Origin of the sequence: Haemophilus sputorum CCUG 13788 (assembly GCF_000238795.1) — a bacterium.
GTDB classification, from domain to species: domain Bacteria; phylum Pseudomonadota; class Gammaproteobacteria; order Enterobacterales; family Pasteurellaceae; genus Haemophilus_A; species Haemophilus_A sputorum.
In genome coordinates this window covers 57,672-173,014 of sequence record NZ_AFNK01000031.1, presented here as the reverse complement: position 1 = coordinate 173,014, position 115,343 = coordinate 57,672, and the positions used below count along the sequence as shown (strand labels likewise).

At 39.8% G+C, this 115,343-nt stretch carries 105 protein-coding genes, 9 tRNA genes and 1 pseudogene (2 of these 115 cut by a window edge); 71 read left to right on the top strand and 44 right to left on the bottom strand.

Annotated elements, in window-relative coordinates:
* The 3 genes in view from HSP_RS0104270 to HSP_RS0104260 are tightly spaced (at most 18 nt apart) and all read left to right on the top strand, a layout consistent with a single transcriptional unit that may run on beyond the window.
* Positions 1-605, top strand: partial view of a restriction endonuclease subunit S gene (locus HSP_RS0104270; RefSeq protein ID WP_010128986.1) — the 3' portion only. It extends 526 nt beyond the left edge of the window; only the last 605 of its 1,131 coding nucleotides appear in the window; its start codon lies off the left edge, out of view; the stop codon is at positions 603-605.
* Positions 606-623: 18 nt separating this feature from the next.
* The gene (locus tag HSP_RS0104265) at positions 624-1,982 is read left to right on the top strand and encodes an AAA family ATPase (RefSeq protein ID WP_010128985.1); all 1,359 of its coding nucleotides are present in this window, start codon (positions 624-626) and stop codon (positions 1,980-1,982) included.
* Positions 1,983-1,999: 17 nt separating this feature from the next.
* Complete coding sequence (locus HSP_RS0104260; RefSeq protein WP_010128984.1) at positions 2,000-5,101, top strand: type I restriction endonuclease subunit R; 3,102 nt, start codon at positions 2,000-2,002, stop codon at positions 5,099-5,101.
* Positions 5,102-5,181: 80 nt separating this feature from the next.
* Here the strand turns inward: HSP_RS0104260 and HSP_RS0104255 are convergent, their stop codons facing one another.
* Positions 5,182-7,047 (bottom strand): SLC13 family permease, encoded by a 1,866-nt coding sequence (locus HSP_RS0104255; protein WP_010128983.1) that lies wholly within the window; start codon positions 7,045-7,047, stop codon positions 5,182-5,184.
* 116 nt (positions 7,048-7,163) lie between these two features.
* Between HSP_RS0104255 and selB the strand changes: the two genes are divergently transcribed.
* Genes selB through trkA form a run of 3 tightly spaced genes read left to right on the top strand, consistent with a single transcriptional unit; the run spans position 7,164 to position 11,713 of the window.
* Entirely contained in the window at positions 7,164-9,023 is a 1,860-nt protein-coding gene (gene selB, locus HSP_RS0104250) for a selenocysteine-specific translation elongation factor (protein ID WP_010128982.1), read from the top strand.
* Position 9,024: 1 nt separating this feature from the next.
* Positions 9,025-10,326 (top strand): 16S rRNA (cytosine(967)-C(5))-methyltransferase RsmB, encoded by a 1,302-nt coding sequence (gene rsmB, locus HSP_RS0104245; RefSeq protein ID WP_010128981.1) that lies wholly within the window; start codon positions 9,025-9,027, stop codon positions 10,324-10,326.
* A gap of 10 nt (positions 10,327-10,336) precedes the next feature.
* Positions 10,337-11,713 (top strand): Trk system potassium transporter TrkA, encoded by a 1,377-nt coding sequence (trkA, locus tag HSP_RS0104240; protein WP_007526011.1) that lies wholly within the window; start codon positions 10,337-10,339, stop codon positions 11,711-11,713.
* Positions 11,714-11,786: 73 nt separating this feature from the next.
* Here the strand turns inward: trkA and HSP_RS0104235 are convergent, their stop codons facing one another.
* Complete coding sequence (locus HSP_RS0104235; RefSeq protein ID WP_010128980.1) at positions 11,787-13,280, bottom strand: PTS transporter subunit EIIC; 1,494 nt, start codon at positions 13,278-13,280, stop codon at positions 11,787-11,789.
* 187 nt (positions 13,281-13,467) lie between these two features.
* On the opposite strand from HSP_RS0104235, the gene hslV reads away from it, so the two are divergent.
* The 3 genes from hslV (at position 13,468) to HSP_RS0104220 (ending at position 16,561) form a co-directional block, all read left to right on the top strand.
* The gene (hslV, locus tag HSP_RS0104230; protein WP_007526054.1) at positions 13,468-13,989 is read left to right on the top strand and encodes an ATP-dependent protease subunit HslV; all 522 of its coding nucleotides are present in this window, start codon (positions 13,468-13,470) and stop codon (positions 13,987-13,989) included.
* A 142-nt stretch (positions 13,990-14,131) separates the two neighbouring features.
* Positions 14,132-15,457, top strand: a complete 1,326-nt coding sequence (gene hslU, locus HSP_RS0104225) for an HslU--HslV peptidase ATPase subunit (RefSeq protein WP_208854028.1) — start codon at positions 14,132-14,134, stop codon at positions 15,455-15,457.
* A 177-nt stretch (positions 15,458-15,634) separates the two neighbouring features.
* Positions 15,635-16,561 (top strand): DUF4760 domain-containing protein, encoded by a 927-nt coding sequence (locus tag HSP_RS0104220; RefSeq protein ID WP_010128977.1) that lies wholly within the window; start codon positions 15,635-15,637, stop codon positions 16,559-16,561.
* 61 nt (positions 16,562-16,622) lie between these two features.
* On the opposite strand, the gene HSP_RS0104215 is transcribed toward HSP_RS0104220, so the two are convergent.
* The gene (locus tag HSP_RS0104215) at positions 16,623-17,921 is read right to left on the bottom strand and encodes an L-cysteine desulfidase family protein (protein WP_010128976.1); all 1,299 of its coding nucleotides are present in this window, start codon (positions 17,919-17,921) and stop codon (positions 16,623-16,625) included.
* Between the two features lie 264 nt (positions 17,922-18,185).
* Between HSP_RS0104215 and fumC the strand changes: the two genes are divergently transcribed.
* Entirely contained in the window at positions 18,186-19,580 is a 1,395-nt protein-coding gene (gene fumC / locus HSP_RS0104210) for a class II fumarate hydratase (protein WP_007526035.1), read from the top strand.
* A gap of 104 nt (positions 19,581-19,684) precedes the next feature.
* Here the strand turns inward: fumC and HSP_RS0104205 are convergent, their stop codons facing one another.
* The 5 genes from HSP_RS0104205 to HSP_RS0104185 all read right to left on the bottom strand — a co-directional run bounded on the left by HSP_RS0104205 (position 19,685) and on the right by HSP_RS0104185 (position 27,429).
* Positions 19,685-20,905 (bottom strand): capsule biosynthesis protein, encoded by a 1,221-nt coding sequence (locus tag HSP_RS0104205; protein ID WP_010128975.1) that lies wholly within the window; start codon positions 20,903-20,905, stop codon positions 19,685-19,687.
* Positions 20,906-20,955: 50 nt separating this feature from the next.
* Positions 20,956-22,998 carry a capsular polysaccharide biosynthesis protein gene (locus HSP_RS0104200; RefSeq protein ID WP_010128974.1) on the bottom strand — a complete coding sequence of 681 codons (2,043 nt, stop codon included), beginning with the start codon at positions 22,996-22,998 and terminating at the stop codon, positions 20,956-20,958.
* An 84-nt stretch (positions 22,999-23,082) separates the two neighbouring features.
* Positions 23,083-23,703, bottom strand: coding sequence for an acyltransferase (locus HSP_RS0104195; RefSeq protein WP_007526031.1), 621 nt, complete (start codon positions 23,701-23,703; stop codon positions 23,083-23,085).
* On the bottom strand, positions 23,693-26,320 hold the full coding sequence (locus tag HSP_RS0104190; RefSeq protein WP_010128973.1) for a CDP-glycerol glycerophosphotransferase family protein: 2,628 nt from the start codon (positions 26,318-26,320) through the stop codon (positions 23,693-23,695). The genes HSP_RS0104195 and HSP_RS0104190 overlap by 11 nt, the downstream gene beginning before the upstream one ends.
* Before the next feature lie 8 nt (positions 26,321-26,328).
* Positions 26,329-27,429: a Stealth CR1 domain-containing protein gene (locus HSP_RS0104185; protein WP_007526087.1), complete on the bottom strand. Its 1,101-nt coding sequence runs from the start codon at positions 27,427-27,429 to the stop codon at positions 26,329-26,331.
* A 311-nt stretch (positions 27,430-27,740) separates the two neighbouring features.
* Here HSP_RS0104185 and HSP_RS0104180 point away from each other — a divergent pair, with 311 nt between their 5' ends.
* From HSP_RS0104180 to bexA, 4 genes are read left to right on the top strand one after another with little or no spacing between them, the layout of a single operon-like run.
* Positions 27,741-28,925: a polysaccharide biosynthesis/export family protein gene (locus HSP_RS0104180; protein WP_010128971.1), complete on the top strand. Its 1,185-nt coding sequence runs from the start codon at positions 27,741-27,743 to the stop codon at positions 28,923-28,925.
* A 13-nt stretch (positions 28,926-28,938) separates the two neighbouring features.
* Positions 28,939-30,072: a capsule polysaccharide transporter gene (locus HSP_RS0104175; RefSeq protein WP_007526014.1), complete on the top strand. Its 1,134-nt coding sequence runs from the start codon at positions 28,939-28,941 to the stop codon at positions 30,070-30,072.
* Positions 30,072-30,869, top strand: a complete 798-nt coding sequence (gene bexB / locus HSP_RS0104170; protein WP_007526026.1) for a capsule polysaccharide exporter permease BexB — start codon at positions 30,072-30,074, stop codon at positions 30,867-30,869. Before HSP_RS0104175 ends, bexB begins: the two co-directional genes overlap by 1 nt.
* Positions 30,866-31,519: a capsule polysaccharide exporter ATP-binding protein BexA gene (bexA, locus tag HSP_RS0104165; protein ID WP_007526058.1), complete on the top strand. Its 654-nt coding sequence runs from the start codon at positions 30,866-30,868 to the stop codon at positions 31,517-31,519. The genes bexB and bexA overlap by 4 nt, the downstream gene beginning before the upstream one ends.
* Positions 31,520-31,605: 86 nt before the next feature.
* On the opposite strand, the gene HSP_RS0104160 is transcribed toward bexA, so the two are convergent.
* Positions 31,606-31,836: a zinc ribbon domain-containing protein gene (locus HSP_RS0104160; RefSeq protein WP_007526033.1), complete on the bottom strand. Its 231-nt coding sequence runs from the start codon at positions 31,834-31,836 to the stop codon at positions 31,606-31,608.
* A 259-nt stretch (positions 31,837-32,095) separates the two neighbouring features.
* On the opposite strand from HSP_RS0104160, the gene dnaK reads away from it, so the two are divergent.
* The 4 genes from dnaK (at position 32,096) to mpl (ending at position 37,350) form a co-directional block, all read left to right on the top strand.
* Positions 32,096-34,003 carry a molecular chaperone DnaK gene (dnaK, locus tag HSP_RS0104155; RefSeq protein ID WP_010128970.1) on the top strand — a complete coding sequence of 636 codons (1,908 nt, stop codon included), beginning with the start codon at positions 32,096-32,098 and terminating at the stop codon, positions 34,001-34,003.
* Between the two features lie 142 nt (positions 34,004-34,145).
* The gene (locus HSP_RS0104150; RefSeq protein WP_010128969.1) at positions 34,146-34,550 is read left to right on the top strand and encodes a GyrI-like domain-containing protein; all 405 of its coding nucleotides are present in this window, start codon (positions 34,146-34,148) and stop codon (positions 34,548-34,550) included.
* A 62-nt stretch (positions 34,551-34,612) separates the two neighbouring features.
* A complete protein-coding gene (dnaJ, locus tag HSP_RS0104145; protein WP_010128968.1) occupies positions 34,613-35,755 on the top strand; it encodes a molecular chaperone DnaJ in 1,143 nt (380 codons plus the stop codon).
* Between the two features lie 230 nt (positions 35,756-35,985).
* Entirely contained in the window at positions 35,986-37,350 is a 1,365-nt protein-coding gene (gene mpl / locus HSP_RS0104140) for a UDP-N-acetylmuramate:L-alanyl-gamma-D-glutamyl-meso-diaminopimelate ligase (protein ID WP_010128967.1), read from the top strand.
* A gap of 55 nt (positions 37,351-37,405) precedes the next feature.
* Here the strand turns inward: mpl and HSP_RS10875 are convergent, their stop codons facing one another.
* From HSP_RS10875 to HSP_RS0104125, 3 genes are read right to left on the bottom strand one after another with little or no spacing between them, the layout of a single operon-like run.
* Positions 37,406-38,158: a DUF4198 domain-containing protein gene (locus HSP_RS10875; protein ID WP_010128966.1), complete on the bottom strand. Its 753-nt coding sequence runs from the start codon at positions 38,156-38,158 to the stop codon at positions 37,406-37,408.
* A 41-nt stretch (positions 38,159-38,199) separates the two neighbouring features.
* The gene (gene ykgO, locus HSP_RS0104130; protein WP_007526060.1) at positions 38,200-38,325 is read right to left on the bottom strand and encodes a type B 50S ribosomal protein L36; all 126 of its coding nucleotides are present in this window, start codon (positions 38,323-38,325) and stop codon (positions 38,200-38,202) included.
* Between the two features lie 5 nt (positions 38,326-38,330).
* The gene (locus tag HSP_RS0104125) at positions 38,331-38,603 is read right to left on the bottom strand and encodes a type B 50S ribosomal protein L31 (protein ID WP_007526037.1); all 273 of its coding nucleotides are present in this window, start codon (positions 38,601-38,603) and stop codon (positions 38,331-38,333) included.
* 182 nt (positions 38,604-38,785) lie between these two features.
* Between HSP_RS0104125 and rpe the strand changes: the two genes are divergently transcribed.
* The 16 genes from rpe to valS all read left to right on the top strand — a co-directional run bounded on the left by rpe (position 38,786) and on the right by valS (position 50,104).
* Positions 38,786-39,460: a ribulose-phosphate 3-epimerase gene (gene rpe / locus HSP_RS0104120; RefSeq protein ID WP_007526083.1), complete on the top strand. Its 675-nt coding sequence runs from the start codon at positions 38,786-38,788 to the stop codon at positions 39,458-39,460.
* 246 nt (positions 39,461-39,706) lie between these two features.
* Positions 39,707-39,940 (top strand): acyl carrier protein, encoded by a 234-nt coding sequence (gene acpP, locus HSP_RS0104115; protein ID WP_007526009.1) that lies wholly within the window; start codon positions 39,707-39,709, stop codon positions 39,938-39,940.
* Positions 39,941-40,096: 156 nt separating this feature from the next.
* Positions 40,097-40,172 (top strand) — tRNA-Lys (locus HSP_RS0104110).
* A gap of 21 nt (positions 40,173-40,193) precedes the next feature.
* A tRNA-Lys gene (locus tag HSP_RS0104105) sits at positions 40,194-40,269 on the top strand.
* A gap of 19 nt (positions 40,270-40,288) precedes the next feature.
* Positions 40,289-40,364: transfer RNA gene (locus HSP_RS0104100), tRNA-Lys, on the top strand.
* A gap of 114 nt (positions 40,365-40,478) precedes the next feature.
* Positions 40,479-41,513 (top strand): endolytic transglycosylase MltG, encoded by a 1,035-nt coding sequence (gene mltG / locus HSP_RS0104095; RefSeq protein ID WP_010128964.1) that lies wholly within the window; start codon positions 40,479-40,481, stop codon positions 41,511-41,513.
* A gap of 10 nt (positions 41,514-41,523) precedes the next feature.
* Positions 41,524-42,153, top strand: a complete 630-nt coding sequence (tmk, locus tag HSP_RS0104090) for a dTMP kinase (protein ID WP_007526082.1) — start codon at positions 41,524-41,526, stop codon at positions 42,151-42,153.
* A 20-nt stretch (positions 42,154-42,173) separates the two neighbouring features.
* Positions 42,174-43,154 carry a DNA polymerase III subunit delta' gene (locus HSP_RS0104085; protein WP_010128963.1) on the top strand — a complete coding sequence of 327 codons (981 nt, stop codon included), beginning with the start codon at positions 42,174-42,176 and terminating at the stop codon, positions 43,152-43,154.
* A 14-nt stretch (positions 43,155-43,168) separates the two neighbouring features.
* The gene (locus tag HSP_RS0104080) at positions 43,169-43,960 is read left to right on the top strand and encodes a TatD family hydrolase (RefSeq protein ID WP_010128962.1); all 792 of its coding nucleotides are present in this window, start codon (positions 43,169-43,171) and stop codon (positions 43,958-43,960) included.
* A gap of 9 nt (positions 43,961-43,969) precedes the next feature.
* Positions 43,970-44,491 (top strand): DUF1523 family protein, encoded by a 522-nt coding sequence (locus tag HSP_RS0104075; RefSeq protein WP_007526052.1) that lies wholly within the window; start codon positions 43,970-43,972, stop codon positions 44,489-44,491.
* 274 nt (positions 44,492-44,765) lie between these two features.
* A complete protein-coding gene (locus HSP_RS0104070) occupies positions 44,766-45,113 on the top strand; it encodes a hypothetical protein (RefSeq protein ID WP_007526002.1) in 348 nt (115 codons plus the stop codon).
* Between the two features lie 272 nt (positions 45,114-45,385).
* On the top strand, positions 45,386-45,700 hold the full coding sequence (gene yqfB, locus HSP_RS0104065; RefSeq protein WP_007526048.1) for a N(4)-acetylcytidine aminohydrolase: 315 nt from the start codon (positions 45,386-45,388) through the stop codon (positions 45,698-45,700).
* 37 nt (positions 45,701-45,737) lie between these two features.
* Complete coding sequence (locus tag HSP_RS0104060) at positions 45,738-46,064, top strand: YceK/YidQ family lipoprotein (RefSeq protein WP_010128961.1); 327 nt, start codon at positions 45,738-45,740, stop codon at positions 46,062-46,064.
* A 178-nt stretch (positions 46,065-46,242) separates the two neighbouring features.
* Positions 46,243-46,557: a N(4)-acetylcytidine aminohydrolase gene (gene yqfB / locus HSP_RS0104055; protein WP_007526079.1), complete on the top strand. Its 315-nt coding sequence runs from the start codon at positions 46,243-46,245 to the stop codon at positions 46,555-46,557.
* Between the two features lie 12 nt (positions 46,558-46,569).
* The gene (locus tag HSP_RS0104050) at positions 46,570-47,202 is read left to right on the top strand and encodes a hypothetical protein (protein WP_007526089.1); all 633 of its coding nucleotides are present in this window, start codon (positions 46,570-46,572) and stop codon (positions 47,200-47,202) included.
* 37 nt (positions 47,203-47,239) lie between these two features.
* On the top strand, positions 47,240-50,104 hold the full coding sequence (gene valS / locus HSP_RS0104045) for a valine--tRNA ligase (RefSeq protein WP_007526070.1): 2,865 nt from the start codon (positions 47,240-47,242) through the stop codon (positions 50,102-50,104).
* Between the two features lie 146 nt (positions 50,105-50,250).
* Here the strand turns inward: valS and HSP_RS0104040 are convergent, their stop codons facing one another.
* Positions 50,251-50,988: a glutathione peroxidase gene (locus HSP_RS0104040; RefSeq protein ID WP_007526043.1), complete on the bottom strand. Its 738-nt coding sequence runs from the start codon at positions 50,986-50,988 to the stop codon at positions 50,251-50,253.
* Positions 50,989-51,103: 115 nt separating this feature from the next.
* Here HSP_RS0104040 and oxyR point away from each other — a divergent pair, with 115 nt between their 5' ends.
* From oxyR to HSP_RS11500, 13 genes and pseudogenes are all read left to right on the top strand, one after another.
* Complete coding sequence (gene oxyR / locus HSP_RS0104035) at positions 51,104-52,003, top strand: DNA-binding transcriptional regulator OxyR (RefSeq protein WP_007526056.1); 900 nt, start codon at positions 51,104-51,106, stop codon at positions 52,001-52,003.
* The gene (gene fabR / locus HSP_RS0104030) at positions 51,996-52,622 is read left to right on the top strand and encodes an HTH-type transcriptional repressor FabR (protein WP_007526064.1); all 627 of its coding nucleotides are present in this window, start codon (positions 51,996-51,998) and stop codon (positions 52,620-52,622) included. Before oxyR ends, fabR begins: the two co-directional genes overlap by 8 nt.
* A gap of 1 nt (position 52,623) precedes the next feature.
* Positions 52,624-53,133 (top strand): protein disulfide oxidoreductase, encoded by a 510-nt coding sequence (locus tag HSP_RS0104025; RefSeq protein ID WP_007526085.1) that lies wholly within the window; start codon positions 52,624-52,626, stop codon positions 53,131-53,133.
* Between the two features lie 105 nt (positions 53,134-53,238).
* The gene (locus HSP_RS0104020) at positions 53,239-53,628 is read left to right on the top strand and encodes a YbaN family protein (RefSeq protein WP_007526074.1); all 390 of its coding nucleotides are present in this window, start codon (positions 53,239-53,241) and stop codon (positions 53,626-53,628) included.
* A 94-nt stretch (positions 53,629-53,722) separates the two neighbouring features.
* Positions 53,723-54,031 (top strand): transposase, encoded by a 309-nt coding sequence (locus HSP_RS0104015; protein ID WP_007526478.1) that lies wholly within the window; start codon positions 53,723-53,725, stop codon positions 54,029-54,031.
* A gap of 99 nt (positions 54,032-54,130) precedes the next feature.
* A complete protein-coding gene (cdiI, locus tag HSP_RS11420) occupies positions 54,131-54,304 on the top strand; it encodes a ribonuclease toxin immunity protein CdiI (protein ID WP_318655600.1) in 174 nt (57 codons plus the stop codon).
* A 442-nt stretch (positions 54,305-54,746) separates the two neighbouring features.
* Positions 54,747-56,522 (top strand): ShlB/FhaC/HecB family hemolysin secretion/activation protein, encoded by a 1,776-nt coding sequence (locus HSP_RS0104000; protein ID WP_010128957.1) that lies wholly within the window; start codon positions 54,747-54,749, stop codon positions 56,520-56,522.
* A 69-nt stretch (positions 56,523-56,591) separates the two neighbouring features.
* The gene (locus HSP_RS0103995) at positions 56,592-65,657 is read left to right on the top strand and encodes a two-partner secretion domain-containing protein (protein WP_010128956.1); all 9,066 of its coding nucleotides are present in this window, start codon (positions 56,592-56,594) and stop codon (positions 65,655-65,657) included.
* Positions 65,658-66,182 (top strand): ankyrin repeat domain-containing protein, encoded by a 525-nt coding sequence (locus HSP_RS0103990; RefSeq protein WP_010128955.1) that lies wholly within the window; start codon positions 65,658-65,660, stop codon positions 66,180-66,182.
* A 171-nt stretch (positions 66,183-66,353) separates the two neighbouring features.
* Positions 66,354-67,007: a hemagglutinin repeat-containing protein gene (locus HSP_RS0103985; protein ID WP_010128954.1), complete on the top strand. Its 654-nt coding sequence runs from the start codon at positions 66,354-66,356 to the stop codon at positions 67,005-67,007.
* Positions 67,008-67,532: 525 nt separating this feature from the next.
* A pseudogene (locus HSP_RS0103980) lies at positions 67,533-67,908 on the top strand (transposase).
* Between the two features lie 32 nt (positions 67,909-67,940).
* Positions 67,941-68,132 (top strand): DNA/RNA non-specific endonuclease, encoded by a 192-nt coding sequence (locus HSP_RS0103975; RefSeq protein WP_039791812.1) that lies wholly within the window; start codon positions 67,941-67,943, stop codon positions 68,130-68,132.
* A gap of 1 nt (position 68,133) precedes the next feature.
* Positions 68,134-68,586 carry an immunity protein YezG family protein gene (locus HSP_RS11500; RefSeq protein WP_010128951.1) on the top strand — a complete coding sequence of 151 codons (453 nt, stop codon included), beginning with the start codon at positions 68,134-68,136 and terminating at the stop codon, positions 68,584-68,586.
* A 69-nt stretch (positions 68,587-68,655) separates the two neighbouring features.
* Here HSP_RS11500 and HSP_RS0103965 read toward each other — a convergent pair whose 3' ends face one another.
* Complete coding sequence (locus HSP_RS0103965) at positions 68,656-69,498, bottom strand: patatin-like phospholipase family protein (protein WP_010128950.1); 843 nt, start codon at positions 69,496-69,498, stop codon at positions 68,656-68,658.
* A gap of 137 nt (positions 69,499-69,635) precedes the next feature.
* Between HSP_RS0103965 and HSP_RS0103960 the strand changes: the two genes are divergently transcribed.
* Entirely contained in the window at positions 69,636-70,187 is a 552-nt protein-coding gene (locus tag HSP_RS0103960; RefSeq protein WP_010128948.1) for an NADPH-dependent FMN reductase, read from the top strand.
* A gap of 65 nt (positions 70,188-70,252) precedes the next feature.
* Here the strand turns inward: HSP_RS0103960 and folP are convergent, their stop codons facing one another.
* Together folP and rluC are read right to left on the bottom strand one after the other, a co-directional pair.
* Positions 70,253-71,095, bottom strand: coding sequence for a dihydropteroate synthase (gene folP, locus HSP_RS0103955; RefSeq protein ID WP_010128947.1), 843 nt, complete (start codon positions 71,093-71,095; stop codon positions 70,253-70,255).
* 17 nt (positions 71,096-71,112) lie between these two features.
* The gene (gene rluC / locus HSP_RS0103950; protein WP_010128946.1) at positions 71,113-72,075 is read right to left on the bottom strand and encodes a 23S rRNA pseudouridine(955/2504/2580) synthase RluC; all 963 of its coding nucleotides are present in this window, start codon (positions 72,073-72,075) and stop codon (positions 71,113-71,115) included.
* 79 nt (positions 72,076-72,154) lie between these two features.
* On the opposite strand from rluC, the gene HSP_RS0103945 reads away from it, so the two are divergent.
* The 5 genes from HSP_RS0103945 (at position 72,155) to HSP_RS0103925 (ending at position 78,744) form a co-directional block, all read left to right on the top strand.
* Positions 72,155-73,057 carry a mechanosensitive ion channel family protein gene (locus HSP_RS0103945; protein WP_010128945.1) on the top strand — a complete coding sequence of 301 codons (903 nt, stop codon included), beginning with the start codon at positions 72,155-72,157 and terminating at the stop codon, positions 73,055-73,057.
* Positions 73,058-73,196: 139 nt separating this feature from the next.
* Complete coding sequence (locus HSP_RS0103940) at positions 73,197-73,469, top strand: ACT domain-containing protein (RefSeq protein WP_007526438.1); 273 nt, start codon at positions 73,197-73,199, stop codon at positions 73,467-73,469.
* 8 nt (positions 73,470-73,477) lie between these two features.
* Positions 73,478-74,833, top strand: a complete 1,356-nt coding sequence (locus tag HSP_RS0103935) for a PFL family protein (RefSeq protein ID WP_007526439.1) — start codon at positions 73,478-73,480, stop codon at positions 74,831-74,833.
* Between the two features lie 130 nt (positions 74,834-74,963).
* Entirely contained in the window at positions 74,964-77,045 is a 2,082-nt protein-coding gene (gene recG, locus HSP_RS0103930; protein ID WP_007526461.1) for an ATP-dependent DNA helicase RecG, read from the top strand.
* Positions 77,046-77,211: 166 nt separating this feature from the next.
* On the top strand, positions 77,212-78,744 hold the full coding sequence (locus HSP_RS0103925; RefSeq protein ID WP_007526469.1) for a YifB family Mg chelatase-like AAA ATPase: 1,533 nt from the start codon (positions 77,212-77,214) through the stop codon (positions 78,742-78,744).
* Between the two features lie 127 nt (positions 78,745-78,871).
* Here the strand turns inward: HSP_RS0103925 and HSP_RS0103920 are convergent, their stop codons facing one another.
* From HSP_RS0103920 to coaA, 9 genes are all read right to left on the bottom strand, one after another.
* Entirely contained in the window at positions 78,872-79,120 is a 249-nt protein-coding gene (locus HSP_RS0103920; RefSeq protein WP_007526465.1) for an FAD assembly factor SdhE, read from the bottom strand.
* On the bottom strand, positions 79,120-80,064 hold the full coding sequence (gene ispH / locus HSP_RS0103915; protein WP_007526472.1) for a 4-hydroxy-3-methylbut-2-enyl diphosphate reductase: 945 nt from the start codon (positions 80,062-80,064) through the stop codon (positions 79,120-79,122). The genes HSP_RS0103920 and ispH overlap by 1 nt, the downstream gene beginning before the upstream one ends.
* On the bottom strand, positions 80,065-80,565 hold the full coding sequence (gene lspA / locus HSP_RS0103910) for a signal peptidase II (RefSeq protein ID WP_007526481.1): 501 nt from the start codon (positions 80,563-80,565) through the stop codon (positions 80,065-80,067).
* Positions 80,565-80,903, bottom strand: a complete 339-nt coding sequence (glnB, locus tag HSP_RS0103905; RefSeq protein WP_010128944.1) for a nitrogen regulatory protein P-II — start codon at positions 80,901-80,903, stop codon at positions 80,565-80,567. The genes lspA and glnB overlap by 1 nt, the downstream gene beginning before the upstream one ends.
* Positions 80,900-81,493, bottom strand: a complete 594-nt coding sequence (gene mog / locus HSP_RS0103900; protein WP_010128943.1) for a molybdopterin adenylyltransferase — start codon at positions 81,491-81,493, stop codon at positions 80,900-80,902. Before mog ends, glnB begins: the two co-directional genes overlap by 4 nt.
* 241 nt (positions 81,494-81,734) lie before the next feature.
* Complete coding sequence (gene ccmI / locus HSP_RS0103895; RefSeq protein ID WP_010128942.1) at positions 81,735-82,652, bottom strand: c-type cytochrome biogenesis protein CcmI; 918 nt, start codon at positions 82,650-82,652, stop codon at positions 81,735-81,737.
* A complete protein-coding gene (locus HSP_RS0103890) occupies positions 82,649-83,122 on the bottom strand; it encodes a cytochrome c-type biogenesis protein (RefSeq protein ID WP_010128941.1) in 474 nt (157 codons plus the stop codon). Before HSP_RS0103890 ends, ccmI begins: the two co-directional genes overlap by 4 nt.
* On the bottom strand, positions 83,119-83,661 hold the full coding sequence (locus HSP_RS0103885) for a DsbE family thiol:disulfide interchange protein (protein ID WP_010128940.1): 543 nt from the start codon (positions 83,659-83,661) through the stop codon (positions 83,119-83,121). Before HSP_RS0103885 ends, HSP_RS0103890 begins: the two co-directional genes overlap by 4 nt.
* 134 nt (positions 83,662-83,795) lie before the next feature.
* Positions 83,796-84,746 (bottom strand): type I pantothenate kinase, encoded by a 951-nt coding sequence (coaA, locus tag HSP_RS0103880; protein WP_010128939.1) that lies wholly within the window; start codon positions 84,744-84,746, stop codon positions 83,796-83,798.
* Between the two features lie 245 nt (positions 84,747-84,991).
* On the opposite strand from coaA, the gene HSP_RS0103875 reads away from it, so the two are divergent.
* The 15 genes from HSP_RS0103875 (at position 84,992) to fbp (ending at position 96,527) form a co-directional block, all read left to right on the top strand.
* Positions 84,992-85,067: transfer RNA gene (locus HSP_RS0103875), tRNA-Thr, on the top strand.
* A gap of 36 nt (positions 85,068-85,103) precedes the next feature.
* A tRNA-Tyr gene (locus tag HSP_RS0103870) sits at positions 85,104-85,188 on the top strand.
* Positions 85,189-85,235: 47 nt separating this feature from the next.
* Positions 85,236-85,310: transfer RNA gene (locus HSP_RS0103865), tRNA-Gly, on the top strand.
* Positions 85,311-85,313: 3 nt separating this feature from the next.
* A tRNA-Thr gene (locus HSP_RS0103860) sits at positions 85,314-85,389 on the top strand.
* Positions 85,390-85,500: 111 nt separating this feature from the next.
* Positions 85,501-86,685 (top strand): elongation factor Tu, encoded by a 1,185-nt coding sequence (gene tuf / locus HSP_RS0103855; RefSeq protein ID WP_010128938.1) that lies wholly within the window; start codon positions 85,501-85,503, stop codon positions 86,683-86,685.
* 78 nt (positions 86,686-86,763) lie between these two features.
* Positions 86,764-87,687 carry a tellurite-resistance/dicarboxylate transporter gene (gene tdt / locus HSP_RS0103850; RefSeq protein ID WP_007522927.1) on the top strand — a complete coding sequence of 308 codons (924 nt, stop codon included), beginning with the start codon at positions 86,764-86,766 and terminating at the stop codon, positions 87,685-87,687.
* Between the two features lie 87 nt (positions 87,688-87,774).
* A complete protein-coding gene (gene hemB, locus HSP_RS0103845; protein ID WP_007522929.1) occupies positions 87,775-88,791 on the top strand; it encodes a porphobilinogen synthase in 1,017 nt (338 codons plus the stop codon).
* Between the two features lie 106 nt (positions 88,792-88,897).
* The gene (gene murB, locus HSP_RS0103840; RefSeq protein WP_007522921.1) at positions 88,898-89,923 is read left to right on the top strand and encodes a UDP-N-acetylmuramate dehydrogenase; all 1,026 of its coding nucleotides are present in this window, start codon (positions 88,898-88,900) and stop codon (positions 89,921-89,923) included.
* Complete coding sequence (locus tag HSP_RS0103835) at positions 89,924-90,685, top strand: biotin--[acetyl-CoA-carboxylase] ligase (RefSeq protein ID WP_007522947.1); 762 nt, start codon at positions 89,924-89,926, stop codon at positions 90,683-90,685. It begins immediately after the preceding gene.
* Positions 90,686-90,859: 174 nt separating this feature from the next.
* A complete protein-coding gene (gene rpsU / locus HSP_RS0103830; protein ID WP_005817878.1) occupies positions 90,860-91,075 on the top strand; it encodes a 30S ribosomal protein S21 in 216 nt (71 codons plus the stop codon).
* A gap of 135 nt (positions 91,076-91,210) precedes the next feature.
* Positions 91,211-92,962 carry a DNA primase gene (dnaG, locus tag HSP_RS0103825; protein ID WP_029495138.1) on the top strand — a complete coding sequence of 584 codons (1,752 nt, stop codon included), beginning with the start codon at positions 91,211-91,213 and terminating at the stop codon, positions 92,960-92,962.
* A gap of 102 nt (positions 92,963-93,064) precedes the next feature.
* Positions 93,065-94,936 (top strand): RNA polymerase sigma factor RpoD, encoded by a 1,872-nt coding sequence (rpoD, locus tag HSP_RS0103820; protein WP_007522902.1) that lies wholly within the window; start codon positions 93,065-93,067, stop codon positions 94,934-94,936.
* 175 nt (positions 94,937-95,111) lie between these two features.
* Positions 95,112-95,198, top strand: a tRNA-Leu gene (locus HSP_RS0103815).
* A gap of 17 nt (positions 95,199-95,215) precedes the next feature.
* Positions 95,216-95,291, top strand: a tRNA-Gly gene (locus HSP_RS0103810).
* A 231-nt stretch (positions 95,292-95,522) separates the two neighbouring features.
* Entirely contained in the window at positions 95,523-96,527 is a 1,005-nt protein-coding gene (gene fbp, locus HSP_RS0103805; RefSeq protein WP_010128935.1) for a class 1 fructose-bisphosphatase, read from the top strand.
* Between the two features lie 58 nt (positions 96,528-96,585).
* Here fbp and HSP_RS0103800 read toward each other — a convergent pair whose 3' ends face one another.
* The 8 genes from HSP_RS0103800 to HSP_RS0103765 form a co-directional block, all read right to left on the bottom strand.
* Positions 96,586-97,320 carry an ABC transporter ATP-binding protein gene (locus tag HSP_RS0103800; protein ID WP_007526209.1) on the bottom strand — a complete coding sequence of 245 codons (735 nt, stop codon included), beginning with the start codon at positions 97,318-97,320 and terminating at the stop codon, positions 96,586-96,588.
* Positions 97,321-97,368: 48 nt separating this feature from the next.
* Positions 97,369-98,136, bottom strand: a complete 768-nt coding sequence (gene fecE / locus HSP_RS0103795) for a Fe(3+) dicitrate ABC transporter ATP-binding protein FecE (protein WP_007526206.1) — start codon at positions 98,134-98,136, stop codon at positions 97,369-97,371.
* Positions 98,136-99,119: a Fe(3+) dicitrate ABC transporter permease subunit FecD gene (fecD, locus tag HSP_RS0103790; RefSeq protein ID WP_010128933.1), complete on the bottom strand. Its 984-nt coding sequence runs from the start codon at positions 99,117-99,119 to the stop codon at positions 98,136-98,138. The genes fecE and fecD overlap by 1 nt, the downstream gene beginning before the upstream one ends.
* A complete protein-coding gene (fecC, locus tag HSP_RS0103785; protein ID WP_029495136.1) occupies positions 99,119-100,108 on the bottom strand; it encodes an iron-dicitrate ABC transporter permease FecC in 990 nt (329 codons plus the stop codon). Before fecC ends, fecD begins: the two co-directional genes overlap by 1 nt.
* Entirely contained in the window at positions 100,108-100,998 is an 891-nt protein-coding gene (locus HSP_RS0103780) for a Fe(3+) dicitrate ABC transporter substrate-binding protein (protein ID WP_010128931.1), read from the bottom strand. The genes fecC and HSP_RS0103780 overlap by 1 nt, the downstream gene beginning before the upstream one ends.
* 123 nt (positions 100,999-101,121) lie before the next feature.
* A complete protein-coding gene (locus HSP_RS0103775) occupies positions 101,122-102,099 on the bottom strand; it encodes a FecCD family ABC transporter permease (protein ID WP_007526219.1) in 978 nt (325 codons plus the stop codon).
* A 227-nt stretch (positions 102,100-102,326) separates the two neighbouring features.
* Entirely contained in the window at positions 102,327-103,112 is a 786-nt protein-coding gene (locus HSP_RS0103770; protein WP_007526236.1) for a substrate-binding domain-containing protein, read from the bottom strand.
* A 73-nt stretch (positions 103,113-103,185) separates the two neighbouring features.
* On the bottom strand, positions 103,186-105,108 hold the full coding sequence (locus HSP_RS0103765; RefSeq protein WP_007526180.1) for a TonB-dependent receptor plug domain-containing protein: 1,923 nt from the start codon (positions 105,106-105,108) through the stop codon (positions 103,186-103,188).
* Positions 105,109-105,308: 200 nt separating this feature from the next.
* Here HSP_RS0103765 and HSP_RS0103760 point away from each other — a divergent pair, with 200 nt between their 5' ends.
* Positions 105,309-105,776 carry a hypothetical protein gene (locus HSP_RS0103760; protein WP_007526244.1) on the top strand — a complete coding sequence of 156 codons (468 nt, stop codon included), beginning with the start codon at positions 105,309-105,311 and terminating at the stop codon, positions 105,774-105,776.
* Positions 105,777-105,822: 46 nt separating this feature from the next.
* On the opposite strand, the gene HSP_RS0103755 is transcribed toward HSP_RS0103760, so the two are convergent.
* Together HSP_RS0103755 and HSP_RS0103750 are read right to left on the bottom strand one after the other, a co-directional pair.
* Positions 105,823-106,392: a hypothetical protein gene (locus HSP_RS0103755; protein WP_007526217.1), complete on the bottom strand. Its 570-nt coding sequence runs from the start codon at positions 106,390-106,392 to the stop codon at positions 105,823-105,825.
* Positions 106,393-106,402: 10 nt separating this feature from the next.
* The gene (locus HSP_RS0103750; RefSeq protein WP_007526187.1) at positions 106,403-106,720 is read right to left on the bottom strand and encodes a DUF2322 family protein; all 318 of its coding nucleotides are present in this window, start codon (positions 106,718-106,720) and stop codon (positions 106,403-106,405) included.
* A 188-nt stretch (positions 106,721-106,908) separates the two neighbouring features.
* Here HSP_RS0103750 and mqo point away from each other — a divergent pair, with 188 nt between their 5' ends.
* A complete protein-coding gene (gene mqo, locus HSP_RS0103745) occupies positions 106,909-108,378 on the top strand; it encodes a malate dehydrogenase (quinone) (protein WP_007526227.1) in 1,470 nt (489 codons plus the stop codon).
* Positions 108,379-108,452: 74 nt separating this feature from the next.
* Here the strand turns inward: mqo and HSP_RS0103740 are convergent, their stop codons facing one another.
* The 9 genes from HSP_RS0103740 to HSP_RS0103700 all read right to left on the bottom strand — a co-directional run bounded on the left by HSP_RS0103740 (position 108,453) and on the right by HSP_RS0103700 (position 114,427).
* Positions 108,453-109,214, bottom strand: a complete 762-nt coding sequence (locus HSP_RS0103740; protein WP_007526213.1) for a hypothetical protein — start codon at positions 109,212-109,214, stop codon at positions 108,453-108,455.
* Between the two features lie 20 nt (positions 109,215-109,234).
* Complete coding sequence (locus HSP_RS0103735; protein WP_007526215.1) at positions 109,235-109,669, bottom strand: DUF4189 domain-containing protein; 435 nt, start codon at positions 109,667-109,669, stop codon at positions 109,235-109,237.
* 53 nt (positions 109,670-109,722) lie between these two features.
* Positions 109,723-110,253 (bottom strand): DUF4189 domain-containing protein, encoded by a 531-nt coding sequence (locus tag HSP_RS0103730; RefSeq protein WP_007526230.1) that lies wholly within the window; start codon positions 110,251-110,253, stop codon positions 109,723-109,725.
* A 99-nt stretch (positions 110,254-110,352) separates the two neighbouring features.
* Positions 110,353-110,910 carry a DUF4189 domain-containing protein gene (locus tag HSP_RS0103725; RefSeq protein WP_007526191.1) on the bottom strand — a complete coding sequence of 186 codons (558 nt, stop codon included), beginning with the start codon at positions 110,908-110,910 and terminating at the stop codon, positions 110,353-110,355.
* A 76-nt stretch (positions 110,911-110,986) separates the two neighbouring features.
* On the bottom strand, positions 110,987-111,991 hold the full coding sequence (locus HSP_RS0103720) for a DUF4424 family protein (protein WP_007526177.1): 1,005 nt from the start codon (positions 111,989-111,991) through the stop codon (positions 110,987-110,989).
* Between the two features lie 91 nt (positions 111,992-112,082).
* A complete protein-coding gene (locus tag HSP_RS0103715; RefSeq protein WP_007526181.1) occupies positions 112,083-112,523 on the bottom strand; it encodes a DUF6636 domain-containing protein in 441 nt (146 codons plus the stop codon).
* A gap of 96 nt (positions 112,524-112,619) precedes the next feature.
* Positions 112,620-113,018, bottom strand: coding sequence for a hypothetical protein (locus HSP_RS0103710; protein ID WP_010128929.1), 399 nt, complete (start codon positions 113,016-113,018; stop codon positions 112,620-112,622).
* Positions 113,019-113,080: 62 nt separating this feature from the next.
* Positions 113,081-113,428: a hypothetical protein gene (locus HSP_RS0103705; RefSeq protein ID WP_007526201.1), complete on the bottom strand. Its 348-nt coding sequence runs from the start codon at positions 113,426-113,428 to the stop codon at positions 113,081-113,083.
* Positions 113,429-113,614: 186 nt separating this feature from the next.
* Positions 113,615-114,427 carry an IclR family transcriptional regulator gene (locus HSP_RS0103700; protein WP_010128928.1) on the bottom strand — a complete coding sequence of 271 codons (813 nt, stop codon included), beginning with the start codon at positions 114,425-114,427 and terminating at the stop codon, positions 113,615-113,617.
* A gap of 174 nt (positions 114,428-114,601) precedes the next feature.
* Here HSP_RS0103700 and yiaK point away from each other — a divergent pair, with 174 nt between their 5' ends.
* Positions 114,602-115,343, top strand: the 5' portion of a protein-coding gene (yiaK, locus tag HSP_RS0103695) for a 3-dehydro-L-gulonate 2-dehydrogenase (protein WP_029495134.1). 257 nt of this gene lie beyond the right edge of the window; the window shows 742 of its 999 coding nt (coding positions 1-742); its start codon is at positions 114,602-114,604; its stop codon lies beyond the right edge, outside the window.

Genomic DNA, 115,343 nt, shown 5'->3' with positions numbered 1-115,343 from the left:
TACGCCGGAAGCAGTATGAATACTATCGGGAGAAATTATTAAGTGAGGAAGAGCTTGGGAAGGTTGGATTTGAGTGGAAATGTTTAAAAAATATTTTTAATATCTTTGCAGGGGGGGATGTTCCTAAGGAATTTTATTCACAACATAAAACTCAAGAATTCAATATTCCTATTTTATCAAACGGCACTGGTAATAAATCTTTATATGGTTGGACAAATAAAGCAAAAATTAATAAACCTAGCTTAACAATTTCAGCTAGAGGAACAATTGGTTGGACAAGTTATCGTGAAGAACCATTCTATCCAATTGTGAGATTGCTTGTATTAACGCCAAAAATTGAATTAAATTTAAAATATGCATACCATTTTATGAAAATGATTGAAAAAAATTATAAAGTTCCTGAAAGTGGTATTCCTCAACTAACGAAACCAATGATCGAGGATCTACGCATTCCAGTTCCCTCATTTTCAGAACAACAGAGTATTGCTTCAATACTAGATAAATTTGAAACTTTAACCCATTCCATCACTGAAGGCTTACCTTTGGCGATTCAACAAAGCCAAAAGCGGTATGAGTATTACAGAGAGCTTCTCTTAAATTTCTAAAAAAAGGAAAATTATAATATGAGTAAAAAATTAGAAGATATTGCAAAGGAATTAACAGAAAAACACTCAACTTCAAAAGTTAACCTGATTTATGCATTTAATGGTTCTGGTAAGACTAGATTATCAAAAGAATTTCAAAACTTAATATCACCTAAAAATGAAGAAGATATTAGTCTTGGCTTTAAAGATAAGAAAATAATTTATTTTAGTGCATTTACAGAAGATTTATTTTTCTGGAATAATGATTTAGAGAAAGATTCTACCCGCACCCTAAACATACAACCAAATCAATTTACTGACTGGATTTTAAGAGTTCAAGGTCAAGAAAATAATATTATTAGTAATTTTCAACGCTACACAAATGATAAACTCACTCCTAAATTCAATGAAAACTACTCTCAGGTTACTTTTTCATTTGAAAGAGGAAATGATGTAAAAGAAGATAATATTAAAATTTCTAAAGGGGAAGAAAGTTGCTTTATTTGGAGTATTTTTTACAGTCTCTTTGAACAAATAATATCCGTTCTTAATATTGTTGAACCAACACAACGAGAGACTCAAGACTTTAATAATCTAAAATATATATTTATTGATGACCCTGTGAGCTCCTTAGATGAAAATCATTTAATTGAACTAGCTGTTAATATATCCTGCCTGATTAAAGAGAGTGAGTCAGATCTAAAGTTCATTATCACGACTCATAATCCTCTATTCTATAATATTCTATGTAACGAATTTAGGAACTTAAAAAAAGGATGTAGAAAGTTTAGATTAGAAAAAATGGAAGACAATAATCACAATTTATGTAGTCAAAGTAATGATTCACCTTTTGCATATCAAGTTCACTTAATAGATAAACTTGAAAGCATATTTAAGCAGGAAATACAAATTCAGGAGTTTCTAAAAGAAATAAAACATGGATATAAAAACAAAGTAGAAACCATACTAAAAAAAGATGCATTGAATGATAATGAACTATCTGAATTTTATAGATTGATTAGCAATCGAACAATGAGCAGTCTTTTTTATATTAGAAAAAATTATGTTGGAGATAAATTTACACTATCCTTATTTAAAGAAAAAGAAATAAAAGAATGTGAAGTAGAAAAGTATCATTTTAATTTAATTAGAAACATTCTAGAAAAACTTGCTACATTTCTTGGATACCAAGAAATGAAAGATATGCTTCCTCAAGATAGAAGTGGACCAGACCCATATATGAATCGTATAGTTAACCTATCAAGTCATTCAAAACATTCAGGAGAAGAAACTATACTCATTTCAGATAATGACAAACGCGTTCTTAAAGGTTTAGTCGAACATATAAATACAAAATATAATTTTAGAAGTAAATTTATTAAACTTGGTAAGGATTAAATAGATAAGGAAAACCTATGATCAACTACTCCACCATCATCGCTGAATCCAATAATTTTATCGTTTTAGATCAATACAAAAAGTTTGTTATGGAAGAACCCAATGCTGGTTATCAAACAGAAGGGAGCCTTGAGCGTGAATTTATTTGTGATTTACAGGCACAAGGCTATGATTATTTACAAGGTCTCAATAATCATGATGCATTGGTTAAAAATTTACGGGCACAATTACAACTCTTAAATAACGTAGTTTTCTCCGATGCGGAATGGCAACGTTTTTTAGAGGAATATTTGGATAAACCGAGCGATAGTTTGATTGAGAAAACCCGCAAAATTCATGATGACTATATTTATGATTTTGTATTTGATAATGGGCGAATTCAGAATATCTATCTGCTAGATAAGAAAAATCTTGCCAATAACGCCGTGCAAGTTATCAATCAATTTGAACAAACCGGCAGCTATGATAATCGTTATGATGTGACAATTTTGGTTAATGGTTTACCACTTGTGCACATCGAACTGAAAAAACGCGGTGTGGCTATTCGTGAAGCCTTTAATCAAATTCACCGCTATAGCAAAGAAAGTTTCAATAAAGAAAATTCTCTCTTTAAATATATTCAGATTTTTGTCATTTCTAATGGCACGGATACCCGTTATTTTGCCAATACCACCAAACGCGATAAGAACAGCTACGACTTCACAATGAATTGGGCAACGGCAAAAAATACTCTGATTAAAGATTTAAAGGATTTTACGGCGACATTCCTACAAAAACATACCCTACTCAATGTGTTGGTGAATTACTGTGTATTTGATGTTTCTGACACTCTATTGATTATGCGCCCATATCAAATTGCCGCTACCGAGCGTATTTTATGGAAAATTAAAAGTTCATATCTGGCGAAAAATTGGAGCAATACAGACAGTGGTGGCTACATTTGGCACACTACAGGCTCAGGCAAAACGCTTACCAGCTTTAAAGCCGCACGCCTTGCAACGGAATTAGACTTTATTGAAAAAGTATTCTTCGTAGTAGATAGAAAAGATTTGGACTATCAAACTATGAAAGAATACCAACGTTTTTCACCCGATAGTGTGAATGGTTCGGAAAGTACGGCAGGGCTAAAACGCAATATCGAAAAAGACGATAATAAGATCATTGTTACCACCATTCAAAAACTCAATAATCTAATGAAATCAGAAGATAAATTACCGATTTACGATAAACAGGTCGTTTTTATCTTTGATGAATGTCATCGTTCTCAATTTGGTGAAGCGCAAAAAAATCTCACGAGAAAATTCAAAAAATACTATCAATTTGGGTTTACTGGTACACCGATTTTCCCAGAAAACGCATTAGGTAAGGATACAACAAAAAGTGTATTTGGAAGCCCACTCCACTCTTATATTATCACCGATGCGATTCGTGACGAAAAAGTGCTGAAATTTAAAGTGGATTACAATGATGTACGGCCACAATTTAAGAGCATTGAAACTGAAAAGAATCTTGAAGAGCTAACAAAACTCGAGAAAAAACAAGCCTTTTTACAACCTAAACGTATTGAGCAAATTGCCCAATATGTTCTAGATAATTTCAAACAAAAGACCCATCGCTTTAATGCTGGTAACAATGCCTTTAATGCCATGTTTGCAGTAAGTAGCGTGGATGCAGCCAAAGCTTATTATCAAACTTTTAAACAGTTACAAAGTACGGTCAAAAATTCACTTAAAATTGCAACAATCTTTTCATTTGCCGCGAATGAAGAGCAAGATGCGATTGGAGATATTGTTGATGAAAGTTTTGAAGTGGAGGCGATGAACTCCTCGGCTAAGGAATTTTTAAAATCTGCCATTGATGATTACAACGGTTATTTTGCCACCAATTATGATGTGGATGCGAAATCGTTCCAAAACTACTATCGTGATCTCGCCAAACGCGTTAAAAACAAAGAAGTGGATTTACTGATTGTCGTTGGAATGTTTTTAACTGGTTTTGATGCCCCAACCTTAAACACGTTATTTGTGGATAAAAACTTGCGTTACCATGGTTTGATTCAAGCTTATTCTCGTACAAACCGCATTTACAACAGCACCAAAAGTTTTGGCAATATCGTTACTTTCCGTGATTTAGAACAAGATACCATTGATGCGATTACCCTTTTCGGTAAATCTAATACGCGCAATATCGTATTAGAAAAAAGTTACCAAGAATATATGGAAGGTTTTACCGATGCAGGTGTCGCCCGTCGCGGGTATTTAGAGGTTATTGCTGAATTGCAAGAACGCTTCCCGGATCCAGATGTAATTCAAACGGAAAAAGACAAGAAAGACTTTGTAAAATTATTTGGTGAATATTTGCGAGTTGAAAATATTCTGCAAAACTATGATGAGTTCGCTGCTTTACAAGCATTTCAATCGCTCGATACCAGTGATGCAAAAGCTGTTGAAGCCTTTAAAGAAAAATATTATTTAACGGATGAAGCTTTTGCTGAAATGCAACCTATTGATATGCCAAGCGAACGTAGCATTCAAAATTACCGTTCAACTTACAACGATATTCGGGATTGGCTACGTCGTCAAAAAGATGGCGAGGAAAAAGCAAAATCGACCATTGATTGGGATGATGTGGTATTTGAAGTGGATTTATTAAAATCCCAAGAAATCAATCTAGATTACATCTTAGAATTGATTTTTGAACACAACAAAAAAATGAAAAATAAAGCTGAACTGATTGATGAAATTCGAACCACAATCAGAGCGAGTCTAGGTAATCGAGCCAAAGAAAGTTTAATCGTCGATTTTATCAATCAAACTGACTTAGATAGCATTGTCGATAAAGCCGGTATTATTGAATCCTTCTTCCAATTTGCTCAAAAAGAGCAACAGAAGGAAGCTGAAGAATTAATTAGCAATGAAGGCCTGAATATTAATGCCGCGAAGCGTTATATTAACGTATCCTTAAAACGCGGATACGCCAGTGAACAAGGTACGGATTTAAATGAAGCTCTACCGAAAATGAGTCCACTTAATCCGCAATATCTCACGAAAAAACAAAGTATTTTCCAAAAGATTGTTGCCTTTGTTGAGAAGTTTGTTGGGATTGGTGAGGTTATTTAACCTAATTTAATCTCATTATAAGCGGCTGGTTTTAAATTATAACCGATTAGAGTTTTTTGCTAAAATCAGCCACTTTGAGATTATAATGGAAATAAGACAGGCACCAAGAACGTGGTAATGAGCATTGTCATAATCGTCATCGGTAAGCCCACTTTGAGGAAATCGCTGAAACGATAGTTACCAAGTGCCACCACCATCGTATTAACTGGCGAGAATGGCGTCATGAATGCAGCGGATGCCGCAATCGCCACTACCATTACAAATGCGCTTGGTGATTGCCCTAATTGGCGGGCAACTTCAATCGCAAATGGTGCCATCAATACCGCCGTTGCGCCGTTAGAGATGAATAATCCGACCATCGCGGTTGCAGCAAATAGCCCCATCAATACCCAATAAATGCTGATGTTTGCACCACCGGTTAAGGCGACAAACTCTTGCACCATCATGGCGACCCCACCCGTTTTTTGTAGCGCAATTGAAAACGGCATCATCCCGATAATCAAAATAATGCTTGGGAAGTGAATCGCATTGTAGGCGGTTTTCATATCAATACAACGGAAAGCCCCAAGCAGTAAACAGCCAATAAAACCTGCAATCACATTCGGTACGACTCCGCTCATCATCAATGCCACCATCACTGCAACAGAAAATAGTGCATAAGGCGCTTGGCTTGCGGCGGGCGCCGCTAATTTACTCTCTTTGGGCATGTCGAGCAAAATCAGATCTTTCATATTTTGCGCCATCACAGTAATTTTTTGCCACACGCCCATCACAAGTAGCACATCACCCGATTTCACCGTTTCTTTGAGTAATTCTTGTTGCAGAATTTGTGCATCACGCTTAATGCCCACAACGCTCAAGCCGTAGCGTGAGCGGAAATTGAGGCTGTCAATCGTCCGCCCGATAGTTTCCGTTTCAGGTTTCACGGTAAATTCTGCCATTCCCACAGATTTCGCGTGGGTAGAGAAATATTCGCCTTTTAATTCGATGATTTGCAGTTTGAACTCTTGGCAAAGTTCTGTGAAACGTGCTTCATCGACATCAATATCCATCAATAAAATATCTTTTTTGCGTAGTTGGTCGTTGCCAAAAGCCGCTAGCGTGATGTTGCGGAAATTTTTATAACGCTGAATGGCAATAATGTTAAGGTGATAGGCTGAACGTAGTTTGAGCTGATCAATCGTTTTACCGATAAAAGGCGAGTGTTCGGTAAGAATAACCATTTTCGCGCGTCCGTTTAGATGATATTCGGCAATCAAGTTCGACATCGTTTCTTCTTTGCTCGTTGACGTTGCGGCTTGTTCGCCGTTATCTAACCAGTTACGCGCAATTAGCATATACAGCATCGCTACAACCATCACAACAAAGCCGATTGGTGCGAAATCAAAGAATTCAAATCCCGCATAGCCGGCTTTGACCAGTTCTGCATGGGTCACAAGGTTTGGCACGGTTGCGATTAAGGTCGTCATCCCACTAATTAAGCCTGCCATACTTAACGACATCATTAAACGGCGCGGGGCAATATTCATGCTGCTGCAAATTGCCACCACAACAGGGATGAAAATCGCCACAATCCCTGTAGAGCTCATAAATGAACCGATGGTGGTAATAGCAAACATTAGCAACATAATAATTTTCGCTTCATTAGCGCCAGCAATCCGCATCAGGTGTTCGCTGATTTGATAGGCAATACCCGTTCTAGAAAGCGCTTCTCCCACCACATACAACAGGGCTAATAACAACATATTTGGGTTACTAAAGCCGGCAAGCACTTCTTCAAGTGTCAAAATACCACTGAGGGCGAAACCCACGAGAATAATCAGAGCAATCACATCTAAGCGGAGTTTGTTTTGAAGAAAGAGAAAAATAGCCACGCCAAGCCAAGCTAGCACCCAGAACAAGGGTTGTAACATAAAGTTGGGAAGATAAGAGAGAAGAGATTCCATAAACGCCTCAATTTGCAAAAAATTGTGCAAATTATACCGCTTGTTGTCGCCGTTGGGGCAATAATTGACGGGCTTTTTGTGGTATGATGCGACATTATTTTTGAAAGGGGAAATGTATGATTTTTGTCACCGCAGGCCATGTTGACCACGGCAAAACCGCATTATTAGAAGCGCTGACCGGCACCAATACCGCTCACTTACCGGAAGAGAAAAAGCGTGGGCTTACCATTGATTTAGGCTACGCTTACATGCCTTATACCGATGCGAATGGGCAAGCTGCTGTGCTAGGTTTTATTGATGTACCTGGGCACCAGAAATTTCTTTCTAATATGTTAGCTGGCTTAGGTGGTGTAGATCACGCTTTGTTGGTGGTTAGTGCCGAAGAAGGGGTGAAGCCACAAACTGTGGAGCATTTAACCTTATTAGGCTTGCTGCATTTTCGTCAAATTACTTTGGTGATTACCAAAGCGGATCGTGTTGAACCAGCCAAAATTGAAACGCTGATTAACCAAATTCATCAGAAATTTCCGCAACTTGCGGATGCACCATATTTTGTCACTTCTGCTTATACGGGACAGGGCATCACTGAATTACGGGATTATTTAATTGCGCATGCAGCGGCTTCACAACTGACAGAAAAGCCATTCCGTTATGCGATTGACCGTGTCTTTAGTGTGAAAGGCGCGGGGGTTGTTGTCACAGGCACAGCAGTGAGTGGCACAGTTAAAGTCGGCGATTCGCTTTATCTTTCTCATGGTGAGAAAGTACGTATTAAAGCGATTCATGCACAAAATCAGCCATCAGAACAAGGCGTTGCGGGTGAGCGTTTAGCGTTGAATCTGGCGAACGTAGAAAAAGCAGAGATGACCCGCGGCGATTGGCTCACGGCACTTGCGCCAGACTTTGCAACAGATCGCATTACCGTACGTTTTCAAGCACAAGCACCGTTGAAAGAAAGCAATGCGGTGCATTTGTATCATTTTGCCTCTCACACTACCGCTAAATGTAACCTATTAAGTGATAAACAAGCGGTCAAATTTGCGCAAGGATTTGCAGAAATTATTCTAGATACACCATTGCATATTGCTGTGGGCGATAAGCTCATTTTGCGTAGCGGAGACGACCAACAAACACTTGCAGGTGCGGTGGTAGTCGAAATTGATTCTCCAAAACGTCATAAACGTACAGAAACACGTTTAGCCGAAGTGGCTCAATTAGCTGCGGCACAAACGCCATCTGCCTATGCGGCGGTCTATTTAGCGCAAAAAGCAGTAGAAGCGGCAAAATTACAATGGATGTTGCAATTAAGCGAGGCAGAACTTGCTGCGCTGGATTTAGGTAGCAGCCAAAAATGGCTGTATCAAGCTGGGTTTAAACAACAGTTACAAGCGCAAGTGTTAGAAAAAATGGCAGCGTACCATGCAGAACACCAAGACCAGTTAGGTGTAACTAAAGCGCGTTTGTATCGTATGGCATTGTTGGCGCAGCCTGAAGCGTTAGCCAATTTTTTAATTGATACCCTCATTGAAGAAAAACAGCTGCTGCAAACCCGTGGCTGGATTCATCTACCAGATCACCGTATTGAGTTTGATGCGAAAGAATTGCCAATTTGGCAACAAATCCAACCGCTTTTTGCCGCAACCACCCAAGCGCTTTGGGTGCGAGAAGTGGCACAAGCCTTGAGCTTAGATGAAACTTTTACGCGCAATTTATTATACAAAGCTGGCAAACTAGGGTATTTGATTCCTATTGTGAAAGATAGATTTTTACTCAGCGAACAAATCGCCGCATTTGCCGACCTGATTCGTGCCTTTATTGCCGAGCATGGCGAGATTTCGGTCAATCAGCTGCGTGATGAAATTCAATATGGACGTAAGTTAACCGTACAACTGATCGAATACTTTGATCGCACCGGTTTTTTACGCCGCAAAGGCAACGTTCATTTACTTCGAGATCAAGAGACTTTTAAAGCCTAATATGAAACCTTATTCATCCCGTGCCGTTGCGGCACAAATTTTGTTGCAAGTGTTTGACCAAGGCAAGTCGCTTTCTAGCCTCTTACCGGAAGCTGCGAGCCAATTAAAAGAGAAAGACGTGCCATTAGTGCAAGAAATTACTTTTGGCGTTTGTCGCGTGCTGCCTCGCCTTGAGCGTATTTTAAGCTTGTTGTTGGATAAACCGCTTAAAGGCAAAACCCGTTTGGTGCATTGCTTATTATTGGTTGGGCTTTATCAGCTGCTTTATTTGCGTATTCCGCCACACGCGGCAGTTGATGAAGTGGTTGGTGCGACTAAGCCACTGAAGCTAGATAATTTCCGCGCATTAACAAATGCTGTGCTGCGCCGTTTTCTACGTGAGCAAGAAGCCATTTTGGCGAAAGTGGATAAACATTGGCAAACCTTGCATCCAGAATGGCTGGTTAATCAACTGAAAAAAGCTTATCCAAATTGGCGAGATATTGTTGAAGCGAATAATGCGCGCCCGCCAATGTGGTTACGCGTGAATCAGCAGCAAAGTTCTCGTGAAAATTATCAGGCGTTGTTGGGTGAATTAGCAAATCGTTCTCCAAATCCGACCGCTTGTGTGCCAGATTGTGCAATTTTATTGAACCAGCCAACAGCGGTTAGTCGCTTACCGCATTTTGATGAAGGGCGTGTTACCGTGCAAGATGCGCATGCGCAGTGGTCAGCTGAATTACTAGATGCGCAAGATGGCGAATTGATTTTAGATGCTTGTGCAGCGCCTGGTGGCAAAACTACGCATATTTTGGAAAAAGCGCCTAAAGCAAAAGTGATAGCGCTGGATATTGAAGCGGGCCGTTTACAACGTGTAAAAGAGAATTTAGCGCGTTTAGGTCAGCAAGCAGAAGTCATTTGCGGTGATGCTAGCCGTCCTGAAACATGGTTGGCAGAGGGGGTGATGTTTGACCGCATTTTGTTAGATGCCCCTTGCTCCGCCACTGGGGTTATTCGCCGCCATCCAGATATTAAATGGCTCCGCCAAGAAAGTGATATTCCAGCATTGGCCGCATTACAAGCTCAAATTCTTTCCGCTTTATGGGCAAGACTGAAACCAAATGGTGTATTGCTTTATGCAACTTGTTCGATTTTGCCAAGCGAAAACCGTGAACAGATTGAGCGTTTTGTCGCAGAAAACGCGGATGCACAGCTTACAGAGATGGATTTCCACACTGAAAAAACGGCAATGAAGCAATTCTTCCCACAAAACGAGGGCGGTGATGGCTTTTTCTATGCCAAATTAACCAAACAGGCGCGTTAAGCAAAAAGTTATGAAAATTATTATTTTAGGCGCAGGGCAGGTCGGTTCGACCTTAGCTGAATCGCTTGCCAGTGAAGAAAACGATATTACGCTGATTGATGACAACCAAGATCGACTCGATAAACTGCAAGATAAGCACGATTTACGCGTACTCAAAGGGCATGGGGCTTCTCCGCGTATTCTGCGTGAAGCTGGCGCAAGCGATGCAGATATGTTGGTGGCAGTAACCGAAAGCGATGAAGTGAATATGGTGGCAAGCCAAGTGGCTTTTAGCTTATTTAATATTCCAACTAAAATCGCGCGGATTCGTAATGCAGACTATGTGCGTGAAAAAGACGAGCTATTCAGCCGTGAAGCGTTGCCTGTCGATCACCTTATTGCGCCGGAAATTTTAGTACGTAAGGATATTCTGCGTTTAATTGATTATCCAGGCGCACTGCATATTGCCCATTTCGCCAATGAAATGGTGAGTCTGGTGAGTGTTCGCGCTTATTATGGTGGCCCGTTGGTGGGAAACCCTATTTCAGCGATTCGAGATCATCTGCCGCATATTGAAGCGCGATTTGTATCGATTTTCCGTCAAGAACGTCCAATTATTCCGCAAGGTTCAACGATTATTGAAGCGGGCGATGAAGTATTTTTTATCTGCGCGACCCATCACATTAAAGCAGTGATGAGCGAGCTACAACGCTTAGAACATCCGCACAAACGTGTGATGATTGTAGGCGGTGGTGCTATTGGCTTGGGGCTTGCGAAAGATTTAGAACAGCGTTGTAGTGTAAAAATTATTGAGCGTGACCAACGCAAAGCGCAAAAATTAGCAGAGCAGTTAGAAAAAGCGTTAGTGTTGCAAGGAAATGCTTCAGATCAGGCACTTTTATTTGAAGAACATATCGAAAATATTGACCTCTTTTTAGCACTTACTAGCGATGATGAAGCGAACATTATGTCTGCCTTATTAGCTAAAAGATTGGGTGCGAAAAAGGCCATTGTGTTAGTGCAACAAATGGCGTATTTACACTTGGTGCAAGGCGGCACCATTGATATTGCGCTCTCTCCACAACAATCAACCATTTCTGCGCTTTCAAGCTATGTGCGTAAGGGCGATATTGTAAAAGTGGCTTCACTTAAACAAGGCTTAGTGGAAGGCGTCGAAATTGTTGCGCATGGCGATGAGGAATCTTCAAAAGTAGTGGGTCGCACGATTAAAGAGCTAAAATTGCCACAAGGGGCTATTGTAGGGGCGATTGTCCGTAACCAAACCGTGATGATTGCGCATAAATCCACGCGCATTGAAGAGAATGATCATGTGATTATTTTCGTCAATGATAAAAAACAGGTATCGGATATTGAAAAACTTTTTCAAATTGGCGCATTCTTCTTATAACCGATTTGGTAAAACATTGAAAAAATCTGACCGCTTGTAAACGGAAAAATCCCCGCATTTGCGGGGATTCTTGTTAGTCTTCTTTGCCTAAAATCTGATTGATTTCACTCTTATAGAGCACAGCTTTTGCACCATAAATGGCTTGTACGCCACCGCCAACTTCTAGCACATCAATTGCACCAAGCGCTTTTAATGTTGGTTTATTGACTTTTTCTACTGCTTTAACAGAAACGCGTAAACGGGTAATACAAGCATCAACATGCTCAATGTTTTCTGCACCGCCTAAGGCTTGAATAATCGCATGAGCATTTTCAGTGAGTGAGGTAGTTTGCGGGCTTAATTCCTCTTCTTGTTCATCGCCTCTGCCTGGTGTCATTACATTAAATTTGGTAATGAGGATACGGAAGCTAAAGTAGTAGAGCGCCGCCCAGAAAATGCCTACAACAATGACGAGAATCCAGTTCGTATTTTCATTGCCTTGTAAGATACCGAATAACAAGAAGTCAATGAAACCGCCAGAGAAAGTATTACCAATCGAGATATTTAATATATCTGCAATGTAGAACGATACCCCATCTAAAAACGCGTGGAAGACATAAAGCCAAGGGGCAACGAATAAGAACATAAATTCGATTGGCTCGGTAATACCCGTAATAAATGAAGTTAATGCGGCACCTAAGAATAAACCGCCAATCGCTTTACGGCGTGCTTTTGGTACGCAGTGATACATGGCTAAACAAGCAGCAGGTAAACCGAACATCATGGTATCAAAACGGCCAGCAAAGAAACGTGTTCCTTCAGTAAATAAGCCTTGATGGTTTGGGTCTGCTAATTGTGCGAAGAAGATTTTTTGTGCCCCAATAATGGTTTCGCCATTCACTACTTCTGTACCGCCTAATTCGCCGTACCAGAAGAGCGGATAAATCATATGATGCAAACCAACCGCGCCACTTAATCGCATTAAGAAACCATAAAGAAAAGTACCGAATGCGCCGAGAGATGCGATTTTCTGACCTGACGTGACTAACCAACCTTGGAAAGTTGGCCAAATTAAAAAGAAGGAGACACCAACAAAAATAGCAGCAAAGGCGGTAACAATTGGTACAAAGCGAGAGCCACCGAAGAAGCCTAGAATTTGCGGTAATTGAATGTTGTGGTAACGGTTATGTAAGCTGACAGTAATCAACCCCATCACTAACGCACCAATCACACCGGTATCAATGCTTTTAATTTCTGGATTAAATAACGGAATTAGTGCCGCAATTGTGCCGGTCATAATTAAGTAACCTACCACTGCGGCTAATGCTGCTACGCCTTTATCCCGTTTTGCCAAGCCAATGCCTAGCCCCATACAGAGTAATAATGCCAAATTGCCGAAAACGACACTACCTGCCGCCGACATAATTTGGAAAATGTTTTGTAATGTTGGATGGTCAAGCATTGGGTAGGCTTGAATAGTCGCTTTATTTGATAGCGCACCGCCAATGCCTAATAACAAACCTGCTGCCGGTAAAATGGCAATCGGCAACATAAAGGCTTTGCCAACCTGTTGAAGTTGTTTAAACATAATGTATCCCTCCATTGAGTTATGTTTGAAATATTACGCCATTTAAAGGGATAAAAATGTGATCGCATTCGCATTTTTGTATGCTAAAAATGAAATACAGGGCAAACTAATTTTAACGGCTCTCTTGAAAAACGGAAAAAATCCCCCAATCTAGAGGGCAGTTTTTATTTAAAACCAAGGATAAAAAATGACAACGATCGTATGCGTTCGCAAAAATGGCAAAATTGCTATCGGTGGAGATGGCCAAGCAACTTTAGGTAATTGCGTAGAAAAAGGTACAGTGCGCAAAGTCCGCCGTTTATACAAAGATAAAGTCGTCACAGGCTTTGCAGGTTCAACAGCTGATGCATTTATTTTGCGTGATTTGTTTGAGAAAAAATTAGAATTGCATCAAGGGCATTTAGTGAAATCTGCCGTTGAATTAGCAAAAGAGTGGCGCACAGAACGCTCACTACGCAAGTTAGAAGCGATGATGATTGTTGCTAACCATGAAGACTTTTTATTAGTTTCAGGTTCTGGTGATGTGATTGAGCCAGAATTTGATGTATTAGCTATCGGTTCTGGCGGTAACTATGCCAAATCGGCAGCATTAGCCTTATTAAGAACAGAAAATAATCTGACTGCGAAAGAAATTGTGGCAGAAGCACTGAAAATTGCGGGTGATATTGATATTTACTCAAATCACAATCACGTTATCGAAGAAGTGTAAAAAAGTCCCCCTCTTTAGAAAAGAGGGGTTAGGGGAGATTTGAAACGATCTTCCCTTTGCAAATATTAGCGAAAAAATCATCGCTTGTAACAAATCTTCCCCAGCCCCTCATAAGTAAATAGGGGCGTTTTTCAAGGAATAAATTATGTCAATGACCCCTCGTGAAATCGTCTCTGAATTAGACGCACATATTATCGGACAAACAGAAGCTAAACGTGCAGTGGCAATCGCATTACGTAACCGCTGGCGCCGTATGCAGTTACCAGAAGAGCTTCGCCAAGAAGTGACCCCAAAAAATATTTTAATGATCGGGCCAACTGGCGTGGGGAAAACTGAAATTGCTCGCCGTTTAGCAAAATTAGCCAATGCACCATTTATCAAAGTCGAAGCCACAAAATTTACCGAAGTGGGTTACGTGGGTAAAGAAGTGGAGTCGATTATTAAAGACTTAACTGATGTTGCAGTCAAATTAGTGAAATCGCAAGCGGTCGAGAAAAACCGTATGCGTGCACAAGATGCAGCAGAAGATCGTATTTTAGATGTATTGTTACCACCAGCAAAAGATCAGTGGGGTAACGTGCAAGAATCTGATAACACCTCAACTCGTCAAGTTTTTCGTAAAAAATTACGTGAAGGTCAACTTGATGACAAAGAGATCGAAATTGATGTGGCGGCACAAATGAGCGTAGAAATTATGACGCCGCCAGGCATGGAAGATATGACTTCTCAGCTGCAATCTCTATTTGAAGGGATGTCGCCAAACAAAACGAAAAAACGCAAAATGAAAATCAAAGATGCGTTAAAAGTGATGTTAGATGAAGAAGCAGCAAAATTAGTCAATCCTGAAGAGTTGAAGCAACAAGCGATTGAAGCGGTTGAACAACATGGCATCGTCTTCATTGATGAGATCGATAAAATCTGCAAAAAAGGTGAGCATTCAGGTGGTGATGTCTCTCGTGAAGGGGTTCAGCGTGATTTACTACCAATTATCGAAGGCTCAACGGTAAACACCAAGCATGGTATGGTGAAAACAGACCATATTCTCTTTATCTGTTCAGGCGCATTCCAAGTAGCTCGCCCATCAGATTTATTGCCAGAATTACAAGGTCGTCTACCAATTCGTGTAGAACTCAAATCACTTACCAAAGATGACTTTGAGCGTATCTTAACTGAGCCAAATGCTTCTTTGACACTACAATATCGCGAGCTAATGAAAACCGAAGGAGTAGAAGTGGAATTTACCCAAGATGGTATTAGCAAAATTGCCGAATCTGCTTTCCGCGTAAATGAAAAAACCGAAAACATCGGCGCCCGCCGTTTACACACGGTATTAGAACGCTTAATGGACGGTATTTCATTTGATGCAAATGAACGCAGTGGCGAGAAAATTGTGATCGATGAAAATTACGTTTTAACTGCATTAAATGATGTGGTGGAGAATGAGGATTTGAGTCGGTTTATTCTATAATATAGTTGCCTTTTCCTCAAAAAGAGTATATTGTATTCAATCATATTTACTTAACTTAGGAGTTATTTATGAAAAATATTGTAATTTTTGGCCACGGTGCTTTTGAATAAGCTGAAGCATTTTGTTTATAGGGGCTGCATTCTAATGTAGCCTCTTTTCATATTTAAAGGACTAAAAATGTACATTCTAGATAGATTACTAAAATCTGAAAAAATAAGATTTTTTATATATGGGACAACATTTGTTTTATTTTTAGTAATATCATATTTAAATAAAGAGTTCATATTAGCAAAAATTACTTCTTTACCATTTTTAAATAGTATCACTTTATTGCTATTTTCTGTTTCTATATCCGCTTGGCTTTATAATAAAATTGTCAGAAAACATCCAGAAACTAGAAATGGAATGTTCTATATTTTTTGGTTATTTCAAATTAGTGTATTGGGATTATTATTTGCTGCCTATTCAGGATGTATCTTAAAAGATTATCAAACCGTATTCTCATTTATTATCACATCTATATTTGTAGCTGCTGGATGGTGGGTTCAAGATATTATCTCAAAGACAACATCTAGAAGAAGTCATACATTAAATGTTGTTATGAATCAAAGAAATAGCTCTGATTTCAATCATCATGTTTTAAATGCACGCACATATTTGGGAACAGATAAAATCGTAAATGAAGAAATTATAAATTATTATACTAAAGGAAAAAAACAAGAGTTATTAAAAAAGGAATGTGATAAAAATGAGAAACTAGATAATATAATTTCAGCATTAGATAGTTTAATATATTTAATAAACTATTATGAATTTATTGCTGCAGGTGTGAGAAATAGAGATCTTGACGCTGAACTACTAGAAAAATGTTTTTCTGGAATACTAATATCACTAGAAAAAAGAGCCTTCTATCTTATATATTACTTAGCTAAAGATGAGTATAATCAAAATAAGAATTCTTATTCTTATTGCGAGTTACTTACTTGGATAAAATCTTTCAATTCAGAAAGTCAAGTACTCAAAAAACTAGAAAAAGACGATTTTAAAATTCTTAATGCCAAATATGTTTTAACGGAAGATGAAATAAAAGACATTTTTAAATAGTATTAAAAATCCAAGTGGTTAAAACTTGCAAAAAATTTACAGATTTTGACCGCTTGTATTTTTAGCTTTTCGGCTTACTCACCATTATTTCAATCACTTGTCTATCCGTATACTGCATACTTCGACTGGCTATCGCACAAAGATTGTTGATCGAACGGTCGATTTGGTGTTCCACAATCCCCTCATTACCTGTTACCTGCGTATTATCTAATGCCATTAAAATCGATTTATAGCTGGAAGTTACACTGGTAGAAACCTTCATTGCACAGCTGTTTGCCGCACCATCGCAGATGATGCCACTGATGTCGCCGATCATACTGCTGATTGCCATACTGATTGCATCAAAACTCTCGGTCAGCAACCATGCCACACCTGCACAACTGCCCATTGCCGCAGTAGTTACCGCACAGAGAGCTGAGAGTTTAGGTAGTTTACTGTGAATATAAATCGCCATTAAATGCGAAAGGAATAGGGCGCGAATAAGCTGTTCTTCACTGGCGTTGATATGGCGAGCGACCACCACTACCGGCATCGTGGCAGTAATGCCTTGGTTGCCTGAACCTGAATTACTCATGGCTGGTAAATTGGCGCCGCCCATTCGAGCATCACTCGCTGCAGTGGTTTCAATCACAATGCGGTTAAGCAAATCATCACTAATCAACCCTCGCCCAATTTGCTTTTGCAAGGTTCGTCCAATATGTAAGCCGTAATCGACTCGTAAGCCTTCTTGTGAAAGGGCAGAATTCAGTTCCGCGGCACGTTGGATAAAACGAATTTTCTCTAAATCAACCCACAGTGAGAAATCATACATATCTTTGGCTGTGAGTTCTGAAAACACAGAAAGCGCATTACCGTTATCGACTAAGCAAGGCACGGAAAACAGAACTTCTCCGTTTTTCTCAATATAAATAACGTTGGTGTGATGAGCGGCGATGCGAACCGTTACGCTATCATTCGCTGCAAATAGCGTTGCTTCAGAATACAAAATATGTTCAGTATCAGAAATAGTGACGTTAACCAGATTTTGGTTGAGCATCGCTTTTGCAAGCGCAACTTGTTCTGCTGAGATCGCTTTTAATACCTCTAAACCTGCCTGATGATCGCCTCCAATAGCGCCTATGGCTGCTGCCATTGGAAGACCAACCGTGCCCGTATTTGGCACGGTAACGCCCATTCCATTTTTCATTAAGTTTGAGGACACTTTCGCTTCAATTCGTTCAGGTAATTTACCTAAATAATGGCGCGCGGTTGCAGAGGCGAGCGCTAAAGAAATGGGTTCAGTACAACCCAATGCGGGTACAACTTCTTCTTGTACGATACGTAAAATATTTTGTTCAATAGTCGGGTCAAAGGTTCTCATCACTTTTTTCTAATCTAAAAAATAAACTGTATTTTATAAAATGGGGCATATTGTATCGTTTTTTATCATTATGATTAACTACTATACCCAATTGGAGCATGAAAAAGTGTGCTGAAACCAGATAGGCTCCTGGAAAGATTTTGTGATCTACATCATAAAACCAAGAGAAAAACATGGCTAGAATAGACCTAAATAGGTACTATAAAACCCGATCGAAACATCAAACATTGTTGTTTTTCTTGTTCACCACTAACGGAGTATTTTATGGAATTTCGTATTGAAAAAGACACTATGGGCGAAGTAAAAGTACCAGCAGATAAATACTGGGCAGCGCAAACTGAACGTTCACGTAATAACTTCAAAATCGGGCCAGCAGCATCTATGCCACATGAAATTATTGAGGCTTTCGGTTATTTGAAAAAAGCAGCTGCGTTTGCTAACCATGATTTAGGTGTGTTATCGGCAGAAAAACGCGATCTGATTGCGCAAGCTTGTGATGAAATTCTTGCCAATAAACTTGATGATCAATTCCCGTTAGTGATTTGGCAAACCGGTTCAGGCACACAATCAAACATGAATGTGAATGAAGTGGTTGCGAATCGTGCACATGTATTGCACGGTGGAAAATTAGGTGAAAAATCTATTATTCACCCGAATGATGATGTGAATAAATCACAATCTTCTAACGATACTTTCCCAACAGCAATGCATATTGCTGCATACAAAAAAGTGGTTGAAACCACTATTCCTGCAATTGAGCGCTTACAAAAAACTTTCGCAGCAAAATCTGAAGCTTTCAAAGATGTCGTAAAAATTGGTCGTACGCACTTAATGGATGCAACACCATTAACATTAGGTCAAGAGTTCTCAGCTTATGCAGCACAATTACACTTTGGTTTAATTGCATTGAAAAACACCTTACCGCACTTACGTCAATTAGCATTAGGTGGTACAGCCGTGGGTACAGGTTTGAATACGCCGAAAGGCTATGATGTGAAAGTGGCAGAATACATTGCTCAATTCACTAAGCTACCATTTGTGACTGCTGATAATAAATTCGAAGCGCTTGCCGCCCATGATGCAATTGTGGAAACGCACGGTGCGTTAAAACAATTAGCCGTTAGCCTATACAAAATTGCTAATGACATTCGTCTATTGGCTTCAGGCCCTCGTTCAGGTATTGGTGAGATTTTAATCCCAGAAAATGAACCTGGTTCATCAATTATGCCGGGTAAAGTTAACCCAACGCAATGTGAAGCGATGACCATGGTTTGCTCACAAGTGTTAGGTAACGATACTACGATTTCATTTGTGGGTTCACAAGGTCATTTCCAATTAAACGTATATAACCCAGTGATGATTGCGAACTTCTTACAATCTGCACAATTATTAGCAGATGCCGCAATTTCATTTGATGAGCATTGTGCAGTAGGTATTGAGCCGAATTATCCACGCATCAAACAACAGTTAGAAAACTCATTAATGTTAGTCACTGCGTTAAATACGCACATCGGCTATGAAAATGCAGCGAAAATTGCGAAAACTGCGCATAAAAATGGCACAACCTTAAAAGAAGAAGCGATTAACTTAGGATTATTAACCGCTGAACAATTTGATGAATGGGTTCGTCCAGAAGATATGGTAGGCAGCTTGAAATAATTGCCTCATAATAAAAAACCGCCGAAAGGCGGTTTTTTTATGACTTAATACAAGCGGTTAAATTTCTCGAAAAATTTGCAAAGTCTCAGCAAAATTAGACCGCTTTAGTATGGGTTATATGGGCATCTCAATATCACTCGATTATAGAAACTACCATTAATCATGGTTTTATTGAGATGATATTTGCGGTAAGCCTCAAACAGTTGCATATCTGGCTCGGTTGGATTTTGCCAAAATGAAGCTAAATCCCCTTGGTGTGTGAGACCTTCAAAATGATAATTAGCGCGTCCAAGTGTTATAACGGGCATACCATGTAATAATGCTGAAATACCACTTGTGCTGTTCAGCGTTACCATGCCTTTACCGCGACGAAGCAGAACGGGCAGTGGTACATCATGCACATAGAATAATCGCCCTTTTAAGTGCGGATAGCGGCTTTCAAATTCTTGAATAACGGGATCATAATGAATAAAACCTCTATCCATTGGGTGATGCTTAATGACTAGATTGAGATTGCTTGGGGCCGATTCTGCAAAAGATTGCAATACTTCACGCAAGAATGCGCCGACACTGTTGAAATCACAATGTACTTTCACTTGGCTGTCATCATAAACTTGCAATGGCACAACAAAGAAATTACCTAATTTCCCTCGGTTGACTTTTCTTGCAAAGGTACGATCACGCAAGTAATAACAAGCGCGCTTGATGCCTGATGTCACCCAGAGTTTTATATAATATTTCAGATTCAGAATGCGGTGATGTTGATATTTTGGGTAATTATCTCGCCCAAAGTAAGCTTTGGTATAATAAGCTATTGCCACTTTTGCCATTGGTAAAAAACCTTTGGCTAATTTAAGTGGTACTGCTGGCTCAGGTAAATTTTCGGCTTGCTCAAGATAGAAGTCTGCCTGGCGAGGAAGAGGAGAGAACGCATTAACCCCTTGTTTTTCGAGTGTCACGTAATCAGGACGGAAATAGCCTTCTTCAAACACCCAAAATGGAATCTGTTCATCTTGTGATATTTTTTTTGCGATTTTGTGGTATTTACGGTTGTCACCAAAGCAAACCATCGCATCAATATTGTGTTGTTTGCAAAATAGTTGCAGGTAAGGGTAGAACTCACTCACTGAGCCACGATAAGCAATCGTGTTTTCAATCGATGACGGATAAAAATGCTCATCGCCACCGTTAAAATTGATTTTATAAACGGTTTTTCCTTGTCCCACTAACCAAGCAGAAAGATCGGCAAAAAAATGGCCGATTGGCCCTTGCAAAAGCAAGATCCGCTGGGAAGTTTGGGCTAATTCATCTAAATAATGTTTCATTCTAAAACCGTTATTCATCATGTAATCAAAGGGTATTTTACCCTGATTTTTTAAGTACGCAATGCGCGCACTAAATGCTGCAATTTGCCATATTGTTTAGCTAGCCAATGGCGATGAATGCCACTGTGATTAAGCGCTAAACGCTGTGCTTTTAAAATTTCAATCGCTGTTTGAGCATTGGTTAGCTCGCCAGTATTTGGATTGACGTATTGCGGATAATAGACCAATGTGCCAGCAATAAGTTCTAACAATGAAAGTTTTCGATTGCGGCGGTTAAAAGAGCAGTGATCAATGGTCAATCCCCAGTGGCTATAAAACGGTAAACCATAGCAATGTACAGTTTTGTTTCTTAGCAAGGCTTCAAAGCCAGCAAGAGATGTCATGGTGTGCAATTCATCCACGGCATTGATACAGTCAAGCACGTTTTCTGTTTTTGCAATTTGATCCGCTAATTTGACCGCTTGCGATTCTGTAATATGACCAATGCGGTTACCGCTTACAACATCCGGGTGTGGCTTATAAACGATATAAGCTTCTGGGTTTGTTGCACGTACTGTTTTTAATAAATCTAAATTAGTACGAATATTTGGGGAGCCGGTTCGAATAGACGCATCGTCTTCGACCTGTCCCACCACTAAAATTTTCTTTTTGACTGTATTCGGTAAAGAAAATTTACCTTCCCCGACATTATATTTACCGATATGTTGCGATACCAATGCATGTTGTAGCTGCTTGGCTTCAATTAAATCCACTTCGGTAAATTGTTGATGCTGCAAAATCTCTTCTAAGCGAGAAGGACTTTCTGCATTGAAATAAATGCCTAAATCGTCACACACTAAAGAAAGTGGCGCAACCAAGTTTGAACCAAGCCCAACTGAACGAATAAAGCCATCTTCCATTCTGAGTACGTTAATATTATGCGCTTTAGCATAATTTAGCGCAGCTTCTTTACCCGTTCCCCATAGCAACAAGCGGTCATTTTTGGTGAATGTTTTACCACTGAGTTTGCTCACATCTTTAACAAAATGTAGCTTGCAGCTTGGTAATCGGAAAAACGGTTTAATAACCGCACGTTTCCACAGAGACATTCCAACGCAATAGAGATTGCCTTGTAAGCGCAAGTTAAGTGCTTTGGTGTGAATGATGTGGTTGATTACATCAAAAATCGTTCCAGCCTTGCCGGTATTCGGATTCAAATAACGGGTATATTGAAAATATGCCGCATAAAACAGTTGTAAAACTGACCGCACTTTACGGCGCTCACTTTGTGCTAGCGCTTTAGCATTCGGATGACGATCATCCGTCACGCCCCAGCCAGCAAACCATGGTACGCCAAAAGTTACCACCGGTTTACCCACCAGTAATGCTTCAAACCCCATTTGAGAGGTAACACAATAAACTTTCTCTACGGCTTTAATCAGCGAAATCGGATTGACGGGATCACTAAAAAAATGCACGTTGCTTGGATAGTTTTCATTTGGCGAAAAATAGCCCTGCTTTTTACCACTTAATACATCAGGATGGGTCTTCACTAAAATTTTAGCGTTTGGATTTTCTGCAATGGCAGCTTGCAACATTTGCGCAAAATGCTCTGCATCGGCTTGACCATATTTCACCGCCATATCGCTAAAGGTTTGATCGATGACAAGCACTAACTGCTCATCACCTTCTTTCTCATAATCCACCAATGTTTGGTTATATTTTGAAAGTTGATGCGTCACAATTTGTAAACGAGCTTTTTCCGCTAAAACCTCATCACATTCACTCGCTAGAACAAGCTGTTCCAATGTTGAGGGACGAGTCGTGTCGTAATAAATACCTAATTTATCTACGACCATAGAAAGTGGTGGATAACCATCAACCCCCAGACCTAAAGAACGTAAAAAGCCGTCTTCTAAGGCGATAAATGGTAAGTTATGCTTTTGTGCATATGCACGTGATTTTTTCGTAGAAGGACGCAGCCCCCAACCCAATACAGAATCAGCCTTCGGCACAGAAAAAATGCGCGCGAAAGCCAATTCCTCATTAGGAAAAAATGAGGCTAAATGGGGAATTTTTTTGATTCCGTGCGAGAAAATCAGTGCAGTTGGCATGGTTTTATTTTCTCTATTAGCTTTAATAAAAAAGTAAGGCTAATAGCCCTATTTTTTTCAAAAATGATTTATACATTAAAATAATCATTTGTTTATATAATCGAAGGGGCTTTTTCTAGACCAGTTTACATTTTCGCGAATAATTTGAGCAGGTACTCCTGTTAGTAAGGTATTTTCTTTATTAAATGGACGATTTATGTGTGCACCTAAGTCTATAATTGAATTCGAAGCAATTACACTACCTTTCATAATTTTCACAGATCTACCGCACCAGACATGATTTCCAATGACAATAGGTTTAGCAATATTAAGTACCTCTTTAGTTGTGATATCATATATCGTATGGCAGTCTGTAGGATAAATAAGAATTTCTTCAGAAAACATGCAATCATTTCCAATTGTAACCAAACATTTTGGCTCGTGACATCTTATTTCTACTCCCCAACAGGAAAAATCAGTGCCTATTTCTATTCTGCTTTGGTTTGCAAATAAATAGAGTTTATTTATTAGATATTGTGAAGCACCAATTTCAATATATGAGTCTTTGATTAATGACATTGAGCAGTCAGAAAAAGTTGTTCCCTCATGAATCACGATATGGTTATTTTCACCTAGAAAGTTAAATCTAAGACCTTTTATGTCATTTGGTCCAATAGATCTTCGACTTCCATCTTTAGTAACAAATTCAATTAGATTATTGTTCATTTTGAGTTCCTTTAAAAATAGTATTGAAAATAATTTCTGATGATTGACCATCAGTATGTAGATATATGGATTTATATCTATTTGAGAAATTCTTGAATCTCTTACTTCCTTGAGACAAATATTCTCTTATGTATTTAATTACTTGCTCTTGTTCTACTAATACTGGGCCAAATCCGTGTTCATTAAAATCAAATATTCCTTTTTGATATGAATGGCTTACTCCATAGAAACTGTCTTTATCAAATTGATAATATATTACAGGTTTATTGAGTGATGCAAAATCAAAATGCAAGGAAGAAAAATCAGTGATTAAAACATCATTGTTAAGAAATAATTCTTGATAGTTTATTTCTCTAGGATTAATAATAGTAATGTTTTTATTTTCAATAAGGTTAATAAATCTTTGTTCTAATTCATTTTGTTCTAATAGTGAAAATAATTCCTGGTGCATACAAAATGTTATTTTTATCTTCTGTTTATTTATTAATTCAGAAAGGTGTTTGTTATTTAACAATGTTACCCATTTTTGAATGTATTCAGAATTAAAAAAATCATTAACATTTCGTTCTAGCGAAAGATTTAATAAACTTAGTGAGGTCCTCCAAGTTGGGCAAATAAGAATATGTTTCGCTCCTTTTTTATGAATCTTAATATTCTTAGATTTACTAAATAAATTATCTAATCTAGGTATTCCAGAATAGATGAGATCATTTTCATGAAATATATAATTAAATTTATCGGTGAGAATTTCTTCCTTTTCAAAGGTTGTTGAAATAACCATTTTGCTTATTTGAGAATAAGATGCGTTAAATGGTTTAGATAAATTTGATGTAACCACTCCATGTTGTAGAAATATAAATTTCTGAAACTTAAAAGAATGATTTTTAACCCATTGATTTAAATGGCCTGGTAGATAGGAAGAAAATATATATTTTGCTTCTTTTAAGATTTTGATACATCTCAATGAGTTTATATCTACTAAGTTAAAACCTTCCAAAAGCAATTTATTCCAATGAGAACTATTCCTATCTAATAGGTAATACGCTTCTTTATTTTTTAAATAGCCATTTTTATACCAGTTTCTATAAAGGTGCTCTGCATTATCATCTGCTTTATACCCAGAATCTACAAAGATAAGAATATCTTTGAAACTATTAAGTTTTTTATGATATCCCTCATAAATATTAGTGTCATTAGGCAACATGACTTTAAAGTCGGTATATATTTTTGTAGGGCGATCATTTATCTTAAACATTATTTTTTGGAGCGTATTTTCCTCTATTTTATAGCATGAGTTAAATTCAGTTATTAACTCTTTTTCAAATAAATTATATGATATTTTTCTTTCTGATACAGCCTCTAGCTTTTGATTATCAATATACAATTCATTTTTCGAGTTTTTCTTGCCGTAACTTCTAAAGTAAATAAGATTATTCTCTATATCAACTTTATTAATGTAAACTCGTATTTCATTAGGTTGTTCATTTCTAAAGTAATTTAGAATAGCCGAAATCCAGAAGAAATTGCCAGGGGAATTATAGAATTCTTCAATAGTTTTATTTTCAACAAAGCTTAAAGACTCAGTAATATATTCTAACAGTAATTCCTTCTCTTTTTCATTGAGAACATTTTCTATTCTGTTTCTATTAATCATTCCAACCTGTAAATAAGGTATTATAGAAAAAAGTACTAGTCGTTGAATGAAGTTAGGTATTTTATTGTTGTGATCTTTAAAAAGATTTACAGTTTCTAATAAACCATTTTTAAAGAATTCAATATATTTTGCTTTCTTTTTCCATTGGTTATTAGATGATGAATTTTCACTTGCTCTTAATCTATAATAGTATAATGCATCTTTAACATAAATAACTTTACTTTCAGGAAGATGGTATAGATATTCATAAAAATATTTAGTATCTTCAAAAGAAGCTGTAAGTTTATGATCAAATCTTATATTGTTCTTTTGAATTATATCTGTTCTATAAACAGATGAGCTAGAAGAAAACTGTACACAATCTTCCAAATTCTTGCTATTTAATATTCTAATTGGTTTTGTAAAACAGAAGTCTGTTTGGAAACCATCATGAAATGTTCCAAATTTTTCTTTGAATAGTTTAAATTTAGTAATAACAGCTCCAACATTTTCTTCTGATTCAATATTTTTGTTGATTAGATAAAAATAATTAACATCTAGGAAGTCATCTGGATCAATAAATGTAACCCATTCTGTTTTTATATATTCTAGTCCTAGATTTCTAGCAGAAGCCTGCCCACCATTTTCTTTGTAGATATAGAAAATATTTGATGGATATTTCTTAATCCATTTGTTAATTATTTCTTTAGAGTTATCTTTAGAACCATCGTCCACAAATATGATATTTATATTTGTTCTAAAGTCTAATCTCTGATTTTCTAGAGATATGATAAATTCATCTAGGTAATCTCCTACATTATAAACTGCGCTGATAATAGTAAATTTCTTGTTTTTACTATATTTCTTAGGTGCAATTTTATAAAAGTTATTTATTAACTTTGTTTTTTTATTTTTTAAGAAGTCTTTGAAAAATAATTTTGGGTTATTTTTTAGTTTTCTGATTTTTCTATTTATAGGTTTCATAGTTTTCCTTATTTGTAATATTCTTTTAGGGTTTCAGTCAATTTGTTTTTATAGCTAGATATCTTTGTTTTGCTATTAAAATCATTAGCACAAAAAGAGTGTGGTTGCTTTGCCATATATTTTTTCTTTAGTAGTTTTTTATATTGCGCTTTGGCATTTGCTGAGCGAATATTAAAGTAATAGCAAATTTCTGGTGTGAGAACGCTCTTTCCTTCTAGATACATCGCATAAGGGACGAAAAAAGTAGCTAAATTAAGGTCATTTTTCCCTCTAAATCTATTTGATAAGAATTCTTCTATTTCGTTTCTAAATACACCCCATATTTTTTCAAAAATACTTTTCTTGAGTGGAATATAAGAATGGATTAATGGAGTTTGTGCGTTTAATTCTCGTCCATATAATTTTCTCAATAATCTTCTAGAGTTCATTGAGGCAAGTAATGTTGGAGTACTTGTACCTTTTGCATACATTTTATCTAGGTTTTTAATAGATAAAAAAATAGAGGCTAGCCCATTAGGTTTGAAAAAATGGCTTTTTTGTAAAGGTTTAGCGACAAATACATCATCATTAAAATAAATAAAATGCTCACTCAGGTTTGGAATTTTATGTAGATTAGCTTCAATTACATGAGAATTAAATGTAGGAAGATAATTTTTATCAATAATTTCACGATGATCAATAATTTTAATTTGCTGTTCTTCTTTGTTAAGCCAATCTGGTATTTGATTATCTGTTACAATAAAAATATATCTTACCCAAGGTAAGAATTTTTGCACGCTTTTAACCGAGTAAAATAACTCGTTATGCTCTTCAAATCTGGCATTATCTTTCGCATAAAGCGCACAGTTGTTTGCTAGTGTTGAATAGTATTGTTTCTTTTCTTGCCATTTTTGATCTTTATCATTAACCCACGTAAAAACGACATCAACTGGTATTGATGTATTCATTAGTGAGTTTTCTAATTTTTCTAATTTTTCTTGATGGTCAATAACGGCATTTTCATCAAATTCACTAATTCCTTGTTCATTATTTATAACTGGATATTTATTATTTAGTGCATCACGAAAAAATATATGTGGTTTAGTGATAAATTTTTTAAGTTTTTTCATATTTAATATAACCTTAAGATAATTATATTGAATATTATTTTGTATGTTTTCATAGCAAAGCCAAATTTTGATTATACCTTATTCCATAAGGGTTGTCAGTAAAGATGAATTTATTTACTTTTATAAGAAAAAGTCATTAGAAGCGCCAAATGAATGTCAAATTTGTCAATGGGGGAAGTGTAATACCATTTTTTTCCTTCTTGAATAAATGTTATACTCTTAAGATTATTTTCACGAATATAGGCGTAGTAGTTTGCAAAATAATTGGCAAATTTGACCGCTTGTCTTCCTTATTATGAGATGATACATCAATGAAAAATTATCGATTAAAAGCAGTCTGTGCAGGGTTAATGTTAGGGCTGTCAGCTTGTTCTTCGCTACCCACTTCAGGACCGAGTCATTCGGCGGTATTAGAGATGAACCAAGGTGCTGATGCTTCTGAATTAGCAGCAAAAGTGAATGTAATTGAATTAAATGAGTCGTTAGTGCAGCAAATGTATGCAGCTCAACAAAGCCAGCGTTTTTCAGGTTTTGCAGATGTGCGTGGTAATGGTGGCTATGCTGGTGCTGTTAATGTTGGTGATGTGTTAGAGATTTCGATTTGGGAAGCACCACCTGCGGTTTTATTTGGTTCAACATTTAGTAGCGAAGGACAAGGAAGTGGGCATGTAACCCAACTGCCAGCACAAATGGTAAATAAAAATGGAACAGTCACAGTGCCATTCGTTGGCAATATTCGTGTTGCGGGTAAAACACCAGAAGCTATTCAATCACAAATTGTAGCCAGCCTTAGCCGTAAAGCGAATCAGCCACAAGCTGTAGTAAAAATTGCTAACAATAATTCATCAGATGTGACTGTTATTCGCCAAGGCAGTACAGTACGTATGCCATTAAGTGCTAATAATGAACGTGTGTTAGATGCGGTGGCCGCTGTAGGTGGTGCAATGGAAAACATTGAAGATGTGACCGTTCAACTGACCCGTGGTAATCAAGTTAAAACATTAGCATTTGAAACCTTAATCGCAGATCCTGCACAAAATATTGTATTGCGTGCGGGTGATGTTGTTTCACTTTTAAACACACCGTATAAATTTACTGGTTTAGGTGCCGTAGGCAATAACCAACAACTGCGTTTTTCAAGCAGTGGTATCACACTTGCAGAAGCTATTGGGAAAATGGGTGGTTTGATTGATACGCGTTCTGACCCGCGCGGGGTGTTTGTCTTCCGTTATACACCATTTACACAGTTAGATGCTCACGCACAGCAAGAATGGGCAGAAAAAGGTTATGGTAACGGGATGGAAGTACCAACCGTTTATCGTGCGAATTTATTAGCGCCGGAAACGATGTTCTTATTACAACGTTTCCCGATTCAAGATAAAGATATTGTGTATGTGTCGAATGCACCACTTTCAGAATTCCAAAAATTCTTGAGAATGATTTTCTCGATTACCTCTCCGGTAACCAGCACGACCAACACTATCAGAAGTTACTAATTAAGGGGATGACATGACTATCGAAAATTCGGCGATGCCGACGAAAAAGAAAAAATCACTCTGGAAAAAACTGAATCCACTTTTTTGGTTAACAGTATTGTTCCCAACCGCCTTTGCTGGCGTTTATTTTGGAATGTTTGCTTCTGATATTTATGTTTCAGAATCAAGTTTCGTTGTGCGCTCACCTGGTAGCCAATCTTCTTTAACTGGCGTTGGCGCATTATTACAAAGCACAGGTTTTTCTCGCTCACAAGATGATACTTATTCTGTGCAAGAATATATGCGTTCACGCACCGCATTAGCAGAGTTAGAACAAAATTTACCACTTCGTGCTTTCTATACCGAAAAAGGTGATGTATTAAGTCGTTTTAATGGATTTGGATTAAACGATACTCAAGAGGCATTCTATCGTTATTTTAAAGAGCGTTTGAGTGTTGATGTAGATTCTATTTCTGGTATTGCAACCCTTCGTGTGCGAGCATTTAATGCAGAAGAAGGTCAGCAAATTAACGAACGTTTGTTAAAAGAAGGTGAGTCGTTAATCAATCGCTTAAATGAACGAGCAAGAAAAGATACTATCGAATTTGCTGAGCAAGCAGTCGCAGATGCAGAGAAAAATGTGAAGGAAACTGCACAGGCTTTGAGTCAATATCGTATCAAAAATAAGATTTTCGATTTACCGGCGCAATCTGGCGTACAAATTTCGTTAATTTCAAGTTTGAAAAGTGAGTTGATTCGTGTTGAAACGCAATTAGCACAATTAGTTTCAATTACACCAGATAACCCGCAAGTGCCAGCGTTACAAATGCGCCAAAAAAGCTTGAAAAAAGAGATTGATGAACAAACTCGCCAATTATCAGGTAATGGCAACTCAGCTGCGACACAAACTGCGGATTACCAACGTTTAATGTTAGCGAATGAGTTAGCGCAACAACAACTGACAGCCGCAATGACTTCATTACAAAATACGCGTGGAGAAGCAGATCGCCAACAACTTTATTTGGAAGTGATTAGCCAACCAAGCAAACCGGACTGGGCGTTAGAGCCAAACCGAATTTACAATATCATTGCGACCTTTATTATTGGCTTAATGTTATATGGCGTATTGAGCTTACTCATCGCCAGCGTAAGAGAGCATAAAAACTAATGCAATATGGTGACGAAACAACGTTTAAACAGTCATTAGCGATTCAAGGACGGGTGATTAACGCATTGCTTATGCGTGAAATTATCACCCGTTATGGGCGTCAAAATGTCGGCTTTTTATGGCTATTTATTGAGCCTTTGCTCATGACTTTTTTTATTGTAATGATGTGGAAATTTATCCGTGCTGATAAATTCTCTACTTTAAATATGATTGCCTTTGTGATGACGGGGTATCCAATGGCAATGATGTGGCGAAATGCTTCAAACCGCGCGATTGGTTCGATTTCGGCAAACTTGAGTTTGCTTTATCACCGTAACGTGCGTGTACTTGATACCATCTTCACACGTGTGCTACTCGAAGTTGCTGGCGCTTCAATTGCTCAAATTCTTTTTATGGCAATCTTAGTCATGATTGATTGGATTGATGCACCGCATGATGTGTTTTATATGCTTATTGCATGGTTCCTCATGGCAATGTTTGCTTTTGGTTTGGGGTTAATCATTTGTGCGATTGCGCAACAATTTGATGTGTTTGGTAAAATTTGGGGAACACTGAGTTTCGTTTTATTACCAATTTCTGGCGCATTTTTCTTCGTTCATAACCTTCCAGCACAGGCACAATCTATTGCACTTTGGTTTCCGATGATTCATGGTACAGAAATGTTCCGCCATGGCTATTTTGGCGATACCGTGGTTACTTATGAAAGTGTCGGTTTTTTAGTTGTGAGTGATCTTGCCTTGTTGTTAATGGGCTTAGTGATGGTTAAAAACTTCAGTAAAGGAGTTGAGCCACAATGATTCGCGTAAATAATGTGTGTAAGAAGTATCACACAAATAACGGTTGGAAAACCGTGTTAAAGGATATCAATTTTGAGCTACAAAAAGGCGAAAAAATCGGGATTTTAGGGCGAAATGGTGCGGGTAAATCTACGCTCATTCGTTTGATGAGCGGAGTTGAGCCCCCAACAAGTGGCACGATTGAACGTTCTATGAGCATCTCTTGGCCGTTAGCTTTTAGTGGGGCATTCCAAGGTAGTTTAACAGGGATGGATAATCTACGTTTTATTTGTCGTTTGTATGATGTTGATCCAGATTATGTGACTCGTTTTACAAAAGAGTTTTCGGAATTAGGCGATTATCTTTATGAGCCAGTGAAGAAGTACTCATCAGGGATGAAAGCTCGACTTGCATTTGCTCTCTCACTTTCGGTTGAGTTTGATTGCTACTTAATCGATGAGGTAATTGCAGTAGGGGATTCTCGCTTTGCAGAAAAATGTAAGTATGAGTTGTTTGAAAAACGCAAAGACCGTTCTATCATTTTAGTTTCACATAGCCCGAGTGCGATGAAGTCTTATTGTGATAATGCGGTGGTGTTAGAAAATGGCATCATGCACCATTTTGAAGATATGGACAAAGCGTATCAATATTACAACGAGACGCAAAAATAAGACTAAAAATGACCGCTTGTAATGTTTGTACAAGCGGTCATTTTTTATTGCTTTTTTACAAGTATAAAAGCTGATGATTGAGTGGGCTAGTTTTTCCACCAAGCAGCAAATCCGATCACCAATGCAAATACGGCTAACCAAAATAGCTGAATTTTCACATTTTGCCGAGTTAATTGCTGATTATGCAAACGGCGCTCTTCTAATTTTTGTTTATAAATTTCTAAATTTGCGGCATCAAACGAGAAGCCACAATGCGGGCAAAGTATTGCGCTTTCGCTAATTTTTCGGCGACACTCAGGGCAGCGATGTAATGCCATAATTTTCCTCAACACATAATATTTCCTGACAAGCGGGCAGATTTTAGCAAAAATTTGCAAATTTTTTTAATTTTGCCCTTGAAGCGTGTTTTTTTGTCCTTATTTATTGCTCCGTCTGAATGAGCGAATTCAAACGCTCCATTCTTTTGAATCACAGCCGATAAGAATTTTCTACGCTGGGCTTGAAAAGCGTTAAACGAACCTTATCTTTTCGGCAACATAAACTAATTCAAACGAATTTATCTAGAGGGAAAAAATTATGGGAAAAATCATTGGTATTGACTTAGGTACAACAAACTCTTGTGTAGCAGTAATGGATGGCGACAAAGCGCGCGTAATTGAAAATGCAGAAGGTGCGCGCACCACCCCTTCAATTATTGCTTATACAGATAATGAAACCTTAGTTGGTCAGCCAGCAAAACGTCAAGCAATCACTAACCCGAAAAATACATTATTCGCAATTAAACGTTTAATTGGTCGTCGTTTTGAGAGCGAAGAAGTACAACGCGATATTAAAATTATGCCTTTCGAAATCGTGCGTGCAGATAACGGCGATGCGTGGGTAAATGTAAAAGGCGATAAATTAGCGCCGCCACAAATCTCTGCCGAAGTATTGAAAAAAATGAAAAAAACGGCAGAAGATTTCTTGGGTGAATCTGTAACTGAAGCAGTAATTACTGTGCCTGCGTACTTCAACGATGCACAACGTCAAGCAACTATTGATGCAGGTAAAATTGCAGGTTTAGATGTTAAACGCATTATCAATGAACCAACGGCGGCTGCCTTGGCGTTTGGTTTAGGTTCAAGCAAAGAGAATCAAGTGATCGCAGTTTACGACTTAGGTGGTGGTACATTTGATATCTCAATCATCGAAATCGATAACTTCGACGGCGAACAAACTTTTGAAGTATTAGCAACAGGTGGTAACACTCACTTAGGTGGTGAAGATTTCGATAACCGCGTAATCGACTACATCATTGATGAGTTCAAAAAAGAACAAGGTGTTGATTTACGTAATGACCCAATGGCATTACAACGTGTGAAAGAAGCCGCTGAAAAAGCGAAAATCGAACTTTCATCAGCGCAATCTACAGAAGTGAACCTTCCGTATATCACAGCAGATGCAACAGGTCCTAAACACTTAGCAATCAGCGTAACTCGTGCGAAATTAGAAGCATTAGTTGAAGACTTAGTGGCAAGCTCAATTGACTCATTAAAAGCAGTATTAAAAGATGCAGGTAAGAGTGTAAACGAAATCCATGATATCATTCTTGTGGGTGGCCAAACTCGTATGCCGTTAGTACAACAAAAAGTGGCTGAATTCTTCGGTAAAGAAGCTCGTAAAGACGTAAACCCAGATGAAGCGGTGGCAATTGGTGCAGCGGTTCAAGGTGGCGTATTAAAAGGTGATGTGAAAGACGTTCTATTATTAGACGTAACCCCGTTATCACTTGGTATCGAAACCATGGGTGGTGTGATGACAACCTTAATTGAGAAAAACACCACGATTCCAACTAAAAAATCGCAAGTGTTCTCAACTGCGGAAGATAACCAAGCTGCAGTAACTATCCACGTGTTACAAGGTGAGCGTAAACGTGCGGCAGACAACAAATCTTTAGGTCAATTCAACCTAGAAGGTATCAACCCTGCACCGCGTGGTATGCCACAAATTGAAGTTACTTTCGACATCGATGCAAACGGCGTAATCAACGTATCTGCAAAAGATAAAAATACGGGTAAAGAGCAACAAATTCGTATTCAAGCATCATCTGGTTTATCTGATGAAGAAATTCAACAAATGGTGCGTGATGCAGAAGCAAATGCTGATGCAGACCGTAAATTTGAAGAGTTAGTACAAGCGCGTAACCAAGCAGACGGTATCGCACACGCAACTCGCAAACAAATTACCGAAGCAGGTGATGCGTTAGCTGCTTCAGACAAAGAGAAAATTGAAGCAGCAGTAAGCGAACTTGAAACTGCAGCAAAAAGCGAAGACAAAGCAGAGATCGAAGCGAAAATTGAAGCGGTAATTAAAGCCTCTGAACCATTAATGCAAGCAGCTCAAGCAAAAGCTCAACAAGCTGGTGGCGAGCAACCACAACAATCATCAGCAAAAGATGATGGCGTGGTAGATGCTGAATTTGAAGAAGTGAAAGACAACAAATAATTTCACGGCTCTTCGAGCATAAATAAAGGGCGTGGAAACACGCCCTTTTAGTGTATATAAATGATCCCCCTCTTTGCTAAAGAGAGGAGTATGTTACAAGCGGTCAAATTTACCCAGAATTTTGTAAATTTAAGGAATAGCTATGCCACTTACACTTTATCCATTTGCTACAATTCGTACGCATAACATAAAGGAAAATACCGCGGAAAAGATTGGACAGCTTTGGCAGAATAATTTTGCAAAATTGACTAAAAATGAGCCTTATTATGGTGTTTATCTGAATTACGAATCGGATTTTACGGGCTATTATGATGTTGCTGTTGCTCAAGAAAGTAAACCAGAAGACAGTTCCTCAACCATTGAAATTGAAGATCTGACTTGGTATGAAATCTTCCCTACGACTGGCAAATCAGTAGTTCAAACGTGGCAACATATTTGGAATAAGGAAAAGCAAGGCTTATTAAAACGTGCTTATAAAGTGGATTTTGAGAAATATTATCCAAATGGCAAAGTGGATATTTACATTTCAATTCGCCCACATTGCTAAAAATAGCGAATGCAAGCGGTCAGAAATAACAAAATATTTGCAAATAAAAATACGGAAATACTATGGCAAAAAAAGATTACTACGAAGTCCTTGGCTTACAAAAAGGGGCGAGTGAGAACGACATCAAACGTGCGTATAAACGTTTAGCGTCTAAACATCACCCGGATAAAAACCAAGGCAGCAAAGATGCAGAAGAAAAATTTAAAGAGATCAATGAAGCTTATGAAGTACTAGGCGATGCTGAAAAACGTGCAGCTTACGACCAATATGGTCATGCAGCCTTTGAACAAGGCGGTGGCGGTGCTGGCGGCGGCTTTGGTGGCTTCGGTGGCGGTTTCGGCGGCTTTGAAGACATCTTCAGCGAAATGTTTGGTGGTGGTTTTGGCGGAGGCGGTCGCCGTCAACGTGTGGTACGGGGCGATGACTTACGTTACGACATCGAAATCACCTTAGAAGAAGCAGTAAAAGGCTGTAAAAAAGATATTCGTCTTTCTACATTAGCTGAGTGTGATACTTGCCACGGTACTGGTGCAGAAAAAGATTCTAAAGTGGAAACTTGTCCGCATTGTCACGGTTCTGGTCGAATTCGTCGCCAGCAAGGTTTCTTTGTGAGTGAATCTGTTTGCCCAAGCTGTCACGGTTCAGGCAAAAAAATCGAGAAACCATGTAAATCTTGTCACGGTGATGGACGTGTTCAAAAAGCGAAAAACCTATCGGTCACTATTCCGGCGGGGGTAGATACCGGTAACCAATTACGCTTATCAGGCGAAGGGGCTGCAGGGGAAAATGGTGCACCAGCGGGCGATTTATATGTAGTGATTCACGTTCGTGACCATGAGATTTTTGAACGTGATGGTTCAAACCTTTACTGCGAAGTGCCAATTAGCTTCACTCAAGCGGCATTAGGCGGAGATATTGAAGTGCCAACTTTAGAAGGCAAATTGAAACTCAAAATCCCAGCAGAAACACAAACGGGTAAACTCTTCCGTGTACGTGGTAAAGGGGTAGCAAGCCCGAGAGGCGGCTACGCGGGTGATTTAATCTGCAAAGTGATTGTTGAAACACCAGTAAAATTAAGCGAAGAACAAAAAGAGCTTCTGCGCAAATTAGAAGAAAGTTTCGATGGCAAAGGGAAACATCGCCCACAGCAAGAAGGCTTTTTAGATAGCGTGAAGAACTTCTTTAGCAATTTAGGTAAACACTAATAACGCAAAAGGCTTAGCATAAAATGCTAAGCCTTTTTTCTTTTCGTGAGTCTGAATACTAGTTTACAAGCGGTTTGTTTTTCCCGAAGTTTTGCAAATTTTATCGTAAATCAGACCGCTTGTAAGGTGAGCGAGGCGCAGATGTGATAGAATATCGCAACTTTTTATCGCACTAAGCGGTCGAAATTTTACGGTTTTTTGCAAAAATAGATGTGAAAGAAGGCAAGATAATGACAAAAAAACATATTCATATTTTAGGTATCTGTGGCACCTTTATGGGCGGTGTGGCGATGATCGCGCGCGAGTTGGGCTACCATGTTACTGGTTCGGATACTAACGTTTATCCGCCGATGAGTACTTTTTTAGAAAATCACGGCATTGAAATTATTCCGAATTATGATGTTGCGCAATTACAACCTGCGCCAGATTTAGTGGTGATTGGTAATGCGATGAGTCGTGGCAATCCATGTGTGGAATATGTGTTGGATAACCAATTGAATTACACCTCTGGCCCGCAATGGTTGCATGATAATTTGCTCAAAGATCGTTGGGTATTAGCCGTTTCTGGTACACATGGCAAAACGACTACAACAGGAATGTTGGCGTGGATTCTGGAGAAAAACGGCATCGATGCGGGTTTCTTAATCGGTGGGGTTGCGGGTAATTTTGGGATTTCTGCGCGTGCAGGTTCAAGCAAATTCTTTGTGATTGAAGCCGATGAATATGATTCAGCCTTTTTTGATAAGCGTTCAAAATTCGTACATTACACGCCGAGAACGTTAATTATCAATAACATTGAATTTGACCATGCTGATATTTTTGATGACTTAAAAGCGATTCAACGTCAGTTCCATCATCTTGTGCGTACCATGCCACAAAGTGGTTGCATTTTGTCAGCAGTTTCCGATCAAAACGTGCAAGATACGCTGAAGATGGGCGCATATAGCCAATTACAATTTATTGGCGAAGGAAAAGAGTGGTTTGCCAAACCATTAGTGGCAGATTGCTCAGCATTTGAAGTGTATCACTTTGGCGAAAAAGCGGGTGTGGTGAAATGGCAGATTATCGGTGCGCACAATATGCACAATGCGTTAATGGCGATTGCTGCAAGCCATCATGCAGGTGTTTCTGTGGCGGGGGCATGTGAAGCGTTAGGTTCATTTATTAATGCGAATCGTCGTTTAGAAGTCAAAGGTGAAGTGCGTGGAGTCACTGTTTATGATGATTTTGCCCACCATCCAACCGCGATTGAAGCTACTATTGGTGCATTGCGTAGCAAAGTGGGGAAAGATGCACGAATTCTTGCGGTGCTTGAGCCGCGTTCTAATACAATGAAAATGGGCGTGCATAAGGAAGAGATTGCACCAAGTTTGAAAGATGCAGATGCGGTATTTGTGTATCAGCCGGAAACTATTCCATGGCAAGTGAGCGTGATTACTGATGCGTTAACTCAGCCAGCAAAATGGTCTGCAAATTTAGATGAGCTAGTTGATGCGGTAACGCATGAAGCGAAAAGCGGTGATCACATCCTTGTGATGAGTAATGGTGCCTTCGGTGGCATTCACGCAAAACTTTTAGAAAAATTGACCGCTTGATAATAAACCCCCAATCTGATTTTCAGGCTGGGGGTTATGATTTAAAGCGGAAAAATTATTTCGCGATATCAAATGTCATACTTGCGTAGTGTTTAGATTTTTGACATTGTGCAGGATCACTAAATGGCACTTCATGCACCACAGCAGCTTTCCAGAAACCATCTTTTAATGGAATGATGTTAACTGTACCGTCTTCGCCAGTTGTATCAGAGAATGCTTGCGCTTCCACTTTATGCGAATGGCTGTGGTCTTGAATATCAAATCCTTTGAACGTTGCAGTAAGCGTTGCATTTGGTAGTGGCTCACCTTCGTATAATACAACAACTTTAAATGGCTCACCCACTTTCACTGATGCAGGGTTAACCATTGGCACGATTTCCAATTTGTGCCCTACTTTATCAGCCACAACATCTACACCACTATCTTTACCGACATTGATAATCTGTTTCCCATACATAGAGGTTTGTTCGCAGTAGGTTGCGTTCGGCGTATTTTTCATATCTGCTTGCTTCCAACCTTCGGCATTTTGCGACCAGAAAGTTGGTTTATAGGTTGCAGAAATAACATAGCTACCTTCTGCTAAAGGTGCTTGGCTAACAAAGTGATAGTTTTTATCACCTGATTGTTTTAATGCTTCACTGCCTTTAGCGCTTAATAAGTGCATTCCTTGCTCAAAAAAAGAGAGGCGTTTTTCTGGAATGGTTTCGAGCGTTGGGAATTCGCCGTAACCTAAATCGGCTTGTAACACTTCACCCGCTTTTAATGGTGTGAAACACGGTGTGCGTGAGAAGAAGCTGCAAAAATACATAAAGAAGTAGCTAATAATAGTTTCTTCATTGAAGATCCTTGTTAACGTTGACGAGCTTTGAATCTCGGGTTGCTTTTGCAAATGACATAAAGTTTGCCTTTGCGACGTACGATTTTGCAATCTTGGTGGCGAGTTTTCGCGCTTTTTAATGAGTTTAAAATTTGCATTTTGCTTATCCTTTGCGTTGAATGAGGCTTGCCATGCCTTTGAATTTATCGCTAAAGCGGCTTGCACGACCTTCAGTGTTCGCTTCACGGCGTTTACCTGTATAAACAGGGTGAGAAGCTGATGAAGTATCTAATGGGTAGAACGGATACTCTTTACCATCTGTCCAAGTCATTGTTTTTGAGGTTGCTGCGCATGAGCGAATAATCCAACCTTGTTGAGCTGAAGCATCATAAAATAATACCTCACGGTAGTTTTCTGGGTGGATGCCTTGTTTCATTTTATTTGTCTCCTAAACTAAATAATATCCATTATTAAATTATGGGAAAGCATGATACAACAAAATTTTTACATTTCAATAAATTTTTTATGGATTTTAAATTTTTTTTGTTTTGTGACTTGTTTCTCTGTATTTTGCTTAAATCTATGGTACTTTAAGCATAACTTTTAAGGAGGAGATTTATGGCTCGACAACCTTTTCTAATTGCCCCTTCTATTCTTTCTGCCGACTTAGCGCGACTAGGTGAGGATGTGAATGCAGTATTAGCTGCGGGTGGCGATATTATTCATTTTGATGTGATGGATAATCACTTTGTACCAAATTTAACTTTTGGCCCAGCCATTTGCCAAGCGTTACGTAACTACGGCATTACGGCTGAAATTGATGTGCATTTAATGGTTAAACCGGTAGAGCGCCTGATTCCAGAATTTGCTAAAGCGGGCGCAAACTACATTACGTTCCATCCAGAAGCAACCGATCATATCGATCGCAACTTACAGCTTATTCGTGAATTAGGCTGTAAAGCTGGCTTAGTGTTTAACCCAGCAACACCTTTACATTATTTAGATTATGTCATGGATAAAATCGATATGATTTTATTGATGGGGGTAAATCCGGGATTTGGCGGACAAAAATTTATTCCAAGCACATTAAACAAATTGCGTGAAGTACGTCATCGTATTGATGCCTCAGGCAGAAGCATTCGTTTAGAAGTGGATGGCGGTGTAAAAATCGAAAATATTGCTGAAATTGCTGAAGCTGGGGCAGATACTTTTGTTGCCGGTTCAGCGATTTTTGATCAGCCGGATTACAAGGCAGTGATTGACCAAATGAGAGCAAATCTTGCTGGTCTTTAAGAAATAAGCGGTCGTTTTTTGCAATTTTTTTGCAAATTTCACGGCTTTTAATGGATAAACCCTAGTCTTAATGTTAAAATGAAACAGCTTTTTCGCTTGCACTATGTTTAGCGAACCTTTTTAGTTCGAGTGTATCGAAAAGCTTATCTGGTTCGACCTTGCTATGCTAAGGTTGAATTTAGTGAATTTTTGACTACACTAACTAACTCTCGCATTTTGCGAATTTACTATAATAGGAAACACAAAATGAGCATTGAAGAACGCGTAAAAAAAATCATCGTTGATCAATTAGGCGCAGACGCTGCAGCAGTTAAACCTGAAGCTTCATTCATCGAAGATTTAGGCGCAGACTCTTTAGATACTGTTGAATTAGTAATGGCTTTAGAAGAAGAATTCGATATCGAAATTCCTGATGAAGAAGCTGAAAAAATTACAACAGTTCAATCAGCGATTGACTATGTAACAAAAGCAAACGCATAATTCAGTGAGGCGGTTTTAAAACCGCCTTATTTTTTATCTAACGGTTTGTTTAAAAATAACCAGATTGTGTTGAATTTATTCAGATAAAGCAAAAAACATAAAAAGGGCTTGCATTCGGTCTGAAAATCCGTATTATACACGCCTGTTACACATTAAGGGTCGTTAGCTCAGTCGGTAGAGCAGCGGACTTTTAATCCGTTGGTCGAAGGTTCGAATCCTTCACGACCCACCACTTAATGTGAATTTCTCTAAAGGGTCGTTAGCTCAGTCGGTAGAGCAGCGGACTTTTAATCCGTTGGTCGAAGGTTCGAATCCTTCACGACCCACCACTTTAGAACACTCCCTTTTGGGTCGTTAGCTCAGTCGGTAGAGCAGCGGACTTTTAATCCGTTGGTCGAAGGTTCGAATCCTTCACGACCCACCATGATTTCTTTATTTTCTCTTTAAATCATTTCTGAAATGGCATTAAAATTTGCCCGCTTATTCGCTTTTATAGTGTAAAATCTTTTCTCGAATTATTTTAGAAAATGTAAAACAGATGTTTAAGAAAATATTGATCGCATTAGGCTTGCTTGGCACGATGATTAGTGGTGCAGCATTTTATGCCTATCAAAAACTCAATAAGCTTGCCGAGCATCCATTAACTGCAAAAGCAGATCAGTTTTTTATTGTTGAAAAAGGCACCTCAAGCCAAAAATTAGCACAACTGCTTGAAGAACAGGGGATTGTTCAACATGATGATGTTCAATATTTGCCTTATTTGATTCGATTTAACCCGCAATTAAGCAAATTCAAAGCAGGAACTTATTCGCTTAATGGTTTAAAAACGGTTGAAGATTTACTTAAACACTTAAATTCAGGTAAAGAAGCGCAGCTAAACGTGCAATTTATTGAAGGAAAAACCTTCAAAATTTGGCGTGAACAACTCTCAAAAGCCAGCTATTTGCAACATACTTTAAGTGATAAATCTGAAGCAGAAATTGCGAATTTACTTGCTCTTCCACATGAGAAATTAGAAGGTTGGATTGCACCAGATACTTACAGCTATGTGCCAGGATCGACGGATTTAGACATTTTAAAGCGCGCTTATCAAAAGCAGCAAAAAGCTTTAGATGCAGCTTGGCAAAATCGAGCGGAAAATCTACCGCTTGCAAATCCTTATGAAATGCTGATTCTTGCTTCCATTGTGGAAAAAGAAACGGGGATTGCGCAGGAACGCCCACAAGTTGCTTCGGTGTTTATCAATCGTTTACGAGCGAAAATGAAGCTACAAACCGACCCAACAGTGATTTATGGCATGGGTGATCGTTACACAGGCAATATTCGTAAAAAAGATTTAGAAGAAGCAACGCCTTATAATACTTATGTAATTGAGGGCTTGCCACCTACACCAATTGCGATGCCGAGTGAAGCGGCGTTAAAAGCAGTTTCTCAACCTGATAGTACGCCGTATTTTTATTTTGTGGCAGACGGTAGCGGTGGGCATAAATTTAGCCGCACTTTAGATGAACATAATAAAGCGGTGCGCGAATGGATGAAAATTGAGCGTGAACGAAAAGTGGCTAAACCATAAGGAAAAAATAATGAAAGGTAAATTCATCGTATTAGAAGGTTTAGAAGGTGCAGGAAAAAGCACCGCGCATCAGGCGGTGTTAGCACAACTGAAAAAATCAGGTATTACGGATATCGTCATGACTCGAGAGCCGGGTGGCACGCCGTTAGCTGAAAAATTACGCCACTTAATCAAGCATGAATTGGAAGAGCCCGTATGCGATAAAGCGGAATTATTGATGTTATACGCTGCGCGCGTGCAGTTGGTAGAGAATGTGATTAAACCTGCACTTGCTGAAGGCAAATGGGTGTTAGGGGATCGTCATGATATGTCTACGCAAGCTTATCAAGGCGGCGGCCGCCAGATTGATAGCCATTTATTAGACACGCTCAAGAAAACAATTTTGGGTAAATTTGAGCCAGATTTTACGATTTATCTCGATATCGACCCGGTTATCGGCCTAGAACGGGCTCGCGGTCGGGGCGAATTAGATCGCATTGAACAGCAAAGCTTGGATTTCTTCTATCGCACTCGTCAGCGTTATTTGGCTTTAACGCAAAATAATGAAAAAGCGGTGATTATCAATGCTGAACAGCCACTAGAAAAAGTGGTGGCAGATATTCAACAAGCGGTTGAAAAATTCTTGTCATTTGCAAAATAGTTGGAAAAGAGATGGATAAGATGACACTTTATCCTTGGTTGGTGCCGATTTATCAGCAACTGACGCACACTTTTTTACAAGGGCGTGGCCACCATGCGTTGCTATTTAAAACAGAAGTTGGGCTAGGCACTGAGCAACTTATTAGCCAATTTGCAGATTGGTTGCTTTGCCAGATGCCACAAGGCGAAAAGCCTTGTCACCAATGTAAAAGTTGTTTGTTACGCCAAAGTGGTAACCATCCGGATTTTCACTTACTTGCGCCACAAGAAAGTAAGGAAATTTTGATCGACCAAGTGCGTGAGCTGAACCAACAGCTACAAACATTTGCGCAGCAAGGTGGCAATATTGTGGTGTACATTCAAGGGGCAGATAAACTGAATGAAGCCAGTAGTAATGCCTTATTGAAAACCTTAGAAGAACCGCATGCAGGCGTTTATTTTCTGTTAGAAGCACCGATTCAAGATGCCATTTTACCGACTATCCAAAGCCGTTGCCAAACCTATTTAATCACTGCGCCGAAGGCAGATAGTGCGATGCAATGGCTTGCAGAAGTTTGCCCGAATACATCGTTTGAAACACGACAAATTGCCTTGAACATTTGCCATCATCGCCCACTGATTTGCAAAAGTTTTCTTGAAAATGACCGCTTGCCAGTGCGCAAAGCATTTTTACAAACCTTTTGGCAATTTCTGAAAACGCGCGATGTATTCTTGCTCTATTCCGCTTTTGATAAAGAGAGGCTTTTTGAACAGCTGGAATGGTTAGAGAGCTTTTTTACCGACAGCCTTAAGGCAAAAATGGGCATTCAGCATGGCTGGATAAATACCGATTTGGGAAATGCAATTCCGATTTTTAGCCAACGTTTTGATGCACCGTTATTGCTTGAAGGACATCGAATTGTGCAACAAACTCAGCGCGATTTGCGCGAAATTAATGCCGTGAATCAAGAGTTAATGTTGCTTGATGGCATTACAAAATTAGTGATGACCTTATTTGGATAATTATTTAAAAATTTATGTTAAAAGATTTATTTATTATTGACTCCCACTGTCATTTAGATTCATTAGATTATGAAACACGTCATAAAAATGTTGATGAAGTGATTGAAAATGCAAAAGCGCGTGGAGTAAACCATTTTATTTCAATTTGTACCACCGTTGGTCGTTTTGAAGCGATGAAAAATTTAACGGCACATCGCCCAGAAGTATCGCTTTCTTGTGGTGTGCATCCGCTCAATGTTGAAGAAGAGCCTTTTGATTACGATAAATTGCTGAATTTTGCCGAAGATCCACGCGTGGTCGCCGTGGGCGAAACAGGCTTAGATTACCATTATGCGTTGGAATCTAAACCGCTACAAATTGCTAGTTTTGAACAGCAAATTGAGATTGCGAATAAAGTGAATAAACCACTGATTATTCACACTAGAAGTGCGCGCCAAGATACGATGGATATGTTAATTCAAGGAGGAGCAGAAAAATGTGGCGGCGTGCTACACTGCTTTACCGAAGATTATGAAATGGCAAAACGAGCCCTTGATATTGGCTTTTATATCTCCATTTCAGGTATTATTACCTTTAAAAATGCTGAAGAATTGCGAGATGTTGTGCGAAAATTACCGCTTGATCGATTATTAGTGGAAACGGATTCGCCTTATTTAGCGCCAATTCCTTATCGTGGTAAACCAAATCAGCCAGCCTATGTGCGCGAAACGTGCGAATATGTGGCAACATTAAAAGGGGTTTCGACAGAAGAATTTGCTCGCATTACCACCGAAAATGTACAAAAATTATTTAAAATTCAGTTATAAGGAGCTGCCATGAAACAGATTATCAAATACTTTTTGATTTTAGTTTCTCTCTCATTCTTTATTGTTATTGGCGGGGTTGTGAATTATGCAATGCCAAGTTACGATGAAACTTATGTAACCGGCATGGAAGTGCGTCGCATGGACAAAGATGGCGTAATTAGCAAGTCAAATCCAGCAGATGGCGAAGTGCGCGATGTTTATTTCTTGTTTACCGAAAGTGAACCAAACAAAGTCATGGTATATCGCAATGAAGATACAGGTTGGGGCTTACCACCGTATTTCAAATTTGGCTCTGCAGATATTCAAGCAAAAGCGCAAGCCTATGCAAATGAAAAACAGCGCGTTCAAATTAAATACTACGGCTGGCGGATTAACTGGATGAATGAGTTCCGCAACATTGTCTCAATTAAACCATTGTTAGAAGGGGAAACGGTAGCAAAACCGATTGTAAGCTATGTGCTTTATGGTGTTATCGTGTTGCTATTCTTCCTTTCTGTACAGCTCATTCGCGGAATTTTCCGCAAAGAATAAATGATAGCGGGTAACCGCCACTATTATTCAAATCAACAAGCAGTGAGATTTCAACGATTTTTTGCAAAATATGATTGGAATCTTACCGCTTGTTTGCATTTAATCGATAAGAATCCCGCCCCTTATAGAAGATTTTTTGAGGATTTTCTGTTAAAATTTCGCACTTAATTTGAAAAAAACTATTAAAGGATACGCCTTGATCTTTCTTGAGATAGGTCGGCTATTTTAGGTTGGAAACAAACTTTTATACTATGGTATTTAATAGGTAATCAAGATGAAAAAATATCTTAAATGGCTTCCTTTAATTCTGTTATTAGCGAGCAAGACAACCTTTGCTGATGAAGGATATTCTATTCTTCAAGTCTCTGAATTAACTGCTGAAGAAAAGGAATTTGTCCAAGAAGCTTCTGATAATGGCGAATTGGACGGCTTTGTAGTGAAAACGACACAAGGGTTATTTGCGTTTCACTCTAGCACAAATTTAAAAGCGGCTGGCGTGCTTATCAATGCTAAGCCTAACCAGTGCGTGAAAGTGACGCCAAATCTTGATCTCTATGAGAAAGATGCGCTTATTTATGGCGTGACTTCAGCGAAAATTGTGAATTGTAAAACCAAGCGTTGAATAGATTAGGGGAAGAGAAAAACGGCTTTCTTCGTGATTGCTACTGCCAAATCTCCCCTAACCCCTCTTTGCTAAAGAGGGGGATTCCTTTATCAACTCAATATTATTGAACGAATTTCTTTTAATGTTAAAACATTAAACAGATAGATAAACTTTCTAATTCATTCCCCTCTTTAGTAAAGAGGGGTTAGGGGAGATTTGGCAGAATCAAACCTGAGCTAGTAAGTGATTTTGCAAAAATTGCTCAAATTTAACCGCTTGTAAGGAATAAAATGCAATCAAACGACATAACTTTTTATCAGCGTTTCGAAGCCGATATTCTCGCGGGGCGTAAAACAATCACTATTAGAGATAAATCCGAAAGCCATTTCAAATCAGGCGATATTTTACGTGTTGGTCGATTTGAAGATAACCAATATTTCTGTACGATTGAAGTGTTAAGTATGTCGCCGATCATGCTTGATAATCTTACAGAACAGCATGCAGCACAGGAAAATATGAGTTTGGCTGAATTGCGAGAAGTGATTAAAACAATTTATCCCAATGAAAGTGAGTTTTGGGTAATTCATTTTAAACTGATTAAATAATGCTAAGGTTTGATAACAGTTAAAAAAGGAAATCAAAATGAAAAAGCTTGTTCTAATCTTATCAAGTCTATCTCTTTATGGTTGTGGCACCTTAACGACACTGAAAGATCCTTGTCCTTATATTGGAACTCGATACGATTACAATATGGTGGCTGGTAATTTTTATGATGGTGTTGGCTTTAAGCATATGACCAGACCATTATATTTTATCGATTGGCCTTTATCTGTTGTGGCTGATACAGCATTGTTACCGATCAATATTCCTCGTTACTATCTATCAGATGATGAAGCAAGAAAATCGTGTGGGCAATACGGTGACCCAAATAATAAACATCCTTGGATAAAAGATAAAAAAGCAAATTAATATAACGGTGTGTTTATACTCACCCTACTAAGCAAGAGAAAAATAAATGACACAAAAATTTGAAATCCATTCCCCTCTTTAGCAAAGAGGGGTTAGGGGAGATTTGGCAGAATCAAATATTAGCCAGTAAGTGATTTTGCAAAAAAATGCTCAAATTTAACCGCTTGTAAGGAATAAAATGCAACCAAACGACATCACTTTTTACCAACGTTTCGAAGCTGATATTCTCGCAGGGCGTAAAACCATCACCATTCGGGATAAATCCGAAAGCCATTTTAAAGCAGGTGATATTTTACGTGTTGGACGATTTGAAGATAACCAATATTTCCGCACGATTGAAGTGTTAAGTGTGTCGCCGATTACTCTTGACGAGCTGACGGAACAACATGCAAAACAGGAAAATATGGGATTGGAGGAGTTGAAAGAAGTGATTCGGAGTATTTACCTGAATGAAGATAAGTTTATATTAATAAATTTTAGATTGAAAAATTAGAGGGAATTTGTTTTGAGAAAATATATTAAATCAATTTTATTATTTTCAATTTCACAGTTCTTAATTTCATGTACGAATTTAGATGTTGTTTCTTCAAGGTATGAAGATTATACAGGTGAAGATCATGCTATATTAAGTGTTAATAATTTTGCGACGCATATGATTTCTATTTATAAAAAAGATGAAGCTAGACAGTGTCTGGTTCAGGATGGTTTTTCTCAAGTATTAACTTTAAAAGAACCACTGATACCTAATTTTACTAGAGGTGTTTTTAGTAACTCACCGTTTAAGCATTTAGAAAAGTATTTATCTGAAAGTAAGGTAAAAGCTGACACTTATGTTAAATTGGTTGAACGTTCCAATAATGCATTGATTGAAGATCAAGTTTTTAAATTTATAGTTCAAGATAAGGGATATTATTATCTTAAACAAGTAGCTAATAAACCTATTTATAATTTAGATAGAGATACAATTATTGATGAAGTGTTCTATCTTTTACCAAATGAAAAGGGACTTTATAATACTGAAATTTATTTCAAAGAAATAAAAAAATATCATTTTAAATTTAGTCCAGCTAAAACAGATAGCGTTATTCATTATAAGGGTGGAATTCCAGCAAAAAAATGGGATCTGCCTGAATGCTAAATAATTAAATTTCACGCTAGGTAAAGAGAAAAAATAAATGACACAAAAATTCGAAATGGCAGACCGTTTTAATCCGTCTGCGGTAGAACAAGCCCTTTATCAACATTGGGAAGAGAGCGGTTATTTTAAACCGTCTGAAAATGAAAACGCGCCGAGCTATTGCATTGCAATTCCTCCACCGAATGTAACGGGTTCCCTACACATGGGGCACGCTTTCCAACAAACCTTAATGGATACTTTAATCCGTTTTAACCGTATGGAAGGGCATAATACCTTATGGCAAGCGGGGACAGACCATGCGGGTATTGCAACCCAAATGGTGGTGGAACGTAAAATTGCCGCTGAAGAAGGCAAAACCCGCCACGATTATGGTCGTGAAGCGTTCATCAACAAAATCTGGGATTGGAAAGCTTATTCAGGCGGCACAATTAGCCAACAAATGCGTCGTTTAGGTAACTCAATCGACTGGGAACGCGAGCGTTTCACTATGGACGATGGTTTATCGAATGCGGTAAAAGAAGTGTTTGTTCGCTTGCATGAAGAAGGGTTGATTTACCGTGGCAAACGCTTAGTAAACTGGGATCCAAAACTTCACACCGCGATTTCTGATTTAGAAGTAGAAAACAAAGAGAGCAAAGGTTCTCTTTGGCATTTCCGTTATCCGTTAGCTAACGGTGCAAAAACGGCAGATGGTAAAGATTATTTAGTCGTCGCAACTACGCGTCCAGAAACCATGTTGGGCGATACAGCGGTGGCGGTGCATCCTGAAGATGAACGTTATCAATCTTTAATCGGTAAAACCGTGGTTCTTCCGCTGGCAAATCGTGAAATTCCGATTATTGCCGATGAATATGTCGATCGTGAATTCGGTACTGGTGTGGTAAAAATCACCCCTGCTCATGACTTCAACGACTATGAAGTGGGTAAACGTCACAGCTTACCGATGGTTAACGTGTTAACTTTAAATGCGGATATTCGTGATGAAGCAGAAATTATCGGCACCGATGGCAAACCACTTGCTGGCTATGAAGCGACTATTCCGGCGGATTACCGTGGCTTAGAGCGTTTTGTTGCACGTAAGAAAATCGTGGCAGATTTTGAAGCACTAGGTTTATTAGACGAAATTAAACCACACGATCTCAAAGTGCCTTATGGCGACCGTGGTGGAGTGCCAATCGAGCCGATGCTAACCGACCAATGGTATGTGAGCGTAAAACCGCTTGCTGATGTGGCGATTAAAGCGGTGGAAGACGGCGAAATCCAATTCGTGCCAAAACAATACGAAAACCTTTACTTCTCTTGGATGCGCGATATTCAAGATTGGTGTATCTCTCGCCAACTTTGGTGGGGACACCGTATTCCTGCGTGGTATGACTCAGAAGGCAACGTGTATGTGGCACGCAACGAAGAAGAAGTGCGGTCAAAATACAACTTAGATTCTGTGGTTGAACTTAAACAAGATGAAGATGTGTTAGACACGTGGTTCTCATCAGGTTTGTGGACGTTCTCTACCTTAGGTTGGCCAGAGCAAACTAAAGAGCTCAAAATGTTCCATCCAACGGATGTGTTAATCACAGGCTTTGACATCATCTTCTTCTGGGTTGCGCGTATGATTATGTTTACGATGCACTTCGTGAAAGATGAAAACGGCAAACCGCAAGTACCATTTAAAACGGTATATGTAACTGGCTTAATCCGTGATGAGCAAGGTCAAAAAATGTCGAAATCAAAAGGTAACGTACTTGACCCAATCGATATGATTGACGGTATTAGCCTTGACGATTTACTTGAAAAACGCACTGGCAACATGATGCAGCCGCAATTAGCGGAGAAAATTGCCAAAGCGACTCGCAAAGAATTTGCTGAAGGTATTGCAGCTCACGGTACAGACGCATTACGTTTTACATTAGCCGCATTGGCTTCAAACGGTCGCGATATCAACTGGGATATGAAACGTTTAGAAGGCTACCGTAACTTCTGTAATAAATTGTGGAATGCAAGCCGTTTCGTCTTAACAAATGAAAAATTGGATTTAAGTGAAGGTGAGATCGAATTCTCATTAGCCGATCGTTGGATTCAATCAGAATTCAATCGTACCGTGGAAACTTTCCGTAACTCATTAAGCCAATATCGTTTCGATCTTTGTGCCAATGTGATTTATGAGTTTACTTGGAACCAATTCTGTGACTGGTATTTAGAATTGACTAAACCAGTATTTGCCAACGGCAACGCAGCACAAATCCGTGCAGCAAGCCAAACTTTGGTTCACGTGTTAGAGAAATTATTACGTTTAGCACATCCGCTCATTCCATTTATTACCGAAGAAATTTGGCAAAAAGTGAAAGGTTTTGTCGGCATTACGGCTGACAGCATTATGTTACAACCTTTCCCACAAGTGGAAGAAAACGGCTTTGATCCAGAAGCAGAAGCTGAAATTGAGTGGTTAAAAGAAGTGATCGTTGCGGTACGTAACATCCGTGCAGAAAGCAACATCGCACCAAGCAAAGGATTAGATCTGTTATTCCGTAATTTAAGTGCAGAAAATGCAAAAATTCTCGAAAAACAGACCGCTCTTTTGAAAGCGATGGCGAAATTAGACAACGTTCAAGCATTAGCCGCAAACGAAACCGCACCACTTGCGGTAGCGAAACTCGTGGGCAATGCTGAATTGCTCGTACCAATGGCTGGCTTTATCAATAAAGAAGCAGAGCTTGCCCGTTTAACCAAAGAGATTGAAAAATATCAAAATGAGGTTAAACGTATCGAAAACAAACTCAGCAATGAAGCTTTCGTGGCTAAAGCACCAGAAGCGGTGATTGCGAAAGAACGCGAAAAACAAGCGGAATACCAATCTGGATTAGAAAAAATCCAAGAGCAGTATAAAGCGATTGAAGCGTTGTAGTTTTAAAACGAAGTAAACAAGCGGTCGGATTTTGAAGATGTTTTGCAGATTTGAAATTTGACCGTTTTTTTATTTACTTCCTATAAAAGGAAAAATAAAAAAAGCTAAACCAGAAGGTTTAGCTTTTTTCGTATTTTTAACTACGATTATTTTACATCAAAATGTGCTTGTAAATCGTCGCTACCACCGATGTGTTTACCACCGATAAATACTTGTGGAACGGTTGTACGGCCAGTGATTGCGCGTAATGATGTAGTTGATGCATCTTTACCTAATACGATTTCTTCAAACGGTAAGCCTTTGGTTTCTAACAATGCTTTCGCTTTTGCACAGAATGGGCAACCTGGTTTAGTGATGATAGACACAGATGGTTTTGGTGCCCATGTTGGGCTTAAGAATTTGATCATAGTGTCTGCATCAGAAACTTTGAACGGGTCACCTGGTTCTTGTGGTTCGATGAACATTTTTTCAACTACGCCGTTTACCACGTACATAGAATAGCGCCATGAACGATCGCCGAAACCTAAGTCATCTTTGCTCACTAACATGCCCATACCTTTAGTGAATTCGCCGTTACCATCTGGAATAACGGTTACGTTTTCACATTCTTGGTCTGCTTTCCATGCGTTCATAACAAAAGTATCGTTTACAGAAATACAAACGATTTCATCTACGCCTAAAGCGAAGAATTCTTTTGCTAATTCGTTGTAACGTGGTAAGTGAGTTGATGAACAAGTTGGAGTGAATGCGCCCGGTAATGAGAACACAACCACTTTTTTGTTGTTGAATAATTGATCAGTTGTAACGTCAACCCATGCATCGCCTTGGCGAGTGTGGAAAGTTACTGAAGGTACTTTTTTACCTGTCATATCAGTTAATGCCATGATTTTCTCCCAGTTTTGGTCTGATGATTTGAAAAACTGGGGGCATTCTACACATAAATGTGCCATAATTCAGCTTATTTGATTGATAGGTAAGACTGATAAAGAAGGAGTCTGCGTGAACATTAGAGACTTAGAATATTTAATTGCATTGGCAGAGCATAAACATTTCCGACGCGCGGCAGAAGCATGTAATGTAAGCCAGCCCACACTAAGCGGTCAGATTCGTAAATTAGAAGATGAATTAGGTACAATTTTACTAGAGCGCACTAGCCGTAAAGTGCTGTTTACTCAAGCAGGCCTTACATTAGTTGATCAAGCCAAAGTTGTTTTGCGTGAAGTAAAAGTATTGCGTGAGATGGCAAGCAACCAAGGCAAAGAGATGTCTGGCCCGCTTCATGTTGGAATTATTCCAACGCTTGCGCCATATATTACGCCAATTATTATTCCAGCGCTGAAAGAACACTTCCCAGCGCTTGAACTTTATATTTATGAACTACGTAGCTCACAGGTGATTGATCAGCTTGAATCGGGTCAGCTGGATTGCGCAATTTTAGCGTTAATGAAAGAAACTGAACCATTTATTGAAGTTCGTCTATTTAATGAAGAAATGCGTTTAGCGGTATCAGATAAGCACGCTTGGGCAAAACAGCAGCATGTGCCACTATCAGATTTGCGTGAAAAAGAGCTTCTTTTCTTAGATGAAGGCAACTGCTTACGCACGCAAACATTAGATTATTGTCTTTCAATGGGTGCAAAAGAAAGTGAACATTTCAAAGCGACTAACTTAGAAACGCTACGGAATATGGTAGCGGCAGATGTCGGTATTTCATTGATTCCGAAATTGGCAACCAAGCCAACGGAAGGGGTGAATTATTTAACCTTTGACGAGCCACAACCTTACCGCGCGATTGGTTTAATCTATCGTCCAGGTTCACCACTTCGTCTGCGCTATGAACGACTTGCACAAGCGGTAAGTGAGATTATGCGCAACGAAATTGAGGCAAAACATGAGTAATATTGGTGTTCGTGCGCAGCAAAAAGAGAAAACACGCCGCGCTTTGATTGATGCAGCGTTTAACCAACTCAGCGCAGAGAAAAGTTTTAGCAATTTAAGCCTTCGAGAAGTTGCTCGTGAGGCAGAAATTGCACCAACTTCGTTTTATCGCCATTTTAAAGATATGGATGAGCTTGGGCTTGCGATGGTGGATGAAGCAGGTCTTGTACTGCGCCAGTTGATGCGTCAAGCCCGCAAGCGTATTGAAAATGGTGGGAGTGTGGTTGCGCTATCGGTAGATACCTTCTTTGAATTGATTGCAGATCGTCCCAATGTTTTTCGCTTATTATTGCGTGAAAGTTCGGGGACTTCATTAGTCTTCCGTACCGCAGTTGCGCGCGAGATTAAGCATTTTGTGGCAGAGTTGACCGAATATATTACTGCTAAATATTCTAGTCGCGATAGCGACATTGCTTATATTCAAGCAGAAGGGTTGGTTACACTGGTGTTTACGGCTGGCTTACACGCATTAGATATGAATATGAGCGAGCGCGAAAAGCTTAAAAAACGGGTGATTACTCAACTGAGAATGTTGGCACATGGTGCTGCGGCATATACACATCATCAGCAAGGAAAATAAGATGCAAACTAAAACCGCATTACTAAAAACCTGGTTGAAAAATATTGTGATTTACGGTGCGCTGTTTATTGTAATCAGTGTGGCAGTGGATTGGTATCGTAAGCCAAGTTCGCCCGTGCAATTTGCTAGCCAAGTGCTGACAGACACCCAAAATCAGCCGCAAATTATTGCGCAATTAAGCCATGAAAAAACGATGTTGCTTTATTTCTGGGGCAGCTGGTGTCATTTTTGCCAAATTACTTCGCCGGCTGTTGATCGATTGGCGCAAGAAGGTGTACCGGTTTTAGGCGTGGCGTTGAAATCAGGTAGTCCTGAGTCGGTCAATGCTTACCTTGCCGAAAACGGCTACCATTTCCCGACCCTGAATGATCCCAATGGGGAGTTTTCTAAACTGTGGGATATTCAAGCAACGCCCACCATTCTAATAATAAAAAATGGCGAAATTAAGCAATACACCACGGGGCTGACAACCTATTGGGGGTTAAAAGCCAGAATGGCGTTAGCTTACTAATTTTACAAGCGGTCAAATTTTTAAAATGATTTGCAACAGCATAAGATGTTGCAAATCATTTTTATTTGTAGATAATGGCACTCATTATTTTTTATCAAGACGATTATGAAACCGATTTACGCAATTTTAGGCTTTATTTTTTTGGGCATTGGTATTACCGGCATTATTATCCCTGGCATGCCCGGTACGGTATTTCTTTTGATTGCGCTTTTTTGTTTCGGTAAAAGCTCAGAGCGTTTGCATGACTGGTTCTTACAAACCCAGATATATCAAGATCACCTTAAGTCCTACCATGAAACGCGCGCATTAAGCCGCAAAGCGAAGTGGCGGATTTTACTGATTTCCACCATTGGAATGGGGATTGGTTTTGTGATGAGCGGTGCTGTTTGGGCACGCGTGATTATTGCGCTTTCATTATTGGTTCAATACGCAGTTTTCTTTTGGGTTATCCCAACTTTAGAAGAAACACCCCCAGCTGAGGCAATGGCACGTTAAATACAAGCGGTCGAATTTCGCAAAATTTTTGCAAAATCTGACCGCTTGTTGATCTGCACTCCAAAATCTGGACACCTAATTTGAGGTGCAGATTATGTCCTACTCTTATCAATTTCGTTTGAAAATTATCAAACTCGTCACCGAACAAGATTATGGTATCCGTGAGGTGGCTAAACTTCATAAAATTTCCCATGCTCTCGTTATTTATTGGCTAAAAGCATTTCGGGAAAGAGGGCTTGATGGCGTAAAATCGCCTTATACGAACCTTCAAACACCGAAAATAGTGAAGCCAAAGATGAAAAAGAAAGACATTGAAATTCCAGAAACTACAGACTTTTCACCTAAAGCGTTTAAGGGAAAAGAATACCCATTAATTGCAGGGTATCAAAAAAAGAACTACTAGGACATACAAACTCAAAACAAAGATGGAAAGATCTTGTTTCTTGTGGAGGAAAGTATGGTGATATAAATCTATACTACTATCCACAAAACTATCAAATAAATGGTAAAAGATACAAAAATCATTGATGAATGTATGAATACTAAGGGGTATGTAACAGAACAGGAAAATCTAGAATATACAGAAAAAGCTTGTGAAAGATTTCTAGAAATACATCCTGATAACAAATATAGAGAATTAATAGCCTATATGCTAGATTTTGCTAAAAAGAGATAAATTATCGAGGATTAAGTGAACAGGAGTTTAGAAATGAATAAGACAGATCTTTTTAAGATATTTAAAATGACGATGTTTTTATTAGCTATGACGTATTTATATGTATTCTCAAAGTTTAATTTTAACTTTAGCAAAGTTAATATGTTTAAAGTGTTTGATTTTTTTCTATAGTATTTATCTTTCTATTATTTTGTTTTTATTTAGGGCAAATGATGAAAGATAAATTAATTATTTAGTGGTGTTTTTGTTACCCCAGGAGTTGATATTTTGGTAGCATACAATTTTAGATATCTAGCCATAAAGTGCGGTCAATTTTTAAAGAGTTTTAAAATATTTTAAAAACTGACTGCACTTTTGTATTGAGAATATTAGTTTATAGAATTTTAAAACAGCTTTTGATATCATATCGCAAATTTATCAATAACTTAATCTCTGCAGTATAATGAAGAACTTATCACGCTCTTTTCTTTCTAGTTTATTATTTATTTCGTCTTTGACTTTGGCAGCACCTAGCTCACCAAATGCAAATGTAGAAAAACAAATCAATGCCCAGCAACAAAAACAACAAGCGGAACAAGATGCGGCTATTTTAGCGCAGCAAACGCAATCCGCGAATGTACGCTTGGAGGGTGAAAAAGAAGCCTCACTTGGCTTTCCACAAAATGAAGCACAATGTTTTCCTATCAATCAATTGGTGCTGACCGATTATCAAGCTGAAGAAGAAAATTCATCAGCGTCTTCTCTTAAATTAATCCAACCAAGCCAATTCTCTTGGGCATTAAAGTCAGTTTATGCTGAGCGTGATTTTGCGCTGCCTGCTTGTATTGGCTCAGAGGGGATTAACGTATTACTTCGTCGTATTCAAAATCGTTTAATTGATTTTGGTTATGTCACCACGCGCGTGGTGGTGGAGCCACAGGATTTGCGTTCAGGTATGCTTGTACTCACCGTGATTCCAGGTAAAGTGGGTCGCATTCAATTACAAGACCAAAGTGCAATTCCGTTTGCCACCCGTGGTACCTTATGGTTTGCCATGCCAATGGCGCAGGGGGATATATTAAATATTCGCAATATTGAACAAGGTTTAGAAAACTTAAAACGTGTACCGAGTGCTGATGCGAATATGGAGCTTGTGCCAACAGATGCAGTCGGTGAAACAGATGTGGTGATTACTTATAAGCAAAGCTTACCTTTCCATTTAACCTTAGGCTTAGATGACTCAGGCAGTAAGTCTACTGGTCGTTTACAAGGTTCAGCCACGTTTTCTTGGGATAACGTGCTAACACTTAATGATATGTTCTATATCAGTGGCACACGTAGCTTTAAACGTGATAGCGATGATGCGGAAGGAGATTATGGCAGCAAAAACATTAGTCTCTATTATTCTATTCCTTGGAAGAACTATCTCTTAACTCTTTCCGGTTCAAAATATTCTTATCACCAAACGGTAGCGGGCGCGTTTGAGTCTTACACCTATTCAGGTGAAAGCCAACAAATGAAAGCGAATTTAAGTCGCTTATTATCTCGTGGAAGTCTTCATAAAACCTATGTGAATGCCGCTTTATGGACGAAAAAATCGCATAACTACATCAATGACACCGAAATTGAAGTGCAGCGCCGTCGTACAGCAGGTTGGGAAGTGGGACTTAATCACACTCAATACATTGGTGAAACAGTGTTACAACTGTTTGCGAACTATAAACGAGGTACGGGTGGGAATAAATCCTTACCAGCTCCGGAAGAAGAGTTTAGTGAAGGGACTTCCCGCATGCAGATTTTTACTGCAGGCGTTGATTTTACCTATCCTTTCACTATCGGCAATCAGCCTTTCCGCTTTAACACCAGTTGGAGTGGACAATGGAATGGCACACCTTTAACACAACAAGATAAATTTAGTATTGGGGGTCGTTATACCGTGCGAGGATTTGATGGCGAGCTATCACTTTCCGGTGAAAAAGGTTGGTTGTGGCGAAATGAATTAGGTTGGAATATTGCGAATAAGGGGCATGAGCTTTATTTAGGGATTGACCGAGGTAAAGTGCGTTCTAGCCAAGAAGAGCTTCAAATTGGTGATAGTTTAATGGGGGGCGCAATTGGACTTCGTGGCAAGCTATGGGGCATTAACTACGATTATTTTGTGGGTACCCCGATTAAAAAGCCAGAAGGATTTAGAACCAGTCATGTGACAACCGGATTTAATGTGAGCTACCGTTTTTAATGCTCACGCTTTTAGATGAATAAATTGATTAAAACCAAACAGAATTTAAAACTTGAAGGAAATTAGAAAATGAATAAACGTCATTATAAAGTGATTTTTAGTCGTGTATTAAATCAGCTTGTTGTGGTATCTGAGCTGGCAAAATCTCAAGGTAAAGCACAAAGTGAAAATGTGAGTCCGGAACAAGAAAAAACAGGGCTATTTTCAACCGCACTTTCGCTTAATCCTATTCATTTTAGCTTAATGTTAGCATTGGGCTTTGTCTTTTTATCACCTTCTGTTTATGCAGAAGATATGGCCATTCGTGCTGATAAATCAGCACCGGGTAATCAACAACCCACAGTTCTTCAAACCGGCAATGGTTTACCGCAAGTAAATATTCAAACACCAAGTGCTGGTGGGGTATCACGTAACCAATATTCGCAATTTGATGTAACTGAGAAAGGGGCAGTGTTAAACAATGCTCGTAAAGCAGCGCAAACGCAAATGGCGGGTTGGGTGCAAGGTAACCCGAATCTTGCTCGCGGTGAAGCGAAAGTCATTCTTAATGAGGTAAATTCAGCTAATCCAAGCCGTTTAAAAGGTTATGTAGAAGTGGCGGGTAAAAAAGCAGATGTGGTAATTGCCAACCCAAGTGGTATCCAATGTGATGGCTGTGGTGTGATTAATGCTGGGCGTACAACACTCACCACCGGCAAAGCAGAAGTTGAGAATGGTCAATTAAAAGGCTATCGCGTAAAAGGCGGTAAGGTGACTGTTGGCCAAAAAGGGATGGATAACAGTCAATCTGATTACACTGATATTATCGCTGATAAAGCGGAAATCAAAGGTGGTGTTTGGTCGAAAAAAGGCATTAAAGTAACCACTGGTAAAAATAACGTTGACCGTACCAATGATTCGGTTGTGTATGTGGGTGATAAAAACACCGATAAAACCGACCGCACTTCTGATACCCAAGGCGAAAACCAAAGCTACAGTGTTGATGTGAGTCAATTGGGTGGGATGTATGCTGAAAAAATCCATTTAGTGGATAACGGCCAAGGTCTTGGTGTACGCAATGCAGGGCATATTGGTGCATCAGCTGGAAGCGTGAAAATCAATAGCCAAGGTAAGATTGTGAATGAAGGCTTTATTGGCGGTAGCGAAAATGCCCAACTCAATGCGAAAAAGAATATTGAGAACCGTGGCACCGTTTATGCTAAAGCTCAGACACAACTTAATGCTCAAAACATTGATAACAAACAGGGTGTGATTGCAGGTAAACAAGTTCAGATTAATACGAACAACGTGGATAACCGCAAGCAATCGGATAAAGGCTCTTTAATTGTTGCAACAGAGAAAGTGACGATTAAAGCGAAACATGTAGATAACCAAGGGACGAAAGCTGGCAGCAAAACGGAACAAGGTATCCGTGGTGCTCAAGTGGCGATTACAGCTGAAAACCTTTCCAACCAACAAGGGGGCATCTACAGTGATGAGCATACCCAACTAGATGTTGCTCAAACTATTGATAACAAACAAGGTGAGATTGAAGCGGGTAAATCAATTGAGTTAAAAGCGAAGACTTTAGCCAATGAAGGTGATATCAAAACTAAAGGGGATTTAACGGTTCGTTTACAAGACAGTTTAACGTTAAATAATGCCTTCCAAGTTGGTGGTAATTTAGATTTTAAAACCGAAGGGGACTTTAAAAATAATAGCCAATTACGTGTAGGCAATAAGGCTGATGTTAAAGCAGCTAATGTGGATAACACTAAAGATGCTGAAATTAGCGGTAATGAAACACGCATTAATACAAATACTTTGACTAACCGCGGTTTAATTGATGGTGCATTGACTGTCGCAAAAGCAGTAACCATCAATAACTTAGGTACCGGTCGTATTTATGGTGACCATGTGGCTTTACAGGGGGATAGTTTAAATAACCTTGAGGAAGGGGATAAATCTGCTGTGATTGCTGCACGTGAGCGTTTGGATGTGGGTGTGGATAAAGTTTTAAACCGCAATGAAAGTACCCTTTTAAGTATGGGTAAGATTTATGTGGGTAAAGCGTTGGATGAAAACAACCAGGCTACAGGTAAGTCAGCGTATGTTCACAACTACAATGGTGTGATTGAAGCGTTAAATCTTTACGATAATGCGAAAAGCAAAGCGATTACCTTTAATACAGGGACAGTAGAGAATAAACACTTTTTCCTTGAAACAGAAAATGTGGATACCTCGTCTACGCCAGTTTTTGAGTATCGAATTGGAAATGATTCGACTATTTATGGTAAAGACTCTGGGGTTTATAAAGTAAAACAAGATGATAAGAGTAGTCGTGGTGGTTTGAACAAAAAAGTAAAAAATCTTTATCATATTTTTTCACCAGACGGCAAAATCGAAAGTAATAACTGGCATCAATATGATTATACCCGCACAGTGAATGAAACCGTGGTACTTAAACCAAAATACCAGGAAGGTAAGATTTTAAGTGGGGGTGGTATTGATTTTAATGATGCACATGTGGATAACCAAGACAGTAAGGTGATTGCTGGTGGTGTGATTCAAATTGCGGATGGGCAATTAAATCAGAAAGAGTTGAAAGGTCGTACTATTGTAACGGATGCAGGCCGTGTAACTGCGTTTTATAAAGGGCGAGCGTGTGCTAAAAAAATTAAGTACGTAGGATGTGTAGATCATTACGATACCACTAAAAGTGATACCAGTATTTATTATAAACAAAATGAAAGTGTGAAGGATTTAGGGGTATTTGCTTATAAAGAAAATGTGTCCCCTGAATTTACCAATAATGGTGTAGCGAATAAAGGTGATGTGGGGGATGTGGTATTAAATCGTCTGACACAATCGCTAGATAAATCCTCGCTTTATAATGTGAATCCTAATGCACCAAAAGGTTATGTGATTGAAACCGACCCACGTTTTGCGAATAAGCAAAAATGGTTGAGTTCGGATTATATGTTCAATGCTCTACGCTATGATCCAAATAATATGCTGAAACGTTTGGGGGATGGTTTTTATGAGTTGCGTTTAGTGAATGAACAAATTAACCAGTTAACCGGTCGTCGTTATCTGGATGGATATCAAAATGCCTTAGAGCAATATAAAGGTTTGATGAACAATGGTATACGTTATGCTAAACAATTTAATTTAGTGCCGGGTGTTGGCTTAACCAAAGAACAAATGGCAGAGCTGACCACTGATTTAGTGTGGATGGTGAACCAAGAAATTACCTTGCCAAGTGGTAAAAAACTCAATGTATTAACGCCAAAAATTTACTTAGCCACTAATCGTACTCGAGTTACCCCAACAGGCTCTGTGATTTCGGGGGATAGCATTGTAGGTACAGTGAAGGATATGACCAATGAAGGGACAGTACTTGCTGCAAACCTAGTAAATTTATACGGTCAAGATTTAGAGAACAAAGGTCTGGTTTTTGCTAATAATGTCAACCTCAATGCTAAGCAAAAATTAGTGAACATTGGTGGCAAGATTGTGGCGACGGATAGTGTGTCTTTATACGGTGGAAAATCCGTAGAGCTTGGTGCAACCACAACAGAAACACAAAGCCAATTAGGACGTACCGAAACAGGCAATAAGCTTGTCGATCGTCAAAGCGAGGTGACGGTGACAGGTAAAGGCGGTGAAATAACTATTAAAAGTGGCGGCGATATTACACTGAAAGCAGCAAATGTGAAATCGACAGGCAAGGTTGATGTGAATGCCAAAGGTAAGCTTTTGGTGACGACTGAGAAGCAAAGCAGTAAAGAACACTATGACTTTAGTGATAACCATCATTATCACTTAGATCAAGAAAATGAAGTAGGTTCAGTTATTGAGGGTAAAGACGGTGTACGTTTAATTGGACAAGAGAAGACGACACTTCGTCAAGCTAAGGTTAGTAGCGAAGATGGTAAGGTGATGGTTGACTCTAAAGGTGATGTTCTCATTGAAGAAGGGCGCAATATTGAACATCTAGATACCCGTAATAAGCAAAAATCTAAAGGTTTATTAACCAAAGAGACCGAAGAGCGTCGACATCATCATGATTATGATTTAGCTGAAGGTAGTAAATTACAAGGTAAAAATGTTGAAATACTTTCTCAAACATCAAATGTTTCTGTAAAAGGATCTGACATTCAGGCTAAAGAGAATATTCATTTGCAGGGTAATCAAGTCAGAGTGACAGCAAGCCTTGATAAGAGAGAAGTTCAAGATTCTTATTCATTTAAGAAGTCTGGATTGAATGCTTCAGGAAAAGGTGGTGTAATGCGAATTGGTTACCAACGAGACAAGTTAAACAATAATGGCTCAAGTTACAACGAAAGTGTAAATGGTAGTGAATTAGTTGCAAAAGATGGCAATTTATCTATTTATGCTCAACAGGATGTAGATATAGATGCTTCACGCTTAGCTTCTGGTAAAGATATGTCGATTACGGGTAAAAATGTTCATTTAAATGCGATGAATGAACAGCATGACAGTGAATATCACCAGGAACAAAAATCGACAGGTTTTGGAGTGGGCTTTGTGTATGATCCAGTTACACGAGCAAGAGAAAATTATCGTCAGAAAGAAGCCCAAGGTGCTACAAATAGTATTGTGGGTAAGGCTATGGGGGCATCTGATGCAGTTTCTGATTCCATAGAATCTATGGTGCGCGGTGTACAACCTTATGCTAATCACAATCGTAGTGAATCACACAAATACAATCAAAAAACAGTAGCGCAAACAACTTCACTTGAAGTTGGCGGTAATGTAAGTATCCATGCTAGAGAGGGCGATATTCGCACTCAAGGTGGTAGCATAAGTGCAGAAGGCGATGCACAATTTATCGCAAAAAATAATGTCGATTTTGGTGTGGCAGTACATGAGCAATCGCAACATGCTTCATCTAGACAACGAGGCGTTGGGGTAGATGGTTTAGCGAAATATGTGGCAGGGGTACATACACAGCGAGAAAATGGGGATACCAGCCTTCGCCAAGAGGTTGGTACCGAGATTTCTATTGGTGGTAAGAGCACTACAATTGCCAAGAACGGTGATATTACTCTAAAAGGAACGGCATTTGTCTCTAATGACAAAAATATCCTGAAAGCTAATAATGGCGATGTGAAATTACTGACAGCAGAAACAACGGATAGAAGTACTCAGATGCGCAAAGGGCATAGTGTAGGGGAGGCGGCTATCTCAGATACTGAGCGTTTCTTTGGTTATAATCGTACTAGAATGAATCAGGACGGAGAGCAGGTAACACATCAAGGTAGTCAACTTGCAAGTCTCAATAGCACGGTTGATGTGTATGCGGGTAAAGATTACCTGCAAACAGCAAGTGAAGTTTTAGCCAAAGAGAAGGTCGATATTAATGCACAAAATATCACTATCAATAATGCAATTAATCACCAAGAGAATAGCTATAGTGAGAGTGATTTAAAAATAGGCCAATTTAGTCGTGTAAAATCGCCAATCATCGATTTAATTAATACGATTGAAGGGGCGGTAAAAAATGACAAAGCATCTGACCGCTTGAAAGCAGCGAATGTAATGAGTGTAGCTGCACAGGGTTATAACTTATATAACTCCATCAGTAAGATGGCGACAAAAGACCCGAAATCTAACACCTATTTACTTCGTGTTGAATCGGGTAGCGGTGTGGCACATAGTCGTCAAAGCCAAGAGAGTTTGAGTGATATCAGCCAAGGTAGCCGAATTAATGCCAAAGAAATTAATCTTATTGCACGAGGTGATGGCAGTTTAAATGAAAAAGGTGAACGCCAATTAGGGAATATCAATTTAACGCATACCGATCTCACGTCCCGAGATGAAGAAGGCAAGAGAATTAAAGATAGCAAAATTACCTTAACTGGCAATGAGTTAAATATCAAAGCTGGTGAAAGCCATACTCAATTTAAAGGGCGTAATCAAAGTGTAGGTGTTGAAGTTGGGATGGCTGCAACAGTAGGTGCTCAAACCGGTGTAGGTGTTTATGCACGAGTAGGCGGAAGCGCTGGCAAGGAAGATGGTGAAAGTAAAACTTACCAAGCGAGCCATTTAGATGCACAAACCGTGACTTTAAACAGCCAAGGGGATACCAACCTGCTGGGGAGTCAAGTCAAAGGTAATACCGTTAACGCCAATGTGGGTGGCAAGCTTAACATTGAAAGTTTACAAGACGAAGAACGCTTTAAAACCAAATCAAGCGGAGGCGGTTTAGAAGGGGAATTTGGTTTTGGCAACAACTGGAGTGTGAGTGGTTATGGCAATGCTTCCAAAGGTACAACTCACCGTAAACAAGTGAATGAACAAGCCGGAATTTTTGCTGAAGACGGGGGGTATCATATCAATGCGGATAGCGTTCACTTAAAAGGGGGCGCGATTGCCAGCACAAACCCAACAAATAGCAAATTAGCCACAAACAAGCTGACCTTTGAAGATATTCAAAATGAATCAAGCAGCAGTGCAGCGAGCGCAAGTATTAGTGGAAGCTTAAAAGAGTCAAAAGAAAAATGGGTGGATAACGAAACGGGCAGCGCGGTTAAACCAAACAGTGAAAATAGTACCAAACTAGACAGTCAACGTAGTGGCGGTATAAGCCCGGGCTTGCCAATGTTTGAGCGAGACAGTGACAGTTCGGTTACCAGAGCGACATTGACGGAAGGGACGATTATCTTGAATAAAGATACTCATCCAACCGTCACCACAGCAAAAGAGTTAGGCATCAATACAGACCTTGCCCAAGCTAACAATCAAGTTGCACAGACGAAAGATGTAAAAGCGCAACTCCAAGGGCAACAACAGATTGCAACAGCTATTGGTAATGTGAAATCGGCTGTGGATACTTACACCTCTAATAAACAAGAAGAAGCTGAGCAAGAGGTGAGACGTTTAAAATCTCGCTTAGAAAAAGCTAAACAACAAGGTAATCAAGAGACAGTTAATCAGCTTAAAAAAGACCTTATGCAAGCTGAAGTCCAAGCCGAAAATTGGGGAACGGGTGGCAGCACCAAGCGTGCGGTTGATGCTATTACTCACGCAGGTTTAATTGCGCTAAGTGGAGGCTCAAGCCAAAGTATCGCGACAGCAGCGGCCTCGCCTTATGTGAACCAATTAATCAAGAAAGCGACAGAGGATTATCCGGCATTAAATATCCCAACGCATATTTTATGGGGTGCGGTAGAAGCGGAGCTAATGGGCGGAAAAGCATCAACCGGTGCAATTTCGACTGCAGCAGGTGAATTAGGTGCGAAATACTTAACAGAGCATCTTTATAACAAAGAAGCTAAAGATCTCACTGAAACAGAACGTAACCAAGTGAAAGAAATGGCGAAAGCGCTTGCTGGTGTGGCAGGTGGTTTAGCTGCGGCTGGTCAAGGTGCAAGTGCGGTTAAAATATTGAGTGAATCATCGATAGGAACAATGGTGGCACATAATGCAGTGGAGAATAATTATTTATCAGTCAGTGAATCTAAAAGAAAGGCTGATTTAGAAGCGAAGAAAGCTAAAGGAACAATCACCTCTGATGAAGAGCAGGAGCTGACACTACTTGATAAAACAGATATCGATAGGGATGTTGCACTAGTTAGTGCTTGTCGTTCAAACCCTCTTTCTTCAGAATGTAATGTAGAAAGAAAAAAACTGGAATCAATAAAAGTTGGTTATACCGCTTCTGAAAATCGTTCCTCTTGGTATGGGTATCCTGTATATGAACGGTATTCTGATATTTATCCTGAGCAGTCAGAGAAAATTAATAAGTTTTCTTACGACTATGATGTTTTGAGAATAACTAAAGAAAACGCAAATAAAGCATTCTCTGAGAGATTTGGTTTATCTAAGGAAACCGTAGATAGAATTGATATTGGTGTAAATTTACTTAGTAATCTGCTTGCTGGATATTCAGCTGGAAAAATAAATCCAAAGGATTTACATACAGCTCAAAAAGGAGTGACTTTTGCGAAAGGAGAAAAAACAGCAGTAGCGGTTGTGAAAGGAAGTGCATCCAGTACAGCGTCCGATATTGCATCAAACACTTTGGAAACGGTCAAAAATTCTAGAGTAAAAGCGTTAACTTGTTCTTTCCGTGGCGACATGGAAGTGAAAACAGAGCAAGGTTATAAGCCGATAGAGTCTATTAAAATTGGTGATAAGGTTTATGCGAAAAACGAACTGACAGGACAAATGACCTATCAGCGTGTACAAGCGCACTACAACAACCCGTATGACTTTACAGTATATGTAGAAGTGATTGATGAACAAGGCAAACATCAAACTATTGTTTCAAACAAAATTCATCCATTCTTTACCCAGGTAAATCAAGGTGAGCTGGTACCGAGTTCTGAGGGGCATCACTACAACGGAGAAATCCAAAATGCCCAATGGGTAGATGCACAAAATCTGAAAGCCGGCTATAAATTGTTGTCAGAAAATAATCACTGGCAAACGGTGAAAGGTGTCACTATCAAGGCTGAGAAGTTAAGTGCATATAACCTGACAGTTGAGACTGACCACACTTACTTTATTAAAGGAGTAAATTCTGATGTTGGTGGGGTGTGGGTGCATAATGATTGTTGGCATGCTTTACCTGACGGAGCTAAACGAGTAAAAGATATTGATGGATATCATGCTTATAAGTTTAAAAATCAGGATGGAAAAGAAATTACTGTGATCAAAAAAGACTTAAATCGTTTTGAAACAGTGAATCATAACGCAGGAACAGACCCTCATTTTAATAGACTATCTCAACGAATTGATGAGCAAACAGGACGTTATTTATCGACAGATAAACCTGTAGATCAATTTTATAATCGCTCCTATCTTCGTTCTGATACCATGAAGAAAATCTTTGAACAATACGAGGCTCTACCTAATGGTGATTACCGAGATAAGATTACTCGTGCGATAATCAAAGGACCAATCGATATAGGACATGCTTATGGTTGGGAGCATAGACGATTATCTCTTGCAGCTAAAGAGTTAAATTGGAGTCAAAAACAATTTAATGATTATGTAAATGCAAGACCTAATAAATTTAGGTTAGAAAATATGTCTGAAAATCGAAGTCATAGAAATGAGATGCCTGGTAAAGATGATATTGAACGAATTGTTCGTGATATGAAAAACTTTGAAAGAGGAAAATAAATGAATTATAAGTTAGAGATGGGCATAAAAATTTTAGATGCAATGGATTCTGGTGATTTAACTTTATTGGAAGAGCTTTTTCAAAATAAGGAAAGGAATATCATGGAAGTAACTCCTGTAGAGCATTGGAATTGGTTGCATAAAGCCTTATTAGGATTTGAGTCAAATAAACCATCCTCTGATGTTATTAATTATCTAATTAATAAGGGTATAGATATTAATGCTCAGGATATATATGGGATGACTCCTTTGCATTATGCATTACGAAGTAAAAATGCTGAGGCGGCGATAGCGTTGCTCAAAGCTGGAGCAAATCCTAATTTACCGAACCAAGATGGTTTAATCCCTTTATCTATGATTGGATATATCCCAGGGAGATTGGATATTTTAGAGCTTATGCTTCAAAAAGGGGCAAATGTTCATTACTTAGTAAATGAGGATGAAACCATTCTTGAAAGTTATAAACCTACAGCTAATGAGCCTCAATTAAAACCAATTTATGAATTAATGAAAAAGTATTCGTAGAATTTAATGTTTGAAAGTGCGGTCAATTTTCAAAGAATTTTAAAACTTCTCAAAAATTGACTGCACTTTTGTATTTTAAACGATGCTTATCTTTAAGCAAATCTTATAGTTTCACATCCAACTTCTCGTAAGCACGTTCTACTTTTTCCACGGAAATATCACGAGCGAGTAATGGGCGGAAGCAGTGGCAAGGAAGATGGCGAAAGTAAAACTTACCAAGCGAGCCACTTAGACGCACAAACCGTGACTTTAAACAGCCAAGGGGATACCAACTTGCTGGGGAGTCAAATCAAAGGTAATACCGTTAACGCCAATGTGGGTGGTAAGCTTAACATTGAAAGTTTACAAGACGAAGAACGCTTTAAAACCAAATCAAGCGGAGGCGGTTTAGAAGGGGAATTTGGTTTTGGTAATAACTGGAGCTTGAGTGGTTATGGTAACGCTTCCAAAGGTACAACTCACCGTAAACAAGTGAATGAACAAGCCGGAATTTTTGCGGAAGACGGGGGGTATCATATCAATGCGGATAGCGTTCACTTAAAAGGAGGCGCGATTGCCAGCACTAACCCAACAAATAGCAAATTAGCCACAAACAAGCTGACCTTTGAAGATATTCAAAATGAATCAAGCAGCAGTGCAGCGAGCGCAAGTATTAGTGGAAGCTTAAAAGAGTCAAAAGAAAAATGGGTGGATAACGAAACGGGCAGCGCGGTTAAACCGAATACAGAAAATAGTACCAAACTAGACAGTCAACGTAGTGGGGGGATAAGTCCGGGCTTGCCGATGTTTGAGCGAGATGCAGATTTAAATAGAATTGGAGATTAGTATATGGACTATTCATTTTTACAAAAAAAGTAAATGATTTTATAGTATCTTTAGAAAATGGAAAGTTTGACTGCCAAGAATATTTAGACATAGAACGTAATTTGTTAACTATTTCTTCTTATTGTGAAAAAGATTCCAATTTGGAAAAAAATAGTAGAGATGTTTTATGACTTTGTATCATCAATAAATTCGAGTTATTATTTCCATATTAATGAGAATGATGTATTTGAGGTTGAAGATATAGACATTGATCTATTTAAATCATATTGCGATAGGGCAAGCTTGCTTATGGGAATATTACTTGGGAAATTCTCATACTCAAGTCAATCTTACTATTTTAGCTGATCTTTAATCTAAGATATGTCTCAAAAGGTACACTTACACAACTTAGTAGTTAATTGTAATTGAACATAAGATATAGATATAAAGTGCGATCAATTTTCAAAGAGTTTTAAAACATCTCAAAAACTGACCGCACTTTGATCTGCACCCTAAAATCTGGACACCTAATTTGAGGTGCAGATTATGTCCTACTCTTATTCAATTTCGTTTGAAAATTATCAAACTCGTCATCGAACAGGATTATGGTATCCGTGAGGTGGCTAAACTTCATCAAATTTCCCATGCTCTCGTCATTTATTGGCTAAAAGCATTTCGGGAAAGAGGGCTTGATGGCGTAAAATCGCCTTATATGAACCTTCAAACACCGAAAATAGTGAAGCCAAAGATGAAAAAGAAAGACATTGAAATTCCAGAAACTACAGACTTTTCACCTAAAGCGTTTAAAAAGTTACAACGAGAGCTCGCCTTGGCTCGAGCGGAGATCGCTTATCTAAAGGAGTTGGAGGCGCTCGACCGTCAAAAACAACGACAGAAAAAAGAAAAATCATTGAAAGATTGAAGCCAGACCACACGTTAAATGATTTACTTCATGTGGCTAAAGGAAAATGGTATAAACTAGAGACGCAATGGAAAAATCTTTTAAATGAAGGGAAGCGGGTTGAAGTCAATATAAAACCTATTTATTCGGGTAGTAGTAAGAGACCAGATTCATTTGAAGTATCTTATTCAGTTGATGGTAAGCAATTTGAAAGAATCATGAAAAATACCCCAATAGGAGATTAATATGTTGTTTGAAGAATGTAATGAATTACATGCGAGTATTGCTAAAACAATATGGAAAATTATGCCGCTTGATGCATCGAAGTATATATTTGAATGTGAGTTACAACCTGATGATCAAAATTATAGAATGTACTGGATTGATCAGAATGGAGAGGAAAAAAACTATCCTTTAGGAGGATTTCCTGAAGAAAAAAGAGAAATTCTTAATTTTTATTCTAATCTAAAAGAAACTATGGCTAAATTTGGTAGCGATTGGACTCAAAGCAGATTTACTTTAGATAAAAATGGAAAATTTGATGTGAAATTTGCCTATGTTCCAGATGAAGATAGCTGGCCAATGCTCTATCTTCGAGGAGTTAGTGATCTTGAAGAAAATGAGATAAAGGAATATGGGATTCCTAGAGAGATTTGGGAAGAGCGAGTAAAAGCAAAGAAGGAACAACAAAATAGTTAAACTTTATACTAAAAGTGCAGTCAATTTTTAAAGAGTTTTTAAACCTCTTAAAAAATTGACCGCACTTTGTTACTTGGCTAAATAATCTTTTAATTCAGAAAGGGCTGCCTGCCCATCTTTCACTCCTAAATCATACATCGCCTGTACTTTGGCCAAGTCTTTTTCCAAACGGCTGATATCTAAACTTTCAGAAGGGCGAATCACAAAGATCTTTCCTGCTTTTTCCATTTCAATCACTTTTTCAACCGCTTGATTATATTCAGCATAGCGATTTGCCCAGCGTTCAATCAATTTTGGATAGTTGCGGTAGAACAATTTAAATAGCCAGTTATTACTTGGCTTTTTACGATAATTGAGCGGACGGGTCAAAATCACAATAATTTTGTCATAACCGAGCGCCATTGCCTTATCTAGGGGAATACTATCGGAAATTCCGCCGTCTAAATATTTTTTGCCTGCAATTTCCACCACACGAGAAACCATGGGCATGGCAGACGTTGCGCGTAATGCTTCCATTTGGGCAAACGCATCGGTAATTTTTACATATTCTGGCTCACCGGTTTCAATGTTCGTCAGGGTTACCCAAAAGTCAATCTGTGAAGCAGCAAAGGTTGCTTGATCAAACGGGTCGAGCGTAAATGGCAGTTCATAAAAGGCAAATGCTTTATTGACCACATTGCCGGTGGTAAATAGACTATGCCAGCCCATATAACGCTTATCATGCAAATATTTTAAGTTGTAGCGTAATACACGTCCACGCTGTTTAGCTGGATAGTTAATCCCAAATAACGCGCCGGCGGAAACGGTGACTGCGCCATCAACGGTAATTTGCTCATCTAACAGCACATCGAGTACACCTGCGGTGAACATGCCTCGCATTGCGCCGCCTTCCAAAACTAAACCGATTTTCATGTTGCCTCCTAGGTTTGGAGAAGATTATAAGTGGAATCTTTCGATTTTAGAAATAAACTGTTTCCAAATGCGTTATTGTTTATCTTTTTGAAATTTATATAATTTAAAAAACATTTCATTTTAATAAGGAATTCTTTATGACCAAGAAAATTGCAGTATTAGTAGGTAGCGGTAGCCAAACTTCGATCAGCCAAATTGTGGCACATCATTTAGCAAAAGTGGCGCCAGCAGGGCTAACCTTTAATTTTGTTCAGATTGCAGATTTACCGCTTTATGATCGTGATTCAGATAACCAAGAGATTGCCTCTTATCAACGTTTCCGTGCAGAAATTGCTGCAAGCGATGCGGTGTTATTGATTACGCCAGAACACAATGCAAGCTTTTCAGCTATGATTAAAAATGCGATTGATATTGGCTCACGTCCGATGGGGCAAAGTTTATGGATTGGTAAACCAGCTGGTATCGTCTCTATTGGAGCAGGCTCAGCCGGTGGTGTGCGTGCAGCAGATCAGCTTCGTACTGTGTGTTCAGGTTCATTTGTGAATATGCCAACCGCGCCTTTTGCCGCAAATGTAGGGGGCGTTTTTAATGGTGTTGTTGGGGAAAATGGCGAAATTGTTTCAGAACCAGTCAAAAACATGTTAGCAGGCTTTATTGAAAGCTATGCGGCATTTGTGAATCGTTTCTAATCTCACATTTACAATAAAGGCACAGAATCGTGATTCTGTGCCTTTTGCTTATTTATCAGCTGAGATTAAGCTGCCTGCATTGCTTGCCAGACTTTGAGTGCATCAGCCGTTGCTTCCACATCATGCACACGCAAAATTTTAGCGCCATTTTGAGCGGCTAATAATGCACCTGCCACAGAGCCAACTAAGCGTTTTTCAACAGGTTGATTCGTGACTGCCCCGATCATTGATTTACGCGAAAGCCCAGCAAGAACTGGAAAGCCTGAAGCCACAAAAGCATTTAAATGTTTTAATAACGCGAAATTGTGTTCCACTGTTTTACCAAAGCCAAAACCGGGATCCAAAATAATATGCGATTGTTCAATCCCTGCTTGTAAGCAAGCAAAAATGCGTTGATTGAGGAAATCTGCTACATCATCTAACAAATGATCATAATGCGGCGCTTGCTGCATCGTTTGCGGAGTGCCTTGCATATGCATTAAGCAGACAGGTAATGCCAATTCTGCGGCAGTTTCTAGCGCCTGAGGTTCAGTCAGTGCACGAATATCATTGAGCATATCAACCCCTGCGCGCGCGGCTTCTCGAAACACTGCAGGTTTAGAACTATCTACAGAAATCAAACAATCAAAGCGTTGGCGTACCGCTTCAATCAACGGAATAACGCGATCAAGCTCTTCTACCTCGCTCACAATTGGCGCATTAGGGCGGGTAGATTCGCCCCCAATGTCAATAATATAAGCGCCATCGTTGAGCATTTTTTCTACTTGCACTAATGCTTTATCCAGCGAGAAAAATTTTCCTGAATCGGAGAAAGAATCGGGCGTAAAATTTAAAATACCCATAATTTGCACTTGGCGCAAATCGATCAAACGTGGTTGTTGTTGCTGATTTTTAAAATGAATTTCCATAATGCCTCACAAGCGGTCTAATTTTGACGAAGTTTTGCTAATACACCTTTTAAGGTTTTATCAAGCGGTGCAGTAATAACCATCTCTTCGCCTGTTTTAGGGTGCGTAAAGCGAATGGAATAAGCATGTAAGAATAAGCGGTTAAGCCCAAGCATTTGCATTTTGGCATCAAATTCCGCTTCGCCATATTTGTCATCACAAGCAATTGGATGCCCCGCATATTGCGTATGCACACGAATTTGGTGCGTTCGCCCCGTGATGGGAGATGCCTTCACCAAAGTGGCTTCTTGGCCGTAGCGTTCTTCAATTTGGAAGCGTGTTTCAGAGGGTTTGCCCGCTTCGCTGACTTTCACAATGCGTTCGCCACTGGCTAATTCATTTTTGAGTAACGGTGCTTTAATCGCTTTAACATGCGATTGCCATTGCCCGCGTACTAAAGCTAAATAATCTTTCTGTACCGTTTTTTCACGTAATTGTTCGTGTAAATGGCGCAGCGATGAACGTTTTTTGGCAACCAGCAAAATGCCCGAAGTATCACGGTCGATACGGTGCACTAGCTCTAAAAAACGTGCTTGTGGACGGAGCGCACGCAAGGCTTCAATCACACCAAAATTCAGACCACTGCCACCGTGTACGGCAATGCCAGACGGTTTGTTAATCACTAATAGCACTTCATCTTCATACAAAATTTGCTGTTCTAATTCAGCAACTTTGTTGAGTTTGGTTGAAATTGGCGCTTCATTTTTTTCGGCTACGCGCACAGGTGGAACGCGCACCACATCTTGCGCTTGTAATTTGTATTCAGGCTTAACGCGCCCTTTGTTCACGCGCACTTCGCCTTTACGCACAATGCGGTAAATCAGGCTTTTCGGTACACCTTTAAGTTTAGCTAAAAGAAAGTTATCTAATCGCTGTCCAGCCTCATCTTCTGAAATATCCAGGAACTGAACACTTGCACTAATTATTTTTTCAGTTGTCATTACATTGCTATTGGGTAAAAATATTGCCCGAATTTTAACATAAAGCCCTAATTAAAGGGGAATTAGATCAGGAGAATCTATGAGCAAAGCGGAAACTGCAGAAAAAGCGGTCGAAAATATTAACGTAGTGGCTGAAACAGGCAAAATTATTGATAATGTTAGCAAAATGAGCTGGGAAGGCGTCTTACATGAATGGGTCATTCCTTACGGTACCAAATTCTTGCTAGCGATTGCGATTTTTATCATCGGTAAATTTTTAGCACGAGCAATCAGCAAATTGCTTGGCAAAGCGGCATTAGCTTCCACCAAAGATGAGATGATTCAAAGCTTCGTATCATCGATCAGTTACTTTTTACTGTTATTGATGGTCGTGATTGCCAGCCTTTCACAATTAGGGATTAACACTAGCTCCCTTGTAGCATTGATTGGTGCGGCTGGTTTAGCAGTCGGGCTTTCATTACAGAACTCTCTGCAAAACTTTGCGGCTGGCGTGATGTTGTTGATTTTCAAACCATTTAGAAAAGGCGATCAAATTGAAACAGGCGGTATGATAGGAACAGTTGAGCAAATGGGGATTTTAGTGTTGGAATTGCGGACAGCCGATAATAAAACTGTGCTGATTCCTAACAGCACCGTGTTCTCTGGCAACATTGTGAATTATTCAATCAACCCTACTCGTCGCTTGAATTTCTTATTTGATATTAGTTATGACAGTGATTTGCGCCAAGCAAAACAAATTATTGAGCAAATTTTAGCTAGCGATAGCGCGATACTTAAAACGCCAGCAATTAACGTTGTGGTTTCTGAATTAGCAGCAAGCAGCGTGAAATTGAGCGCGCAAGCGTGGGTAAATACTCAAGATTATAGTCCAACGTTGGGCCGGATTTTAGAGCAGGTGAAATTAGCTTTTGATGAAGCAGGCATCTCGATTCCGTTTAATCAATTAGATGTGAATTTAGTGAGCAATTCAGCGAAAGTTTAGTGAATTTGCAAAAGATTGATTAAAAATCACCGCTTGTAAAGGGCTTGGCAGTTGTGCTAAGCCCTTTTTGTTGGCAAGCGATTAGGCGGAATATGCTATACTTGTTCCAATGATTTTAATTTGAAAAGAGGAAAGTGAAATGAGTCATTCGGTAATTACAGTGATTGGGCAAGATCGTGTTGGGATTGTTTATGATGTTGCAAAGATCTTAGCAGAAAATAACATTAACATTCTAAACATCAGCCAGCAGTTGATGGAAAATTATTTCACCATGATTATTTTGGTCGATACCGCAAAATGTCCGAAATCATTCCCAGAATTAGCTGCATTTTTTAGTGAAGAGAGCAAACGCCTTGCGCTAGATATTCGTTTACAAAATGAAGCGATTTTCAAAGCGATGCACCGTATTTAGGGGGAAGGATGAGTATTCAATCTAATGAAATCCTAGAAACCATTCGCATGGTGGCGGATCAAAACTTTGACGTGCGCACCATCACTATTGGTATTGATTTACACGACTGTATTAGCAGTGACATTAACGAACTTAACGAAAATATTTATCGCAAAATTACCCATATTGGGCGTGATTTAGTCGAAACCGCTAAAACGCTTTCTGCAAAATATGGTGTGCCTATTGTGAACCAACGTATTTCAGTGACACCGATTGCGCAAATTGCAGCGGCAACGAAAGCGGATTCTTATGTTTCCATCGCGCAAACATTAGATCGCGCAGCCAAAGCGATTGGCGTTTCTTTCATTGGGGGATTTTCCGCGCTTGTTCAAAAAGGGATGTCGCCAGCAGATGAAGTATTAATTCGCTCCATTCCAGAAGCGATGAAAACCACCGATATCGTGTGTAGCTCAATCAACATTGGTTCAACCCGTGCGGGCATCAATATGGATGCAGTGAAATTAGCAGGCGAAACCATCAAGAAAACGGCTGAAATGACCCCAGAAGGTTTTGGCTGTGCGAAATTGGTTGTGTTCTGTAATGCTGTGGAAGATAACCCATTTATGGCTGGCGCATTCCATGGTTCAGGCGAAGCCGATGCTGTGATTAACGTTGGGGTTTCAGGCCCGGGTGTGGTTAAAGAAGCATTAGAAAATTCTAAAGCGACTACGCTTACAGAAGTGGCGGAAGTTGTGAAAAAAACGGCTTTTAAAATTACCCGTGTCGGCGAGTTAATTGGGCAAGAAGCCTCAAAAATGTTGAACATTCCATTCGGTATTTTAGATTTATCCCTCGCACCAACCCCAGCGGTAGGCGATTCTGTGGCTCGTATTTTAGAAGCTATGGGCTTAACCGTCTGTGGCACGCATGGCACAACAGCGGCATTAGCATTGTTAAATGATGCGGTGAAAAAAGGTGGCATGATGGCATCTAGTGCAGTGGGGGGATTAAGTGGTGCCTTTATTCCTGTGTCAGAAGATGAGGGGATGATCGCAGCAGCTGAAAGTGGCATTTTAACATTAGATAAATTAGAAGCGATGACAGCGGTTTGTTCAGTCGGGCTAGATATGATTGCCGTACCGGGCGATACTCCAGCGCATACCATTTCAGGCATTATTGCTGATGAAGCGGCTATCGGTATGATTAACAGTAAAACTACCGCAGTGCGTATTATTCCCGTCACCGGTAAAACGGTTGGCGAAAGCGTGGAATTCGGTGGCTTACTTGGTTATGCCCCGATTATGCCGGTTAAAGCAGGCTCTTGTGAAGTCTTCGTCAACCGTGGCGGACGCATTCCTGCGCCAGTACAATCAATGAAAAACTAATTTCATTCTAAAAAGCGCCTTTAACAAAAGGGTGCAAGGGAAGATTGAAATGCGGAGTTTAAAGGTTCTCCAGCTTCTTTCTTCCCGTTTTTCTTTCTCACAAGCGGTCAATTTTTAAAGTATTTTTACCATGAGCGAACAACTTTTAGATGGCGTGCCATTAACTGCGTTATCCGGCGTCGGTGCGGCTATTGCAGAAAAACTCGGGCGAATTGGCATTCATAACGTGCAAGATTTGCTCTTTCATTTGCCAATGCGCTATGAAGATCGCACGCGTATCACACCAATTGCGGATGTGCACGCAGAGAGTTTTGCCACCATCGAAGGTTTTGTTCAATTAGCGGAAGTGCAGTTTGGGCGACGCCCGATTTTATCGGTCACGCTGTCAGATGGCACAAGCAAAATCATGCTGAAATTTTTTAATTTTAACGCGGGAATGAAAAATAGCTTTGTGGTTGGCGCACGCGTGAAAGCGTTTGGTGAGGTTAAACGCGGGCGTTTTATGGCGGAGATTCATCATCCTGAATATCAAGTTTTACGCAATAATCAGCCACTTACCTTAGCAGAAACGCTAACCCCAATTTATTCTACAACCGAAGGGCTCAAGCAAGCCTCTTTGCGTAAAATGACCGAACAAGCGCTGGCTGTGCTTAATAATGTGAAAGTTGCAGAATTATTGCCAGATCAATATAACCCGCATCAATATAGCCTCAAAGAGGCTTTGCAGTTACTCCATCGACCGCCACCTAGTATTTCTGCGGAAGTATTGGAAAAAGGCGAGCATCCTGCACAAAAACGCCTTATTTTTGAAGAACTGTTGGCGCATAACTTGGCTATGCAACAACTTCGCGTGGGTGCAAAACAGCAACAAGCGCAAGCGTTACATTATCAAACGGATTTAAAAGCTCGTTTTCTTGCCTCGTTACCTTTTGCTCCAACAGGCGCGCAACAACGGGTAGTGGCAGATATTGAGCGTGATCTTGCACAAGCTTCTCCAATGATGCGATTAGTGCAAGGCGATGTAGGTTCGGGAAAAACGTTAGTCGCAGCCCTTGCTGCATTATTAGCGATTGATAACGGCAAGCAAGTGGCATTGATGGCGCCAACAGAAATTCTTGCTGAACAACATGCGAATAATTTTGCGAACTGGCTTCGTCCGTTTGGAATTGAGGTGGGTTGGTTGGCTGGAAAGGTTAAAGGCAAAGCCCGTACGGCTCAGTTAGAAGCGATTAAAAACGGCGAAGTGCAGATGATTATCGGCACTCATGCGCTTTTCCAAGAAAGCGTCGTATTTCACGATTTGGCACTCGTTATTATTGATGAACAGCACCGCTTTGGTGTACATCAACGTTTAACATTGCGTGAAAAGGGGGCCAAAGCAGACATTTATCCGCATCAACTGATTATGACGGCGACACCGATTCCGCGCACGTTAGCGATGACGGTTTATGCCGATTTAGATACTTCCATCATAGATGAACTGCCACCCGGGCGTACACCGATTACCACAGTAGTCGTTTCTGAAGATAGACGGGGAGAAGTGGTACAGCGCGTTTATCAAGCGTGCAAAAATGAACAGCGCCAAGCTTATTGGGTCTGTACTTTGATTGATGAATCAGAAGTCCTCGAAGCGCAAGCGGCAGCAGCGATTGCCGAAGATTTGCAACGTGCGCTGCCTGATTTACGGATTGGTTTGGTGCACGGGCGAATGAAACCGCAGGAAAAACAAGCCATTATGGCGGAGTTTAAAGCGGCTAACTTAGATTTGTTGGTGGCAACTACCGTGATTGAAGTGGGCGTAGATGTGCCGAATGCAAGCTTGATGATTATTGAAAATTCAGAACGCCTTGGATTGGCACAGCTTCACCAATTACGTGGGCGTGTTGGGCGAGGAGCAACGGCTTCCCATTGCGTGTTGATGTATAAACCGCCGTTGGGCAAAATTTCTAGTAAACGCTTGCAAGTCATGCGTGATAGCCAAGATGGTTTTTATATCGCAGAAAAAGATTTAGAAATTCGTGGCACAGGCGAGATTCTTGGCACGAAACAAACAGGCATGGCGGAATTTAAAGTAGCTGATCTCATGCGGGATCGCAAAATGATTCCGCTGGTGCAACGTTACGCTAAGCAAATTATTGTGGAAAATCCACCGCTTGCAGAAGCACTGATTAAACGCTGGCTTGGCGATCGGGCAGAATATACCAATGCTTAATGTTGATTTCCCCGCTTCAACTTTTTGGATGAGGGGAATTTTTTTCTCTTTTGCTTTAGTGAAGGCCAACTAAATTTGCGATCTGGCTCGAAAAAGCATAAAAATTTGCTACGCAAGCGGTCTGATTTTTTCTAGGATTTGCAAAATTTTTGTGAAGGAGAAAAGCATGTCGCTGGCGATTGTATACAGCCGAGCTTCAATGGGTGTGGAAGCGCCATTGGTGACGATTGAAGTGCATATTAGTAATGGGCAGCCCAAATTAACGATTGTAGGGTTGCCTGAAGCTACGGTGAAAGAGGCTGGCGATCGGGTGCGAAGTGCATTGATGAATGCCAATTTTTTCTACCCACCACAACGCATTACCATCAACCTTGCGCCTGCCGATTTACCCAAAGAAGGTGGACGATTTGATTTGCCGATTGCTATCGGCATTCTTGCCGCCAGCGGGCAGATTGACTCTGATTTACTCAAACAGTTTGAATTTCTCGGCGAGCTTGCACTAACAGGTGGCTTGCGTGGGGTGCATGGTGCTATTCCGGCTGTTATTTCTGCTGAAAAAGCAAAACGGAGCATGATTTTAGCGCGCCCCAATGCGAATGAAGCGTCGTTAGTTTCAAATGCCAAAACCTATTTTGCCTCCTCATTACTACAAGTGGTGAATTTTCTTAATCGGCGTGATGGCTTACCGATTGCGCAAGAAATTTTGCAAAATGCTGAAGAAAAGTCACCGCTTGTAAGCCGTGATTTAACAGATATTATCGGCCAGCAACATGCTAAACGGGCGCTAATGATTGCTGCTAGTGGGCAACATAATCTGTTGTTTCTCGGCCCACCCGGCACAGGCAAAACCATGCTGGCTAGCCGATTGGCTGATTTATTACCAGAAATGTCTGATAGCGAAGCGATTGAAACAGCATCAGTCAGTAGTTTGGTGCAAAATGAACTGAATTTTCAAAATTGGAAAGCACGCCCATTTCGTGCGCCGCACCATAGTGCATCTATGGTCGCGCTAGTAGGCGGCGGTTCTATTCCTAAACCTGGTGAAATTTCTTTAGCGCATAACGGCGTTTTGTTTTTGGATGAATTGCCAGAATTTGAACGTAAGGTGCTAGATGCGCTTCGCCAGCCATTAGAATCGGGTGAAATCATTATTTCTCGCGCTAATGCTAAGGTGCAATTCCCTGCACGTTTTCAGTTGATTGCTGCAATGAATCCAAGCCCAACAGGACATTATCAAGGCACGCATAATCGCGCCTCACCTCAGCAAGTGATGCGCTATTTAAATCGCCTGTCAGGGCCGTTTCTTGATCGCTTTGATTTATCGATTGAAGTGCCGTTGTTACCGCAAGGCGCGCTTCAAGCAGGAAATGAGCATCGAGGAGAAACCACAGCACAAGTGCGTGCGCGTGTATTAAAAGCCAGAGAAATTCAGTTTGCTCGCGCAGGGAAAATCAACGGTCAGCTTTCCACACGAGAGATTGAACGAGATTGCCAGTTATCTGAACAAGATGCCCGATTTTTAGAAAGTGCTTTGGCAAAATTAGGGTTATCGGTTCGTGCTTATCACCGTATTCTCAAAGTCTCTCGAACAATTGCGGATTTGGCGGAAGAAAAGGATATTCAACAGGTTCATTTAGCAGAAGCTTTGGGTTATCGCGCGATGGATAGATTACTACAACGGTTGCAAGGCGGGCAGTAAGGGAAAAAGAATGGAGTCTGTTACTGCAAAATGTTAGGAAAATCTGACCGCTTGTACAGATAAAAAAACGGCCATGGATTCAATCCTTTGATAGCGGAGGATTTCATCTTATGACCGTGATTTCATGTTATCGATCGATTTTTTCTCGCATTAACTCAATGATGGCAGTGATTGCCGGTGTTGGTGCGGGAAGTTGGTGCATCACCCAGCGAAATAGCTCAGGATCAGGATAGGTTAGCATTTCTGCAAAGGCTTGCTGTTGAGCCTCAGTTAAGCTATCAAAATGATTTTGGTAAAATGGCATAATCATTTTATCTAGCTCACGCATCCCACGGCGACATGCCCATTCTAATTTAAAGCGGTTAATTTCAGCCATTAGTTTACCTCGTTAATTCGTAATTCTTTTGGTACTTCAAAGAACATATTCTCTTCTAGGCCTTCTAGGTTAGCGACTTCGGTAACCCCTAATGTTTTCAGGTGAGAAATTACCGACTGCACCAATACTTCAGGGGCAGATGCACCAGCCGTAATTCCGATAGTTTCTACATTTTCTAACCATTGCGGTTCGATATCCTGTGGACCATCAATCAGTTTAGCTAGCACGCCCATTCGAGATGCGAGTTCTGCTAAACGATTAGAGTTTGAAGAGTTTTTCGAACCAATAACTAACACTAATTGCGATTGTTTGGCGAGCTCTCTAACCGCTTGTTGGCGGTTGGTTGTAGCATAGCAAATATCATTCTTACGAGGGCCTTGAATGGCAGGATATTTTTCTTTCAGTGCATCAATTACACCACTCGTGTCATCAATCGAAAGCGTAGTTTGGGTCATGAAAGTTAAATCATCGTCATTAGAAACAGGCAAATGTGCAATATCTTCGACTGATTCAACTAAATAAATGCCGCCGTTTTCGTTATCGTATTGTCCCATTGTGCCAAGGACTTCTGGGTGACCTTCATGCCCAATGAGAATAGCTTTAGTTCCACGTTTGCTTGCACGCGCAACTTGCATATGTACTTTGGTTACAAGTGGACAAGTGGCATCAAAGACTTTTAGACCGCGACGTTTTGCTTCTTGGCGAACGGCTTGAGAAACACCATGAGCGGAGAAAATCACAATCGCATCGTCTGGCACTTCATCCAACTCTTCAACAAAAATAGCCCCTTTGGCTTTTAAACCGTCCACGACAAAGCGGTTATGAACGACTTCATGGCGAACATAAATGGGTGCGCCATGAATTTCTAATGCAAGTTCCACAATCGAGATTGCGCGATCAACGCCAGCACAAAAACCGCGAGGGTTAGCTAATAAAATTTTCATTTAATCACTCTTTGTTTTTTCTTTTTTACCGTCTAAGAATGCGGCAAGAATCAATAAACCAGCGCCCACTGAAATTGCAATGTCGGCTACGTTAAAAGTGGCGAAGTGGTAGCCGTCCCAGTTCCAATAAAAATCAATAAAATCAACTACATAGCCATTGTAAGCACGGTCAATCGCATTGCCTAATGCGCCACCGATAATCATCGCATATGCAGAATTTTCTAATTTTTTACCCGCTTGCGAGCGTGCTAACATCACAACGAGTGCTAAAGAAATCACAATCGCTAACCCTAAGAAGAAATAAGTTTGCCAGCCATCATGATTCGCTAAGAAGCTAAATGCCGCGCCGTAATTACGAGCGTAAGTGAGGTTAAAAATGGGTAAAACATTCACAGTGTCATACAAATTAAAATTTTGCACGATGACATATTTCGACCATAAATCGCCCACAATCACAATAAGGCTCAGCCAGAGCCAAATTAAACCAGATTTCTTTTGCATTAGAGTGCGTCCTCATTTTCTTCGCCGGTGCGAATGCGGATCGCCCGTTCTACATCATAAATAAAAATTTTACCATCGCCGATTTTACCTGTTTGTGCAGTATCAATAATGGCTTCAAGGCAATCGTCCACTTGATCGTCTGCCACAACCACCTCAACTTTAATTTTCGGTAGGAAATCAATGGCATATTCTGCACCGCGATAGAGTTCAGTATGACCTTTTTGACGGCCAAAGCCTTTTACTTCAGTCACTGTCATGCCTGTAATGCCAGCATCAGTGAGTGCCTCACGGACATCGTCTAATTTAAACGGTTTAATGATCGCTTCAATTTTTTTCATTTTGTTTCTCTTCTTGCAGATTTTGGTCGGAAGCTCTCGCACACTTCGGCATGGGTTTCGATATAAATATCGCTTAATAATTGTAAACAGTACGGTACTGCAGAGAAAATCCCTTTAACAAGCGTTTTTCCTTCACTATCTTTAACCCCTTCTAGCGTTTCTTTAATTGCTTTTGGTTGGCCGGGTAGGTTTAGAATGAGTGAATCGTGACGAATGACGCCCACTTGGCGGGAAAGAATCGCAGTTGGCACGAATTGCAAGCTCACTTGGCGCATTTGTTCGCCAAAGCCTGGCATTTCACGGTGTGCTACAGCAAGCGTTGCATCGGGAGTGACATCTCTTTTGGCAGGCCCAGTTCCCCCTGTGGTCAGCACCAAATGGCAGTGATGATTATCCACTAAATCGATTAAAGTTTGCTCGATGAGTGGTTGCTCGTCTGGAATTAAACGCACTTCAACATCAAATGCTTCGGTTAGCGCTTTTTCTAGCCAGCTTTGCAGCGCTGGAATCCCTTCATCTTGATAAACACCTTGTGAAGCACGATCGGAAACGGAAACAAGACCGACTTTGAGTTTTTCTTTATTTAGCATTTTAACTTCTCATTTAATAAAGAGGCCGTAAATAATTGCTAACAAATCTCCTCTACTCCTCTTTACTAAAGAGGAGAGAATCTTTAGTCAATTAAGAGTAATGGGCTGAGTTTATTGTAAGTGCTATTGAATACGTGCATTGATATTCAATATTCACTCAATCAAATCCCCTCTTTTGCAAAGAGGGGAAGGGGAGATTTGGCAATCGTGATTTACGAAGAAATTTAGTTAAGTTTAACCATTATTTCTGTGGCTCAGCCGTAGATGGTGCAGTTTTTTCTTCTTGCATTTTCATCATTTGCATTGCCATATCCACGCTTTTCTCTACTGTTTTACGGCGCGGATCTTCTTCAGGAATCAGTTTTAACATCATGCCCCAAGTCATGGCAGCCATTTTATAATCTTCTTCTTCAAAAGCACTGAAAGCCAATAGGCTAAGTGCATCAAGATTAGTATGATCTTTACGAAGAATCTCTTTTAGCAATTTTTTACCTTGCTCTTTGTCTGCAGGCGTATTAGAGGTCATAAGCAGTTGAGCGTAGGTTGATTGATATTGCAAGTTTTCAGGCTCAAGTTGTGCCGCTTTGCCGTAGCTTTCATAAGCTAGTTGCCCATCTTCTTTTGCCATCCCAATTTGCCCTAGCATAAACCAACCTTTGGCATTTTGCGGGTTGTTCTGCAGGTCTGTACGTAGTGCAATTGCAAATTGGTTCAGCTCTGCTTCAGAAAGCGGATTCGTATCTTCACTCTTAATGCGTTCGTAAAAATAGGTGAGCTTTTGATGCGTCATGTTTACCATGTCAGCCGCTTGCCATGAACCGACTTGCCAGTACGCACCGACACTAATTGCAGAAACGGCAACTAACAGTGCGGCAAAAGTTCCTTTACCAAAGCGTTTTTGAGAAGCAACTTGGTCTTGAGTTTCTGCTGGAATATCGTCTAACAAGCTTTGTTGAAGCTCAAGTTTTGTCTGTTCAGCATCTTCAATGACACCTTCGTTAGCTTCTTTTTCAACTTCATTAAGACGATCAAAATAGAATGCCTTGTTTAGTTGATCTCGTTCAGTTTGTGAGATGCGGTTTTTTTGTTTGAGTAACGGGTAAAAGCCGATGGCAGCAATCACCAAGGTAATCAATAGGGCGACAAGCCAAAAAGTCATTTTTTATCCTTATTTAAAATTTCATCCAAACGGGCTTGATCGAGAGCCGATTTTGTAAATTTTTCGGTATTTTCGACCGCTTGTGGCGCTTTACGGCGGCGGAGAATGAGCCCAATCCCGGTTAAAATCAATAAGACAGGCAACACCCACAAGAAAATAGTTGCCGGCGTCATTGGCGGGTCGTAGGTAACGAAATTGCCGTAGCGCTCAATCATATATTCTACCACCTCTTCTTTGTTTTTGCCTTGCTTGAGTAGCTCTAAAGTTTTACCACGCATATCTGTTGCAATGGTTGCATTAGAATCCGCAATGTTGTTGTTCTGGCACTGTGGACAACGCAAGGTTTGAATAAGAGATTGATAGTCCGCTTCTTGCTGCGGGTTATCGAATTGATTGAATTCGATAGGGGCGGCAAAGCTAACATGACAAAATGCTAATAATAGAAAAGAAAATTTTTTAGTGAACATCATGGTTTTAATTTCTCATAAATCGGTTTCAACGTTTCATTCCAGACTTTTTCATTTACATCACCTGCGTGGCGGTAGTGAATGGTGCCTTTGCCGTCAATAATGAAGGTTTCAGGTGCGCCATAAACGCCAAGATCTAAGCCAAGTGAGCCTTTCGGGTCAAAAATAATTGCTTTGTAAGGGTTGCCGTAACTCGCTAAAAATTTCATTGCTTTTGGGCGTTCGTCTTTATAGTCGATGCCAACAATTTCTACCCCTTGTTTAGCCAGTTCGGTTAAATAAGCGTGTTCAGCATAGCAAGTTGGGCACCAAGTCGCCCACACGTTTAAGAGGCGAGGATGCCCGGTTTTCACCACGTTTTCATCTAATATTTGGGCTTCATTAACAACTGACTCTAATTTGAATGTCGGCACAGGTTTACCTACAAGTGCAGATTCAAGTTTTTTCGGGTCATCACCATTGCCGTTGCGGAAAAGCTGCACCATTAAGGCAATACTGAGAGTTAGGAAAATTGCTAAAGGAAGAAAAAGTTTTTTGTTCATAATAAGCGGTCATTTTTAGTTGAAGTTTTGCAAATTGAAATCACCGCTGTTGAATTGACTAAAACATAAGTGATTTCTGCCAATATCAAAAGGAATGGTTAGGCTGCTAGGCGCATCACCAATCCTTTTTGCTGTTATTTTCTTAATTTCACGGTTTGAATTTCGTGATTATGTCCTTTCTCTAAAATTAGATTCGCTCGCTCACGGCTTGGCAATATATTTTGTTTAAGGTTCAAGCCGTTGATTTCATCCCAAATAGTGGAAGCAGTGTGAATTGCTTCTTCTTCCGACAAACGAGAGTAGTGGTGGAAGTATGAATTTGGATCTGAAAATGCGCTGCGTCTGAATTTTAAGAAGCGATAAATATACCATTCTTTAAGTAATGCTTCATCTGCATCCACATAAATAGAAAAATCGACAAAATCAGAAACGAAAACATTATGCGGGCTTGAAGGATAATTCATGCCACTTTGTAATACATTTAAGCCTTCTAAAATGACAATATCCGGTTGATCGACAATGTTAAATTCATTTGGAATGATGTCGTAGGTTAAATGCGAGTAGATCGGGGCTTTCACTTCACGCTTGCCCGATTTAATGTCCGCCACAAATTGCACCAAACGATGGATATCATATGATTCTGGAAATCCTTTACGTTTGAGCAGTTGTTTTTCTTGCAAAGTCGCTAATGGATATAAAAAGCCATCAGTGGTGATTAAATCGACTTTACGATCATGCGGATAGTGAGAAAGCAATGCTTGTAAAATACGTGCAGATGTACTTTTCCCGACAGAAACACTCCCAGCAATGCTGATAATATAAGGGACTTTGGGCGCTTCGACACCTAGAAACTTATGTAACACAGCCTGACGCTTTAAGTTTTCTTCTATATAGTAGTTAATTAAACGAGCAAGCGGGAGATAAATAGTACGAACTTCTTCAAGAGACAGTTCTTCATTAAAACCTAATAGGGGTTTTAAGTCTTGTTCTGTGAGTTTTAATGGTACAGATTTACGTAGGGCTGCCCATTGCTCACGATTAAAGGTTAAAAAAGGCGTGATTTTTCGGTTTTGTTCGAGGCTCATTGCCAACATCTCTGATTTTGTTCACTAAAAAGTCACCGAAACGGTGAAAGAATGGTGCAAACTATACAATATAAATCAGTCTTCTTGGCGATTTATTCCCTAAAAATGCATGAAACTTTCTATTTTTTCATCGTTTTGCTGATTTAAACGGCGAAAGAAAGGAATTTTTTATTTTTTTGAAAAAAGTACTTGCGCCCCATTAAAAAATCTCTATAATGCACCTCACTTGCTTACGACAACGCAATGCCGACTTAGCTCAGTAGGTAGAGCAACTGACTTGTAATCAGTAGGTCACCAGTTCGATTCCGGTAGTCGGCACCATTTTGTGTAGTTTAGTCAAGTATTCAATTAAAGCGTGGAGGGGTTCCCGAGCGGCCAAAGGGGGCAGACTGTAAATCTGTTGGCTCAGCCTTCGAAGGTTCGAATCCTTCTCCCTCCACCACTTTCCTAAATTGAATCGCACAGTATGGGACAGACGAATTTAGAACAGCGGGCATCGTATAATGGCTATTACCTTAGCCTTCCAAGCTAATGATGCGGGTTCGATTCCCGCTGCCCGCTCCAAACGCTGATATAGCTCAGTTGGTAGAGCGCACCCTTGGTAAGGGTGAGGTCGGCGGTTCAAATCCGCCTATCAGCACCACTCTTCTTTTCTAACTTCTTATCTTTTCTCATATTTAAGTTTTATATTCTACATGTGGTTAATGTGGTTATACACCATTGTAACCGTGTTTGTTTAAGAGGCTTTTTAAAAATGTCTAAAGAAAAATTTGAACGTACAAAACCGCACGTTAACGTGGGTACAATCGGCCACGTTGACCATGGTAAAACAACTTTAACAGCTGCAATTACAACTGTATTAGCAAAACACTACGGTGGTTCAGCGCGTGCATTCGACCAAATCGATAACGCACCAGAAGAGAAAGCTCGTGGTATCACCATCAACACTTCACACGTTGAGTACGATACTCCAACCCGTCACTACGCACACGTTGACTGCCCAGGACACGCGGACTATGTTAAAAACATGATTACCGGTGCGGCACAAATGGACGGCGCAATCTTAGTAGTAGCAGCGACAGATGGTCCAATGCCACAAACTCGTGAGCACATCTTATTAGGTCGCCAAGTAGGTGTACCTTACATCATCGTATTCTTAAACAAATGCGACATGGTAGATGACGAAGAGTTATTAGAATTAGTTGAGATGGAAGTTCGTGAACTTCTTTCACAATATGACTTCCCAGGTGACGATACACCAATCGTACGTGGTTCTGCATTACAAGCATTAAACGGTGTTGCAGAATGGGAAGAAAAAATCCTAGAATTAGCAAACCACTTAGATACTTACATTCCAGAGCCAGAGCGTGCGATTGATAAACCATTCTTATTACCAATCGAAGACGTATTCTCAATTTCTGGTCGTGGTACAGTAGTAACAGGTCGTGTTGAGCGTGGTATCATCCGTACTGGTGATGAAGTTGAAATCGTAGGTATCAAAGATACAGCGAAAACAACAGTAACTGGTGTAGAGATGTTCCGTAAATTATTAGACGAAGGTCGTGCGGGTGAGAATGTTGGTGCATTATTACGTGGTACTAAACGTGAAGAAATCGAACGTGGTCAAGTGTTAGCGAAACCAGGTTCAATCACTCCACACACAGACTTCGAATCAGAAGTTTACGTATTATCAAAAGAAGAAGGTGGTCGTCACACTCCATTCTTCAAAGGTTACCGTCCACAGTTCTACTTCCGTACAACTGACGTAACAGGTACAATCGAGTTACCGGAAGGCGTAGAGATGGTAATGCCAGGCGATAACATCAAAATGACAGTATCATTAATCCACCCAATCGCGATGGATGAAGGTTTACGTTTCGCGATTCGTGAAGGTGGCCGTACAGTAGGTGCTGGTGTTGTTGCGAAAATCATCAAATAATTTGATGTAAGCAAATAGCTAAGAGAATCCCCAATCTTGTAAAAGAGTGGGGATTTTTATTTTATTTAAGAAGGTATTATGAAATTTATTTTACCGACAGGGTACTTTGCGATCACGCTAGGAGTAAGTGCATTGTCCCTTGCATGGCGTCATGCAGAATCTATCACACCTTATGCCCCACAAGTAAGTTTCGTTTTAGGCAGCGTTGCTTTTGTGCTTTGGTTGTTATTTATTAGTTTGTTTATTATTCGTTGTTTTAAACATTTCGATACCATTAAAGAAGAATATAACTGCCCAATTCGTTTTTCTTTCTTCGCGTTAATTCCTATTACAACGATGTTGATGGGGGATATTTTACTAGCTTGGTCATCCATATTAGGTGAAACATTGATTTGGCTTGGCGCTATCGGGCAGCTGCTTTATGCACTTATTCGTATTGGTGCATTATGGCAAGGGAATATTTTTACCGACACTGCCGCGCTACCGCCATTTTATTTGCCAACAGTGGCAACTAACTTTACGGCAGCAACATCACTGACACTTATTGGCCATAATGAATTAGCCATTTTCTTCCTTGGTGCTGGTTTTATTGCATGGTTTATGTTTGAACCGATTTTATTACAGCGTTTACGTTTAAATGAAACCCCCGTTCCGTTAAGAGCTTCGTTCGGAATTATTCTTGCACCAGCCTTTGTCGGCTCAGCGGCTTATTTAGTGGTAACTGGCGGACAAGTTGATTTAGTAGTTAAAATGCTTTGGGGCTATGGCTTCTTACAATTAGCTTTCTTATTGCGCTTATTCGGTTGGATTGTCGTAAAAGGTTTTAATGTTGGCTTTTGGTCATTCTCATTCGGTCTTGCTTCTATGGCAAATGGGGCAACTTACTTATATCAAATCCCAGAATTAGCGACTTTTGGGCTAGTAGTTTTTATTATTGCGAATATAGCCATAGCATTTTTAATGATCAAAACATTCGTTAAATGGCTAAGAAAAGAGTTTTAAACTCGCTATAGTTGGCGGAATCATTTCGAGAGTTAGCGTTTTCCAGTACAATAGGCTAGATTTTCTGAAATTATAAGGTAATAAAATATGCAAATTATTCAATCTCAATTTCCTGTGCGCCGTATGCGCCGCTTACGTAAACATGATTTTAGCCGCCGTTTAGTGGCAGAAAATCAATTAACGGTAAACGATTTGATCTATCCTGTTTTTGTGATTGAAGGTGAAAATCAACGTGTGCCTGTTCCGTCTATGCCGGGTGTAGAACGTTTAACCATCGATCAATTATTGGTAGAAGCTGGCTTATTGGTGAAATATGGCGTGCCTTTAATTGCATTATTTCCCGTAGTGGGCGATGAGCGTAAATCGTTAATGGCAGAAGAGGCCTACAATCCAGAAGGGCTTGCTCAACGTGCGGTGCGTGCATTAAAAGCAGCGTATCCTGAATTGGGTGTGATGACAGATGTAGCTCTCGATCCATTTACCACACACGGGCAAGATGGCATTATTGACGACGATGGCTATGTATTAAATGACATCACAACAGAAGTTCTAGTGAAACAAGCGCTTTCTCATGCTGAAGCGGGTGCTGATATTGTTGCGCCAAGTGATATGATGGATGGACGAATTGGTGCGATTCGCGAAGCACTTGAAGCTGAGAATTTCATCAATACACAAATTATGGCGTATTCAGCGAAATATGCTTCGAACTACTACGGCCCTTTCCGTGATGCAGTTGGATCAGCAGGTAACCTTAAAGGTGGCAATAAATATACTTACCAAGTTGATCCAGCCAATGCAAACGAAGGATTGTACGAAGTGGCAATGGATATCGAAGAAGGCGCAGATATGGTCATGGTTAAACCGGGCATGCCTTATTTGGATATGGTATGGCGCGTAAAAGAGAATTTTGGTGTGCCAACTTTTGCTTACCAAGTTTCTGGCGAATATGCGATGCATATGGCTGCGATTCAAAATGGTTGGTTGAAAGAACGTGAGTGCATTATGGAATCTCTCCTTTGTTTCAAACGTGCAGGGGCAGACGGCATTTTGACGTATTTTGCGAAACAAGTTGCTGAGTGGTTATATCAAGACAACCATAAATAATCTCTCGCAAGCGGTCGAGTTTTCATTGAATTTTGCAAAACGTTCATGATTTTCGACCGCTTGTTTGTGTTAGAATCTGCCTTATTTCAATAAACTAGATAAGATTATGCAGAGTTTAACCCCGTTTCATACCTTTCATCTGCCTGCACAGGCAAGCCAGATTATTCCTTTTACTTCAACAGAACAACTTTTAGCTGAATGGCAACGTGCTACTTTGACAAATCAGCCGATCCTTATTTTAGGGCAAGGCTCAAATATGCTGTTTTTAGATGATTTTGAAGGTGTGGTCTTAGTGAATCAGCTTAAAGGCATTGAACATCATGAAGATGCGGATTTCCATTATTTAACCGTGCAAGGTGGCGAAAACTGGCATGCTTTAGTGAAATGGACGTTAGAGCATGGCATTGCGGGTTTAGAAAATTTGGCGCTTATTCCGGGTGTAGCCGGTTCAGCACCGATTCAGAATATTGGTGCTTATGGCGTCGAGTTTGAACGTGCATGCGATTTTGTTGAAGTATTGAATTTGCGCACAGGTGAGCTCTTCCGCTTAACAAAGGCAGAATGTGAATTTGGCTATCGGGAAAGTGTATTTAAACACCGTTATGCCGAAGGTTATGCGATTGTGGCAGTCGGCTTGAAATTGCCGAAAGCATGGCAGCCTGTACTCAGTTACGGTTCATTAACGCAGTTTGATGTAGCTACAGTGACACCGCTTGAAGTCTTTAATGAAGTATGTGCGGTGCGTTCGAGCAAATTGCCTAATCCTGATGAGTTTGGAAATGCAGGAAGTTTCTTCAAAAATCCTGTTATTGAGGCTGCAAAATTTGCCCAAATTCAGACCGCTTTCCCACAGATTCCAAATTATCCGCAAGCGGATGGTCGTGTAAAATTAGCGGCAGGTTGGTTAATTGATCAATGTGAGTTAAAAGGCTTTCAAGTTGGCGGTGCAGCTGTCCACACTCAGCAAGCATTGGTGTTAATTAATAAAGATAATGCGACAGGTCAGGACGTAGCAGATTTAGCTAAAGCAGTACGCAAACGCGTGCGTGAGAAATTTGGGGTTGAGCTTCATCCAGAAGTGCGTTTTATCGGAAAACATGGTGAAGTAAATAGCGAAGAGGTGACTCGTTAAATGAAACTCAACCAGCCCGATTTACAAGCCGCATTATTATGCGGAGAAGCGGTCATTTTCGATGAAATTGATTCAACTAATGAATACTTATTACGTGAATATAAACATTTAGCAGTAGGCTCAGTATGCGCGGCTGAGCATCAAACCGCTGGGCGCGGTCGCCGTGGACGCTCATGGTATTCAGGCAAAAGCCAGAATCTTTGTTTTTCTTTGTTATGGCGTTATAGCGCAGATGAAGTTCGTCAGGTCAGCGCATTAAGTTTGGTGGTCGCTTTAGTTTTGGCAGAAAGCTTTACTGAGTTGGGCATTTCAGATATTCAAATTAAATGGCCGAATGATGTCTATTACCAAGGGAAAAAGTTAGGTGGCATTTTAATTGAAAGCCGCTTTGAAAATAATGACTACTATTTGGTGATCGGAATTGGCTTGAATTTGAGCATGGATCAGGTTGATCTCAATGTGGTCAATCAACCTTATGCTGATCTTTCAGCCTATCATTTAGAACGTAATCAATTGTTGCAGAAAATTGTGCCGCAATTGCAAAAAAATCTGAAAATTTACCCGCTTGTTGGCTTTGAAAATTATGTTGAACGCTGGCAAAGCTATGATTTATTTTATGGTAAACCAGTTAAGCTCCTTGCAGGAGATACTGAAATCCATGGGATCTCACAAGGCATCAATGACAAGGGCGAACTTTTGTTAGAACAGACAGGCAAGATAAATGCCTATGCGATTGGCGAGATGTCTTTGCGAGCGCAATAGAGCCAAAACAGATCGCCGATCTTATTAGGCAAGCAAGAATAGAGAAGAATTCTAAATCATCCCTTTACTTATCGGCCTAGCTGGGGTAGAATTGGCTACCTTTTTTAGTTCTATGTCGCCAAAAATAGTGTGCGGCTTAATTTAAACATATTTAATTCCTTGAGGTGATGGCATATGCCAGTAATTAAAGTTCGTGAAAATGAATCTTTTGACGTTGCATTACGTCGTTTTAAACGTTCTTGCGAAAAAGCAGGTATCTTAGCAGAAGTTCGCGCACGTGAGTTCTACGAAAAACCAACGACTATTCGTAAACGCGAAAAAGCATCTTTAGCAAAACGTCACGCTAAACGTAATGCTCGTGAGAACGCTCGTAATACACGTTTATACTAATTTGTAACGTTATTCACAAATCTTAACTAAAACCGTGAAACCATTTGGAATCACGGTTTTAGCATTTTATGCCGAGAATGCTTAAACGTTCAATTTGCATAAAAGGCATTTTTCCTATCTGCATCGGAGGTCATAATCAAAGGCATTATTCCACGTTCATTTATTGATGATCTCATCGCCCGTACAGACATTGTCGAGCTGATTAACAGTCGCGTGAAGTTAAAAAAATCTGGTGCGCACAGTTATCAGGCTTGCTGTCCATTTCATCATGAGAAAACCCCTTCTTTTTCTGTGAGTCAACCTAAGCAGGTTTATCACTGTTTTGGCTGTGGCGCGCATGGCAATGCAATTAGTTTTTTAATGGAATTTGATAAGTTAGAGTTCCCTGAAGCGATTGAAGAACTTGCTGCTATGCACGGGCTGGAAGTTCCACGTGAAAATGTGCGAAATCATAATGGCCGGCCACAAGTAGGTTTTCAAACCAAACGAGACTTATATGGTTTGATGGATGCGATTGCTAAGTTATATCAGCAAAAGTTAACTAGTGATATTCCAAGCCAAAGTTATTTGCAACAACGAGGGTTGTCTGAAGAGATCATTCATCGTTTTGAGATTGGTTTTGCGCCGAATGCCTTTGATACGGTGCTTAAACAGTTTGGTTCTTCAGCTGAGGAAACCCAAAAATTGATTGATACAGGGATGCTTTCACGCAATGAAAATGGCAAAGTTTATGATCGTTTCCGACATAGAGTAATGTTCCCTATTCGAGATAAGCGTGGACGAGTTATTGCATTTGGCGGAAGAGTGATGGGCGATGAACGCCCGAAATACCTCAACTCACCAGAATCGGTAATTTACCATAAAGGGAGTGAGCTTTACGGCTTGTTCCAAGTACTGCAACAAGATGAAAATCCAACCTCGTTATTAGTTGTAGAAGGTTATATGGATGTGGTTGCGCTTGCTCAGTTTGGGGTAAATAATGCAGTCGCTTCTTTAGGTACAGCAACAACAAGTGAGCAAATTCAGCAAATGTTTCGGGTGACTGAACAAATTATTTGTTGTTACGATGGTGACCGAGCAGGACGAGATGCCGCGTGGCGAGCTTTTGAAAATGCGCTGCCTTATTTATATGACGGGCGCCAGTTAAAATTTATTTTCTTACCAGATGGGGAAGATCCAGATAGCTTTATTCGTCAGCAAGGGAAAGTACAATTTGAACAATATGTGCAGGAAGTGGCAAAACCGTTAAGCGAGTTTTTATTTGATTCGTTACTTGCGCAAGTTGATTTATCAAGTCAAGAAGGCAAATCTAAATTAGCTTCGCTTGCTGTGCCTTTGATTAACCGTATTCCTGGGGAAATGTTACGGATTTATCTGCGTAATTTACTCGGCCAAAAATTGGGGCTTCTTGATCCAAGCCAACTAGAGGCGATGTTGCCTAATCGAATGCCAACACAGCCAAAAGCAAACCCTACGGAAAAAATTAAACGAACACCAATGCGTTTGTTGATTGCGCTATTACTGCAAAATCCAGAGCTTGCAAAACATGTGCCAGATTTATCACCTTTGCAAAGCCTAAATGAGGCAGGTTTTGATCTGTTTGTAGAGTTAGCAGCGACTTGCCAACAGCATGTGGGGATAAGTATGGGCGCCTTATTGGAGCATTGGCGAGATAAATCGGAGTACCGTACACTTGAAATTCTAGCGAATTGGGATCATATGGTAAGCCCTGAAAATATGGAAAAAGAATTTATCGAAACGCTTGATTTTCTTTATGCCAAATTAGTAGAAAAACGTATTGAAGTTTTAATGGCAAAAGAACGAACAACCGGCCTAGAGCTAGATGCCGCTGAAAAGCAAGAGCTTGCCTTGTTATTAGCGCGCTAACAAGCGGTTATTTTTGTGAAAAATTTTGCAAGGCTATCAAGTTCTTGACAAATAATGATATAATTCAACACTATTTTGACTGCTCAAAAACGGAACAAAATTATGGAACAACAATTAGTAGATCAACAATTAGAACAGCAATCTCAAATCGCACTTTTGATTGCGCAAGGTCGTGAACAAGGCTATTTAATTTTATCTGAAGTGCATGACCATCTTCCAGAAGAATTGGTGGATGCTGAGCAGATCGAAGATATTATTCAAATGATCACTGACATGGGGATTCAAGTTTTTGAAGTCGCGCCAGATACGGACGAACTCATGTTGGCTGAGAATATTGCTGATGAAGATGTGGTAGAAGAAGCAACCAAAGTGCTTTCTACCGTAGAATCTGAGTTAGGCCGTACGACAGACCCTGTGCGTATGTATATGCGTGAGATGGGAACCGTTGAGCTATTAACCAGAGAAGGTGAGATTGATATTGCTAAGCGCATTGAAGAAGGAATCAATGAAGTACAATGCGCTGTTGCAGAGTATCCAGAAGCATTATCTGGCGTCTTAGCTTGCTATGAGCAAGTAGAAGAAGGCACGATGCGTTTGGCAGATTTAGTGACGGCATTTATTGATCCAAATTTAGAAGCTGCCACTGAAGAGCATTTAGATCCTGATTTACACCATGATGCAGAAGTTGAAGGTGCTGCAGATATAGATGAAGAAGAGGAAGACGAAGATGCTTCTGATTCTTCGGATAGTAGTGATGATAATTCAATCGATCCTGAAGTGGCGCGTGAGAAATTTACTAAACTTAAAGAGCAGCACGAAAAAGCCTTATTAGCAATTCAAAAACACGGTAGAACACATAAAAAAGCACGTGAGCAAATTCATGCTCTTTCTGATATTTTCCGTGAGTTTCGTTTAGTACCAAAACAATTTGACCTGTTAGTTGAAACGATGCAGAAGTTAATGAAGCAAGTGCGTGCACAAGAGCGTCAAATTCAGCGTTATGCGGTTGAATATGCAGGTATGAAAAAAGGTGATTTCTTAAAAGCCTTCCAAGGTAATGAAACTTCTGAAGAGTGGATTGAAAAAGCTATCAATGCGAAAAAAGGTGGGGCGCCTAAACTTGCGAATTATATAGAAAAAATTCGTGTAAATATTGCTGCATTACAAGAGCTTGAACAGAGTTCTGGTTTAACTATCGCCCAAATTCGTGAAATTGGCGGACGTATTGCAAACGGTGAATTAAAAGCTCGTCGTGCGAAAAAAGAAATGGTAGAAGCCAACTTACGTTTAGTTATTTCGATCGCGAAAAAATATACCAACCGTGGCTTACAATTCTTAGATTTAATCCAAGAAGGGAATATTGGTTTAATGAAAGCGGTGGATAAATTTGAATATCGCCGTGGTTATAAATTCTCAACTTATGCAACTTGGTGGATTCGTCAGGCGATTACTCGTTCTATCGCAGACCAAGCGCGTACGATTCGTATCCCAGTGCATATGATTGAGACGATTAACAAACTTAACCGTATTTCTCGTCAATGTTTACAAGAAATGGGGCGTGAAGCGACACCGGAAGAATTGGCAGAACGTATGAATATGCCAGAAGATAAAATCCGTAAAGTGTTGAAAATTGCCAAAGAGCCAATTTCTATGGAAACACCGATTGGCGATGACGATGATTCACATTTAGGCGATTTTATTCAAGATGAAAGTCTTGAATTGCCGTTAGATTCTGCAACCGCGGAAAGTTTACGTATAGCCACAAATGAAGTACTCGAAGGATTAACGCCTCGTGAAGCGAAAGTATTACGGATGCGTTTCGGGATTGATATGAATACCGACCATACATTAGAAGAAGTGGGTAAACAATTTGATGTAACGCGTGAGCGAATTCGTCAAATTGAAGCAAAAGCATTACGCAAATTGCGCCACCCAAGTCGTTCAGAAACATTACGTAGCTTCTTAGATGACTAATTAAGAATAAAACCACCGATAGGTGGTTTTATTTTTTTAGCAGATTGATGTTTTTTTAGAAATATCGCTAAATTTTTAGGCAAACGTGATTTTTATTGAAAAATTTATTTGACGCCTAGCTGAAAATCCTTATAATGCGCCTTGTTGATTCGTTACGACGAGACAACAAGGTGTTGCCCGAGTGGCGGAATCGGTAGACGCAAGGGATTTAAAATCCCTCGCCTTTCGGGGCGTGCCAGTTCAAGTCTGGCCTCGGGCACCATTTAAATTACCAAATATGCGGGAATAGCTCAGTTGGTAGAGCACGACCTTGCCAAGGTCGGGGTCGCGAGTTCGAGCCTCGTTTCCCGCTCCATTTTAAAAGATAGCACCATGAGGTGCTTTTTTTATATCTAAAATTCCTATCATCATTTTCTTGCCATATAAATTTAATTTTCTGTTTTTTCAGTAAGTTTTTTGTAAAACAGTACATAAAAACAACCGCTTGTTACAATTTTGTGATCTATTTCACAAAAATTGCCATTATTTCTGATCTTATGTGTGCATTTGATTAAAATAACCATATTAAGTTATCAGAGGATAAGATATGAAAACACTAGGCGAATTTATTATTGAGAAACAGGCCGAATACCCTGAAGCGAAAGGCGAATTGAGTGGTATTTTGTCTTCTATCCGTTTAGCGGCGAAAATTATTCACCGTGAAATTAACCGAGCGGGATTAAGCCAAGACATTTTAGGCGTAGCAGGTTCTGAGAATATTCAGGGCGAAGCACAAATGAAATTAGATGTCTTTGCTAATGAAACGATGAAACAAGCGTTAATAGGACGCGAAGAGGTGGCTGGCTTTGCTTCAGAAGAAGATGATACTTTTATTGGCTTTGATACTGAGCGTGGGCGTAATGCTAAATACATTTTAATGACCGATCCGTTAGATGGTTCTTCTAATATTGATGTGAATGTTTCTGTGGGTACGATTTTCTCTATTTATCGTCGTATCTCACCAATTGGCACACCGGTAACCATGGAGGATTTCTTACAACCAGGCCGTAAACAAGTAGCTTCTGGTTATGTGACTTACGGTTCTTCAACCATGTTAGTTTATACCACTGGAAACGGTGTGAATGGCTTCACTTATGACCCATCTTTAGGTCTGTTTATTCTTTCTCATCCAGAGATGAAAATGCCGGAAAAAGGCAAATATTATTCTATCAATGAAGGACAGTACGTTACCTTCCCAATGGGTGTGAAAAAATTCATTAAATACTGTCAAGAAAGTGATGCAGCAACTAAGCGTCCGTATTCTTCACGTTATATTGGCTCATTAGTATCAGATTTCCACAGAAATCTCTTAAAAGGCGGTATCTATATTTATCCTACATCCACGGTTTATCCGAAAGGTAAATTACGTTTGTTGTATGAAGGTAACCCGATGGCATTCCTTGCTGAACAAGCGGGAGGTATGGCAACGGATGGCTTTAATCCAATTTTAGATATTAAGCCAGAAACCTTGCACCAACGCGTACCATGCTTTATCGGTTCGACTGAGATGGTTAAACAAGCGGATAAATTTATGCAAGAATTTGCAGAATAATCATCATAAATGAAAAAAGCGATGTGTTTCATTCACATCGCTTTTTTATTTCCATCGATTAGCGTAATTTTTCTATTTGGCTGATCTCTCTTTTCAGCAAATCAATTTCAGCCTGAATTTGGAAAGTTTTTGCAAGATTTTCAGCTGTCAGTACCGCTTGAGTTTCTCCGTATGCTGCAATTTTCCCTTGGTGCAGTAAAATCACTTCATCACAGAAACGATAAGCCAACGACAGGTGATGAATGGCAACGACACATGTATGTTCCGGTGTGAGTGATTTAAGCTGTTCCATCATATCAATTTGATAATAAGGGTCGAGAGGCGCAATCGGCTCATCTACCAATAAAACAGGGGATTCTTTAATACAGCAACGAGCAAGTTGTACACGTGCTTTCTCGCCACCTGAAAGTTGTTGGAAAGGTTTGTTGAGTAAATGTGTCACTGCAAATTTTTCTGAAAACGCTTGAATTTTTGACCGCTCTTTTTCTTTTGGTAACGGAGCTGCCAAGCCTAATGCAATCACATCATAAACGGATAAATCCCAATGAATTTGCGTATTCTGGGCCAGGTAAGCAATATGTTGGCTTTTTTCAGTCGCATTCATTTTGCTTAATGACTGAGCATCAAACCAAATTTCTCCTTGTTTGAGGGGCAATATGCCAGCAATACTTTTTAATAACGTGGATTTTCCCGCGCCATTAGCACCCATAATGCCAACTAATTTTCCTTTTGGAATTTGACAAGAAATATTGGTTAAGCCGTATGGTTGACTGAGTTGTTTAATGTTAATCATATTTTGTCTAAAAAAGATAGGCTACCTGAAGTAGCCTATTGTAATGCTTTATTTCAAAATAAACATCGGTGTGTCGCTGATAGGATCACGATGAATGATGACATCTAAATCAAACACATCCTTCAGCAACTCTTCGGTCATCACTTCATCAGGTGTGCCTTGTGCCATTACGGCACCTTTTTTCATGACGATTAAGTAATCGCAATAGCGGCAGGCTTGGTTGAGATCATGCAACACCGTAATCACAGTTTTGCCGTTTTGTTGCATTTGTCGCATCATGCCCATGAGTTCTGCTTGGCGGTTTAAATCCAGATAAGTAGTCGGCTCATCGAGTAGCACTAATTCAGCATCTTGCGCAAGTGTCATGGCTAAAAATACCCGTTGTTGCTGACCACCAGATAAATCGGAAACCAACTGTTCGGCGAGTTCAGTAGTTTGTGTTTGTGTCATCGCCCAATTAACCAATTCTTCATCTTTTTGGCTGAGTTTACCCCAGAGGTTTAAGTAAGGCGAACGCCCGTAAGCAATCAATTCGCGTACTTTAATGCCTTCAGGTACCAAGTGTTGCTGCGGGAGAAAAGCCAATTCTTGGGCATATTCTTTAGGGCTTTTTTGCCAAATATCCTGACCTTTATGGGTGATTGAGCCTTGCTTTGGCTTAAGCAAGCGAGCCACAGCTTTTAATGTGGTGGACTTACAGCAACCATTTGGGCCGATTAATGCAATCACTTTATTTTTCGGGAATTTTAGCGACAGATTTTTAACCACGAGTTTATCTTGATAACCTAAAGATAAATTATTGATTTCAATGCTCATTATTTAGTTCTCATCAATAAGTAGAAGAAATATGGCGCACCGATAATCGCAGTCAGAATACCCGCTGGTAGTTCAGTTGGTGGGTCAATCACCCGCGCCAAAATATCCGAAAGTTGTAATAAGAGGGCGCCAATAATCAAGGCTGCCGGTAATAGGGTGCGATGTCTGCCACCGACTAAACGACGGGCAAGATGCGGAGCAACCAAGCCTAAAAAGGCAATCGGACCACAAATTGCCACAGCTGTAGTGGAAAGAGCTACCGCTAACACTAAAACGCTAATTTGCACTTTATTTACGGTTACGCCCAGGGTGGAGGCTTTGTTTTCACCTAAACCAAGGGTATCGAGATCGCGACAGAAAATAAATGGTAAGGGCAGCAATACCACTAACCATGGCAATACCACATTCAAATAAGACCAGCTGCGCCCCCACAGGCTTCCTGTGAGCCATAACATAGCCGTGTTGATCTCGACCGGATTGGTAAGCATCAGATAATGACTAATGGCTGCCCATAATGCGGAAAGTGCGACCCCAATGATTGCCATTTTGATAGGGCGGAAGTTAAAACCGCACACGATCCATAAAATGACAAAAGAGAGCACGCCGCCTAAAAAGGCAAAAATTGGCATCCAGTAAAATGCTAAGTTTGGCAAGAACATCAATACCGAAACAGCAACTAACCCTGCCGCATTGTTTATCCCTAAAATATCGGGAGAGGCAAGTGGATTACGTACCACGCTTTGCACTAACACACCGGAAATTGCTAAGGCACCACCTAATAAAATCGCTAACACTGCACGGGGTAAGCGATATTCCATCAAGGTAAAATAGTTTTTATCGTCAGGCTGAAAGGCCGCCCAAATTTCCTCAAAGGAAAGCGTGTAAGTGCCAAGGCGAATACTCAATCCAAAGAGTAGTACCATCAGACTAAGCGTGCCGACATAAAAGCCGATAGCGCGAAAAGATACATGAGAGGTTCGCATTAGTGTCTTCCTCTGGCAAATAATACAAAGACTGGGGCACCGATTAAGGCAAGTACCGCACCGGCAGGCACTTCGCTAGGAAAGTTGACCGCGCGGGCAATGGTATCTGCAGCGAGCATTAAAATTGCACCGAGTAACATCGCCATAGGGAGCGATTTTCGCAAGTCATAACCAATCCAATAGCGGGCAAGGTGGGGCACGAGTAAGCCAATAAAGGCCACGGGACCAGCAACACTTACGCTTGAACCCACAATCAATAATGCCATGATGTTAGCGTACCAACGTAAACGGAAGAGATTGATGCCTAGGGAACGAGCGGATTCATCGCTTAAATTGAGTAAATTCAAACGACTGGCAAAAAGCAGGCAGAAAAGTGCGGTCAAAATAAAGAACGGAAATAACGTCAATAATTCATTCCAACGGGCATGTGCAATGCCGCCAGCTAGCCAACTCATAATACCGAAGGCATGATCTTCCGCGATAATGAGCACCAATTTCGTGAGGGCGGCACAAAGTAGTGATACAGCAATCCCCGCTAAAATCACCCGGCTACGATCCCCACTGTTGTCTTTCCATCCGTTGCTGATCAGCATCACCACAAACCAACTCAGACCGCCACCGATACTGGCCACTAAGGCAATGCTATAACCAGAAAGAATCAAGGGGCTAAACGCACTGGTGGTTACCATCGCAAGGCTGGCTCCCGAGTTCACGCTGAGTAGCGTAGGCGAGGCTAGTGGATTGCGCGTAATGGTTTGTAACAACGCACCCGCTACCGCAAGATTGGCACCTAAAATCATGCCAACTAATGCACGCGGTAGGCGTAAATCGGTTACCGTAATTTTGGCAATTTCATCACCATCGGGGAGGAACGCTTGTAAAGCTGCAAGCGGTCGAATTTCGATGGGATAATACAAAAACAGGCTTCCCCATAATAGGAAAGCCAGAATGATAAGGGGAATTCCCCAACGGAAAGTGGACTTCATCATTATTTTTGTTTCACGAAACCTTCAATTTGTTTTGCCATAATTTTGCTCGCTTCTAAGCCACGACCACGAGCCCACATGTCGGCGTCAACGCTGTAAACATGATTCGCTTTTACGGCAGGAATGGCTTTCCAAAGTGGCTCGGCTTCCCATTTGCGCGCAATACTTTCATCACGGTAATGGGCGATGAACAAGTATTCCGGTTTTTCCATTACTAATTGTTCAAGGTTGATTTCCACGAAAGCTTGATCGCTATTGAGTTTAGTTGGTGCAAAACCTAATGTCGTTAAGAAACTACCCACATAGCCATTGTCATTTTGGATGTTAAATTTATCTTCTCGGGAAGTACCAAATGAGGCTTTTTTGCCTTGCACACCTAAATTTTTTGCGATGTTGGCAATGTAATCATTATGTTCATTGATCTTCGCTTTCATTTCGCTACTTTTACCGACTAAATCACCAATTTTTTGCGCGGTTTCAAGATTTTCTTGATAACTTTCATGACGAGAATCGAACATCACTGTTGGCGCAATTTTTTTCAATTCTTCAAACACCGCTGTGTGACGGGAAGGATCGGCAATAATTAAATCAGGTTTGAGGGAAGCAATCACTTCAAGACTCGGTTGAGAACGCGTGCCAACGGATTGCCATGCAGCAATTTTTTCGCGCACTTGCGGCAGAATACGATCGACTTTGTTGTCGTCAGCCACACCCACTGGGCTAACACCGACTTGGGCTAAAGCATCCACAAAAGAATATTCCAATGCCACAACACGGCTTGGGGTTTTATCAAGGGTAAATTCACCTTTCGCATCTTTAACCGTCACGGCGCTAGCGAATGTGGATACCATTAATAATGCAGAAGCTAAAGTGGTTTTTAATAATTTTTTCATTTTGTGTCCTCAATAATAAAAAGTGTTCAAATTATACGCGAATTTTATGAATTGAGAATAGTTATTTTTTATATTTTGAGTGATGAAAAATAAAACGGCATATTTTGAAATATGCCGTTAGGGTTAATGTGCGATTTTTCTCTGTTGCGTCAATAACATCCAAATCAAGCAAGGGGCACCGATAAGTGCAGTCAACGTGCCAATGTAAATATGTGAAAATAGTGGGATATATAAAATTGCCAAATCAGCCAGTAATAGCAATAATGCCCCGATTAGCGCACTAGTGAAGTAAAGTTGTGATGGGCGAGCTTTCAGTAAAATACGGGCGAAGTGTGGTGCGATTAAGCCGATAAACCCAATGGTACCAGTTTGCGGAATGGTCGCACCGACTAATAAAGCGACACCAAAGGTGCTGATGAAAAAGCTACGTTTGGGATCCACGCCCATGGTGCTAGCCGTTTCTTCACCAAAGGTGAGTAAATCTAAATATCGGCGGGTGTGGTATAAACAGAAAATCCCAACCAGAACAATCGGGAGTGAAATAAGCAATGTATCTAATTTAGCCCACATCAACGAGCCTTGTAGCCAACGATAAAGTTCAGCTAATGCCCATGGGCTTTCCGCGTTGGAAAGCAGCAATGCGATTGCTGACCCAAGCAACATATTGACCGCTAAACCGCTTAGAATCATCATCGTGGTGCCGTAGTTTTTAGCGATCAAATACACGATGAAAAAGCTTAAAAGCGCGCCAATTACTCCTCCGGCTAAGAGCAGTGAAAATGGCACGGCAAAATAATAGAGGATAAATACACTAGCAACCGTTGCGCCAGCGCTACTGCCGAGCAAGCCTGGACTCGCTAATGGGTTTTGGAAAATGCCTTGCATCGCATTGCCGGCAATCGCTAGGCTGGCACCCGTCAATAAAGCTAAACCAATGCGCGGAAAACGAATATCCCACAGCACCATCGAGCGCATATCGGTGAGCACGCCATCCGCATTTTTGAGATGGGCGAAATCGCCTAGCTGATGATAAATCGCAAAGCCGCTAATCAACAGCAACGCGAAGAAAAGTGCGGTATTTAATTTTAGTGTTTTGGTCAATGATCAATTTCCTATGTAATCCAAATATCATTTGTTAATTTGATTTTGTCAAATCTCCCCTAACCCCTCTTTGCTAAAGAGGGGAATTATTATGGTGATAATTTATAATTTTGGTATTTATTTTAATTATTCATACATAAAAATAGTAACTACGTCACCCTAGGTTAATTTAATAATGAAATCCCCCTCTTTAGCAAAGAGGGGTTAGGGGAGATTTGTCAGCTACATTATTTTAATTGTTGATAAATCTTCTCCGCCCCTTGCCACACGCCGTGATCGAAGCAATAGGTATATTTCATCGGAATGCTTACAAGCGGTTGGTTTTTGAAAAAATCTTGCAGCATAGGGTGGTGCAGTAATTCAGCTTGTGCATTGTAACCTTGTTTGTCGGTCAGTGAAATTAGTACATTTGGTTGGCTTAAAATCACTTTTTCTAACGAGAAGTTTTGTGCGGTAAGTGGTGTTTTTAGTGGCGTTAATCCGAGTAAATTTAACAGTACAGGATATTGTGGGTAATAACTCTCTACCACACCTGTTTCCGACAAAATCAGTGTATCAGTAAGCGGTCGATTTAAGTGAACGTTTTGCGATTTGAGTTTTGTTACTAAATCAGTCGCCTTTTGCTCATTACCCAGTTGTTTGCCTAAGTCTAGAATTAGCGTAAATAATTCATCGGGCGTTTGTGGGCTGTCGTTAATGGGAATAATCTTCACATTGAGTTTTTTCAGCTCTGCGACTAATTGGGGATAAAAGGTTTCGTTAATCAGAATCGTTTTATCCAAATAGGGTAATAATTCCGTTAATTGCGGTTCCAGAACAGGTTTATCGGTATTGATTTTATCCAACATCATCAACGGATTTTTCGAATAAGGCGACTGTGCAGCAATTTGCGAAGGCTCCGCCAGTTCGATAAGCAGTCTGTCGCTGCAAAGCGTGAGCGAGACAAATTGTTCCGAAGCCTGAGCGGTAAACGGAAGGAAAAGTGCGGTTAAAATTAAGCGAGTTTTTTGCATATAGATAATGATACGCTACGCCATCAAGAATGTAAAAAGGCGTGCTAAGCACGCCCTTATGAGTGGGTAATAATTAGAACGATCCTTTCAACCCAACGTAAACATTACGTCCTTCTTGGCCGTAGCCCAGTACGTTTTCATATTTTTTATTGAATACGTTGTTAAGGTTCGCATAAATCGTCAAGCTATCCGCTACTTTATAGTTCACGCCTAAGTTTGCCAAGGTGTAAGATGGCAATTTTACTTTATGCGTGCTGTAGGTTGGTGAATAGTAGGTATCCATGCGTTTGCCTGTGTAAGAGACATTTACATCTGTGCCCAATTTTTCAGTGATTTGGTATGCTAAGCCTGCGTTCGCCAAATGTTTTGGACGACGTGTCAATTCAGCGCCTTTGCTATCTCGGGTTTGTGTGTAGGTGTAGTTAGCGTAAGCAGTTAATACATCGGTGATTTTACCGTTGTAAGCCACTTCAACACCTTTCACTTTGCTTTTACCTTCAAGGTTTACTGCACGGCTTGCATAAGTGGTAAAGTTGATTACTTCGCTGCTAATCGCGTTTTTCACGTTGCGAGCGAAATAAGTCACATCAAAGCTGTGACGCCCATCATTGGTTTCAAACAAGAAACCAACATCGCCACCTACACTTTTCTCTGGTTGTAAATTCGGGTTACCGATATATCGCGCGTTGTAACCGTAATATTCAGTGATCGTCGGGTTTTGAATTGCTGAACCGAAACTTGCGTGGGCTTTCACATTGTTGTGTAAACGGTAAGCGCCAGCGATACGGCCCGTCCATGAGTTTTCGTATTCAGAGCTGTCAGTGTAACGACCACTAATATTTAAGCTATGATCTGCATCGTGTAATAAGCGATATTCTGCCGCTAAGCTTTTCTCAACAAGTTTTTTATTACCTGCATTATTGAAATAAGACGAGTTGAAATCTGTTTTTTGATAGTCAGTTAAAAAGCTTAAACCTTGCGTGAGAGTGCCTTCACGATCAAAATTGACGTCTAATTGATAGTTCGCATTGAGTTTTTTCGCATCGTAAGCCGATGTGTAGCCAACGGTATCGCTGTCAGTTTTGAGATGGCTTACTCCCACTTTGTGTTTAAGCAATTCATCATCATTACCTAAGAAACCACTTAATTTGAATAAGGTGTCACGTGTACGGGTGTAGTGGCCTTTTTCATCCGTTGCGCTGTTATCAAAGTTAGCTGTTTGGCTGCTGTGAGAGGTTAAGAAGTCGAAACCTTTTTGGTTATCGTCATAGCCGAAACGAAGAGAAGCGTTATCACGATGGAATTTATCGCGTTCGCTTGAGCCACCGGTACTTACCGCTGTGCCATCTTGCGCAGTGTAGTTAAAGCGGTTTTTGCTGAGTGCTGAAATGCCTTTGGTGTGGTGACTGTCACCATGTAAAGCATAATAGAAATTGTTGTTTGAGCCTGAAAGGGTTAATGAACCATCCACTGTGCGATTCGAGCCTGTGCCAAAATCGTAATCGACATTGAAGGTTTTGCCTTTTTCTAAACCTTTTTTCGTGGTGATATAAATTACACCACCCATGGCATCACTTCCCCAAAGGGCAGATTGTTCACCGCGTAGTACTTCAATGCGGTCGATATTGCTTAATGCTAAGCCACCGAAATCAAAGCCATAGCCAGAAACAGGGTTCACTTTCACGCCATCAATAATCACAGCAGTGTGGTTTGCATCCGCACCACGTAAGAATACATTAGTTAATGTGCCACGACCGCCAGAAGCACTTACAGCTAAGCTTGGTACCGTTTTCAACACATCACTGACATAAGTCGCACCACGTTGTGCAAAATCTTTTTCGGTTAAAACGGTAACAGATGAAGCGGTTTGATGAAGGCTCGTTGGCGTGGCTGAGGCAGAATAGACGTTAATCACATCTAATTTTGCCACATCTTCAGCCGCCGCTAATGCCGGAATCGCTAATAAGATCGCTGAAGTAATCACATTTTTTTTCATTTTAAAATCCCTAGGATAAAAGTCTGTATAAAAGCGCCAGCAGTTTACACATTTGAGGCCTGGCAAGCAAATCTCTCATGATGAAAATAACTCATAATCAAAATGAATAGAATTTGAGATACAGAAAAATAAGCTATTAACTAAAAATTAAGCTATCATAATGACCATTTTTCTTTATATATCTCTTATCTCGGAATTTTATGAACAAACTTAAAATTGTTTTATTAAGCGTAGTTGCACTAGGATTATTTGCTTGTAAAAGCCAACCTGTACCTAAGAAAACGGTAAAAACCGGTTTTTTAAAAGATGAAATTAGTCAAGCTGAGTTGAATAACCCGAAAGACTACAAGCGTTATTATTACTCTTGCAATAATGCAGAAACCGGTGAGACTTCTTATTTAGCAACCTATTTCCCACTTTCAAGAGAAAGTCGATTGAAAGATAATTTCGGCTTCTATTTTCAGTTAGATGGCGGCAAAGCAATGCCGTTTGATCATCTTGAAAATAAAGTGTTGAATGCGAGAGGAAATCGATTTGAGGTGACATACCGTTCTTACCATCCTATTGCAGGTAATTACGTGAATTTAGTCGCACGTGAACGCAGCTCAATCTATTACAAAAATTATCAAGGAATGCAGTTGCCTTGGTTGGAATGTCGAGAAGGTTAGTATGAAAATAAAGGGTTAAAGCAAGTTGGCTTTAACCCTTTATTTATTATTTGGTAACTACAATTTTTGAGCCACTTGAGAAGCTCACTTGTTTTGGCTTGTTAATCGCACGGATATCAGCCGTTTTGCTGAGAAATTGCTTTTGTGCAGCTTCTGGCAGTTCGCCTAATGGTAGGCGGATGGTGATTTCCATTTGCTTGCCACTAGCAAGTGGCGGTTCAAATTCAAGTGGTAACTCTTTTGAATACAATGGTGTTTGTTTTCCAATCACATAAGAGGAAACCCAGCCAAGAGATTGGATTTGGTTTTTGCCTTTATTTTGAATCTGATAGGTTAATGTAACATAAGATTGATTGTTTTCTTCTGTCTGCACACCACGCGCAATAAATTGAATGCTTACGTTACGATTAAATTGCTCAAGCTCTTCATTTTGAGGGGCGCTTTGGGGCGTTTCTTTTTGTTGTGGTTTCGTGCTTTTTTTAGCTGGTGCTGGCGCTTTAGTTTGTGGTTGAGTTTTAGCTGGCGTTTTATTTTCTGTTTTTTCAGCCGCAAAAGCGTTTGGGAAGATTAGCCCAGTAACGAATGCATAAATGATAGCCCATGAATACTTTTTCATATTTCCTCCGTTATTTGATAAGTGGTACCAAACTCAGTTGTAAATTTTCAGAGATGACTTGATTGAGTAAATCAATATTTGGATGTTTTCCTGGGTATTGTTTGGCATCTTCAACATGTTCAGCAAACCATTCTAGCCCTTGTTGCGCGCTACAAGCGGTCAGTTTTCCATCGAATTTTGCAAATAGGGCATGATAGAGTTTTAATGAGCCTAATTTGCCCTCAATCGCAGGAATCGTGTGAATAACTTCTCCTGTGGCGTTTTTAACGTCTAAACCGCGAAGATGATCGATAGCGGGAAAGCTGGCTAAATAATCTTTGAACTGCATAAGTCTCTCCAATGATAAAAAGGTTAATAATTATATCAGTCTTTTAGTTGCTCATTAGTATTTATTCTTTCTCTTTTTAGGCTAAATCGCTTTAGCAAAATATCTTTTGGCAACCGTTTGCAATAGCCATTTTAAGCGACTATCATTAACTTAGAAACTCAAACAAAACAAACACAAAGGAAATCATTATGAGTCAATTACACTCACAATCTGACATTGTGCTGATTGGTGCGGGTATTATGAGTGGCACGCTTGGCACGCTGTTAAAAGCTTTAATGCCAGAGAAAAGCATTACCATTTTTGAAGCTGAACCAGATATTGCGTTAGAAAGCTCTAATGAATGGCATAATGCAGGCACAGGGCATGCTGCACTTTGTGAACTAAACTATACTGCTGAAAAAGCAGATGGCACTATTGATATTAGCAAAGCGCTTGATATTAACGAAAAATATCAGCTTTCGTTAGAGCTTTGGTCATATTTGGTGGAAACTGGTTGCATTGAAAATCCAGCGGATTTTATCCGTAAATTGCCACATATGAGTTTTGTGCAAGGCGAAAAAGATGTCAAATTCTTGAAAAAACGTTTTGAAACCCTTTCAACTCATCCACTGTTTGAAGGGATGCAATTTGCTGATGATGCAGAAACGTTAAAACAATGGATTCCATTGATGATGGAAAACCGTGTGAATAAAGAGCCAGTTGCAGCAACATGGATGGAGCACGGTACTGATGTCAATTTTGGGGAGTTAACCCGTAAACTCTTTAAGCACTTAGTCAAATCAGGTTGCCGCTTAGAAGTGAATCATCCAGTTTGTGGCTTAGATAAAACCGCAGAGGGTTGGCGTTTATCTGTTAAAGATGCAAGCGGTCAAATTTTCCAACACGATTGCAAATTTGTCTTTATTGGTTGTGGCGGCGGTTCGCTTAACTTATTACAAAAAAGCCATATTCAAGAAGCGAGACATATCGGTGGTTTCCCTGTGAGTGGAATTTTTATGGTGTGTCGCAATCCTGAAATCGTGGAAAAACACCATGCTAAAGTTTATGGTAAAGCGAAAATTGGTGCGCCCCCAATGTCGGTGCCGCATTTAGATACCCGCTTTATTGAGGGTAAGAAAACCTTGTTATTTGGGCCTTTCGCTGGCTTTACCACGAAATTTCTGAAAAATGGTTCACAATGGGATTTCCCAAGCTCATTTAAGGCAGATAATTTTGTTACCATGATGCTTGCTGGCTGCAAAAATATCCCACTGACACAATATTTAATTAAGCAGGCGCTTTTAACGAAAGAGCAGCGCATGGAAGATTTACGCGCTTTCTTGCCTGATGCCAAAAGTGAAGATTGGGATGTGATTATCGCAGGTCAGCGTGTGCAAATTATCAAAGATCAGCCGAATGAAAAAGGCGTGTTATGTTTTGGCACAGAAGTGATTACTTCGGAAGATAAAAGCATTGCAGGCCTACTTGGTGCATCTCCTGGTGCTTCAACTTCGGTGGATGCGATGTTAAGCGTACTTAGCCAATGTTTTATTGCGCAACAACCAGAATTAGCAGAGAAATTAAAAGCAATTGTGCCAACTTATGGTGAAAAATTGCGAGATAATCCAGCTTTGATTCATGAGGTAAGAGCGAAAGCTGAAAAATGGTTAGGTGTGTAGGTGTTGATTTTAATGAACTAAAGGGGCGTATGATGTACGCCCCTTTGTTTGTTGATATGAAGCAAGTCAATCAATTATTTCTTCGCTTTTTTCTCTTTTACAAAGTGTTTGCCATCAAAACGATAATAAATGCGTTCTGAGGTCATTTTTCCGTTACCACAGGTATCTTCAAATTGATGTACTAACGGGAAGCTAAAGCGGTTATTTTTCAAGTCGTAATCAAAATAGGCATTCGATTCTGGTAAATCATTATTCGTATATGAGATAAACGATACCTCAATATTAGAAGTTGGTTTTTTACCTTGAATCAGATTGGCTTCTTCTAAACCTTTTTCCGTAATTTGATAAAATTTCGCTGCGATTGCATGATGACATTGACTGTAGATGTCAGAGGTTTCTATATAATAGTAAGGTTTTCCATTCAATTTAAGCGGTACTAGTCTGGTTATAAAAGAGCTTAACTCATTAACTTCCGTTTTCCAAGTGCCATTAGGTAGCTGATAACGCCAAATGCTGCCATATTCGTGCATTGTCCCGCCAGATTGCCAATCCCAAACAAGAATTTGCAGTTTTTGGTCTTCTGAAGTGAGCATGCCAACACCCACTTCAGGTGCTTTTTCCCAAGTGCAGAATTTGCCTTCTAATTTTTCAATTTTGGCTAGTGCGTCTTTAAAACGTTTTTCTGAAGACTGGTATTTTTCTTCATTCTTTTCGTTATAGTTGCCGTAGGTTTCCATCTCTGAATAACTTGCTGCTAATTCGCTATCAATGATTTCACATTGGTTAGCATAAGCGGCAGAAGAAAAGAGACATAGGCAAAGTAAGATTTTTTTCATAGAGCGTTCCTTTTTTAAGATTATTTTTCGCAAGCAGAGAAAGTGATTGTGCAATTCGCTGAATTCGTTTTACAGGCAGCCAAGGCTTCTTGTTCAGCTTCTTCTCGCTTCATTCTGAAATTGCGAACTGCGGCATATTTTTCAGGGGAGTCTCCCGTTGCCAATGCGACACAAGCATGATTAGCTTCTGTGACAATTTGACAATATTGTTTATTTGCATCATTTGAAGCAAGCTCGCAATCTTTTAGTGCTTTATTTTGAGCAGCCTTTATCATACCTCCCTCGCCATAACCAAAAGCACCATTTTGTGGATTATAAGCAATTACACTCCACCAATTAGGAAAATCTAGAAGTGGCGGTCGTGGTGGATACGACATTTGATCTTCGATTGAAGGTGTTTTCGCAGAAACTGAAACGGATAAAGCACATAAAGCTAATGTAAGTAATCTTTTCATAATAATCCTTTTGCTAGGGCGTATTTGATACGCCCTAGATTGATTTTAAGCGTTTATTGATACATATAGTATTTATATTGCGCGTCTAATTGACGAATTTCAATTTGGCAGTTTTTAGCTTTGCTGGCTTGGCAATTTAATAACGCTTCCTGTTCAACTGTGCCACAGATGCCAGAACGAGAGAAGAAGTAAGTCCAATTCCCGTTTTTATCTTTTGAAGATGCCATAGCAAGACAGCCATTTAATTGTGTTGCCGCTCCTTCGCATTCTCCTCGTTCTGCTTTTTCACAGTGCATTCTTGCATCCATAATCGCCACAGATTCGCCTAAAAAGCCAGTTGACCATCCCCAATCTCCAGTGGCTTTATTGATGGCAATGGCAGCATAGTAGTCAGAACCGACTGGTGGTCCTACTTGCGCATTTGAATATCCCCCTTGTGGAGGGGCTGAATTATAGATAATCATTCTTCCATCAGGACCAATAATTCGACACGTTCCAGTTGCTGGATCAAATTGCCCACCACAGCTATTCGCATAAGGGCTGCAAGCAAGCATCATGAATAGAATTAACCAATATTTTTTCATTTTTATTCCTTGTAAAAAGTGAGAGAAATTTGACCGCTCTTGCATCAAGAAGATTAAGGTGGTGCGAAGCTTTTTAAAATTCATGCACAAGTATTTATGCTAGTCTTGTGAGAATTTTCCCCATAAGAGTTTATCAATAACGTATTTATAATGTGCGTCTAATTGACGAATTTCAATTTGGCAGTTTTTAGCTTTGCTGGCTTTGCAATGTGATAATGCTTCCTGTTCAACTGAACCACAGATGCCACTATGAGAGAAGAAGTAAGTCCAATTCCCTTTTTTATCTTTTGACGATGCCATAGCAAGACAGCCACTTAATTGCGTCGCAACCACTTCGCATTTTCCTTGTCCTGCTTCTTCACAATTCATTATGGCATCCAGCGAAGCATCATTAGCGCCTAATTGACCTGTTGACCATCCCCAACCTCCAGTGGCTTTATTGATAGCTATCGCTGCATAGTAGTCAGAACGTGGTGGTGCTACTGGCACATTCGAATAACCACTAGAATATCCTCCTTGAGATGAGCAATTTGGATTATAACCATAGCTGCATAATGAAGGATCATTCTGTAATGCCCCTCTGGTTACATCATAAGTGGGATTGGCATAGGTATTGCCAGCAAACATCATTAATAGGATTAACCAATATTTTTTCATTTTTGATTCCTTGTGAAAAATCCTGTGAGGTTTGTCTTCTCTTTATGGTAAAAGCATATCGCTTAGTAATAAGTTTCTATTCAACAAACCTTGCATCTATACCATATAGCACATCTAAATCATGTTGTGGTAAGAAGTCTTTTTCTTTTACTTGATATTGCACAACTTTATCGTTTTGCAGTACTTTTTTCACCTCACCTTTACCTTTCCAGCAGAAAGAAACGATCTGTGTTTTTGGTCTTTCAATGGTAAGCGTAAAATCCGCAATAGGTTTAGCCCAGTTTGCCCCAGTTTTAAGAATATAACCTAATTCGTGATAATATATTCCTTGCGATTTTGCTTTTACTGATTTTTTAAATGATGGATCAATACAAAAAGTATCGGCAAATTTTTTATAATTGAGGAGTTCAGGAAGCCCCACCCCTCCCCCGACTAGAGGGGTATATTCATGCTGAATTTGAGTAATCGAATTGGCTTTAAAGGTTTGTTGCCAGCTATAAATAATTTGTCCACCCCAAAAGGCTACCATATCGACATCTTCGCCATCTTCAGATTTGTATGAATATTTAGCAAGACGTGGATCCTGACATTTCAAGATTTTCTTATCTGCAGAATCTGATTTACGTAACCAAGGCTCCATTAACTCTTCTTCAGTTAAACCACAGGCACGAAGAATGTCCGTGACATCATGTGAAACAAATTCTCTTTTCTCTGGATCATCTTCATTTTTGGTTTCGTAAAAGAATGCGCGTACATGAGTCGTCGGTTTGATTTCTTTGCCATTTGCATAAATCTTAAAAGAATTGATTAAACTTTGGGTGTCAGCAAAATCACCGTAATCGTGGAGCATCACTTCCGGTAATGGGAATAGCACCGTTTCAGTAATGTCTTTATCGGTCAGATTGCGATATTCATATTTCACCTTAATTTTATCTTGGCTGATAAATAGGTTTTCTTTTTGCATCGCAATATGCTCATTTTTAATATATTCCACACCACCAGTAGAGACCGTTCCCGTACTGTCGTTGGCTTGAGCTATAAATGGAAGACAAAGAATCGTTAAGAGAAGAGACTTTTTCATGATTGGTTTTCCTTGTAAAAAGTAAGAAAAATTTGACCGCTCTTGTGGTAAGGCAATTACCGTATTGTGTATTTTTCAAATACGCTACGAACTAAAATAATTTTTGTTTTGCTTGGCTAATTTTAAAACCGTGTTTTTCTTGGTTTGAACAAGTTAATGAATTGCCCGAAGCAGTGCATTGCCAGCCTTTGCCTTTAATTGTTTCACCATCTTTCAAAATTTGTGAGTCTGGTACAGCAGGGGTATCACTTGCACAAACAAGTGAAGCCTTTCCTGTTGCGCCAACAGAAAATAGCTCGCCCCATTCGAATTCACAATCTTTCGGACGCGGTAAAATCGGTTTTCCTTTAATTTTAGTAACACATTCAACTTGGGGGTTTAGACCAGGAAGGTCGCCAGAGCAATAAATAGCGTCATTAGCCGTGCGGAAACTGATGAAAGAGTCTGAGTTTGATGCGGTTTCTATTTGCGGGGTTAAGGCAAAGCTAGAAACAGAGAAAGTACATAAAGTGAATACAAATAATTTTTTCATGTTGAATTCCTTGTTGAGTGGCGGAATTGGTAAATTCCTACAAAATTTAACCGCTTGTAAGCCCTTTTGAATTGCTAGGTTATGAGTTTACTTGTTTTATTTCTTACAATAAAGGTAGGATAACAAACTTAACAATAATGGGCATAAAAAATAAATATAAACCGATGAGGTTTGGAATATGCCATCATAATTGGTGCCTTGTAGCGCATTCAAATCAAATAAATATTTCCCGAATACCCCAGCTTTCGCTATCCATAGCAACAGCGCAAAGCGACGATAAAAACGTTGAAAGATAGCAAAAAAGAGATAACTGAAACTGGTAATGGCAATAAGTCTAAAATAGATATTAATAGAATGATTTAGACTATTAGCCACAGGATCATTGAATGCTAAATTATAACCAATAACTTGCACCCAATGTACGCCAAAGTTGAACCAGAAATAAGCACTAAATAACAACATGGCGAAATGTATTAAAAAGAGTAGGCCTTTCATTTGGAACACCTCAAGTGATAAAGAGGAAGATGCCATCCTTGGCGTCTTTTTCGGGGCTCAAGTTATGAGCATTGTCCTGCTGCGCGTAATAAATCATTACAAGAACCGGTAGATTTAGCTGTACCACCGCTACCGCCGTTACACACTGCCCCAGAAGTTGCTGGGCCAAAGAAAGTTAATGCATTGGTGACATAACATTGGTGTGAGCGTTTGCCAACAGTTGCAGTAAAGTTAATTTGTACGCCTTCGTTTGAGCGGTTGCTGATTTTTACTGCGCTGGCATCAGTATTCAGTGCAAATGCCGCTTTTTCTTTAAGTTTTTCTTCAGAAACAGTTGCACTGTTTAATGCACTACATCCGGTTAAAGTGAAAGCCAAAAGTGAGGCTAAAACAACAGTTTTCATGTTCATCGTATTGCTCCTAGTAATCAGGGATGGAGAAAAATTGAATAACAGGCAAAGTTTAATTTGCCTAACTTGCTAAAGTTGAGCGTATTCTATTACTAATAATTAAAAGTGTAAACTGTTAATTCATATTTTTATGTAAAAAATAAGCGTGCATTTTTAAAACTCACGCTTTTTAAGGCTGACAAGCGGTTAAATTTCCGGATTTTTTTGCAAATCATTTTGCCAACCGAGAGCTTGGGAGATCGCTATCGCCGTTTCTTTTACGGCTTCGTGTAAGAAATCTGTTCCGATTTGAGCAAGACGCGAAACGGACATCGATACCGATAATGCGTAATCCACCTCATTTTTAAAATTGAAAATCGGATAAGCAATGCAGGTAACACCAAGTTCATTTTCTTCTTTATCCAATGCAAAACCTTGTGCACGAATCTCATCTAACTCTTTTCTCATTAAGTTGATATCAGTAATAGTATGGCAAGTAAGCTGTTGAATATTTGCTTGGTGGTTAACCCAATAATGCATTAAATAAGTACTTGCTTTTTTATCGAAGGCTAAATAAAGCTTACCCATACCAGAACAATAGAGGCTGAGTCGTTGCCCGATATAAGCACGAGTGCGCAACATACCAGTCGTTGGCTCAAGTTTATAAATCATAATGGCATGATCGTTTTCTCGCATTGAAAGATTCACAGTTTCGCCAATTTTGAGGTTCAGGCTCTCTAAATAAGGTGAAGCAAGATGGATAATATTCATAGAGGAAAACATTTTATGCCCAATAGCTAAACATTTTGTGGTAAGTCGATAACTGCCAGCAGTCGTTGCGGCTTGAATAAATCCTTCCTGTTGTAAACCTTGTAATAGTCGGTGCACAGTACTTTTATTTAATCCAGATAATTCGGCTAATTTTGCTAATGGACAGCCGTTTGGATAATGACTTAATAAATCAATCAATCTTAATCCGCGAATTAGGCTTTGGTTTCCACTATTTTTTTCTTCTTTCATGCTCGTCTCCTGAAAACAAAATGTGATCTAATTCACATTTTATCGTTTTAATTTGTGATCTGCTTCACAACTTTTTATTCCGCTACTTAACGGCATTATCATAACCGACTAATATGCAAAATATGAAATGATATTTCGTAATATGAAATTTAAGCATGAGGAGTGATTATGACTATTCGGGTTTCGTATGAGGCATTAAAAGCAGAATTTAAACGAGTCTTGCTAGCACGAAAAGTAAAAGAAGAAACTGCAGAGGCGTGTGCGACTGTGTTTGCGGATACGACGCAAGCGGGTATTTATTCGCATGGCGTTAACCGTTTTCCACGTTTTATTCAACAGTTAGAAAATGGTGATGTCATTCCAGATGCTGAACCCACGAAGGTTTTATCACTTGGCGCAATTGAACAGTGGGATGCTCATCAATCAATTGGTAATTTAACCGCAAAAAAAATGATGGATAGAGCAATGGAGATTGCGCGTGAACACGGTATTGGCGTAGTCGCACTTCGTAATGCAAATCACTGGATGCGCGGCGGCACCTATGGGCAACAAGCAGCAGAAAAAGGTTTTGTAGGGATTTGTTGGACAAATGCATTAGCAGCTATGCCACCTTGGGGGGCAAAACAACCAAGAATCGGTACAAACCCGTTCGTTATTGCTGTACCTACAACGCCGATTACAATGGTAGATATGTCTTGTTCGATGTTCTCTTATGGTCAATTAGAAATTCACCGCCTACAAGGCAGACAAACAGCAGTGGATGCGGGATTTGATGATGAAGGTAATCCAACACGCAACCCAAGTGTTGTTGAGAAAAATCGCCGCTTGATGCCGATGGGATTTTGGAAAGGCTCAGGTTTATCAATCGTGTTAGATATGATTGCAACACTTTTAGCCAATGGGGATTCTACGGCAG

What these genes read in the sequence shown, in the direction of transcription:
- dnaJ (WP_010128968.1), top strand. Translation starts at nt 34,613, where the DNA reads ATGGCAAAAAAAGATTACTACGAAGTCCTTGGCTTACAAAAAGGGGCG.
- HSP_RS0104040 (WP_007526043.1), bottom strand. Translation starts at nt 50,988, where the DNA reads ATGGCATTAACTGATATGACAGGTAAAAAAGTACCTTCAGTAACTTTC.
- rpoD (WP_007522902.1), top strand. Translation starts at nt 93,065, where the DNA reads ATGGAACAACAATTAGTAGATCAACAATTAGAACAGCAATCTCAAATC.
- HSP_RS0103885 (WP_010128940.1), bottom strand. Translation starts at nt 83,661, where the DNA reads ATGAACAAAAAACTTTTTCTTCCTTTAGCAATTTTCCTAACTCTCAGT.
- hemB (WP_007522929.1), top strand. Translation starts at nt 87,775, where the DNA reads ATGCAAATTATTCAATCTCAATTTCCTGTGCGCCGTATGCGCCGCTTA.
- HSP_RS0103725 (WP_007526191.1), bottom strand. Translation starts at nt 110,910, where the DNA reads ATGAAAAAATATTGGTTAATCCTATTAATGATGTTTGCTGGCAATACC.
- HSP_RS0104175 (WP_007526014.1), top strand. Translation starts at nt 28,939, where the DNA reads ATGACTATCGAAAATTCGGCGATGCCGACGAAAAAGAAAAAATCACTC.
- mqo (WP_007526227.1), top strand. Translation starts at nt 106,909, where the DNA reads ATGAGTCAATTACACTCACAATCTGACATTGTGCTGATTGGTGCGGGT.
- yqfB (WP_007526048.1), top strand. Translation starts at nt 45,386, where the DNA reads ATGCAATCAAACGACATAACTTTTTATCAGCGTTTCGAAGCCGATATT.
- tuf (WP_010128938.1), top strand. Translation starts at nt 85,501, where the DNA reads ATGTCTAAAGAAAAATTTGAACGTACAAAACCGCACGTTAACGTGGGT.
- yqfB (WP_007526079.1), top strand. Translation starts at nt 46,243, where the DNA reads ATGCAACCAAACGACATCACTTTTTACCAACGTTTCGAAGCTGATATT.
- HSP_RS0104070 (WP_007526002.1), top strand. Translation starts at nt 44,766, where the DNA reads ATGAAAAAATATCTTAAATGGCTTCCTTTAATTCTGTTATTAGCGAGC.
- HSP_RS0103920 (WP_007526465.1), bottom strand. Translation starts at nt 79,120, where the DNA reads ATGGCTGAAATTAACCGCTTTAAATTAGAATGGGCATGTCGCCGTGGG.
- HSP_RS0103985 (WP_010128954.1), top strand. Translation starts at nt 66,354, where the DNA reads ATGGGCGGAAGCAGTGGCAAGGAAGATGGCGAAAGTAAAACTTACCAA.
- HSP_RS0104235 (WP_010128980.1), bottom strand. Translation starts at nt 13,280, where the DNA reads ATGTTTAAACAACTTCAACAGGTTGGCAAAGCCTTTATGTTGCCGATT.
- HSP_RS0104260 (WP_010128984.1), top strand. Translation starts at nt 2,000, where the DNA reads ATGATCAACTACTCCACCATCATCGCTGAATCCAATAATTTTATCGTT.
- HSP_RS0103995 (WP_010128956.1), top strand. Translation starts at nt 56,592, where the DNA reads ATGAATAAACGTCATTATAAAGTGATTTTTAGTCGTGTATTAAATCAG.
- folP (WP_010128947.1), bottom strand. Translation starts at nt 71,095, where the DNA reads ATGGAAATTCATTTTAAAAATCAGCAACAACAACCACGTTTGATCGAT.
- HSP_RS0104180 (WP_010128971.1), top strand. Translation starts at nt 27,741, where the DNA reads ATGAAAAATTATCGATTAAAAGCAGTCTGTGCAGGGTTAATGTTAGGG.
- HSP_RS0103740 (WP_007526213.1), bottom strand. Translation starts at nt 109,214, where the DNA reads ATGAAAAAAATCTTACTTTGCCTATGTCTCTTTTCTTCTGCCGCTTAT.
- HSP_RS0103760 (WP_007526244.1), top strand. Translation starts at nt 105,309, where the DNA reads ATGAACAAACTTAAAATTGTTTTATTAAGCGTAGTTGCACTAGGATTA.
- HSP_RS0104215 (WP_010128976.1), bottom strand. Translation starts at nt 17,921, where the DNA reads ATGAGAACCTTTGACCCGACTATTGAACAAAATATTTTACGTATCGTA.
- HSP_RS10875 (WP_010128966.1), bottom strand. Translation starts at nt 38,158, where the DNA reads ATGTATTTTTGCAGCTTCTTCTCACGCACACCGTGTTTCACACCATTA.
- HSP_RS0103990 (WP_010128955.1), top strand. Translation starts at nt 65,658, where the DNA reads ATGAATTATAAGTTAGAGATGGGCATAAAAATTTTAGATGCAATGGAT.
- HSP_RS0104085 (WP_010128963.1), top strand. Translation starts at nt 42,174, where the DNA reads ATGACACTTTATCCTTGGTTGGTGCCGATTTATCAGCAACTGACGCAC.
- ccmI (WP_010128942.1), bottom strand. Translation starts at nt 82,652, where the DNA reads ATGACTTTTTGGCTTGTCGCCCTATTGATTACCTTGGTGATTGCTGCC.
- HSP_RS0103940 (WP_007526438.1), top strand. Translation starts at nt 73,197, where the DNA reads ATGAGTCATTCGGTAATTACAGTGATTGGGCAAGATCGTGTTGGGATT.
- HSP_RS0103750 (WP_007526187.1), bottom strand. Translation starts at nt 106,720, where the DNA reads ATGCAGTTCAAAGATTATTTAGCCAGCTTTCCCGCTATCGATCATCTT.
- HSP_RS0103715 (WP_007526181.1), bottom strand. Translation starts at nt 112,523, where the DNA reads ATGAAAAAATTATTTGTATTCACTTTATGTACTTTCTCTGTTTCTAGC.
- acpP (WP_007526009.1), top strand. Translation starts at nt 39,707, where the DNA reads ATGAGCATTGAAGAACGCGTAAAAAAAATCATCGTTGATCAATTAGGC.
- HSP_RS0104020 (WP_007526074.1), top strand. Translation starts at nt 53,239, where the DNA reads ATGAAACCGATTTACGCAATTTTAGGCTTTATTTTTTTGGGCATTGGT.
- rpe (WP_007526083.1), top strand. Translation starts at nt 38,786, where the DNA reads ATGGCTCGACAACCTTTTCTAATTGCCCCTTCTATTCTTTCTGCCGAC.
- HSP_RS0104220 (WP_010128977.1), top strand. Translation starts at nt 15,635, where the DNA reads ATGTACATTCTAGATAGATTACTAAAATCTGAAAAAATAAGATTTTTT.
- cdiI (WP_318655600.1), top strand. Translation starts at nt 54,131, where the DNA reads ATGGTAAAAGATACAAAAATCATTGATGAATGTATGAATACTAAGGGG.
- fumC (WP_007526035.1), top strand. Translation starts at nt 18,186, where the DNA reads ATGGAATTTCGTATTGAAAAAGACACTATGGGCGAAGTAAAAGTACCA.
- glnB (WP_010128944.1), bottom strand. Translation starts at nt 80,903, where the DNA reads ATGAAAAAAATTGAAGCGATCATTAAACCGTTTAAATTAGACGATGTC.
- valS (WP_007526070.1), top strand. Translation starts at nt 47,240, where the DNA reads ATGACACAAAAATTCGAAATGGCAGACCGTTTTAATCCGTCTGCGGTA.
- dnaK (WP_010128970.1), top strand. Translation starts at nt 32,096, where the DNA reads ATGGGAAAAATCATTGGTATTGACTTAGGTACAACAAACTCTTGTGTA.
- fecD (WP_010128933.1), bottom strand. Translation starts at nt 99,119, where the DNA reads ATGCGAACCTCTCATGTATCTTTTCGCGCTATCGGCTTTTATGTCGGC.
- rluC (WP_010128946.1), bottom strand. Translation starts at nt 72,075, where the DNA reads ATGACAACTGAAAAAATAATTAGTGCAAGTGTTCAGTTCCTGGATATT.
- HSP_RS0103730 (WP_007526230.1), bottom strand. Translation starts at nt 110,253, where the DNA reads ATGAAAAAATATTGGTTAATTCTATTCATGATGCTTGCTTGCAGCCCT.
- bexB (WP_007526026.1), top strand. Translation starts at nt 30,072, where the DNA reads ATGCAATATGGTGACGAAACAACGTTTAAACAGTCATTAGCGATTCAA.
- fbp (WP_010128935.1), top strand. Translation starts at nt 95,523, where the DNA reads ATGAAAACACTAGGCGAATTTATTATTGAGAAACAGGCCGAATACCCT.
- lspA (WP_007526481.1), bottom strand. Translation starts at nt 80,565, where the DNA reads ATGCAAAAGAAATCTGGTTTAATTTGGCTCTGGCTGAGCCTTATTGTG.
- HSP_RS0103800 (WP_007526209.1), bottom strand. Translation starts at nt 97,320, where the DNA reads ATGATTAACATTAAACAACTCAGTCAACCATACGGCTTAACCAATATT.
- HSP_RS0104060 (WP_010128961.1), top strand. Translation starts at nt 45,738, where the DNA reads ATGAAAAAGCTTGTTCTAATCTTATCAAGTCTATCTCTTTATGGTTGT.
- mog (WP_010128943.1), bottom strand. Translation starts at nt 81,493, where the DNA reads ATGCTAAATAAAGAAAAACTCAAAGTCGGTCTTGTTTCCGTTTCCGAT.
- tdt (WP_007522927.1), top strand. Translation starts at nt 86,764, where the DNA reads ATGAAATTTATTTTACCGACAGGGTACTTTGCGATCACGCTAGGAGTA.
- HSP_RS0104015 (WP_007526478.1), top strand. Translation starts at nt 53,723, where the DNA reads ATGTCCTACTCTTATCAATTTCGTTTGAAAATTATCAAACTCGTCACC.
- HSP_RS0103925 (WP_007526469.1), top strand. Translation starts at nt 77,212, where the DNA reads ATGTCGCTGGCGATTGTATACAGCCGAGCTTCAATGGGTGTGGAAGCG.
- HSP_RS0104000 (WP_010128957.1), top strand. Translation starts at nt 54,747, where the DNA reads ATGAAGAACTTATCACGCTCTTTTCTTTCTAGTTTATTATTTATTTCG.
- coaA (WP_010128939.1), bottom strand. Translation starts at nt 84,746, where the DNA reads ATGAGCCTCGAACAAAACCGAAAAATCACGCCTTTTTTAACCTTTAAT.
- HSP_RS0103710 (WP_010128929.1), bottom strand. Translation starts at nt 113,018, where the DNA reads ATGAAAGGCCTACTCTTTTTAATACATTTCGCCATGTTGTTATTTAGT.
- fecE (WP_007526206.1), bottom strand. Translation starts at nt 98,136, where the DNA reads ATGAGCATTGAAATCAATAATTTATCTTTAGGTTATCAAGATAAACTC.
- HSP_RS0103935 (WP_007526439.1), top strand. Translation starts at nt 73,478, where the DNA reads ATGAGTATTCAATCTAATGAAATCCTAGAAACCATTCGCATGGTGGCG.
- HSP_RS0104255 (WP_010128983.1), bottom strand. Translation starts at nt 7,047, where the DNA reads ATGGAATCTCTTCTCTCTTATCTTCCCAACTTTATGTTACAACCCTTG.
- HSP_RS0103890 (WP_010128941.1), bottom strand. Translation starts at nt 83,122, where the DNA reads ATGATGTTCACTAAAAAATTTTCTTTTCTATTATTAGCATTTTGTCAT.
- rsmB (WP_010128981.1), top strand. Translation starts at nt 9,025, where the DNA reads ATGAAACCTTATTCATCCCGTGCCGTTGCGGCACAAATTTTGTTGCAA.
- HSP_RS0103765 (WP_007526180.1), bottom strand. Translation starts at nt 105,108, where the DNA reads ATGAAAAAAAATGTGATTACTTCAGCGATCTTATTAGCGATTCCGGCA.
- mpl (WP_010128967.1), top strand. Translation starts at nt 35,986, where the DNA reads ATGACAAAAAAACATATTCATATTTTAGGTATCTGTGGCACCTTTATG.
- fecC (WP_029495136.1), bottom strand. Translation starts at nt 100,108, where the DNA reads ATGATGAAGTCCACTTTCCGTTGGGGAATTCCCCTTATCATTCTGGCT.
- HSP_RS0104150 (WP_010128969.1), top strand. Translation starts at nt 34,146, where the DNA reads ATGCCACTTACACTTTATCCATTTGCTACAATTCGTACGCATAACATA.
- HSP_RS11500 (WP_010128951.1), top strand. Translation starts at nt 68,134, where the DNA reads ATGTTGTTTGAAGAATGTAATGAATTACATGCGAGTATTGCTAAAACA.
- HSP_RS0104080 (WP_010128962.1), top strand. Translation starts at nt 43,169, where the DNA reads ATGTTAAAAGATTTATTTATTATTGACTCCCACTGTCATTTAGATTCA.
- HSP_RS0103735 (WP_007526215.1), bottom strand. Translation starts at nt 109,669, where the DNA reads ATGAAAAGATTACTTACATTAGCTTTATGTGCTTTATCCGTTTCAGTT.
- HSP_RS0104160 (WP_007526033.1), bottom strand. Translation starts at nt 31,836, where the DNA reads ATGGCATTACATCGCTGCCCTGAGTGTCGCCGAAAAATTAGCGAAAGC.
- HSP_RS0104075 (WP_007526052.1), top strand. Translation starts at nt 43,970, where the DNA reads ATGAAACAGATTATCAAATACTTTTTGATTTTAGTTTCTCTCTCATTC.
- tmk (WP_007526082.1), top strand. Translation starts at nt 41,524, where the DNA reads ATGAAAGGTAAATTCATCGTATTAGAAGGTTTAGAAGGTGCAGGAAAA.
- HSP_RS0104265 (WP_010128985.1), top strand. Translation starts at nt 624, where the DNA reads ATGAGTAAAAAATTAGAAGATATTGCAAAGGAATTAACAGAAAAACAC.
- HSP_RS0104185 (WP_007526087.1), bottom strand. Translation starts at nt 27,429, where the DNA reads ATGAAAAAACTTAAAAAATTTATCACTAAACCACATATATTTTTTCGT.
- HSP_RS0104200 (WP_010128974.1), bottom strand. Translation starts at nt 22,998, where the DNA reads ATGCCAACTGCACTGATTTTCTCGCACGGAATCAAAAAAATTCCCCAT.
- murB (WP_007522921.1), top strand. Translation starts at nt 88,898, where the DNA reads ATGCAGAGTTTAACCCCGTTTCATACCTTTCATCTGCCTGCACAGGCA.
- recG (WP_007526461.1), top strand. Translation starts at nt 74,964, where the DNA reads ATGAGCGAACAACTTTTAGATGGCGTGCCATTAACTGCGTTATCCGGC.
- HSP_RS0104125 (WP_007526037.1), bottom strand. Translation starts at nt 38,603, where the DNA reads ATGAAACAAGGCATCCACCCAGAAAACTACCGTGAGGTATTATTTTAT.
- HSP_RS0104025 (WP_007526085.1), top strand. Translation starts at nt 52,624, where the DNA reads ATGCAAACTAAAACCGCATTACTAAAAACCTGGTTGAAAAATATTGTG.
- bexA (WP_007526058.1), top strand. Translation starts at nt 30,866, where the DNA reads ATGATTCGCGTAAATAATGTGTGTAAGAAGTATCACACAAATAACGGT.
- HSP_RS0103700 (WP_010128928.1), bottom strand. Translation starts at nt 114,427, where the DNA reads ATGAAAGAAGAAAAAAATAGTGGAAACCAAAGCCTAATTCGCGGATTA.
- HSP_RS0103780 (WP_010128931.1), bottom strand. Translation starts at nt 100,998, where the DNA reads ATGAAAAAATTATTAAAAACCACTTTAGCTTCTGCATTATTAATGGTA.
- HSP_RS0104195 (WP_007526031.1), bottom strand. Translation starts at nt 23,703, where the DNA reads ATGAACAATAATCTAATTGAATTTGTTACTAAAGATGGAAGTCGAAGA.
- hslV (WP_007526054.1), top strand. Translation starts at nt 13,468, where the DNA reads ATGACAACGATCGTATGCGTTCGCAAAAATGGCAAAATTGCTATCGGT.
- HSP_RS0104205 (WP_010128975.1), bottom strand. Translation starts at nt 20,905, where the DNA reads ATGAAACATTATTTAGATGAATTAGCCCAAACTTCCCAGCGGATCTTG.
- ykgO (WP_007526060.1), bottom strand. Translation starts at nt 38,325, where the DNA reads ATGCAAATTTTAAACTCATTAAAAAGCGCGAAAACTCGCCACCAAGAT.
- ispH (WP_007526472.1), bottom strand. Translation starts at nt 80,064, where the DNA reads ATGAAAATTTTATTAGCTAACCCTCGCGGTTTTTGTGCTGGCGTTGAT.
- HSP_RS0103720 (WP_007526177.1), bottom strand. Translation starts at nt 111,991, where the DNA reads ATGAAAAAGTCTCTTCTCTTAACGATTCTTTGTCTTCCATTTATAGCT.
- HSP_RS0103755 (WP_007526217.1), bottom strand. Translation starts at nt 106,392, where the DNA reads ATGAAAAAGTATTCATGGGCTATCATTTATGCATTCGTTACTGGGCTA.
- HSP_RS0103965 (WP_010128950.1), bottom strand. Translation starts at nt 69,498, where the DNA reads ATGAAAATCGGTTTAGTTTTGGAAGGCGGCGCAATGCGAGGCATGTTC.
- HSP_RS0103770 (WP_007526236.1), bottom strand. Translation starts at nt 103,112, where the DNA reads ATGCAAAAAACTCGCTTAATTTTAACCGCACTTTTCCTTCCGTTTACC.
- HSP_RS0103960 (WP_010128948.1), top strand. Translation starts at nt 69,636, where the DNA reads ATGACCAAGAAAATTGCAGTATTAGTAGGTAGCGGTAGCCAAACTTCG.
- HSP_RS0103835 (WP_007522947.1), top strand. Translation starts at nt 89,924, where the DNA reads ATGAAACTCAACCAGCCCGATTTACAAGCCGCATTATTATGCGGAGAA.
- mltG (WP_010128964.1), top strand. Translation starts at nt 40,479, where the DNA reads ATGTTTAAGAAAATATTGATCGCATTAGGCTTGCTTGGCACGATGATT.
- HSP_RS0104190 (WP_010128973.1), bottom strand. Translation starts at nt 26,320, where the DNA reads ATGAAACCTATAAATAGAAAAATCAGAAAACTAAAAAATAACCCAAAA.
- fabR (WP_007526064.1), top strand. Translation starts at nt 51,996, where the DNA reads ATGAGTAATATTGGTGTTCGTGCGCAGCAAAAAGAGAAAACACGCCGC.
- selB (WP_010128982.1), top strand. Translation starts at nt 7,164, where the DNA reads ATGATTTTTGTCACCGCAGGCCATGTTGACCACGGCAAAACCGCATTA.
- rpsU (WP_005817878.1), top strand. Translation starts at nt 90,860, where the DNA reads ATGCCAGTAATTAAAGTTCGTGAAAATGAATCTTTTGACGTTGCATTA.
- trkA (WP_007526011.1), top strand. Translation starts at nt 10,337, where the DNA reads ATGAAAATTATTATTTTAGGCGCAGGGCAGGTCGGTTCGACCTTAGCT.
- HSP_RS0103945 (WP_010128945.1), top strand. Translation starts at nt 72,155, where the DNA reads ATGAGCAAAGCGGAAACTGCAGAAAAAGCGGTCGAAAATATTAACGTA.
- HSP_RS0103705 (WP_007526201.1), bottom strand. Translation starts at nt 113,428, where the DNA reads ATGAACATGAAAACTGTTGTTTTAGCCTCACTTTTGGCTTTCACTTTA.